The organism is Kitasatospora sp. NBC_00039 (genome assembly GCF_045160625.1).
Taxonomy (GTDB): domain Bacteria; phylum Actinomycetota; class Actinomycetes; order Streptomycetales; family Streptomycetaceae; genus Kitasatospora.
The window spans coordinates 1-112,624 of the sequence record NZ_CP108290.1 but is presented as its reverse complement, the minus strand read 5'-3'; the positions used below and the strand labels follow the sequence as shown (position 1 = coordinate 112,624).

100 protein-coding genes and 3 pseudogenes are annotated in these 112,624 nt (G+C 74.3%); 51 read left to right on the top strand and 52 right to left on the bottom strand.

Going from position 1 to position 112,624, the window contains the following annotated elements; translation table 11 throughout:
* Positions 1 to 102 precede the first annotated feature (102 nt).
* Both OG286_RS36745 and OG286_RS36740 read right to left on the bottom strand, forming a co-directional pair.
* Positions 103 to 1,197 (bottom strand): substrate-binding domain-containing protein, encoded by a 1,095-nt coding sequence (locus OG286_RS36745; protein ID WP_331741215.1) that lies wholly within the window; start codon positions 1,195 to 1,197, stop codon positions 103 to 105.
* 372 nt (positions 1,198 to 1,569) lie between these two features.
* Complete coding sequence (locus OG286_RS36740; RefSeq protein ID WP_331741213.1) at positions 1,570 to 2,640, bottom strand: AraC family transcriptional regulator; 1,071 nt, start codon at positions 2,638 to 2,640, stop codon at positions 1,570 to 1,572.
* A gap of 147 nt (positions 2,641 to 2,787) precedes the next feature.
* Here OG286_RS36740 and OG286_RS36735 point away from each other — a divergent pair, with 147 nt between their 5' ends.
* Positions 2,788 to 3,663 carry an MBL fold metallo-hydrolase gene (locus tag OG286_RS36735; protein WP_331741211.1) on the top strand — a complete coding sequence of 292 codons (876 nt, stop codon included), beginning with the start codon at positions 2,788 to 2,790 and terminating at the stop codon, positions 3,661 to 3,663.
* Between the two features lie 79 nt (positions 3,664 to 3,742).
* On the opposite strand, the gene OG286_RS36730 is transcribed toward OG286_RS36735, so the two are convergent.
* Positions 3,743 to 4,525, bottom strand: a complete 783-nt coding sequence (locus OG286_RS36730) for an NAD(P)-dependent oxidoreductase (RefSeq protein WP_331741208.1) — start codon at positions 4,523 to 4,525, stop codon at positions 3,743 to 3,745.
* 71 nt (positions 4,526 to 4,596) lie between these two features.
* On the opposite strand from OG286_RS36730, the gene OG286_RS36725 reads away from it, so the two are divergent.
* Positions 4,597 to 5,556: a LysR substrate-binding domain-containing protein gene (locus tag OG286_RS36725; protein WP_331741206.1), complete on the top strand. Its 960-nt coding sequence runs from the start codon at positions 4,597 to 4,599 to the stop codon at positions 5,554 to 5,556.
* Positions 5,557 to 5,610: 54 nt separating this feature from the next.
* Here OG286_RS36725 and OG286_RS36720 read toward each other — a convergent pair whose 3' ends face one another.
* From OG286_RS36720 to OG286_RS36705, 4 genes are all read right to left on the bottom strand, one after another.
* A complete protein-coding gene (locus tag OG286_RS36720; protein WP_331741204.1) occupies positions 5,611 to 5,964 on the bottom strand; it encodes a hypothetical protein in 354 nt (117 codons plus the stop codon).
* Between the two features lie 92 nt (positions 5,965 to 6,056).
* Positions 6,057 to 8,426, bottom strand: coding sequence for a SpoIIE family protein phosphatase (locus OG286_RS36715; protein ID WP_331741202.1), 2,370 nt, complete (start codon positions 8,424 to 8,426; stop codon positions 6,057 to 6,059).
* Positions 8,423 to 12,283 carry a HAMP domain-containing protein gene (locus OG286_RS36710; protein WP_405366100.1) on the bottom strand — a complete coding sequence of 1,287 codons (3,861 nt, stop codon included), beginning with the start codon at positions 12,281 to 12,283 and terminating at the stop codon, positions 8,423 to 8,425. The genes OG286_RS36715 and OG286_RS36710 overlap by 4 nt, the downstream gene beginning before the upstream one ends.
* A 155-nt stretch (positions 12,284 to 12,438) precedes the next feature.
* Entirely contained in the window at positions 12,439 to 12,807 is a 369-nt protein-coding gene (locus OG286_RS36705) for an STAS domain-containing protein (protein WP_331741198.1), read from the bottom strand.
* 245 nt (positions 12,808 to 13,052) lie between these two features.
* Between OG286_RS36705 and OG286_RS36700 the strand changes: the two genes are divergently transcribed.
* The gene (locus OG286_RS36700; RefSeq protein ID WP_331741197.1) at positions 13,053 to 13,376 is read left to right on the top strand and encodes a plasmid stabilization protein; all 324 of its coding nucleotides are present in this window, start codon (positions 13,053 to 13,055) and stop codon (positions 13,374 to 13,376) included.
* Between the two features lie 447 nt (positions 13,377 to 13,823).
* A complete protein-coding gene (locus tag OG286_RS36695; RefSeq protein ID WP_331741195.1) occupies positions 13,824 to 14,369 on the top strand; it encodes a DUF6328 family protein in 546 nt (181 codons plus the stop codon).
* Positions 14,370 to 14,382: 13 nt separating this feature from the next.
* On the opposite strand, the gene OG286_RS36690 is transcribed toward OG286_RS36695, so the two are convergent.
* Positions 14,383 to 14,778: a hypothetical protein gene (locus OG286_RS36690; protein WP_396323983.1), complete on the bottom strand. Its 396-nt coding sequence runs from the start codon at positions 14,776 to 14,778 to the stop codon at positions 14,383 to 14,385.
* A 374-nt stretch (positions 14,779 to 15,152) separates the two neighbouring features.
* On the opposite strand from OG286_RS36690, the gene OG286_RS36685 reads away from it, so the two are divergent.
* A complete protein-coding gene (locus OG286_RS36685; protein WP_331741192.1) occupies positions 15,153 to 16,808 on the top strand; it encodes a ubiquinol-cytochrome c reductase cytochrome b subunit in 1,656 nt (551 codons plus the stop codon).
* A 103-nt stretch (positions 16,809 to 16,911) separates the two neighbouring features.
* On the opposite strand, the gene OG286_RS36680 is transcribed toward OG286_RS36685, so the two are convergent.
* Entirely contained in the window at positions 16,912 to 17,382 is a 471-nt protein-coding gene (locus tag OG286_RS36680; RefSeq protein WP_331741191.1) for a hypothetical protein, read from the bottom strand.
* A gap of 423 nt (positions 17,383 to 17,805) precedes the next feature.
* On the opposite strand from OG286_RS36680, the gene OG286_RS36675 reads away from it, so the two are divergent.
* The 4 genes and pseudogenes from OG286_RS36675 to OG286_RS36660 all read left to right on the top strand — a co-directional run bounded on the left by OG286_RS36675 (position 17,806) and on the right by OG286_RS36660 (position 20,337).
* The gene (locus tag OG286_RS36675; RefSeq protein WP_331741189.1) at positions 17,806 to 18,225 is read left to right on the top strand and encodes a hypothetical protein; all 420 of its coding nucleotides are present in this window, start codon (positions 17,806 to 17,808) and stop codon (positions 18,223 to 18,225) included.
* On the top strand, positions 18,222 to 19,310 hold the full coding sequence (locus OG286_RS36670; protein WP_331741188.1) for a polyprenyl synthetase family protein: 1,089 nt from the start codon (positions 18,222 to 18,224) through the stop codon (positions 19,308 to 19,310). The genes OG286_RS36675 and OG286_RS36670 overlap by 4 nt, the downstream gene beginning before the upstream one ends.
* A gap of 184 nt (positions 19,311 to 19,494) precedes the next feature.
* Positions 19,495 to 19,814: pseudogene (locus tag OG286_RS36665) on the top strand (asparagine synthase-related protein); the annotation flags it as partial.
* Positions 19,815 to 20,004: 190 nt separating this feature from the next.
* Positions 20,005 to 20,337, top strand: coding sequence for a hypothetical protein (locus OG286_RS36660; protein ID WP_331741182.1), 333 nt, complete (start codon positions 20,005 to 20,007; stop codon positions 20,335 to 20,337).
* A 2-nt stretch (positions 20,338 to 20,339) separates the two neighbouring features.
* Here OG286_RS36660 and OG286_RS36655 read toward each other — a convergent pair whose 3' ends face one another.
* Positions 20,340 to 20,978 (bottom strand): PQQ-binding-like beta-propeller repeat protein, encoded by a 639-nt coding sequence (locus OG286_RS36655; RefSeq protein ID WP_331741180.1) that lies wholly within the window; start codon positions 20,976 to 20,978, stop codon positions 20,340 to 20,342.
* A 123-nt stretch (positions 20,979 to 21,101) separates the two neighbouring features.
* Between OG286_RS36655 and OG286_RS36650 the strand changes: the two genes are divergently transcribed.
* A complete protein-coding gene (locus OG286_RS36650; RefSeq protein ID WP_331741179.1) occupies positions 21,102 to 21,758 on the top strand; it encodes an NAD(P)-binding domain-containing protein in 657 nt (218 codons plus the stop codon).
* Between the two features lie 121 nt (positions 21,759 to 21,879).
* Here the strand turns inward: OG286_RS36650 and OG286_RS36645 are convergent, their stop codons facing one another.
* On the bottom strand, positions 21,880 to 22,278 hold the full coding sequence (locus OG286_RS36645) for a hypothetical protein (RefSeq protein ID WP_331741177.1): 399 nt from the start codon (positions 22,276 to 22,278) through the stop codon (positions 21,880 to 21,882).
* Between the two features lie 178 nt (positions 22,279 to 22,456).
* On the opposite strand from OG286_RS36645, the gene OG286_RS36640 reads away from it, so the two are divergent.
* Entirely contained in the window at positions 22,457 to 22,894 is a 438-nt protein-coding gene (locus tag OG286_RS36640) for a YchJ family metal-binding protein (protein WP_331742603.1), read from the top strand.
* A 101-nt stretch (positions 22,895 to 22,995) separates the two neighbouring features.
* On the opposite strand, the gene OG286_RS36635 is transcribed toward OG286_RS36640, so the two are convergent.
* On the bottom strand, positions 22,996 to 24,075 hold the full coding sequence (locus OG286_RS36635) for a polysaccharide deacetylase family protein (RefSeq protein ID WP_331741175.1): 1,080 nt from the start codon (positions 24,073 to 24,075) through the stop codon (positions 22,996 to 22,998).
* Between the two features lie 56 nt (positions 24,076 to 24,131).
* Positions 24,132 to 24,647, bottom strand: coding sequence for a hypothetical protein (locus OG286_RS36630; protein ID WP_405366099.1), 516 nt, complete (start codon positions 24,645 to 24,647; stop codon positions 24,132 to 24,134).
* 83 nt (positions 24,648 to 24,730) lie between these two features.
* Between OG286_RS36630 and OG286_RS36625 the strand changes: the two genes are divergently transcribed.
* Positions 24,731 to 25,279 carry a GNAT family N-acetyltransferase gene (locus tag OG286_RS36625; protein WP_331741171.1) on the top strand — a complete coding sequence of 183 codons (549 nt, stop codon included), beginning with the start codon at positions 24,731 to 24,733 and terminating at the stop codon, positions 25,277 to 25,279.
* A 12-nt stretch (positions 25,280 to 25,291) separates the two neighbouring features.
* Here OG286_RS36625 and OG286_RS36620 read toward each other — a convergent pair whose 3' ends face one another.
* The gene (locus OG286_RS36620) at positions 25,292 to 26,221 is read right to left on the bottom strand and encodes a carbohydrate kinase (RefSeq protein ID WP_331741170.1); all 930 of its coding nucleotides are present in this window, start codon (positions 26,219 to 26,221) and stop codon (positions 25,292 to 25,294) included.
* Positions 26,222 to 26,628: 407 nt separating this feature from the next.
* On the opposite strand from OG286_RS36620, the gene OG286_RS36615 reads away from it, so the two are divergent.
* The 3 genes from OG286_RS36615 (at position 26,629) to OG286_RS36605 (ending at position 28,849) form a co-directional block, all read left to right on the top strand.
* On the top strand, positions 26,629 to 26,916 hold the full coding sequence (locus tag OG286_RS36615; RefSeq protein WP_331741168.1) for a hypothetical protein: 288 nt from the start codon (positions 26,629 to 26,631) through the stop codon (positions 26,914 to 26,916).
* Positions 26,917 to 27,426: 510 nt separating this feature from the next.
* Entirely contained in the window at positions 27,427 to 27,948 is a 522-nt protein-coding gene (locus tag OG286_RS36610; RefSeq protein WP_331741167.1) for a SigE family RNA polymerase sigma factor, read from the top strand.
* The gene (locus OG286_RS36605) at positions 27,935 to 28,849 is read left to right on the top strand and encodes a hypothetical protein (protein WP_331741165.1); all 915 of its coding nucleotides are present in this window, start codon (positions 27,935 to 27,937) and stop codon (positions 28,847 to 28,849) included. Before OG286_RS36610 ends, OG286_RS36605 begins: the two co-directional genes overlap by 14 nt.
* Positions 28,850 to 29,032: 183 nt before the next feature.
* Here the strand turns inward: OG286_RS36605 and OG286_RS36600 are convergent, their stop codons facing one another.
* From OG286_RS36600 to OG286_RS36585, 4 genes are read right to left on the bottom strand one after another with little or no spacing between them, the layout of a single operon-like run.
* Entirely contained in the window at positions 29,033 to 33,046 is a 4,014-nt protein-coding gene (locus OG286_RS36600) for a TIR-like protein FxsC (RefSeq protein ID WP_331741164.1), read from the bottom strand.
* Positions 33,043 to 34,116: a MoxR family ATPase gene (locus tag OG286_RS36595; RefSeq protein WP_331741162.1), complete on the bottom strand. Its 1,074-nt coding sequence runs from the start codon at positions 34,114 to 34,116 to the stop codon at positions 33,043 to 33,045. The genes OG286_RS36600 and OG286_RS36595 overlap by 4 nt, the downstream gene beginning before the upstream one ends.
* A 41-nt stretch (positions 34,117 to 34,157) precedes the next feature.
* The gene (locus tag OG286_RS36590) at positions 34,158 to 36,239 is read right to left on the bottom strand and encodes a hypothetical protein (protein ID WP_331741161.1); all 2,082 of its coding nucleotides are present in this window, start codon (positions 36,237 to 36,239) and stop codon (positions 34,158 to 34,160) included.
* Positions 36,236 to 37,534 carry a hypothetical protein gene (locus OG286_RS36585; RefSeq protein WP_331741160.1) on the bottom strand — a complete coding sequence of 433 codons (1,299 nt, stop codon included), beginning with the start codon at positions 37,532 to 37,534 and terminating at the stop codon, positions 36,236 to 36,238. The genes OG286_RS36590 and OG286_RS36585 overlap by 4 nt, the downstream gene beginning before the upstream one ends.
* Before the next feature lie 290 nt (positions 37,535 to 37,824).
* Here OG286_RS36585 and OG286_RS36580 point away from each other — a divergent pair, with 290 nt between their 5' ends.
* Entirely contained in the window at positions 37,825 to 38,250 is a 426-nt protein-coding gene (locus OG286_RS36580; RefSeq protein WP_331741159.1) for a hypothetical protein, read from the top strand.
* Between the two features lie 50 nt (positions 38,251 to 38,300).
* Here OG286_RS36580 and OG286_RS36575 read toward each other — a convergent pair whose 3' ends face one another.
* Positions 38,301 to 39,401: a chemotaxis protein gene (locus tag OG286_RS36575; RefSeq protein ID WP_331741158.1), complete on the bottom strand. Its 1,101-nt coding sequence runs from the start codon at positions 39,399 to 39,401 to the stop codon at positions 38,301 to 38,303.
* Between the two features lie 176 nt (positions 39,402 to 39,577).
* Between OG286_RS36575 and OG286_RS36570 the strand changes: the two genes are divergently transcribed.
* Positions 39,578 to 39,829 (top strand): hypothetical protein, encoded by a 252-nt coding sequence (locus OG286_RS36570; RefSeq protein WP_331741155.1) that lies wholly within the window; start codon positions 39,578 to 39,580, stop codon positions 39,827 to 39,829.
* Positions 39,830 to 39,916: 87 nt separating this feature from the next.
* Here OG286_RS36570 and OG286_RS36565 read toward each other — a convergent pair whose 3' ends face one another.
* From OG286_RS36565 to OG286_RS36555, 3 genes are all read right to left on the bottom strand, one after another.
* The gene (locus OG286_RS36565; protein ID WP_331741154.1) at positions 39,917 to 41,560 is read right to left on the bottom strand and encodes a sigma-70 family RNA polymerase sigma factor; all 1,644 of its coding nucleotides are present in this window, start codon (positions 41,558 to 41,560) and stop codon (positions 39,917 to 39,919) included.
* A gap of 204 nt (positions 41,561 to 41,764) precedes the next feature.
* A complete protein-coding gene (locus tag OG286_RS36560) occupies positions 41,765 to 42,739 on the bottom strand; it encodes a CAP domain-containing protein (protein WP_331741153.1) in 975 nt (324 codons plus the stop codon).
* Positions 42,740 to 42,934: 195 nt separating this feature from the next.
* Entirely contained in the window at positions 42,935 to 43,468 is a 534-nt protein-coding gene (locus tag OG286_RS36555) for a GNAT family N-acetyltransferase (protein ID WP_331741152.1), read from the bottom strand.
* A gap of 329 nt (positions 43,469 to 43,797) precedes the next feature.
* Between OG286_RS36555 and OG286_RS36550 the strand changes: the two genes are divergently transcribed.
* From OG286_RS36550 to OG286_RS36530, 5 genes are all read left to right on the top strand, one after another.
* Entirely contained in the window at positions 43,798 to 45,339 is a 1,542-nt protein-coding gene (locus OG286_RS36550) for an ATP-dependent DNA ligase (RefSeq protein WP_331741150.1), read from the top strand.
* A gap of 209 nt (positions 45,340 to 45,548) precedes the next feature.
* Positions 45,549 to 45,758: a ferredoxin gene (locus tag OG286_RS36545; RefSeq protein WP_331741149.1), complete on the top strand. Its 210-nt coding sequence runs from the start codon at positions 45,549 to 45,551 to the stop codon at positions 45,756 to 45,758.
* A 125-nt stretch (positions 45,759 to 45,883) separates the two neighbouring features.
* Positions 45,884 to 47,095 carry a cytochrome P450 gene (locus OG286_RS36540; protein ID WP_331742601.1) on the top strand — a complete coding sequence of 404 codons (1,212 nt, stop codon included), beginning with the start codon at positions 45,884 to 45,886 and terminating at the stop codon, positions 47,093 to 47,095.
* 317 nt (positions 47,096 to 47,412) lie between these two features.
* Complete coding sequence (locus OG286_RS36535; protein WP_331741147.1) at positions 47,413 to 47,574, top strand: hypothetical protein; 162 nt, start codon at positions 47,413 to 47,415, stop codon at positions 47,572 to 47,574.
* Positions 47,575 to 47,755: 181 nt separating this feature from the next.
* Positions 47,756 to 48,040: a hypothetical protein gene (locus OG286_RS36530; protein ID WP_331742599.1), complete on the top strand. Its 285-nt coding sequence runs from the start codon at positions 47,756 to 47,758 to the stop codon at positions 48,038 to 48,040.
* Between the two features lie 157 nt (positions 48,041 to 48,197).
* On the opposite strand, the gene OG286_RS36525 is transcribed toward OG286_RS36530, so the two are convergent.
* From OG286_RS36525 to OG286_RS36510, 4 genes are all read right to left on the bottom strand, one after another.
* Positions 48,198 to 49,109 (bottom strand): hypothetical protein, encoded by a 912-nt coding sequence (locus OG286_RS36525; RefSeq protein WP_331741146.1) that lies wholly within the window; start codon positions 49,107 to 49,109, stop codon positions 48,198 to 48,200.
* 36 nt (positions 49,110 to 49,145) lie between these two features.
* Positions 49,146 to 49,430 (bottom strand): DUF427 domain-containing protein, encoded by a 285-nt coding sequence (locus tag OG286_RS36520; protein ID WP_331741145.1) that lies wholly within the window; start codon positions 49,428 to 49,430, stop codon positions 49,146 to 49,148.
* Positions 49,431 to 49,609: 179 nt separating this feature from the next.
* Positions 49,610 to 49,846, bottom strand: coding sequence for a DUF6296 family protein (locus tag OG286_RS36515; protein WP_331741144.1), 237 nt, complete (start codon positions 49,844 to 49,846; stop codon positions 49,610 to 49,612).
* Between the two features lie 68 nt (positions 49,847 to 49,914).
* The gene (locus tag OG286_RS36510) at positions 49,915 to 50,151 is read right to left on the bottom strand and encodes a DUF2277 domain-containing protein (protein WP_331741143.1); all 237 of its coding nucleotides are present in this window, start codon (positions 50,149 to 50,151) and stop codon (positions 49,915 to 49,917) included.
* 247 nt (positions 50,152 to 50,398) lie between these two features.
* On the opposite strand from OG286_RS36510, the gene OG286_RS36505 reads away from it, so the two are divergent.
* Positions 50,399 to 51,673, top strand: a complete 1,275-nt coding sequence (locus tag OG286_RS36505; RefSeq protein ID WP_331741142.1) for an MFS transporter — start codon at positions 50,399 to 50,401, stop codon at positions 51,671 to 51,673.
* 97 nt (positions 51,674 to 51,770) lie between these two features.
* Here the strand turns inward: OG286_RS36505 and OG286_RS36500 are convergent, their stop codons facing one another.
* The 3 genes from OG286_RS36500 to OG286_RS36490 all read right to left on the bottom strand — a co-directional run bounded on the left by OG286_RS36500 (position 51,771) and on the right by OG286_RS36490 (position 54,671).
* Positions 51,771 to 52,313 (bottom strand): gamma carbonic anhydrase family protein, encoded by a 543-nt coding sequence (locus tag OG286_RS36500; RefSeq protein WP_331741141.1) that lies wholly within the window; start codon positions 52,311 to 52,313, stop codon positions 51,771 to 51,773.
* Positions 52,314 to 52,405: 92 nt separating this feature from the next.
* A complete protein-coding gene (locus OG286_RS36495) occupies positions 52,406 to 53,746 on the bottom strand; it encodes a serine hydrolase domain-containing protein (RefSeq protein ID WP_396323998.1) in 1,341 nt (446 codons plus the stop codon).
* A gap of 358 nt (positions 53,747 to 54,104) precedes the next feature.
* Positions 54,105 to 54,671, bottom strand: coding sequence for a DJ-1/PfpI family protein (locus tag OG286_RS36490; RefSeq protein ID WP_331741138.1), 567 nt, complete (start codon positions 54,669 to 54,671; stop codon positions 54,105 to 54,107).
* Positions 54,672 to 54,933: 262 nt separating this feature from the next.
* On the opposite strand from OG286_RS36490, the gene OG286_RS36485 reads away from it, so the two are divergent.
* A complete protein-coding gene (locus tag OG286_RS36485; RefSeq protein WP_331741137.1) occupies positions 54,934 to 55,479 on the top strand; it encodes an alpha/beta hydrolase in 546 nt (181 codons plus the stop codon).
* Here the strand turns inward: OG286_RS36485 and OG286_RS36480 are convergent.
* Positions 55,389 to 56,162 carry a hypothetical protein gene (locus OG286_RS36480; protein ID WP_396323999.1) on the bottom strand — a complete coding sequence of 258 codons (774 nt, stop codon included), beginning with the start codon at positions 56,160 to 56,162 and terminating at the stop codon, positions 55,389 to 55,391. The two genes, OG286_RS36485 and OG286_RS36480, sit on opposite strands and share 91 nt — an antisense overlap.
* Between OG286_RS36480 and OG286_RS36475 the strand changes: the two genes are divergently transcribed.
* Positions 56,161 to 57,444: a glycerophosphodiester phosphodiesterase gene (locus tag OG286_RS36475; RefSeq protein ID WP_331741134.1), complete on the top strand. Its 1,284-nt coding sequence runs from the start codon at positions 56,161 to 56,163 to the stop codon at positions 57,442 to 57,444. The genes OG286_RS36480 and OG286_RS36475 overlap by 2 nt on opposite strands.
* A 77-nt stretch (positions 57,445 to 57,521) precedes the next feature.
* On the opposite strand, the gene OG286_RS36470 is transcribed toward OG286_RS36475, so the two are convergent.
* Complete coding sequence (locus OG286_RS36470) at positions 57,522 to 59,834, bottom strand: transglycosylase domain-containing protein (RefSeq protein WP_331741132.1); 2,313 nt, start codon at positions 59,832 to 59,834, stop codon at positions 57,522 to 57,524.
* A gap of 185 nt (positions 59,835 to 60,019) precedes the next feature.
* A complete protein-coding gene (locus OG286_RS36465; protein ID WP_331741130.1) occupies positions 60,020 to 61,099 on the bottom strand; it encodes a hypothetical protein in 1,080 nt (359 codons plus the stop codon).
* A gap of 118 nt (positions 61,100 to 61,217) precedes the next feature.
* On the opposite strand from OG286_RS36465, the gene OG286_RS36460 reads away from it, so the two are divergent.
* The 3 genes from OG286_RS36460 (at position 61,218) to OG286_RS36450 (ending at position 63,984) form a co-directional block, all read left to right on the top strand.
* Positions 61,218 to 62,258, top strand: a complete 1,041-nt coding sequence (locus tag OG286_RS36460) for an SPFH domain-containing protein (protein ID WP_331741129.1) — start codon at positions 61,218 to 61,220, stop codon at positions 62,256 to 62,258.
* A complete protein-coding gene (locus tag OG286_RS36455; RefSeq protein WP_331741128.1) occupies positions 62,255 to 63,154 on the top strand; it encodes a hypothetical protein in 900 nt (299 codons plus the stop codon). The genes OG286_RS36460 and OG286_RS36455 overlap by 4 nt, the downstream gene beginning before the upstream one ends.
* Before the next feature lie 182 nt (positions 63,155 to 63,336).
* Positions 63,337 to 63,984, top strand: coding sequence for an HAD family acid phosphatase (locus OG286_RS36450; RefSeq protein ID WP_331742597.1), 648 nt, complete (start codon positions 63,337 to 63,339; stop codon positions 63,982 to 63,984).
* A 64-nt stretch (positions 63,985 to 64,048) separates the two neighbouring features.
* Here OG286_RS36450 and OG286_RS36445 read toward each other — a convergent pair whose 3' ends face one another.
* The 3 genes from OG286_RS36445 to map all read right to left on the bottom strand — a co-directional run bounded on the left by OG286_RS36445 (position 64,049) and on the right by map (position 66,965).
* Entirely contained in the window at positions 64,049 to 65,395 is a 1,347-nt protein-coding gene (locus tag OG286_RS36445; RefSeq protein ID WP_331741126.1) for a DUF2254 domain-containing protein, read from the bottom strand.
* 279 nt (positions 65,396 to 65,674) lie between these two features.
* Positions 65,675 to 66,100, bottom strand: coding sequence for a thioesterase family protein (locus tag OG286_RS36440; RefSeq protein WP_331741124.1), 426 nt, complete (start codon positions 66,098 to 66,100; stop codon positions 65,675 to 65,677).
* Between the two features lie 97 nt (positions 66,101 to 66,197).
* Entirely contained in the window at positions 66,198 to 66,965 is a 768-nt protein-coding gene (gene map / locus OG286_RS36435) for a type I methionyl aminopeptidase (RefSeq protein WP_331742596.1), read from the bottom strand.
* An 80-nt stretch (positions 66,966 to 67,045) separates the two neighbouring features.
* Between map and OG286_RS36430 the strand changes: the two genes are divergently transcribed.
* Positions 67,046 to 67,315, top strand: coding sequence for a helix-turn-helix transcriptional regulator (locus OG286_RS36430; RefSeq protein WP_331741122.1), 270 nt, complete (start codon positions 67,046 to 67,048; stop codon positions 67,313 to 67,315).
* A 103-nt stretch (positions 67,316 to 67,418) separates the two neighbouring features.
* On the opposite strand, the gene sigJ is transcribed toward OG286_RS36430, so the two are convergent.
* The gene (gene sigJ / locus OG286_RS36425) at positions 67,419 to 68,363 is read right to left on the bottom strand and encodes an RNA polymerase sigma factor SigJ (protein ID WP_331741121.1); all 945 of its coding nucleotides are present in this window, start codon (positions 68,361 to 68,363) and stop codon (positions 67,419 to 67,421) included.
* 171 nt (positions 68,364 to 68,534) lie between these two features.
* Here sigJ and OG286_RS36420 point away from each other — a divergent pair, with 171 nt between their 5' ends.
* Complete coding sequence (locus tag OG286_RS36420) at positions 68,535 to 68,939, top strand: hypothetical protein (protein WP_331741119.1); 405 nt, start codon at positions 68,535 to 68,537, stop codon at positions 68,937 to 68,939.
* 204 nt (positions 68,940 to 69,143) lie between these two features.
* Here OG286_RS36420 and OG286_RS36415 read toward each other — a convergent pair whose 3' ends face one another.
* On the bottom strand, positions 69,144 to 69,908 hold the full coding sequence (locus tag OG286_RS36415; RefSeq protein WP_331741117.1) for a maleylpyruvate isomerase family mycothiol-dependent enzyme: 765 nt from the start codon (positions 69,906 to 69,908) through the stop codon (positions 69,144 to 69,146).
* 64 nt (positions 69,909 to 69,972) lie between these two features.
* Between OG286_RS36415 and OG286_RS36410 the strand changes: the two genes are divergently transcribed.
* Positions 69,973 to 70,959: a MerR family transcriptional regulator gene (locus OG286_RS36410; protein WP_396324000.1), complete on the top strand. Its 987-nt coding sequence runs from the start codon at positions 69,973 to 69,975 to the stop codon at positions 70,957 to 70,959.
* A gap of 87 nt (positions 70,960 to 71,046) precedes the next feature.
* Here OG286_RS36410 and OG286_RS36405 read toward each other — a convergent pair whose 3' ends face one another.
* A complete protein-coding gene (locus tag OG286_RS36405) occupies positions 71,047 to 71,637 on the bottom strand; it encodes a TetR family transcriptional regulator (RefSeq protein WP_331741115.1) in 591 nt (196 codons plus the stop codon).
* A 167-nt stretch (positions 71,638 to 71,804) separates the two neighbouring features.
* Here OG286_RS36405 and OG286_RS36400 point away from each other — a divergent pair, with 167 nt between their 5' ends.
* Positions 71,805 to 72,272, top strand: coding sequence for a DoxX family protein (locus tag OG286_RS36400; RefSeq protein ID WP_331741114.1), 468 nt, complete (start codon positions 71,805 to 71,807; stop codon positions 72,270 to 72,272).
* 59 nt (positions 72,273 to 72,331) lie between these two features.
* On the opposite strand, the gene OG286_RS36395 is transcribed toward OG286_RS36400, so the two are convergent.
* Both OG286_RS36395 and OG286_RS36390 read right to left on the bottom strand, forming a co-directional pair.
* Positions 72,332 to 72,625 carry an MTH1187 family thiamine-binding protein gene (locus tag OG286_RS36395; protein ID WP_331741113.1) on the bottom strand — a complete coding sequence of 98 codons (294 nt, stop codon included), beginning with the start codon at positions 72,623 to 72,625 and terminating at the stop codon, positions 72,332 to 72,334.
* 99 nt (positions 72,626 to 72,724) lie between these two features.
* The gene (locus OG286_RS36390) at positions 72,725 to 74,257 is read right to left on the bottom strand and encodes a SulP family inorganic anion transporter (protein ID WP_331742594.1); all 1,533 of its coding nucleotides are present in this window, start codon (positions 74,255 to 74,257) and stop codon (positions 72,725 to 72,727) included.
* A gap of 944 nt (positions 74,258 to 75,201) precedes the next feature.
* On the opposite strand from OG286_RS36390, the gene gcl reads away from it, so the two are divergent.
* The 3 genes from gcl to OG286_RS36375 all read left to right on the top strand — a co-directional run bounded on the left by gcl (position 75,202) and on the right by OG286_RS36375 (position 78,237).
* Positions 75,202 to 76,980 (top strand): glyoxylate carboligase, encoded by a 1,779-nt coding sequence (gene gcl, locus OG286_RS36385; RefSeq protein ID WP_331742591.1) that lies wholly within the window; start codon positions 75,202 to 75,204, stop codon positions 76,978 to 76,980.
* Between the two features lie 180 nt (positions 76,981 to 77,160).
* On the top strand, positions 77,161 to 77,664 hold the full coding sequence (locus tag OG286_RS36380) for a pyridoxamine 5'-phosphate oxidase family protein (RefSeq protein ID WP_331741112.1): 504 nt from the start codon (positions 77,161 to 77,163) through the stop codon (positions 77,662 to 77,664).
* 84 nt (positions 77,665 to 77,748) lie between these two features.
* Positions 77,749 to 78,237 (top strand): glutathione peroxidase, encoded by a 489-nt coding sequence (locus OG286_RS36375; protein ID WP_331741111.1) that lies wholly within the window; start codon positions 77,749 to 77,751, stop codon positions 78,235 to 78,237.
* Positions 78,238 to 78,652: 415 nt separating this feature from the next.
* Here OG286_RS36375 and OG286_RS36370 read toward each other — a convergent pair whose 3' ends face one another.
* Entirely contained in the window at positions 78,653 to 78,928 is a 276-nt protein-coding gene (locus OG286_RS36370; protein WP_331741110.1) for a hypothetical protein, read from the bottom strand.
* Positions 78,929 to 79,259: 331 nt separating this feature from the next.
* On the opposite strand from OG286_RS36370, the gene OG286_RS36365 reads away from it, so the two are divergent.
* Both OG286_RS36365 and OG286_RS36360 read left to right on the top strand, forming a co-directional pair.
* A complete protein-coding gene (locus OG286_RS36365) occupies positions 79,260 to 79,652 on the top strand; it encodes an NUDIX hydrolase (RefSeq protein ID WP_331742588.1) in 393 nt (130 codons plus the stop codon).
* 428 nt (positions 79,653 to 80,080) lie between these two features.
* The gene (locus OG286_RS36360) at positions 80,081 to 81,925 is read left to right on the top strand and encodes a serine/threonine-protein kinase (protein ID WP_331741108.1); all 1,845 of its coding nucleotides are present in this window, start codon (positions 80,081 to 80,083) and stop codon (positions 81,923 to 81,925) included.
* Positions 81,926 to 82,063: 138 nt separating this feature from the next.
* Here OG286_RS36360 and OG286_RS36355 read toward each other — a convergent pair.
* A pseudogene (locus OG286_RS36355) lies at positions 82,064 to 82,186 on the bottom strand (site-specific integrase); the annotation flags it as partial.
* Between the two features lie 171 nt (positions 82,187 to 82,357).
* On the opposite strand from OG286_RS36355, the gene OG286_RS36350 reads away from it, so the two are divergent.
* Both OG286_RS36350 and OG286_RS36345 read left to right on the top strand, forming a co-directional pair.
* Entirely contained in the window at positions 82,358 to 83,563 is a 1,206-nt protein-coding gene (locus OG286_RS36350) for a hypothetical protein (RefSeq protein ID WP_331741107.1), read from the top strand.
* Positions 83,564 to 83,891: 328 nt separating this feature from the next.
* Positions 83,892 to 86,357, top strand: a complete 2,466-nt coding sequence (locus OG286_RS36345; protein ID WP_331741105.1) for a helicase C-terminal domain-containing protein — start codon at positions 83,892 to 83,894, stop codon at positions 86,355 to 86,357.
* A 152-nt stretch (positions 86,358 to 86,509) separates the two neighbouring features.
* Here the strand turns inward: OG286_RS36345 and OG286_RS36340 are convergent, their stop codons facing one another.
* Positions 86,510 to 87,007 (bottom strand): SRPBCC family protein, encoded by a 498-nt coding sequence (locus OG286_RS36340; protein ID WP_331741103.1) that lies wholly within the window; start codon positions 87,005 to 87,007, stop codon positions 86,510 to 86,512.
* A 146-nt stretch (positions 87,008 to 87,153) separates the two neighbouring features.
* Here OG286_RS36340 and OG286_RS36335 point away from each other — a divergent pair, with 146 nt between their 5' ends.
* Positions 87,154 to 87,855, top strand: coding sequence for a TetR/AcrR family transcriptional regulator (locus OG286_RS36335; RefSeq protein WP_331741102.1), 702 nt, complete (start codon positions 87,154 to 87,156; stop codon positions 87,853 to 87,855).
* 171 nt (positions 87,856 to 88,026) lie between these two features.
* Here the strand turns inward: OG286_RS36335 and OG286_RS36330 are convergent, their stop codons facing one another.
* The 3 genes from OG286_RS36330 to OG286_RS36320 all read right to left on the bottom strand — a co-directional run bounded on the left by OG286_RS36330 (position 88,027) and on the right by OG286_RS36320 (position 92,326).
* Entirely contained in the window at positions 88,027 to 89,073 is a 1,047-nt protein-coding gene (locus tag OG286_RS36330) for a hypothetical protein (RefSeq protein ID WP_331741100.1), read from the bottom strand.
* Positions 89,074 to 89,135: 62 nt separating this feature from the next.
* Positions 89,136 to 91,037 carry a serine/threonine-protein kinase gene (locus OG286_RS36325; protein ID WP_331741098.1) on the bottom strand — a complete coding sequence of 634 codons (1,902 nt, stop codon included), beginning with the start codon at positions 91,035 to 91,037 and terminating at the stop codon, positions 89,136 to 89,138.
* Positions 91,038 to 91,399: 362 nt separating this feature from the next.
* Positions 91,400 to 92,326 carry a LysR substrate-binding domain-containing protein gene (locus OG286_RS36320; protein ID WP_331741097.1) on the bottom strand — a complete coding sequence of 309 codons (927 nt, stop codon included), beginning with the start codon at positions 92,324 to 92,326 and terminating at the stop codon, positions 91,400 to 91,402.
* An 83-nt stretch (positions 92,327 to 92,409) separates the two neighbouring features.
* On the opposite strand from OG286_RS36320, the gene OG286_RS36315 reads away from it, so the two are divergent.
* The 4 genes from OG286_RS36315 (at position 92,410) to OG286_RS36300 (ending at position 96,456) form a co-directional block, all read left to right on the top strand.
* Positions 92,410 to 93,114: a succinate dehydrogenase cytochrome b subunit gene (locus OG286_RS36315; RefSeq protein ID WP_331741096.1), complete on the top strand. Its 705-nt coding sequence runs from the start codon at positions 92,410 to 92,412 to the stop codon at positions 93,112 to 93,114.
* A complete protein-coding gene (locus OG286_RS36310; protein ID WP_331741094.1) occupies positions 93,111 to 95,066 on the top strand; it encodes a fumarate reductase/succinate dehydrogenase flavoprotein subunit in 1,956 nt (651 codons plus the stop codon). Before OG286_RS36315 ends, OG286_RS36310 begins: the two co-directional genes overlap by 4 nt.
* Positions 95,063 to 95,800, top strand: a complete 738-nt coding sequence (locus tag OG286_RS36305) for a succinate dehydrogenase/fumarate reductase iron-sulfur subunit (RefSeq protein ID WP_331741093.1) — start codon at positions 95,063 to 95,065, stop codon at positions 95,798 to 95,800. The genes OG286_RS36310 and OG286_RS36305 overlap by 4 nt, the downstream gene beginning before the upstream one ends.
* 356 nt (positions 95,801 to 96,156) lie before the next feature.
* Positions 96,157 to 96,456: a hypothetical protein gene (locus OG286_RS36300; protein WP_331741091.1), complete on the top strand. Its 300-nt coding sequence runs from the start codon at positions 96,157 to 96,159 to the stop codon at positions 96,454 to 96,456.
* Positions 96,457 to 96,481: 25 nt separating this feature from the next.
* Here the strand turns inward: OG286_RS36300 and OG286_RS36295 are convergent, their stop codons facing one another.
* Entirely contained in the window at positions 96,482 to 97,408 is a 927-nt protein-coding gene (locus OG286_RS36295) for a DUF2797 domain-containing protein (protein WP_331741089.1), read from the bottom strand.
* A 208-nt stretch (positions 97,409 to 97,616) separates the two neighbouring features.
* On the bottom strand, positions 97,617 to 100,124 hold the full coding sequence (locus OG286_RS36290; RefSeq protein ID WP_405358716.1) for a penicillin acylase family protein: 2,508 nt from the start codon (positions 100,122 to 100,124) through the stop codon (positions 97,617 to 97,619).
* A gap of 180 nt (positions 100,125 to 100,304) precedes the next feature.
* Between OG286_RS36290 and OG286_RS36285 the strand changes: the two genes are divergently transcribed.
* The 6 genes from OG286_RS36285 (at position 100,305) to OG286_RS36260 (ending at position 108,543) form a co-directional block, all read left to right on the top strand.
* Positions 100,305 to 100,592 carry a hypothetical protein gene (locus OG286_RS36285; protein ID WP_331741087.1) on the top strand — a complete coding sequence of 96 codons (288 nt, stop codon included), beginning with the start codon at positions 100,305 to 100,307 and terminating at the stop codon, positions 100,590 to 100,592.
* A 117-nt stretch (positions 100,593 to 100,709) separates the two neighbouring features.
* Positions 100,710 to 101,462 carry a maleylpyruvate isomerase N-terminal domain-containing protein gene (locus OG286_RS36280; protein ID WP_331741085.1) on the top strand — a complete coding sequence of 251 codons (753 nt, stop codon included), beginning with the start codon at positions 100,710 to 100,712 and terminating at the stop codon, positions 101,460 to 101,462.
* 94 nt (positions 101,463 to 101,556) lie between these two features.
* Positions 101,557 to 102,576 (top strand): NAD(P)-dependent alcohol dehydrogenase, encoded by a 1,020-nt coding sequence (locus tag OG286_RS36275; RefSeq protein ID WP_331741083.1) that lies wholly within the window; start codon positions 101,557 to 101,559, stop codon positions 102,574 to 102,576.
* 207 nt (positions 102,577 to 102,783) lie between these two features.
* Positions 102,784 to 104,961, top strand: coding sequence for a restriction endonuclease (locus OG286_RS36270; RefSeq protein ID WP_331741082.1), 2,178 nt, complete (start codon positions 102,784 to 102,786; stop codon positions 104,959 to 104,961).
* Between the two features lie 202 nt (positions 104,962 to 105,163).
* Entirely contained in the window at positions 105,164 to 105,934 is a 771-nt protein-coding gene (locus OG286_RS36265; RefSeq protein ID WP_331741080.1) for an ABC transporter ATP-binding protein, read from the top strand.
* A gap of 47 nt (positions 105,935 to 105,981) precedes the next feature.
* On the top strand, positions 105,982 to 108,543 hold the full coding sequence (locus OG286_RS36260; RefSeq protein ID WP_331741078.1) for an ABC transporter permease: 2,562 nt from the start codon (positions 105,982 to 105,984) through the stop codon (positions 108,541 to 108,543).
* Positions 108,544 to 108,633: 90 nt separating this feature from the next.
* On the opposite strand, the gene OG286_RS36255 is transcribed toward OG286_RS36260, so the two are convergent.
* Positions 108,634 to 109,281: an HNH endonuclease family protein gene (locus OG286_RS36255; protein WP_331741076.1), complete on the bottom strand. Its 648-nt coding sequence runs from the start codon at positions 109,279 to 109,281 to the stop codon at positions 108,634 to 108,636.
* A 218-nt stretch (positions 109,282 to 109,499) separates the two neighbouring features.
* Here OG286_RS36255 and OG286_RS36250 point away from each other — a divergent pair, with 218 nt between their 5' ends.
* Positions 109,500 to 109,781: a hypothetical protein gene (locus tag OG286_RS36250; protein WP_331741074.1), complete on the top strand. Its 282-nt coding sequence runs from the start codon at positions 109,500 to 109,502 to the stop codon at positions 109,779 to 109,781.
* Positions 109,782 to 109,868: 87 nt separating this feature from the next.
* Here OG286_RS36250 and efeU read toward each other — a convergent pair whose 3' ends face one another.
* The 3 genes and pseudogenes from efeU to OG286_RS36235 all read right to left on the bottom strand — a co-directional run.
* Complete coding sequence (gene efeU, locus OG286_RS36245) at positions 109,869 to 110,720, bottom strand: iron uptake transporter permease EfeU (RefSeq protein WP_331741072.1); 852 nt, start codon at positions 110,718 to 110,720, stop codon at positions 109,869 to 109,871.
* Between the two features lie 33 nt (positions 110,721 to 110,753).
* Positions 110,754 to 112,127, bottom strand: coding sequence for an iron uptake transporter deferrochelatase/peroxidase subunit (gene efeB, locus OG286_RS36240; RefSeq protein WP_331741070.1), 1,374 nt, complete (start codon positions 112,125 to 112,127; stop codon positions 110,754 to 110,756).
* A 124-nt stretch (positions 112,128 to 112,251) separates the two neighbouring features.
* Positions 112,252 to 112,596 (bottom strand): annotated as a pseudogene (locus OG286_RS36235) (imelysin family protein); the annotation flags it as partial.
* Positions 112,597 to 112,624 lie beyond the last annotated feature (28 nt).

Genomic DNA, 112,624 nt, shown 5'->3' with positions numbered 1-112,624 from the left:
GCGGGGTAGTGCGTGGGGTGGGGTGGGGTTGGCGCAGGGCGGCGGGCCGGCGCTCCCCGGATTGGACGGGGAGCGCCGTGGCCACTGCTCCTGGCGGGCGCGTTACTTGATGCCGGCGGCGGTGCAGGCGGCGGCGAAGTCGGCGGTGCAGATGTCCGCGGCCTTGTAGAGGCCGTCGGCGATGACGGTGTCGTTGATGTTCGCCTTGGTGACGACCTTGGGCTCCAGCAGCTTGGCCGGGATGGCCTTGTCGGTGTCGCTGTCCACGCTCACGGAGGCGACGGACCTGACGTCCTTGCCCTGCAGCAGGTTGACGGCGAGTTCGGCGGCGCTGTCGGCGAGCGGCTTGTACGCCTTGTAGATGGTGTACGCCTGGTCGCCCGCGACGATCCGCTGGACGGCGTCGAGGCCGGCGTCCTGGCCGCCGACCGGCACGCTGATACCGGCGGACTTCAGCTGGGTCACGATGGCGCCCGCCATGCCGTCGTTGGCGGAGTAGACGGCCTGGAACCCGTCCTTGCCGAACTGGGTGATGGCGGCGCCGATCTTCTGGCCGGCCACGGTGGGCTTCCACTCACCGGACTGCTCGTAGACGACCTTCTTGACCTTGCCGTCGAGGGTCTTGTGCGCACCCTCCTTGAACTTGGCGGCGTTCGGGTCGGCCTCGTCACCGTTGATCATGACGATGTTGGAGTCGGCGGCCTTCGCGCCGAGCGCGTCCAGCAGGGCCTGGCCCTGGAGCTCGCCGACCTTCTCGTTGTCGAACGAGACGTAGGCCGAGACCGGGCCGGTGGCCAGGCGGTCGTAGGCGACGACCTTGACGCCCTTGTCGGCGGCCTCCTTCACCCAGGACTGGGTGGACTTGGCGTCGAAGGCGTCCAGGATGATCACCTTCACGCCCTGGGTGATCAGGGTGTCGAACTGCTGCTTCTGCTTGGCGGCGCTGCCCTCGGCGTTGCTGTACTGCACCTTGCAGTCCGGGCAGAGGGACTTGACCTTGGCCTCGATGAACGGCCGGTCGAAGGACTCGTAGCGCGTGGAGGAGGCGTTCTCCGGGAGCAGCAGGCCGACGGACTTGGTGTCACCGGAGCTCGCGGTGTCCTTCTTGTCGCCGCCGGCCTTGCCGCAGGCTGCCATGGACAGGGCCATCGAGACCGCAGCGGTGCCGATGACGAGGCGGCGCGTCATTGCGTTCATGTGGGGGGTGCCTCCCTGACGGTGCCGCAACGCTGCGGCGGGGTGGGAGGAGTAAATCCGCCGCCGCGGCATGACGTCAATAAGTAAATCCAACACCGGACCAGTCGAGGGCTTTTCGTTATCTTCATGAACACCTATCCGCGATTGAAACTTGGAGGAACCTCCGAGTACCAATCTGACAGGGCATGACAGAACGGACGAATCGGCACTCCTGACCGCTGTGACCTGGTACGGACCTGAGGGAGTCGGAGTAGGACCAGAGCATCACGACTCCTTCGCGCGCTCTCCACATTCTCTTGACAAGGACAGGGCAAGTCAGGTCTTGCGTTCAAGAGTTTGAGCGGAGAGCGCGAAACAACCGCCCCACCCGCCTCAGTCGGCACCGGATTCACCCGCGACGCGGGCGCGGTAGCGGCCCGGCGTGGTGCCGAAGAGGCGGCTGAACGCGTGCGAAAGGGCGTACGGCGTGCTGTAGCCGACCCGGCGGGCGATCGCGTCCAGCGGATCGTCGGTCTGACGGAGCAGGGTGGCGGCGCGGGTCATCCGCCACCAGGCGAGGTATGCCATCGGCGGCCGGCCGACCAGGGCGGTGAAGCGCCGGGTGAGCGTGGCACGGGAGACGCCTGCCTCGGCGGCGAGGTCGTCGGTGCTCCAGGCCCGGGCCGGGTCCTCGTGCACGGCCCGCAGCGCGGCGGCCACCACCGGGTCGCCGAGCGCCGCCGGCCAGCGCCCGCCGGACGTGGGACCTCCGGACGTGGGACCTCCGGACGTGGGACCTCCGGACGTGAGACCGCCGGACGTGAGACCGCCGGACGTGGGATCGGCCGCCTCGGGCGGCGATGCCGACCGGTCGGCCCCGGACTCCTTCGTCAGCCAGGCCCGCACCATGTACACCAGCAACAGGTCGATCAGGCTGGGCACGGCCAGCGCCGAGCCGGCCCGGTCGGCGACCAGCTCGCCGCCCAGCAGGTCCACGGCAGCCCGCAGCTGGGGGTGGCTGCCGACCCGGTTCGGCAGGTGGACGACGTCCGGCAGCTCCTGCATCAGCGGGTGCGTGCGGCTGTGGTCCAGCCGGTACTTGCCGCAGAGCAACTCGGCGACGGGCCCCGCCTGTTCGGGGGCACCGGCGGGCGGGGTCGGGACCGGGCGGCCGGGACCGAGCAGCCGGTCGACGGAGACCGCCCGCGCGGCCTCCGCCGGCTCCAACGGCGCGCTCGCGATCACGTGGCCCGTCCCGTGCGGCAGCAGCACCGCGTCCCCCGAGCCGAGGCTCACCGGCGCGCCACCGTCCGGCAGCAGCCAGCAGCCGCCCTCCAGCACCACATGGAAACCGGCCCCGTCGTAGCCGGGGATCCGCGCGCACCACCGGCCCCCCACCCGCAGCCGGTTGGACGACGGCTGTCCGATCCGCACGGCGGCAATCGCGTCACTGACCACATCCATGGGCCCATGCTAGTCGTACAGCGCATGGTTGAGCCGCTCCCGTATCCGGATGAGCTGTTCACGCATTGAGCAGCTCACGCGCTGCTCCATAGGCTCTGGTCAGCGGAGGCGAGAGTGCCGCCGCAGGACCTCGCGGGGAGAGACACCATGGAGCGGATCGTGCTCGGCGACGCCGAGATCATCAGGGTGGTCGAGTGGCAGGGGCCGTTCGTACCGGCCCCTGCCCTCGTGCCCGGGGTGGCGGCCGCCACCTGGAAGGAGAACGAGCACTGGCTGGCACCCGACCACTGGGAGCCGTCCACCGACAGCTACGTCGGAACACTGCAGACCTGGGTCATCCGCCACGGGGGCCGGACCGTGCTGGTGGACACGGGCGTCGGCAACGGACGCGAGCGCCCGAACTCGCCGCAGTTCCACCACCGGCAGGGTGACTTCCCCGGCCGGCTCGCGGCGGCGGGCGTACGACCGGAGGAGGTCGACGTGGTGGTCAACACCCACCTGCACGCCGACCACGTCGGCTGGAACACCGTCGACCAGGGCGGTACGTGGGTGCCCACCTTCCCCAACGCCGTCTACCTCATGCCGGCCGCCGACCACGCCGGCCTCGCCGCCGCCACCGATCCGCAGGACGACCGGTACCAGATGTTCGCCGACAGCATCCTGCCGGTCCAGCAGGCCGGGCAGGCGGTGCGCTGGGAGGGCACCCACCGGATCGACGACGCACTCACCCTGGAGGCCGCGCCCGGCCACACCCCCGGCTCCTCGGTGCTCCGGCTCGCTTCGCGCGGCGAACGGGCCGTGTTCGTGGGTGACTTGCTGCACAGCCCGGTACAGCTCCTGCACCCCTCCTGCAACAGCTGCTTCTGCGAGGACCCGGCCAAGGCCGCGGCAAGCCGGCTGCGCGTCCTCGAACGGGCGGCGGACAAGCGCGAGTTGGTCATCCCGGCGCACTTCGGTGGCACGGGAGCCGCCGAAGTGCGGCGCGACGGTTCGGGGTTCACCGTCTCCCGCTGGGCGGCCTGAGGCGGAGCCCGCCCGGCCCGGACCCCCGTGCCGGGCCGGGCCGGGAAGCGGCCCCGCATGGGGGCCTGACCGCCCCCGGTCAGCGCCGGATCGCGTCGACCACCCGGGAGAGGTCCTGCTCGGCGACGTCCGGGTGGGCGAGCAGGACGTCCCGGACGGCGGTGAGGACGGGGCCGCCGCCGGCCAGGGCGAGGTCCTTGGCCGCCAGCCGGACCGGGAAGTCGGAGTCCTCGCTGCGGGCGCGCGCCACCGCGCCGGCCAGCGGCCCCCGGGAGAGCGCGCCGAGGGCGAGCTCCTCCGGCAGGCCCAGCGAGTCGGCCAGCGCGAGCGCCTCGCCGACCACCGCGACCGCCCCGACCATCGCACCGATCACGACGAGCTTGAGGGCGGCACCCGCACCGGGGCCGCCGCAGCGCACCACGGTGCCGAGGACGTCGAGCACCGGCTGCGCGCGGTCGAGGTCCTCGGTCCGGCCGCCCGCCAGCACGGTCAGGCTGCCGGCGGCGGCCGGGCCGACGCTGCCCAGCACCGGCGCGTCCACCAGGGCCACCCCGTCGGACAGTCGGCCGCGAAGAGCAGCCGTGGCGTCCGGACCGATGGACGACATGTCGATCCAGAGCGTGCCGGGTGCCAGCTCCGCCGCGAACTGTCCGGCCACCGACTCGACCGCCGCCGGGTCGGCCAGCATGGTGATGACGACGCCGGCGCCGGCGACGGCCTCGGTGGGCGTCGCCGCCGCGTCGAGCCCCTCGGTCTTGGCGGGGCTGCGGTTCCACACCGTCAACGGGTGTCCGGCGGAGGCGAGTCGACGGGCCATCGGCAGGCCCATCCGGCCGAGTCCGAGAAATGCGATCTTTTCCATGGCCTCCACGCTAGGGAGGGCAAAGACAGGCGACAAGCGAATGTCTCGCATGGTAGCCATGCGGAATGGACATGTCCTGGCTCGAAGTCTTCCGCACCGCCGCCCGCCTGGGCTCGTTCACCGCCGCCGGTGAGCGACTCGGGTTCACCCAGTCGGCGATATCCCGTCAGATCTCGACCCTGGAGGCGGAGTTCGGTGTCGTCCTGTTCGACCGGCTGGCGCGCGGAGTCCGGCTCACCGAGCACGGACGCACGCTGCTGCCGCACGCGGAGGCGCTGCTCGACCGCCTCGACGGCACCCGGCGCGAGCTGGCCGCCCTGACCGGGCTCAACCTCGGCCGGCTGCGGGTAGGCGCCTTCGACAGTGCCAACGCCGCCCTGGTGCCGGGCGCCCTGGCAGCCTTCCGGGCCGCCCACCCCCAGGTCTCGGTCTCGCTCACCGAGGGGCTCTCGGCCGCCCTGCTCGACCGGCTGCGGGAGGGCGACACCGACCTCGCGGTGGTCGTCGGCCCTCCCGACCAGCCCTACGACGCTGAGGCGTTCGACCTCCGGCCGCTGGTCGAGGACGTGGTCCTGGTGGCGCTCCCCCGCGACCACCCGCTGGCCGGCCGAAGCCGCCTGCGGCTGGCCGAACTCGCCGAGGAGAACTGGATCGCCGGCAGCCGCGACGTCGAGTCCACCCTGCTCGCCGCCGGACTGCGCAGCGGGTTCCGGCCCCGCATCGAGTACGTGGTGGCGGGCTGGACCGCCAAGTTGGGCTTGGTCGCCGCCGGGCTGGGGCCCACCCTCATCCCGTCGCTGGCCGCGCGCGCCGCACGACCCGACGTCGCCCTGGCCGCCCTGCACCCCGAGGACACCCCCGTCCGCCTGGTGCAGACGGCCACCCGCCGCGGCCAGTCCCTGCCACCGGCCATCACCGCTTTCCTCGACATCCTCCGGGCGGCAGCAGGAGCACCGGGAGCACCCGGATCGGCACAAGCACCGGGAGCGGCAGAACCAGCGGGAGCAGCCGGAGCACCGGCCCTGCCGTGACGCCGGGCCCGCGGCCGCGCCCGCGGCCAGGCCTGCCGGGGCAGGCGACAGGCGCTACGCCCGCCCGACCCGCACCCCGCCGAGCAGGCCCCAGGCGTCCACCCGGACGGTCGGGCCGCCGGGCTCGGTCGGCCCGTCGTCGCTCACCCCGCCGAGGCGCAGGCCGCCCACCACCACGCGCACGTTCGGCCGGACGGTGAGGCGCACCCCGCCTATCAGGCTCAGCTTGGTGATCCGCAGCTCGGCGCCGTCCGGGAGGTCCACGTCGGTCAGGTCGACGTCCGCGCCGCCGATCAGCGAGGCCGTCACCGTCCGCTCGTGGATGGTCTTCCCGGCCAGCCGGTGACCGCCGATGATGCTCACGTGGAGGTCGGTCCGGTCGGTGTCCTGCTCGATGCTCTTCGTCATGCCCCTACGGTAGGGCTCCCGCCTCGCCGCCCGGCAGTGTGTCAGTGCCTGCCTTTCCCGTGACAGTTGTCACCCCCCGGGCCCCGGCGATGTCACTCGGCCCGGACGGCGATCAGGCAGGTGTCGTCCTCGGTGTCGGCCGGGCTGAGCTCCAACAACCGGTCGAGGTACTGCTCCAGGTCGTCGCCGGGGGCGCCGGCCGCGCGGATCAGCTCGTCCACCGAGTCCTCGACCGGCCGGTCGCGCCGCTCCACCAGCCCGTCGGTGTAGAGCAGCAGGACGTCGCCGGGGTCCAGCCGCCCGGTTCGCTCCTCGTACTCCGTCCCTTCCAGCGCCCCGAGCAGCACGCCGTGCGGCAGTGGCAGCACCTCCGCTCCGGCCCTGCCGAGCCGGATCGGCGGCAGGTGGCCCGCCCTGGCCCAGCGCAGCGCGCCGGTGACCGGGTCGAAGAGCACGCAGACGGCGGTGGCGGTGACCTCGCCGGGTTCGCGCAGGGCGACGGTGTTGGCCCAGCCGAGCAGCCGGCCGGGGCCGGCGCCGGTGACGGCGAGGCCACGCAGTGCGTGCCGGAGCGCGACCATGCCGGTGGCCGCCCCGACGCCGTGGCCGGCCACGTCGCCGACGGCGAGCAGCACCTTCCGGTCGGGCAGCAGCAGGACGTCGTACCAGTCACCCCCGACCCGGTCGTGCTGGGCCGCCGGACGGTAGCGGACGGCGGCGTGCAGCCCGGTGGTGCCGAGCGGCGGCGGCTCGGGCGGCAGGATCGCCTGCTGGAGCCGGAGGGCGAGCCGCTCGCGCTCGGCGGCCTCCTGTTCGGTGTCGGCGAGCCGCTCCCGGGTGGCACCGAGCGCGACCTCGGTCCAGTGCTGGGAGGAGACGTCGTGGTACGCGCCGCGGACCGCGGTCAGCCGGCCCGCGTCGTCGACGACGGGCTCGGCGATGATCCGGGTGTAGCGCTGGGAGCCGTCGGGCCGGACCAGCCGGAAGACCGCGAAGGAGGAGCGGTGGCGCCGCTGGACGGTGTCCAGCAGGCGGCGGACGGCGGGCTCGTCGTCCGGGTGGGCGTGGTCGGCGAGGCGGGCCAGCGGGACGGGCGGGGCCTCGGGCGGCAGCCCGTAGAGTTCGGCGAGGCCGTCGTTCCAGAGGATCCGGCCGGTCGCCGTGGATTCCTCGAACCCGCAGACCCGGGCGAGCCGTTGGGCCTGGCGCAGCAGCCCGGCCTGCTCGCCCTCGCCGTCCCGTTCGGTGGTGAGCTGCCAGCTGACCAGCAGCCGTCCGTCCAGCGGGGCGACGGAGAGCCGGACGGTGGCGGGCAGCGGGGCGTCGCCGCGGCGGAAGACCAGGTGCAGGCGCTCGCCGGGCCGGGGCTCGCCGGTGGTGTGGGCGTCGGCGAGCAGGTCGTAGAGGCCGGCGGCGCAGGCGTCCGGGTAGGTCTCCAGCAGCGACGCGCCCTCCAGGGCGGCCCGGGGGCGGTCGAGCGGGTCGCGGAACCGCGCGTTGGTCCGGGCGATCCGGAAGTCGGCCAACCGGCCGTCGCGGAGCAGCGGTTCCAGCAGCAACGCGGGGGTGAGCAGGCCGTCGAGCAGCGCACCGGCCGGGTCGGGTGCCGGCGGGCCCGGCGGGTCGGGCGGGTCGCTGGTGTCGAGCAGGGTGGCGCAGAGGTCGGCGAGGGCGTACAGCTGGCGGCGGAGGCTCTGGGTGAGGGCTGGGGCGGGCCCCGGCCAGAGCAGTTCGAGCGCGCCGCGGCGCCGGCCGGCGTCGACCAGTGGAAGGACGGCGCGGTCGGCCGTGGGCCCGCCGACCGAGACGGCGGAGCGGCGCCGACCGGTGGGCCAGAGCTCGCGCCCGGTGTGCACGACGTACTGGGCGGGGGTGTCGACGCCTGGCGGGACGCGGCTCCAGGGCTGCGCCTCGGCGGTGGTCAGGCCCGCGTGGCCGGCCAGCGCGAGTGCTCCGCCGGGCAGACGCTGCCAGAGCACGACGGCGCGGGCGCCGAGTGGTCCGGCGCTCTGGTCGAGTACGGCCTCGGCCGCCCGTTGCAGGTCGGGGACGGCGGCCAGGGCCGGGGCGGCGAGGAGGGGGCCGGGCCCGGCTGGTCCGCCGGACCCGCCGGGCGGTTCGCCGGGCTCGGGCGGCTTCACGGCCTCGGGCGACGTCACGGCCTCGGGCGACGTCTGGGGCGCGGACAGCCGCACGGCCTCGGGCGCTCCCGCGAGGTCGGCGGCGAGCACGGCGACGGGCTGCCCGGCCTCACGGGCCAGCCGGGCGAGGCGGGCAGCGGCCTCGGCGGGCGTGCACCGCAGCCGTTCGGCGAGGATCCCGGTGGCGACGTCCACCGCGGCCCGGTCCCGTTCCCCGGCCCGCAGCCGGTCGGCGTCCTGCCGGAGCCGGCGGACGGTGTCGGCGAGCTCCTGCGCGACGGCCCCGGCACCACCCTGCCCGGCACCGTGCCCGGCTGTCATGACACGTCCAGCCAGTGCCGCATCCGGTCGAGCAGGCGCTCGGTGTCGACGGGCTTGGTGATGTGGTCGTCGGCGCCGGCGTCCAGGCTCTTGGCCCGGTCCCCGGGCATCGCCTTGGCGGTGACGGCGATCACCGGGATCCGGGCGAGCCGCCGGTCGGCCCGGATCGCGCCGATCGCGGCGTAGCCGTCGAGCCCGGGCATCATCACGTCCATCAGGACCACGTCGGTCTCGGGGTGGGCGCGGAGTTGGTCGAGCCCGGCCCGGCCGTCGGCCGCGTACAGGACGGTCACGCCGCGCTGTTCCAGGGCGGCGGTGAGCGCGAACACGTTGCGCACGTCGTCGTCCACGATCAGGGCGGTACGCCCGGCGAGCGGCTCGTCGGCGGCCCGCGCGCGGTCCGGCGGGGCGGTGGGGCGCCCGCCCAGGCAGCCGATGATCCGTTCGCGCAGCTCGTCCAGGCCGGTGACGGACTCGATCCCGCCCGGGCCCGGCCCGCCCGGCCCGTCGCCCCGGTAGCCGAGGACGGGCGCCGCGCCGACCCGCTCGCCCAGCGCGGTCGCGGCCGCCCGGAGGAAGTCCGCGGGCAGCGCCAGGTCGAGGACGGTGCAGCGGTACGGGCCCTGGTCGAGCGCGGCCCGCAGCCCGTCCTGGTCGCCGGCGGTGCGGACCAGGGCCGGGGGCGTCCGGTCGCCGAGCGCGGCCGCCGCGTTCCCGGCGAGCAGGGTCAGCAGTCCGGGCGGACCTGCCTCGACCACCAGCACGCTCGGCTCGGCCGGGGCCATGGGCGGGGCAGCTGCGGTGTCCCGCTCCTGCTCCCGGGTGCCGAGCGGCAGGTAGAGGGTGAAGCAGCTGCCCGCGCCGGGGCTGGACTTGACGGTGATGGTGCCGCCGAGCAGCCGGGCCAGCTCGCGACTGATCGACAACCCGAGGCCGGTGCCGCCGTAGCGGCGGCTGGTCGTGCCGTCGGCCTGCTGGAAGGCGCCGAAGACGGTGTCCAGGTGGGCGGGGTCGATGCCGATGCCGGTGTCCTCCACCCGGAACGCCACCGCCGCGCCGGCCCGGCCGAGTTCGTCCGGGAGGCCGGCGCCGGAGACGCGCTCGATCCTCAGCTCGACCCGCCCGGTGTCGGTGAACTTGAGCGCGTTGGACAGCAGGTTGCGCAGCACCTGGCGCAACCTGGCCTGGTCGGTGACCAGTTCGGCGGGCACGGCCGGGTCGACGGTGACGCCGAAGGACAGCTCCTTCTGGTCGGCCAGCGGCTTGAACGCGGACTCGACGTACTCCAACAGCTCGCGCACGGCGAAGGGTTCGGGGCTGAGCTCCACCTTCCCGGCCTCGACCTTGGAAAGGTCGAGGATGTCGTTGATGAGCTGGAGCAGGTCGGAGCCGGCCGAGTGGATGACGCCAGCGTACTCGACCTGCTTGGGCGTCAGGTTGCCGGCCGGGTTCTGGGCGAGCAACTGGGCGAGGATCAGCAGGCTGTTGAGCGGGGTGCGCAGCTCGTGGCTCATGTTGGCCAGGAACTCGGACTTGTACATCGAGGCGAGGCTGAGCTCCCGGGCCCGCTCCTCCAGCTCCTGCCGGGCCTGCTCGATCTCCAGGTTCTTGGCCTCGATGTCGCGGTTGCGCTCGGCCAACAGGGCCGCCTTCTCCTCCAGTTCGGCGTTGGAGCGCCGCAGCTCCTGCTGGCCATCCTGCAACTCCTCGGACCGGGCCTGGAGTTCGGCGGTGAGCCGCTGGGACTCGCCGAGCAGTTCGTCGGTGCGCGCGTTGGCCAGCAGGGTGCCGATGTTGACGCCGCAGGACTCGGCGAACTGCTCCAGGAAGTCGCGGTGGACCTGGCTGAAGGGGTGGACGGAGGCGAACTCCAGCACGCCGATCAGCCACTCCTCCAGGGCGATCGGCAGGATCACCAGCGCGCGGGCGTCCGCCCGTCCGGCTCCGGAGGCGAGGGTGGCGTAGCCGGGCGGCAGGTCGTCGACGGCGACGGTGCGGCGGCTGCGGGCGGCCTGGCCGACCAGGGACTCGCCGAGCCGCAGCCGTTGCGGCCCCTCGCCGAGCGCACGGCCGTAGCAGCTGATCAGGGCGAGCTCGGTGCCGGAGGGGGTCTCCTCGGCGAGGTAGAACGCGCCGAACTGGGCGCCGACCAGCGGCGTCAGCTCGTCGGTGATCATTTCGGCGACGGCCCGGATCTCCCGCCGGGCCTGGACCGCGCCGGAGAACCGGGCGAGGTTGGTCTTGAGCCAGTCCTGTTCCTGGTTGGCGCGGGTGGTCTCGCGCAGCGACCCGACCATCGCGTTGATGTTGTCCTTGAGGTCGGCGACCTCGCCGGAGGCGTCGACGGTGATCGACCGGGTGAGGTCCCCGGCGGCGACGGCGCTGGTCACCTCGGCGATCGCGCGGACCTGCCGGGTGAGGTTGCCGGCCAGGCCGTTGACGTTCTCGGTGAGCCGCTTCCAGGTGCCGGAGACGCCCTCGACCTCGGCCTGGCCGCCCAGCCGGCCCTCGCTGCCGACCTCCCGGGCGACCCGGGTCACCTCGGCGGCGAACGAGGAGAGCTGGTCGACCATGGTGTTGATGGTGGTCTTCAGCTCCAGGATCTCGCCGCGGGCGTCCACGTCGATCTTGAGCGTGAGGTCGCCCTGGGCGACGGCGGTGGTGACCTGGGCGATGTTGCGGACCTGGTTGGTGAGGTTGTTCGCCATCGAGTTGACGTTCTCGGTGAGGTCCTTCCACGTCCCGGCGACGTTCGGGACGAGCGCCTGGCCGCCGAGGATGCCCTCGGTGCCGACCTCGCGGGCGACGCGGGTCACCTCGTCGGCGAACGCGGACAGGGTGTCCACCATGGTGTTGATCGCGTCGGCGAGCGCGGCCACCTCGCCCTCGGCCTCGACGGTGATCCGGCGCGAGAGGTCTCCGCGGGCGACCGCCGTCGCCACCTCGGACATCGAGCGGACCTGTCCGGTGAGGTTGGAGGCCATCACGTTGACGTTGTCGGTGAGGTCCTTCCAGGTGCCCGAGACGCCCCGGACGGTGGCCTGCCCGCCGAGGTTGCCGGCCGTGCCGACCTCCCGGGCCACCCGGGTGACCTCGTCCGCGAAGGCGGAGAGCTGGTCGACCATCGTGTTGATGGTCTCCTTGAGCTCCAGGATCTCGCCGCGCGCGTCCACCCGGATCTTCTGGGTGAGGTCGCCGCCGGCGACCGCGGTGGCGACCTGGGCGATCGCCCGGACCTGGCTGGTGAGGTTGCCGGCCATGAAGTTCACCGAGTCGGTGAGGTCCCGCCAGGTGCCGGCCACCCCGGGCACCTGCGCCTGCCCGCCGAGCCGCCCGTCGGTGCCCACCTCCCGGGCCACCCGGGTCACCTCGTCCGCGAAGGCGGAGAGCTGGTCGACCATGGTGTTGACGGTGTTCTTGAGCTCCAGGATCTCGCCGCGCGCGTCCACCTCGATCTTCTGGGTGAGGTCGCCGCGGGCCACCGCCGTGGTGACCTGGGCGATGTTCCGCACCTGCCAGGTCAGGTTGCCCGCCATCGCGTTGACGGAGTCGGTGAGGTCCTGCCACGTGCCGAAGACGCCGGGCACCTGTGCCTGCCCGCCGAGCCGCCCGTCGGCGCCCACCTCACGAGCGACCCTGGTCACCTCGGAGGTCACCCGGGAGAGTTGCTCGGCCATGCCGTTGAAGACGGTGGCGATCTCACCCAGCAAGCCGGGCTGGTCGGCGGCGAGCCGGGTGCCGAAGTCTCCGTCGCGCACCGCCGTCAGGCCGTCCAGCAGTCGGCGCAGGCCTGGCTCGGCCAGCTCCGCGGGCGGGCCTGCGGGCGTGGCCGACGAATCCACCGGGAGGTCGTCCACTGGTCCCAGCCTCCGGATCGGGCGGGGCGCACGACGGGGCGCTCCGTCCGGGCTGCCCCGAGCTGTGGGGGCGGCGGCGCCGCCCCGTTCCACTCTGCCACCGGAGCGACGGCGGCGACACGTGGACCTCGGCCCGCACACCCCGGCCCGATCCGCTACGGCGGTGCCTCGCCCCGGATCCGGAAGGCATCCGTGGCGCCGGTGAGTTCGAGCATCCGCAGCACCAGCGGCCGGGGGCGGGCCAGTTCGATCCGGCCGCCGTCGCCCTCGGCGCGGGCCCGGGCGCGCAGCATCACGTTCAGGCCGGTCGAGTCGCAGAACTCCAGGCCCCCGCAGTCGATCACGACGACGGTGCCGGGGCTCTCAAGCGCGCGGTCCAGGGCGGCGCGCACCGGCTCGGCGGTGTCGAGGTCGAGTTCACCGCGGAGGATGAGCACCGTTCCCTCGGCCCACGGGCGCGCCTCGACGGTCAGCCCGCCCGGGTCGGCCGCCGGGTCGGCGTTCTTCGGCGTGCGACGCTTCATGGGCTCGGCTCCTCCCGCCCGCGTCTGCCGGGTCCTTCCACGATAGGCCTGTTCCGCCTGGTCCGGGGCGGCCTGCGGGACCGGGCCCGTTCCGCATCCGCCGGGGGCGGCCGGGTCCCTCCCGCCATGGTTCGGTGCCCCCCTCCCGGGTAGACGCGGCGCAGGAACAGGGGACCCGACCGGCCGTACCGGCGGAGAGCCCGGCCGGAGAGCCCGATGGCCCGGGCACCGAGGAGGAGAGCGCCATGCCCCGAGGATCGAGCCCCAAGCGGGAGCGACAGTACGAGCACATCAAGGAGAGCGCGCTCGACCGCGGCGAGAGCAGGGAGCGGGCCGAGGAGATCGCCGCCCGGACGGTGAACAAGGAAAGGGCCCGCCACGGCGAGTCCAGGACGGCGAGCCGCTCCTCCACCCACGACATCTCCTCCGGCCGGCGGGGCGGTCTGCGCTCGCACCAGGGCGCCCAGGGCCCCACCTACGACCAGCTGTACAACGAGGCCAAGCAGCGCAACATCAAGGGGCGTTCGAAGATGAACAAGCGGGAGCTGGAGCACGCGCTCGCACGCTAGCGCCGAGCACGCGCCCGGACGCCGGGCGGAGCAGGCGCCCGGACGCCGAGCGACGCACGGCGCAGCCCGCCCTGCGGAAGGAGGCGGTCGCGATGACCGTACCGACACCCCCTGACCCGGACACCGATCCGTTCCCCCACCCCTACCCCGGCCCGCCCAAGCCCGGCCGGGAGCCCGATCCGGCACCCCCGCCGGTCCCTCCCTTCCCGGACCCGCTGCCGGGTCCGGACCCGGCGCCGCGTCCGGAGCCCCCGCCCGACGCCGCCGTCCGGCGCTTCCCCTCGCCGCCCGGCAGCGTGCCCCGCGCCCGGGCCGGCCGGTCGACCACGCGCAGCCCGTGACCGCCCGGGCGGCCCGGGAGCGTGTCCTCCCCCGCCGGGCGGCAGAACCGGCCCGCGCGGCCGAACCGGCGCGGCCGGGCCGACAGGGGCGCGGGAGGCGAATGCCGTGACGACCCCGGAGACCGGCGGCCCGGCCGCCTCACCCGACCCTCCCCGGACGGGCCGGCACGAGTCACCGGAGGAGCGGGCCGACCGCCGCTGGGGCGAGATGCTCCAGGAGGTGCGAGTCGCACAGACCGGCTCGCAGATCCTCTTCGGCTTCCTGCTGAGCGTGGTCTTCATGCCCCGCTTCGCCCAACTGGGCGACTTCGACCGCGGGCTCTACGTGCTGACGGTGGTCATGGGCGCCCTGGCCACCGGTGCGCTGACCGCCCCCGTCTCGTACCACCGGCTGCTGGCCGGCCGCCGCCTCAAACCACAGCTGGTGGACGGCGCGGCGCGTCTCGTCGGGGTCGGGCTGATGCTGCTGGCCCTCACCGTAAGCTCGGCTCTGCTGCTCCTGCTGCGGGTCGCCACCGGTTCGGCGACGACGGCCGCGGGGATCACCGCGGGCGTCATGCTCTGGTTCGCCGCCTGCTGGCTGGTCCTGCCCGTCCAGGCACTGCGCCGCCATCACGGGCACGGGCCCGACCGGGGTCAGGACCGGCCCTGAGCCCGGCGCGCCGTCAACCCCACCACTGCTCGGGGACGGCGTCCGCCTCCTCCGGCGGGCCGGCCGCCGGCGAGGCCGGTTCGGGGCCGGCCGTGACCAGCAGGCCGTCACTCCCGGCCGCGGCCACCCGGTAGCCGGATTCGCGCAGCACCACGGCGACGGCCCCGCTGACCGCCGCCCGGATGCCCTCGGCGGGCGGCGGCCCCGCCGCACCCTCGTGCCCGCCTGCCACGCCTGCCACGCCGGCCTGACCGGTCGGCTCCGCCCGCTCCGGGGCGGGGGTCCAGCCCACCACCACGCCCTGCGGCCGGTGGCCGATCCGCAGGCCCGACGGGCCCGGCCCGGTGTCGAACCCGGCGCGGGCCAGGGTCGCGGTCACGTCCTCGAAGAGTTCCCGGTGATCCACCATTGGCGCAGCGTAGGCCCCTGGGCGCGCCCTCCCGGCGCACGGCGCGCGCCGAAACGGTTCAGCGCCCCGTCAACAGCACCCGGGCGCACCACACCCGCTCCCACCGGCGGCCCATCACCCCGCACACCCCCCGGACGGCTCGACACGAGCGGCCGTACGGGCCGATGGACGTGCACAGGCGGCCCCCTGCCGACAGCATGACAGAGTAAGCGCTCCATCACTTTGAGCAACGTGGCCAGTGGATCGGCGGATCCGCGCGCCGGCGAACCCGGCGGCCCCGTATCGAGAGGTCCCATGATCACATCAATCCGCCGGCCGGCAGCTCCGCAGGCGGGCTCCCCGGTCGGTACGCAGCGGACGCCGGGGAGCCGGTCGTGAGCAGCCACCAGAAGTCGCGCCCGGGACCGGTCAACAGCACGCGTGCGGCGCCCGCGAACAAGGCCGAGGCCCTCGCCGACTGGACCGACGGCCGGCTCGGCATCTACGCCCTGGCCAAATCCAACATCCGCAAGATCTTCCCGGACCACTGGTCCTTCATGTTGGGCGAGATCTGCCTGTACACCTTCGTCGTCATCATCCTGACCGGTGTCTGGCTGACCCTCTTCTTCAAGCCCTCGATGGCCGAGGTGATCTACGAGGGCAGGTACATCCCGCTCAGGGGCGTCCCGATGTCCGAGGCCTACGCCTCGACCGTGGACATCAGCTTCGACCTGCGCGGCGGTCTGCTGATCCGTCAGATCCACCACTGGGCGGCGATCGTCTTCGTCGCCGCCATGCTCGTGCACATGATGCGGGTGTTCTTCACCGGGGCGTTCCGCAAGCCGCGCGAGATCAACTGGCTCTTCGGCGCGGGCCTGCTCATCCTCGGCATGTTCGACGGCTTCATGGGCTACTCACTGCCCGACGACCTGCTCTCCGGCACCGGCCTCCGGTTCATGGAGGGGGCGATCCTCGCCGTCCCGATCGTCGGCACCTACATGAGTTTCTTCCTCTTCGGCGGGCAGTTCCCCGGCACGGAGATCGTGCCGCGGCTGTTCACCGTGCACATCCTGCTGATCCCGGGGATCATGCTGGGCCTGCTGGTGGCCCACCTGATCCTGGTCTTCTACCACAAGCACACCCAGTTCGCCGGGCCCGGCCGCACCCGTGACAACGTGGTCGGCATGCCGCTGATGCCGGTCTACATGGCCAAGGCGGGCGGGTTCTTCTTCCTGGTGTTCGGGGTGATCGCCGTGATGTCGGCGATCGCCACCGTCAACCCCATCTGGGCGTACGGCCCGTACCGGCCCGACCAGGTGTCCACCGACGCCCAACCGGACTGGTACATGGGGTACTCCGAGGGCCTGATCCGCGTGATGCCGGGCTGGGAGATCAGCGTCTGGGGTGGGCACACCCTCAACATGGGCGTCTTCATCCCGCTGATGATCTTCCCGATGGTGCTGGTGGCGCTCTGGTCCTACCCGTTCCTGGAGGCCTGGATCACCGGCGACAAGCGTGAGCACCACATCGCCGACCGCCCGCGCAACGCTCCCGTCCGCACCGCCTTCGGCGCGGCCTGGATCAGCCTCTACCTGGTGCTGCTGGCCGGCGGCGGCAACGACCTGCTCGCCACCCACTTCGAACTGTCGCTCAACGCGATCACCTACGCGGTGCGGATCGGCTTCTTCGTGGCGCCGGTGGTGGTCTTCGTGATCGTCAAGCGGTGGTGCCTGGGCCTCCAGCGCCGTGACAAGGAGAAGGTGCTGCACGGCCGGGAGACCGGCGTCATCAGGCGGCTCCAGCACGGCGAGTTCATCGAGGTGCACGCGCCGCTGCCCCAGGGCTCCCTGCACACCCTCACCGACCACGACCAGCCGCGGGCGGTCGTCCTGCCGGCCGAGGTGGACGAAAACGGGGTGGCCCGGCGGGCCGGCCTGCTGGCGCGGCTGCGGGCCCAGCTCTCGCGCGGCTTCTACGGCAAGGGCGGCCAGATCCCCAAGCCCACCGCGGAGGAGCACGAGGAGATCACCAGCGGCCACGGCCACCACTGATCCACGGGCGCCGGTACGACAGGGCCCGCCACGCCGTCTCGCGTGTGGCGGGCCCTGTGCCGTCTGCGGACCGGCCCGGCCGGTGCTCCTCCCCCCTCTGCGCTCAGCCGCGCAGAGCGGCTGGGACCACCGCGCAGAGCGCGGCCGCGAACGTCACCGAGAGACAGAGGGCGGCCCAGCGGGCGCAGATCCGACGGCACTCGCCGCGATAGCGGGCCGCCAGCTGCCGGCACCGCTCCACGGCCCGGTCGACCACGTCCTCGGCATAGCGCAACCGGTCGGCCGCGTAAGCCTGTTCGAGGCTCTCCCGCTCGCCGGGCGAGAGCCAGGGGAACCGGTCGGCGAAGGCCCGCGCGTCGCGCTCGGCCGCCGACACCTCGGCCTCCCAGGCGAGATAGCCCTCCAGCCGGGCGATCTCCACCTTGGGGTCCACCCGGCCGCTCCCGGCTTCCGCCCGGCCGCCCCCGCCGGCCGGCCGTCCGTCCGCCTTGCCGCCCACCCGGGCGCTCGCCGCCCCGGCGCTCTTGCCCGGCCGAGCGCCCCGTGCTCTCGGCGGGCGCTGTCTGCCACCCATGACCGCTCCTTGTCCAGCACCCCGGGCACCGCGGCGAGCAGCACTGCGGCAGCGGCGCGCACCTGTCGAGATCGGCCGGCCCGACCCCGCACGGGGCCCGTGGCGCAACCACGCAACTACTATCAGTGACCAGCAATGGAGGGCGGGCCGACTCGCCGGGAGGGCGGCCGCCGACACGGCTCCGACCTGCGAAGACGGGGCTTCGCCCGGCATCGGCGGGGTGCACGCGCGGGTGGCTCGGCGCACTGCGCCGACAGGGAGCGCCCGCGGCGCGGCGAGCGCCCCGCCAGACCGGTGACACCCGGAAAGCCGTCGGTACGCTCCGCACACACGCCTGTACGATCGGCGATCTAGGCGGCCCTCTGCCCGGCCGCCGGCCCGGCCCGCCCTGGTCCGTCCGGGGCACGAACCAGGAGGTCTGCCATGCCCGACGCCGGTCGGTTCAGCGATGTCGGCGAGCAGGGCTCGCGGGCGGTCATGGAGGCGGCCGCGGTGCTGGAACGCGAGCTCGCCGCCGGGCTGACGGAGGCCAAGGCGGCCGGTGACCGGCTCACCGGCGAACACCGTGTCGACCCGGACGAGTTCGGCCGGCTGGTGCAGCGGGTATCGGAGAACACCCACGAGCTGATCGATGCCGTCAGCGACCGGCTGCGCGGCGACACCGCCGGCGAGGCCGCCGAGCACACCCAGCGGCTGGCCGCCAACGCGCACGACGTCCTCGACCTGCTGCTCAACCTGAGCACCCTCGCCCCGGGCTTCGCCAACCGGTCGATGCAGAACACCTTCGGCCCGCAGCAGAGCCCGGCCCAGCGCCCCGACGGGGCCGAAGGCCACCAGGGGTGACGGCCGCGGCGCCACCGCTCCCCGGCGGGGAGCAACTGGTCGAGCGGGTGCTGGCCCGGTACCGGGCGCGGACGGTGACGGCGCTGCTGCGCCACATCCCGGAGCAGAGCCCGCCGTACCTCTACGAGCTGGCCGCCGACTACCCGGCCCGGCCGTGCAAGGGGCTGCGGGCCGCGCTCTGCCTGGCCACCTGTGCCGCGTTCGGCGGCCGCCCGGAGCGCGCGCTCAACCCGGCGGTGACGGTCGAGCTCTTCCACAACGGGTTCCTGATCCACGACGACATCCAGGACGGCAGCGAGCTGCGCCGCGGCGAGCCCACGCTCTCCGCCGCCTACGGTGTCGAGGTCGCGCTGAACGTCGGCAACGCCACCAACCTGCTCGGGCTCCAGCGGTTGATGGCCAACCGGCGGGAGCTGGGCGGCGGGCTGGCCTGGCGGCTCTTCGAGGAGACCGAGCTGATGTGCCGCCAGTCGCTGGAGGGCCAGGCGCTGGAGATCGCCTGGATCCGCGACAACGCCTGCGAACTGGTGCCCGCCGACTACTACCGAATGTGCCTCAAGAAGACGTCCTGGTACACCTTCCTCTACCCCTGCCGAAGCGGCCTGCTGGTCGCCGAGGGCGCGGGCACCGACGCCAACCGGCTGGACCGGTTCGGCTGGTACCTGGGTGCCGCCTACCAGATCCAGGACGACGTGCTCAACCTGGTCGGCACGCTGGCCGACTACGGCAAGGAGATCGCCGGGGACCTCTGGGAGGGCAAGCGCACCCTGCTGCTGATCCACCTGCTGGAGCGCTGCACCCCGGCCGAACGCGCCCGCACCGAGCGCTACCTGCACGGCACCCGGGCCCAGCGCGGCCCCGGCGCGGCGGAGGACGTCCGCTGGCTGCTCGACCGGATGGCCGCGTACGACTGCGTGGAGAGCGCCCGGGAGGCCGCCGCCGGTCTGGTCGCCGCTGCTGAGCGGGAGATCGCGGAGGTACTGGCGGCCTCCGCGGCCTCCTCGGACGGTCCGTCCGAGGAGGCCGCGGAGGCCCGGGAGTTCCTGCTCGCCCTGCCCGGCTTCGTGGTGGCCCGGGGGCGCTGAGCCCCGGCCGTACCCCGGATGTTCACCCGGTGCGCTTCGGGCAAGCCCTTGGCGCGGGGGGACGACGACCGGCAGGTCGACCGGGACGGCGCTCAGTCTGTCGACGATGAGCGCGGCGGCGGGGGCCTCAGCCGAAGTCGTCGCCGTCCCAGCCGTCGTCCCCGGAGTCGCCCCAGCGGCGCCCGTCCGCTCCGTCCTCACCTTCGCCTACCTGCCCGGTGAGGAGACCCTGCTGCGCGGCGTCCACGAGGCGCTGCCCGGGCGGATCCTGCGCCTGCGGGTCGACGGCAGCGTCCACAGGAGCCGTACTGGGAGGCCGCCGAACTCCTCCCCGCCGCGGCCGACAACCTGCCGCCCGCGCAGTGCGCGCAGCAGTTGCGCCTCCTGCTGGAGCAGGCCACCGCGCGCCGGCTGCCGGCCGGCGAGTCCGTCGCGGTGCTGCTCTCCGGCGGAGTCGACAGCTCGCTCGTCATCGCGCTCGCCGCCCGGCTGCACGACCGCCCTGGCTTCGGGCCGGCCGACGGCGTGGCGTTCCCCCCGCTCCCGGCGGGCGATCCCCCTGCAGAAGCGGCGAAGGCGGCCCCGCCCGTCCACCGACGGACGGGGCCGCACCCACGCGTCTGAGTACTTCGCGCCCCCGGAACCGAGTATCCGTCCGCTGATCTCGGCGGCGTCGGGCGGCGAGGATCGGTGCATGACCGAGACCGCCTTCCGGCGCCACGAGAACTGGTGGCGCGCGCCGATGATCTCCACCCTGGTGACGGGGCTCTGCCTGCCGATCGCGCGCGGCTTGCGAGGGCTCGCGGAGATGGCCACCGACCCGTGCGACGGGCCCGGCTCCTGCCCCACCACCTACGCCCAACTGGCCTTCGCCGAGCACCTGTTGCAGGCCGTCCTGGTGCTGGTGGTGGTGCAGTGGCCGGTCGCCTACTTCGCGTCGCCCGCGCGGGTGTGGGCCGCGCTGACGCCGGGAGCGACCCTGGGGCTGGCCGTGCTCACGATGGTCGGCACCCACCCCGGGGCATGAGGTCAGGCGAACGCCGAGGGGCGGCCGAGGGCGACCGGGCGGTGGTCCTTGGTGCCGACGTAGATCCGGCCCTGGTCGGTGGCCGGCCAGCCGCTGCGCTCGGCGCCGCTCTGGGCGTCGACGGCGTGCACGTAGTAGTGCGGGTGCTTGTCGTCGGGGCCGTCGTTGACCTTGCTGGTGAGGTAGACGGTGCCGGTGGCCGGGTCGTACACCGGGGTGGAGGTGGTGCCGACGTTGGGGCCGGGGCCGGAGCAGCCGATGGCGGCGGACGGCCAGGCCGGGCCCATCTCACGGTGCCAGGTGATCTTCCCGGTGTTGGCGTTGATCCCGTAGCCGTGGTTGGTCTCGGTGGCGACGACCACGGTCGGGCCGATGACCAGCGGCTGGGCGAAGACCTGGCCGTCGAGCGGGGTGGAGAAGCGGACGCCGAAGTCGGACTTGGCGACCTCGTCGGGGCCGAGCCCGGGTTCGTTGCGGTCCCAGGCGGTCCGTTCGGTGGTGACGGAGACGGTGGTGACGTCCGCGCGGGCGGCGGCCGCGGGGCCAGCAGGGTGAGGCCTGCGAGTACTGCGGCGGCCCTGGCGGACCGTCTGTTGGTTCGGTTGTTGGCGCCCATGGTTCGGCGTCAGGCGCGGGGCCACCAGCGGAGGTGGTCCAGTCGGCGGTAGGCCGTTCGCCGCGTTCCGTCCTCCCGACGGGCAGGTTGATCTATGGTCGTCGCGGCGCGCGCCACCGGGCGGGCAACGGGAGAGGGCGGAGAAGCGGTGCGATTCGGAATCATCGGCACGGGCACGGTCGGGCAGACGCTCGCGGACAAGCTGGTGGCGCTGGGCCACGAGGTCATGCTGGGCTCGCGGACCAAGGACAACGAGAAGGCGGTCGCCTGGGCCGTGAAGGCGGGCCCGAACGGGCACCACGGCACCTTCGCCGACGCGGCCGCGTTCGGTGAGGTGGTGCTGAACGCCACCGCGGGGACGGTCTCGCTGGCGGCCCTGCGGGCGGCGGGCGCCGAGCGGCTGGCCGGGAAGGTGCTGGTCGACATCTCCAACCCGCTGGTCTTCTCCGCCGAGGGCGCAGCCACACTGGACCCGGTGAACACCGACAGTGTGGGCGAGCAGATCCAGCGGGAGTTCCCGGACGCCCGGGTGGTGAAGGCGCTGAACACGCTGTCCGCGCCGGTGATGGTCGACCCGGGCCGGGTGCCGGGCGAGCACAACCTCTTCGTGGCCGGGGACGACGCCGGTGCGAAGGCCGAAGTGGTGGCGCTGCTGGGCGAGTTCGGCTGGTCGGCCGGGTCGGTCGTGGACCTCGGCGGGATCTCGTCCGCGCGGGGCATGGAGATGCTGATGCCGTTCTGGATCCAGCTGATGCGCACCTTCGGCACGACCGACTTCAACTACTCCTTCAAGCGCGCGCAGTAACCGCCCCGACGGGAGCGTCCCCGGCCCTTCCGCTGCACGGAAGAGACGGGGACGCGGCCTACCGGGGGCACGCCCATCGGAGGCACGGCCCACCGGGGGCACAGCCTACCGGGGGCACGGCCTACCGCGGCCCGGTGCCGGCGGGCACCCGCGCGGCGGGCTCGTCCTCGACCGGTTCGGGGGCGGCACCGTCCCGGGCCTGGCGCGGGACGGCGGCGCGGCCGGTGCCACCCGGCCGGGCGGCCCGGGCGAGCGACAGCTGCCGGTCGGCCGCCGCCTGGATGGCGTCCTTGTCGCCGATCTCGGCGTCCGGCAGCGCGTCCGGCAGCAGGTCCTCGATCAGCCGCAGCGGCCGGTAGGCGAGGCCGAGCAGGCCCCAGACCGCCGGCAACGCGCCGACCAGGACGAGCAGCAGTCCGGCGCCGCGGCCCGGCCCGGTGCCGAGCACCAGGCCGACCGAGTCGGCGAGCGCGCCGCCGGGCCGCATCAGCGGTTCGAAGATTTCACGGATTGTCAGCATCCGCGACATCAAGCCGGGTTGGCGCTACCGTCTTCACAGCAAAGGAATCAGGGGCGGTCGTGCACCGACGCGCCCCGTGCGCGGCCCTGCCCGTCGACCTCCGCATTGTCCGGCGCCCGCGCCGCAGCCCGGCCCGACCCGGACCATCGCACCCCCACAAGGGGCCAGAATGGACGCCATGTCCCGACGCCGCCCCGCGCCCCGCGCCGCCGCCCCCGCAGCCCGGCTGCTGCCCTCCTCGCCCTGCCCGTGCGGCCTGCCCGCCGCCTACGGCGACTGCTGCGGACGCTACCACCGCGGCCAGGCCGCCGCGCCCACCGCCGAGGCACTGATGCGCTCGCGCTTCAGTGCCTTCGCCGCCCACGACGAGGCCTACCTGCTCCGCAGCTGGCACCCCGACACCCGGCCCGCCACGGTCGACTTCGACCCGGCGCTGCGCTGGGTCCGTCTGGAGGTGCTCTCGACCACGGACGGCGGCCCGTTCCACACCGAGGGAACGGTCGCCTTCCGCGCCCACTACACCGAGGGCCGGGAGGAGGGCGCCCTGACCGAGCACAGCCGCTTCGTCCGTCACGAGGGCGCCTGGGTCTACCTCGACGCCCTCACCGTCGACTGACGCCCTCATCGCGGGCCGACGGCCTCACCGTCGACCGACCGACCCCTCACCGACGGCCTCACCGTCGACCGACCGACCCCTCACCGACGGCCGCCCGGCCGCTACAGGTAGTCGTCCAGGCGGGCCAGGGTGAAGCCCTGCGCGGTGACCTCGTTCACGACCTTGCGGAGCAGGTCCGGCATGGTGCCCGGCCACAGGTCGGGGCCCCGGAAGTGGGTGAGGATGATGTCGCCGGGGTGGAGCCGCTGGTCGTCGTACCGGTACTCGACGTGGTCCGGGAAGGCCTCCTCGTTCCAGAGCGGCACCGCCTCGATCCCGCAGGAGGCGGCGGCCCGCAGGGTGTCGTCGTTGTACTCGCCGTACGGGGGCCGGAACAGCCGGGGGCGGGTGCCGACCTGCTCCTCCAGCTGGTCCTGCTGGCGGCAGATCTCGTCGCGCTGCGTGGCGTAGTCGAGCACCTTCAGGTTGCGGTGGTTGATGGTGTGGTTGTTGACCGCGTCACCCTGGGCGGCGAGCCGGCGGAAGTAGCCGTAGTCCGAGCGGGCCAGGTAGTCGGCGACGAAGGTGCTGAGCGGTACCCCGAGCTCGTCCGCCATCCGGGAGAAGTCCGGGTCCTTCTCGGCCCCGTCGTCGACGGTCAGGAAGACGATCTTCTCGTCGGTCGGGACCCGGTACACCACCGGGGGCAGCCCGTCCTGGAGCTTGACCCCCTGCGCGGGCTTCAGCTCCGGCTTGACCGCCGGCCGCCGGGGCGCCCGCGGCGGCAGTTGCTCCAGCCCCCACCGGTGCGCGGTCTCCAGCTGGGTGCGGACCGCCGCCTCCCGGCGGGCCACCGCCTCGCTGCTGCTCTCCTCCTCGGCACGGGCCAGCCCCGGCAGCGCCAGTGGCACGGCCGGCGGCTTGGGCACGCCACGGTCAGCCGCCGGACCGGCCTCGGCCTGCCCGCCCTGCTCCTTGGCCTGTTCCTTGTCCTGACGGGCGTCCTGCCGCCCGTCCTCCCCGGCCGGCGCGGCGCGCACGCCGGCCCCCGAGGACGGCCCGCGCTGTCCGCCCGGAGCGGCGCAGCCGGCGACCACGGCGGCCAGGCAGACCGCCGCCAGGAGACCGGCCCCGGCCCGGCGGCCGGTCCGGTGACTTTCCCTCAGGCCCCCATTAATACGATGATCGGATGGTGTGTCCATGGAGCACTGCTCCCCCGACACGCCCGCTCGCCAATCCCCCCATCACCCGCCCGGCCCTACCTCCCCAGCCGCCGGGCCCACGTCGCGAGCACCTCGAAGTCGGTCTCCACCAGCCCGCGCCCCGGATGCACCCGGTGCAGCAGCGCCGGCCCCGGGTGCTGCGCGGCCACGTACGCCCGGTCCGCCTCCCCGATGTCGTCGTCCACCCACGCGAACGGGCGGCCGGCGGCCCAGCTGACGATCGCCCAGGTCTTCGGGCTGGTGTCGTCCGGCCGCCAGACCGCCGGGCCGGGCAGCGCGACGAACGGCAGCGGGGGGAGGCCGAGCACGGGCCCGATCCAGCGGTTGGCGCAGTCCTGCCAGGTGGTCGCCCAGACCAGGTCGAACGGCAGAGCGCGCAGGCGCTCCCCGTGCGCCTCGTCCAGCCACACCTCCACCGACGCCCCGCAGGCCCACACCGGCTCGGCCCGGTGCGGGCGGTAGCCTGCCGGACGGACCTCCGGGCGCGCGTGGCACGGGTTGAGCGGGCCGTCGACATCCAGCAGGAGGACCGGGCGCGGGAGTTGGTTCACCGTCCGCACGGTACCGGGGCACCACCGGCCCGGCCTCGGAAAACGCCTCGCGGCCGAGGTGGCAGGGCGTCGATAATGCGCGCATGACGATCAGCACGCCGCGTACTTCTGACCTCTGGGCCGTCTCCCGGGCCGATGTGGGCTCCGCGGAGGCACAGGCGTTGCTGCGCGAGTACTACAGCGATGTCGCCAACCGGTACTACCGGCTTCACCTGGGGCGCGACTGCACGGACGAGGAGATCGAGTCCGGCCTGGCCGACTCGCCCAGTGACGACCTGGCCGAGCCCACCGGGCTGTTCCTGCTCGGCCGTCACGGCGGCGAGGCGCACTCCTGTGCGGGGCTGCGCATCCGCGACGCCGACACCGTCGAGCTGACCAGGGTGTTCGTCCGGCACGCCCGGCGCGGCACCGGTGGCGGCGGCCGTCTGCTGGCCGCCGTGGACGAGGCGGCCCGCTCGCTCGGTGCGGAGCGGATCGTCCTCGACACCCGACTCGACCTGGTCGAGGCCCGCGCGCTCTACGCCCGCCACGGCTACCGCGAGATACCGGCCTACAGCAGCGGCCCGTACGCCCAGGTCTGGTACGGCAAGGACATCACGGCACCGGCCACCGGGCGCGACATGGCCGAATGACCGTCGCCCGGGTCAGCTGACCCGCCCGGGGACGGGCAGGGCTGCGGAGCCGAGAGCCGCGCGCAGCTCGGCCGCGTCGGGCGGGGCAGCGCCGGGGCGTGCGACGGTCAGGGCGGCGGCGGTGACGGCCCAGGTGAGCGCCTCGGCCAGGCCGGCTCCGGTGTGGCGGGCGTGGAGGAGGGCGGCCGTGAAGGAGTCGCCGGCGCCGACGGTGTCGGCCACCCTGACCGGGAGCGCAGGTGCCTCGGCGCGCCGGCCGTCGGCGGTGAGCGCGAACGCGCCGTCGGCGCCGCGGGTGACCGCCACGGTGGCGGGGCCGAGGGCGAGCCAGTGGCGGGCGACGTCCTCAGGGGCCTGCCCGGGGTAGAGCCAGGCGAGGTCCTCGTCGCTGGCCTTGACCAGGTCGCTGAGCCCGACGCAGCGCTCGACCCGGCGGACGGCCTGCCCGTGCCCGCCCATCAGCGCGGGCCGCACGTTGGGGTCGTAGCTGACGCCTGCCCGGCCGCGCCACCGCTCGGCCAGCGCGAGAACGGCCGTGGCGCCGGGCTCGGTGACGGCGGCGATCGACCCCAGGTGCAGATGGCCCGGCTGGTGAGGGAGTCGGCGCGCGGCGCAGGCGGGCAGCGTCCAGCCGATGTCGAAGGTGTACTGCGCCCGGCCGTGCCCGTCGAGGCGGACCACGGCGGACGGCGTCCGGCCGCCCTCGGCCGGGTCGGCCAGCACGGTGACCCCGGCCGATTCCAGGTGTGCCCGGATCAGGCGGCCGTTGGGGTCGGCTCCGAGCTGGGTGAGCAAGGTGGTCGGCCGGCCGAGCCGGGCCAGCCCGTAGGCGACGTTGGCGGGGCTGCCGCCGGGGTGGACCCGGTCGGGGGCGCCCTCGGTGCGGACGATGTCGGCGACGCACTCGCCGACCACCAGGACGTGCGGGGCGGGGCTGGTCAAGGCTGCGACTCCTGCCGGTCCGGGCCACCAGCGCAGCGGCGGGCGCCGGGGTGCTTGCGGCTGACCAGCCTACGCGGTGGAGTGCTGCCGGACGCGACCCTGCCCGGGTTTCCGGGCACCGGGCAGGGCGCGGGCACGAAGGACGGCCGCCGGACCTGGCCAGGTTCTCCGACGGCCGTGGCCCCGTCCGTCAGGGGGCGGGGCACTTCGAACGCTATGACAGTCCGCGACCGCTCGGCCACCACAGTCGTCCGTCCGGGGGATGCCGCGTGTCACAACGGGCTGCCCGAACCGTCCGGCCCTTCCGCTACGATCCGTACGCGCATGATCGCAGAGCGATACCGCCCTTCCCTCCCGAGGCCCGCCGCCGGCCGTGACACGAGCCCGCGAAGGACGACACGAAAGCGGTGATCACCCTGTTCAGGCCCCGTTCCGGCCTCGCCGTCGCGGCCGCGCTCGCCGCGCTGCTCCTCGGTACCGCCGTGCCCGCCGCCACGGCGTCCGCCACGGCCGGCGCCGCCGATGCCGGAGGTGTCGGCGATCCGGTCTTCCCCTCGCTCGGCACCGCAGGCTACGACGCGCTCACCTACGACCTCGCCTTCCGCTACCGCCCGGACAGCCGGACCGTGGCCACCACCGCCGACCCGGCGGCCCGCGGTCCGACCGCCGTGCCGCACGGCTCCGGGACGCTCTGAGCACGGGTGGGCCCGCCGTGCGCACGCCGCGGTCCCCGGGCCGCGGCGGCGTCCGGGCCGTGTGAGCCCTCCGATCCGGCCGAGCGCTCCGGGCCGTGGGCTGTCGGTTGTACGCCCGGCGCGCCGGTCCGGTGCGCTCGGGCGCCCTGCCGCGCGCCCTTGGAGGGCAGGGCTCCCGGGCGCATCGTGGTGCCACGGCCCGCCCGCCGCCCGGCCGAGTTCCGGCCGGCTCGCGGGCCGTCCACCGCTCCCGGGCGCAGCCCCCGGCCCCCGGCCCGCAGCCCGCGCAGGGTCCCCGGGCAGGCCCCGGGCAGAGCACCGGCCACGTCCCGGAGAATGTCCCGAGAAAACCGCCACCACCAGGCAACCCGGGCGGGCTCCCACCGCGTTCAGCTGCCGTGAGACGAACACGGACGACACCGAGGACGCGGCCGGCACTGCCGGAACGTCCGGCGGACGCGGCAGGGACGACGGGAACACCGACGGGCACACCATGGCGGGGGCGGGACGATGAGGGAAGCGATACCGGACTTCGAGGAGTTCGTCGCCGCCCGCAGCCCGCGTCTGCTGCGCATGGCGTGGCTGCTGACCGGCGATCCGCACCTGGCGGAGGACCTCCTGCAGACGGCGCTCGCCAAGGTGTGGCCGAAGTGGGACAAGATCTCCATCGAGCGGCCGGAGGCGTACGTCCGGCGCGTGCTGGTGAACTCGCACGTCTCCTGGTGGCGCCGCCGCTGGCAGGGGGAGCTGCCGCACGGCGAGCTGCCGGAACCGCCGACGGACACCGACCCGTTCGAGGACGTGGTGGTCGGCCAGGTGGTGGCCGCCGCCGTCAGGGCGCTGCCACCGCGGCAACGGGCCGTGGTGGTCCTGCGCTACTTCGAGGACCTCAGCGTCGAGGAGACGGCCGAGGCCCTGGGCTGCACCACGGGCACGGTGAAGAGCCAGACGCACCGCGCGCTGCTGGCCCTGCGCGGCACCCTGCCCGCCCGGGAGCTGATGCTGGACGGAGGACGCCGTGACCGGGTCTGACACCGGCCGCTACGGTGACGCGTACGGCCAGGGCCACGACGAGCCCGTCGACACCGAGGTGGAGCGCGAGCTGCGCGTCCTGTTGCAGCGGGCCGCCCCGGACCTCCCGGCCCCCGACGACCGGATGGACCGGGTCCGCGAGCGCGTCGCCCGGACCCTCCGACGGCGGCGGACCGCCGCGCTGGCGGCCGGGCTGACCACCGGTCTGGTCGCCGCCGCCCTGGCCGCCGCCCCTGCCCTCGCACCCGGCCCGTCGGCCACCGTCCTGCGGCCCGCGACCACCGCGCCGCCGCTGCCGGGAGCCCCGGCGGCGCCCGCACCGACCCTCGCCACGGACGCCCCGGGCCCGGTAGCCGGTGCCGTGCCGACTTCCGTGCCCGGAGCCGCGACGAGCGAGTCCCCGGCCCCTGAGGTCAGCGCCCGGCCGCTGCGGTTCCCGGATCTCGGCGGGGTGACCGTCGACCTGCCGGCCGGCTGGTCGAGCACGGCCGTCCCGGCGGCCGAACCGCGCGCCTCCACCGGGTACGTGGCGAGCGAGCCGCTGGACCCCAAACCGTCCTGCGGCCCCCAACAGAGCTCCTGCGGGCCGGTCGGCCGACTGGCCGGCGGCGGTGCGCTCGTCACGATCACCCTGGTCGGCGACCAGGACATGGCCGAGAAGCTCGCCGGTGGCCGCGCGGTGGTCGAGACCGACGTCGACAAGTCATGCGGCCTGCGCGGTGGAACGCGTCAAGTGGTGGGCCACCGGATCGTCGACGTTGCGAACGCGGCGGCCGTGGTCGAGCTCACCGCCTGTCTCAACCGCCCGTCCGGGCAGACCGTGCAGCAGGTGCAGCACATCCTCGACTCGGTCCGCACCACCGGCGACGCCCCGACCGCCCCCGGCAGCACCCGCGGCTGACCGCCGCATCCCCCGCACCTCCCGAAGGCGGCTGCGCCGTGCCCGTACCCGGTCCTGCCCGCGCCGCCGCCTCCCCGCCGGGCCGGGCTGCTCGTGGCCGGGGGCGCACCACCGCGCCGGCCCGGCCGCCCGGGCCCGTGGCCCCGCGGTCACGGGCCCCACCGGACGACCGGGCCGTCGCGGTCACACATCGGCGATCCGCGGGTGCCCCTCCCCGGCCCCGTCCGGGTGGCCCCACCGGCCCTCCCTGAAGGCGCGCTCCGCCCTCGCCACCACCCTCGGCAGGGCTTCCTCGAACTCGTCCAAGCCGCCGATGGCCTGCTGCCCGCTGTGGGTCTGCCCGGCCCGCAGGGCCTCCCCGGCCGACAGCGCACGGCGACTGAGCGCAGCCGGCCCGGAGGCGTCGGCGGCCGCCCCGGGACCGTCCGCGCTCCACGGCTCGAGCACGCCCATCCAGCCCGTGTTCCGTGCGCTGACGCGCCGCAGCAGCGAGAACCGGCGGGTGTCCCGCAGCGCCCACCGGTCCAGCAGCAGGACCGTCGGGCCGGCGGGCGCCCCGTCCTCCAGGAGCCGCTCCGCCTCCGGCTCGAAGTCCTGGACCGAGGGGCTGAACCCCCACTGCCGGGCCAGGCCCTCCGTGTGCTCGGCGAGCGAGCGCGCCAACACACCCCGGTAGGGGTTCCAGTCGGTACGCCGGGGCCCGTAGGCCTCGGTTCGCCGCCCGGGCGGCACTTCGTCCCGCCGGTAGGCGAGCACCAGGATCCGCAGCTCCCGCGGCGGCGTCGCGTCCTCGAACGCGCTGGGCAGCGTGGCGAGGTCGAGCACGCGGCCGACCGGGATCACCGTCTCCTCCGCCACCTTGACGATCCGCCGGGCCAACCGGTGCACCGCCAGGTCGTAGGCGGACCGGAAGGAACCGATCGTCATCAGGGCGTACATGCCCTCGGCCGCGTAGTCCGGGCCGAAACCGCTCTGGTTGACCTGGAGTCGAGCCGCGGTCTCGGGCAGCCGGTGGCGCGTCGGCGGAGTCCACTGGACCGGGACGATGCCGCTGCTGCGCTCCGAGTCGGCGCTCACCGGGAACACCTGCCGCCGGGTGAAGGCGTGCCACTCCCGGCCGCACGGCACGCTGGCGAAGTACCGGGGCGAGTACAGCGGGACGAACACCCGGCAGGTCGCCAGTGCCTGGGCCCGCCGTTCGGACGCTCCCCGGCTGCGCCCGTCGTCCATCATCCCGACCGGCACTCCGTCGGGCACGTTGGTGAGCTGCAGGATCGCGTCGCTGAGGTCCTCGCAGAGTCTGCGCACCCAGAAGCCCGGGTCCATCCGGCCCTCGGTGGGCGGTGCGTGGGCATGGCTGAGGTAGAAGTACGGCCGGACCACGTCCTCCTCGTCCTCGCCCCCCACGGCCGGCAACCGCGGCAGCCGGCGGGTGAGGTAGGCGTCCGCCGCCGCCTCGATCGCCTCGGCGCGGTCGTCCGCGCCGAGGCCCCGGGCCCCCTGGGCGAGGCGGAGAAGGTCCCCGCGGTCCGCGTGTTCGAGCAGGGCCTGCCACAGCGTCTCCGGCGGGATCAGCCCGGGTGGCCGGCGCCTGTGCTGCCAGCCCTCCACGAGCGGATGCATGGTGTACGAGAAGCCGTCGGCGGCAGCGCCGGAGGCCGTGCGACGGTCGGCGCGGAACAGCCCGACGCGGCCGGCCTCCTGCGAGGTCGCGTAGGCCATCGCGGCCCCGAACCAGTCCTCCGGCCCGTTGTTCCGCCCGTACGCGCTCAGGTAGCCGGGCGCCGCCGCCTCCAGCAGCCGGTCGGGCAGCGCGCGCCGGTGCCCCAGCCGGAGGGTGTCCAATGCCGCGTCCAGGACGGCGCGCACCATGACGGGCGCCTGTTCGAAGCCGGCCCGGAGCCCGGGTGCCGCCGCGACCACCTGGACGACCCGGCGATCCCGGGCCACCTGGACCGCCTCGGCGAGCCGGGGGTCGAGCCGGGCGGCGGCGTCGGCCTCCTCACGGGAGAACTCCTCGGGCACGTGGACCCGGGCCCGGTCCAGGAGGCGCTGCAGGAGACTGCCGGCGAACCTCGCCCGCGGGCTGTCGTCCGGGTCCTTCATCCGGAGCGTGCCGAGCACCAGGACGGGGCCGCGGGAGCGGTCGGCGAGCAGCTCCGCCAGCTGGTCGGCCGGCCCGCCGCCGGCCCGCGGGGCGGCGAGCACCTCCATCGCCTCGTCGAGCCAGACGACCGTGTCGGGTCCGATCCCGTCCAGCCCGGCAGCGCCCGCCCCCGGGGGCTCGGGCTCGGGCCGCCAGAGCCGCCACCCGGCAGGCAGGCGGCGCAGCGCCTCGAAGCACGCCCTCGTCTTCCCGGTGGCCCGGGCGCCGGTGACCAGCACGGCCGTGCTCCCGCCCGCCAGGCCACCCCGCACCAGCTCCGCCACGGCGGTGTCCAGTTCGCGCCGGACGTAGGGCACCAGCGTCGGCAGGCCGGGCTCGTCCGGCGGGTGGTCCGCGGGCTTGACGCCGAGCAGTTCGGGCCGCTCCAGGGCCTCGGCGACCGACAGAGCCACCCCAGGTGACTCCCGGCCGGCGGCACCCCCCGCCGACTCGGCGAACGGCAGCGCTCCCGGTGCGACCGCGCGGGCCCGCGTTCCGTCCGCGACGTGGCCGGCCAGGAAGTCGGCGGCGGCGGTGCGGCGCGACCGGAGGTAGGCGGCGACCTGGTGGCGGACGGTCCGGCGGATCTCGGCGACGTCCTCGCGGCGCTGGGCACCGAGCAGGGCGTCACGGACACCGGGCAGGAAGTCGAACTCGACGCCGTCGGGGTCGGTGCCGGGCGGTGGGGCCTCCCAGGGGGCGAGCAGGCCGCCGAGCAGGACCTCGGCGAGGTGGCCGTGGTCGGCGTGCGGGAGCATCGCCCGGCGGACGAGCGTCATCACCGGGAGGACCAGCGGCACGGCGGACAGGTGGCCGGCCAGCTCCTGCGCCAGTGGAGAGGCAGTCTCGCGGAACTGCTTCAGCGCCAGTTCGGCGGTGGCCGGCGGTGAGGCGGGAGCGGCGGCCGGCGGTGCGGCGGGATCGACGGCGGGGACCGGTCCGGCCCCGCCGGCGAGCAGGCAGCTGAGCCGGCCGCGCCGGCCACCGCCGGACACCAGGGCGGCGAGCGCGGCCAGCGACGGCGGGCTCGGGTCCACCACCGGCACCGGCATCGGCCGGACCCCCGTGCCGGCCCCGTCGCCCGGCGCGGCCCGCAGCCTCCGGTGGGAGCGCCCGCGCGGGCGGGTGGCGGCGGCCTCCCAGCCTGCGTTGGGGGCTGCCGGGCCGGTGGCGCGCAGCCAGAGCGGGGTGGGGCGGACGGCGCCGCGGGACCAGAGGCGTTCGGGCAGGACGTTGAGCACTGCGACGGACCCGTGCCGGCCCCACCCGCGCAGCACCACGTCCAGGGCGGGCCCGCCCCAGCCGGCGCCGACGGTGTCGGTGACCACCAGGACCAGGCGGCGGCCGGACGGGTCGGCGATCTCCTGCGGCCGGCGCGGCGCCCCGCCGGGGCGGGCGGCGAGGCCGGGCAGTCCCCCGGCCTCGGTGCCGCTGAGGTACCAGGTGCGGACGTCACGGAAGACGCCGGTCTGGGCGATCACCCGGCGCAGCTCGGCGACCAGGTCGTGCCAGAGGGTCATCGAGCGGTGGGTGTCGATGACGAGGGCGAGGTCGAGCCAGCGGCCGGGGGTGGGGCGCAGGACGGGCACCAGCAGGCGCTGGTCGACGCCGGCGCTGACGGTGGCCTCCTCGTCGAGTTCGGTCTCACCACGGCTGTGGGCGAGGGTGCGGCGGCCGAGCGGGCGCAGGGCGCGCATGACGGCGAGCGGGTCGGCGAGAGCGGCGGCGCGGGCGACGCGGACGAGGTCGCCGCGGGCGGCGCCGGGGCCCGGCTCCGTGCCGCCGGGGGCGGCCAGGTCGGCGGTGGCGTAGTGCTGTTCGAGCGGCCCGCCGATGCGGCCGGGGGCGGGTTCCGGGCCGTCGGCGGTGCCGGGTCCCGGGGGCGGGTCCGCGGCCGGGTCGGCCGGGCCGACGGGACGCTGCGGCCGGTCGAGGGCGGCGCCGCCGAGGCAGCCGGCCAGCCAGAGGACGTCGGCCAGCTCCTCCGCGCCCAGGCCGGCGGCCGAGGCGGCGTCGGCGTCGGCGAGCGCGCGCAGCAGCCGGTCCGTCACGGCGAGGCCGGACCGGTGAGCTTCTGCAGGACGGTCTGCAGGAACACGTCGCGCTCGGTGTCGTCCGACCAGGCGCCGCTGAGCCGGAGTTGGACGGCGTTGAGGAGCTGGTCGGTGGCGAGGTCGCCCTCGGCCCGCCGCTCGTCGAAGGCGCGGATCAGGCCCTGGACGAGGTCACGGCGCCGGTCGTCGAGGTCCGTGGGGAGGTGGAGCCGCTGTCTGATGATCTGTTCGAGCCGGGCCGGGCCGGGTGGCTGGACGTGCAGGCGGATGCAGCGGCGGAGGAAGGGCGGCGGGAAGTCGCGCTCGTTGTTGCTGGTGAGGACGACGATCGGGAAGGCGCGGCACTGGACGCGGCCGTGGTCGACGGCGACGGTGGTGTCGGCGGGGCGCAGGCCCTCCGCGGCGTCCGGGGTGTCGTCGGTGCCGATCCGTACGCGTGGTTCGCGGCCGGCGATCCGGGCGAGTTCGGGGATCTCGAAGCCGCCGTCCTCGAAGACGGTGAGCAGGTCTCCGGGAAGGTCGATGTCGCTCTTGTCGATCTCGTCCACCAGCAGGACGCGCGGGCGCTCCTGCGGGAGCAGCGCGGTGCCGAGCGGGCCGAGCCGCAGGTAGGGGGCTATCGAGCGGTCGGGGGCCGGCTGAGCCGGTGAGCCGCCGTGCAGCTGCTGGAGGTTGGCGTCGTGCAGTCGGCTGATCGCGTCGTAGCGGTAGAGGCCGTCGCGCAGGGTGCTGCGGCTGGTGATCGGCCAGTGCAGGACCGGGCCGAGGCCGAGGTCGGTGGCGATGCTGTAGGCGAGGGTGGACTTGCCGACGCCGGGTTTGCCGGTGACGAGCAGCGGGCGGCTCAGGTAGAGGGCGGTGTTGACGGCGTCGGTCTCGGCCTCGTCGGCGACGTAGCCGGTGCCTCGCCGGGCGGTGCGGTCCCAGGCATGCCCGGAGGGGCCGGGCGGCCGGTACTGCGGGTCCGGCGTGCCGTCGAAGTCGCGCCAGGGCGGCTGCTTGCCTGCCAGCCGGGCGAGGCGGGCGTCCGGGGTGCCCTCGCCCTGGTAGATCCACCAGTCCTTCATGTGCTGCTTCCTTCCCTTCCAGGCCGGAGGGCGATCCCCCGTCAGGACAGCGATGTGGTCCGGGGCCGGTGCTCGGGGTCGTCCCAGAGCAGTCCCAGGCGTGCGCCCGCCGGGCAGTCGGCGCACCCGCCCGGGGCCGATACGACCCGTAACTTCCTTACTGCGTCGGGCAGTCGGTCGAGGTCGAGGGCTGGGGCGAGGCCGGTGGCGGAGGCGTCGGCCGCGTCCGCGGCGCGGACCTCGGCGTCGGCGTCGGCGTCGGCCGCGTCAGTCCCGCCGGTCACGGAGGCGAGGAGGGCGGCGAGGGTCTCGGGCCCGGTGCAGCAGGCCGCCTCCGCGCCGGTCCGCCGCCAGACGGCGATCGGCAGGCCCGCGTCCAGGACCAGTTCCAGCCGGTCGGCCAGCGGTGCGCCGTGCCGGTCGAGGAGGGCGCAGACCGGGTGGCCCTCGGCGCCGAGCCGGTCGGCGAGGCCGGGGCCGGGCGGGGTGCGCCCGGTGAGCGCGTGGACGGCGTCGGGGTGGCGGCCGCCGTGTTCGCGGTACCAGGCCCACTTGCGCCGCCAGCGGTGGCCGGACTGGTGGGTGCGCTCCTCCGGGCAGCGGACCAACACCTCGTAGGAGGTGCCGAGTTCGGCGGTGCGGCGGCCGCGGGTGGGCAGCGGCCAGCGTTCGAACTCCTCGTCCAGCAGCGGTTCGGGGACGTGGAACTCGATCCGCCGCAGCTCGGGGCCGGCCGCGCCGAACACCTGCCGGACCAGCTCCTCCCGGACGGCGGCCAGGGCGATCGGGCGGGCGGACTCCCAGAGGGCTTCGAAGCCCTGCCGGTGGAGCCACATCCGGACCAGGTAGGCGTCCTCGTCGGCGGACTCGGTGAGCTGGACGTGCAGTTCGGCGCGGCCGTCGCGCTCCCGCGCCGGCGGTGCGGGGACGGCGTCGGCGCCGAGCCGCAGGCCGGTGCGCCGGACCCAGTCGGCCAGCCGCTCGGCGCGGGCCCGGTCCTCCTCGCGGGCGGCGAGGTAGCGGACGAAGGCGAGCGGGAGCGGGAGGCGGCGGGAGCCGGACCCGAGCCGGCGGTCGAGGTCGCGCACCACGGCCATCGGTTCGGCGGCCGGCAGCGCCGGTCCGGGCGGGGCGCAGCCGGCCGCCTCGAAGGCCCAGCGGTAGGCGCGGTAGGCGTCCGGTGGCAGGCCGGGCCCGGGGAGGAGCCCGTGCAGCTCGGCCCAGGCCTGGTCGTCGAGCCGGGGCGCGCCGGGCGGCTCCTGCGGCCAGCCGTCGTCGGTGACCGGGTTGCCGTCCCAGTCGCTGATGCGCCACTGGATCTGCTGCCAGGCCTGGCCCCGGCGGGCTAGCGCGGCGAGGTCGGCGTGCACCTCGCGGGCGATGTCGGGCAGGTGGCGCAGGCTCTCGTCGAGGCTGCGGCCGGCCAGCCGGGCCAGCAGGGTGTCGGTGAGCCGGCCGGCGCCGCCGATGTTCTGGGCGGGCAGGCCGGGCCGGGCGGCGTAGAGGACGAAGGTGCTGCGACTGCGCACCGGGCGGCCGTTGCCGTAGTCGACCCGGCCGAAGGTGGGGCCTGCTCCGGTGCGGACGTCGAGGCGGCAGGCATCGCCGATCGAGACCACCCGGCGGAACCGCTGGTTGACCTTGCTGGATCGCCAGAAGCGCAGGGCGGAGTCGAGGTCGAGGTGACGGATCGGCGGGGCGGAGGCGTCGGCGAACGGCAGCAGCAGTTGGTCGTCGTCGCCCGCGTAGCCGTGACCGGCCCAGTAGATGAGGAGCAGGTCGCCGTCGCACTTGGGCAGTTCGCGCAGCAGCGCGTCCTCGATCTCGTTGCCGGTGGCGGGGCGGTGGGCGGGCAGCCGTGCTGCGCCGGCGGTGGCGGCGGCGGCGGGCGCGGGTGAGCTTCCCGGGCCGGCGGAGGCGGGCAGCGGGGAGAGGAAGAGCCGGACGTTGGCGGCGGGAACGCCGGCCGGGCCGGTGAGCCACTCGGCGAAGCGGACGGCGTCCCGGGCGGGGCCGCGGAGGTCCCAGTCGGCGCCCACCCCGTACGACTCGATGCCGACGACGAGGGCGAAGACCCGTTCGGGCGCGAGGTACTCGGCGTCGTCGCCCGCGAGCTGCCTCACCCGGCGGCTCCGGCGGCCGGCCGCGCGGGCGCGCTCCCGGCCAGCGCGGCGGCGATCCGGTCGTAGAGGGCGGGGAGCTTGAAGTAGGCGCTGTGGCAGTACGGGAACGGCTGACGGCTGCTCACCTCGTGGTCGGTGACCCGCCGGTCGCCGGGGAAGACCGGCCCGGCCCGGTAGCCGAGGACGTCCCCCGGGTCGTAGACGTTCAGCCAGTCCGGGAACCCGGCCGGCAGGGCCTCGCCCGGCTCCAGACCGTTGAGCGCGCCGAGTTCGTGCAGGAACGGCGCCTGGGAGCCGACGGTGACCAGCAGCCGCAGCCCGGCCGGGGCCTCCCGGCGGGCCGCGGCGAGGGCGAGGCAGTCGACCAGGGCGATGCCGCCGAGGCTGTGGCCGATCACCACGGTCGGGCCGGGGGCGGCGGCGATCCGCTCGGCCAGGAAGGCCCGGAGCGGGCCGCCGCGCGCCTGGTAGCGGAGGATGTCGCCGAGCGCGGGGGTGGCACCGACGGTCAGGGCACCGCGGTGGCGGTCGAGCAGTCGCTGGCCGCCGAGCCGCATGCCGAGCCGGCCGAGCACTCCGGCCGCCCGGCCGAGCGGTCCGCGGGCGGCCCCGCCGAGGCGGTCGGCGAGGAGTTCGACCAGCCGGTCGCGCTCGTCGGCGGTGCAGAGTGCCCCGGGGCCGGCCGCGGTGAGGAGTTCGGCGGTGAGCGCGCGGGCGGTGACGGCGATCAGTTCGGCGCCGGCGACCGGGTCGACGGCCCGCTCGCAGGCCTCGGCGAACTCCTCGACGGCGGCCACCCGGCGGAGGGCCTCCGACAGGTGCGGGCCGAGCGCGGTGGCGGCCAACAGGGCGTTCAGTTCGGCGAGTTCTTCGGTGACACCGTCGAGCACGTCATGGTCCGCCCCGGGGTGCGCGAACGCAGCCAGCCGGTCCGCGACGGCCTCGCCCGGGGTCCGCGCCCCGGGGGCGCCGAACCCGTCGTCCTCGGCCGGGAGCCGGGCCAGCACCCGCAGCTCGCAGAGCGGGTCGACCAGTAGCAGCGTCCAGCCGCCGTCCACCCGGTCGACCAGTGCCTCCGGCTGTGCCGGGGCCGCTGCGGCGGGCACCGGGAGGCCGGCGAAGCCCGGGATCGAGGCGCCGCCCGCGGCCAGCGTCGCGCCGTGGTCGTCGCCCCAGTAGCAGGGCTCGACGACGGCTTCCGGGAACCGGGCCGTCAACTCGCGGGCGACCAGCTCGAACAGCGGGTCGTACCCCTCACGCCGCACCCCGGTGCCGTGTACGAACAGGAATCGCATGCCGCCCCCACGCTCCGCGCCGGCTCCCCCGGGCCCGGCGGGTCCGATGGTCCGATGGTCCGCTCAGCACCCTAGCGCCGCCCTCCGGCACGCGGCAGCCGGTCCGCCGCACATCCACGCGGCGGCGGGCCCGCCGGCCGAGGCCCGGGGCGACCGCCGCGGCTGCGGACCGGCCGGCGGCCGGACCTTCGGGCCCCTTCGGACCCTGGATTGTCAGTCCCCCTTGCTACGGTCGCGAGCGACGGAACAGGTACGAACAGTACGAACACGTGCGGACAAGGGGGACGTTCATGGGTGAGGAACTGCGGCGGTTCGGCGTCGGCGCGTACGAGCGCTGGACGGCGATGTGGAACGGCGAAACGGACCTGGCGGCGGAGATCATGGCCCCGGAGTTCACCCTGCGCTACGCCCAGGCGGGCACCGAGGCCTTCGACGACGCGCACACGCCCGGACAACTCGCCGCGCTCATCGCCGACTGGCACGGCCGGCGCCCCGGGCTGCGCTTCGTATCCGAAGGAGTGGCGGTGGTCGACCTCGCGATGGTCGACGGCCGGCCGACCGGACTCGTCGCCCGCCCCTACCTCGCCACGTTCACGGACGAACAGGGCGCGGAGGTGGCCCGGAGCGGAACGGACACCCTGCGGATCACCGGCGGCCTGATCAGCGAGGTCTGGTCGGTCTCCTCGGGCGCCGCCGGGCGCACGTTCTACCGCTGACCCGCCGGGGGCCCGGCCGGTTGCGGCCGGGCCCCCGGGACAGGCGGTGGTCAGTACCGCAGCACGGCGGCGATCCGGCCGCGGTCGGCCAGCTCGCCGGCGGGGACGAACTGCACCGTGGCGCCGGTGTCCAGCGCCCGTTCGACGATCTCGTCCACCATGTCCTCGCGGACGTCCGGCTCACCGGCGGCGGCGGGCACGAGGTGGTTGTCCGTCACCCGGACGGGCTCCCAGTAGTCCTCCTCCACCGTCAGCAGGCCGACCCTGCCCTCGGAGACGTTCTGCCAGACCTCGTCGATACCGCTCGCCAGCGCCTTGACGCCGATGGCCTGGTCGAGGCGCTCGTGCAGCTCGGCGACGGCCCGCCGCGCCTGCTGCTCGGCGGTGGGCCGGGCGGCCTCGGCGACGGCGGCGGCCGAGGCGTGGCCCAGGCCTCCGCGCGGCACCTGGGCCGCGGCGCGCTTGACCGCGGTGCCGACCTCGTCCAGCAGGGCGAGCGCGGCGGCCTCACCGAGCACATAGAGCGGACGCGGGTCGGACTCCAGCAGGGCGCCGAGCGCGGTGTCCGCCTCGCGCAGGAACCGGCGGGTCTCCTCGTCCCGGAAGGTGCTCGGAACGTCGCCGATCCGCTCCTGGCGCTCGACGTCCCAGTTCGGGCGGACCTGGTCCAGCGGGAAGCGGCCCCCGGTGTGTTCGGCCAGCCGCGGCCCGGTGCCGCCGAACAGGGCGACCCGGTCGGCGGCGACCGTCAGCACCCAGTACGGCGCGCCGGCGGTGTAGGCGGAGACGAGGTTGCGGGTCAGGAAGGTCTCCGAGACCACCACCCGGGCCGGCACCGTGCGCGGCAGCGACCAGACCTGGTGCTCACCGGGCGCCGCGAAGATCGCCAGACCGTCCTCGGCGTGCACCAGGTCGACCTCCCGCAGGGCCCGGTCCAGCTGCTCGACCACGTCCAGCCGGTCGGCCCGGGAGACCGCCTCGTCGGCGTGCAGCCGGTTCTTGGCCTCCGCGATCAGGTTGCGCAGGCGCACCGGGTCCTGGGTGTTGTCGGGCTCGCTGCGGTGGGTCGGCAGCAGGACGGAGACGGCCGGGTAGCGCCGGGGGCGGCGCAGCTCGGCGAGGACGGCTGGCGTGAGCTCGGCTGCGTGCATCGGATGCCCTTCTTGTCGCGGTTGGCTGGGCGTAGTCGGAAAATTCGGCTTTCGCCGGATTTGCTCCCCGACCCCTCCCCATCCCACCGCCCTCCTATGCCGCCCGCCACCGGAAACCCGTCGGTCGTCCCGGAGCCGGGCCGTAACCCGGGTGGCCGAGCGTCGTTGGACGGGGCATGAAGAAGCGCAGCATGCTCGCCGTCGCCTCGCTCGCCGTGGGCGTCGTGGCCTCCCTGACCGCTCCCAGTGCGCACGCGAGTGCGGTCGGCGGGCAGGGCGACCTGACCGGGCCGCTCCAGCCGGGCGGTGCCATCACCACGGCCCCTGGCGCCGTCCAGGGGCAGGTCGGTGACGCCGGCGGCGTGGTCGCCGACAAGACGGGCTATGTGACGGGTCAGGCGGACGGCCTGGTCGGACTGCCCGCCTGACCACATGTGACCGGCCGCGCGGGTGAGCAGCCGCACGGGTGAGCAACCGCGGTGCCCGGCCGGACTCAGCGGCCGGGCGTGTGCCCGTCAGCCGAGCGGGGCGCCGAGGTCCTGGGTCCAGTAGAGACCCGCGGGCCCGGTCGCGACGCCGACGCCGACGTCCTTGAAGGCGCAGTCCAGCATGTTGGACTGGTGGATCCCGCCGTCCATCCAGCGGGAGAACACGGTGGCGGGGGCGCTGGTCCCCCGGTCGAGGTTCTCGCCCCACCGCGACCAGTGGTACCCGGCCGCGTTCAGGCGGGCGTCGGCGCGGGCGCCGTCCGGGTTGACGTGGTCGAAGAAGTTGCGGGCCACCATGTCGTCCGCGTGCTTCTGGGCCGCCGTGTGCAGCTTCGGGTCGATCCGCAGCGGGCCGCAACCGGCCTTGGCTCGTTCGGCGTTGACCAGGTCCACCAGCTGGCGTTCCGGGCTGGGCGGGGTCGCCGTCGGGCGGGCCGCGGTCGGTGACGGCGCGGGGGCGGCGGTGGCCGGCGGCTCGGTGGGCACCGGCGCTGCCGTCACCGGGGGCGTCGGCGGCACGGACGGCTCCGGGGCGGGCGGCATGGGCATCGCGGCCGCCGGGATGAGGTCGGGAGCGGCGGCCGTCGCGGTCGGTTCGGGCGCGGCCGGTTCGGGTTGCGAGTGCTGCGGCCAGACCAGGGCGAGGGTCGCGACGGCGAGGACCGTGGCCGCGCCGCCCGCGACGGCCGCCTTCCCGCGGGTGAGGGCGCTCCACGGCCCGCTCCCGCCGCCGGTGGGGTCGGCCGGCGCGCCGGCCGCGCCGTTGGCGGCACCCGCGTTCGCGGCACCGCCGTTCCCTGCGCCGGTGTGGGCCGCTCCGCCGTTCGCCGCTCCGCCGCCGGCCGCACTGCCCGGCGTCACTGTGGCGGCCGTGGCCTGGAACGACAACGCGACCGGCGAGTCCAGCGGGACGGGCACCAGCGCCAGGCCGGCCAGCAGCCCCTCGGCGGGGAAGAGGTCGCGGCCGAGCCGGTCGCAGGCGGCGCAGCTGCGGATGTGCCGCGCTATGCGCTTGCGCCACACCGAGTTCGGGGTGCCGTCCCAGCCCTCCGTCAGCTCCTCCAGCTCCGGGCAGCGCGGGTAGGCGGTGAGTGCCCGGACCACGACCCGGCCGGCTTCCAGCTGCTTCTTCATCCGCTGGACGCGGACCGCCGTGTGCTGCGGCGTCAGGTCGAGCGCCTCGGCCAGTTCGGCCCGGGTGAGGTCGCCGCAGGCCTCCAGCCACCAGAGGGCGAGCAGCTCGCGGTCGTCCGGGTCCAGCCACCGGGTGGCCTCGGCGACCTCGCGCCGCTGTCCGGAGAGGCCGAGGCGCAGGATGGTGAGGTCGGTGAAGTCGGCCCGGGGGTCGGCGAGCTCCCAGGCCTCGTCGAGACCGCCGACCGTGCTCTGCTGCTGGCCGGTGCAGCGGCGGCGGACCTGGTTCATGGTGATCGCGACCAGCCAGGAGCGGAACGACTCCGGGTCGCGCAGCCCGTCGAGGCCGTCCAGCGCCCGGATCATGGTCTCCTGCGCGACGTCGTCCACGTCGGCATGGCCGTTCAGCGCGCGCCCGGCGACGTTGTAGACCAGCGGCAGCCAGGTGGCGACCAGCGCCTCCTGAGCCTGCCGGTCGCCCGCCTGGGCCGCCAGCACCAGGGTCGTCCCGGTGCGGTTCTGCACGTCAACGTTCATGGGTCCGCACTCCGTCTTGCCGTCATCCGTCCGCCGCTGCCTCCTCGGAGACCTTCGGGGAATGCTCAGATAACAACAATTTGCGCGGATTCGGAAAACGGGGTCGGGGACAGGGGCCGGGGACGGCCTCCCGACGGGGCTCCGACCGGCCCACCCCGCGTGGCCGGCGGTGGGACCGCCGGGGCCAGGGACGGCACTCCGCGGTCAGGACGGCGAGGCGAACACCTGCGTCCACCAGGGGCCGCCGGATCCGGTCTTCACGCCGACGCCGATCTCCTTGAACGAGCAGTTGAGGATGTTGGCGCGGTGGCCGGGGCTGTTCATCCAGGCGTCCATCACGGCGGCCGGGTCCTTCTGGCCGCGGGCGATGTTCTCGCCCCAGCTGCTCCAGCGGTAGCCGGTGGCCTCGATCCGGTGGTCGGCATGGTAGCCCTCGGGGCTGGCGTGGTCGAAGTAGTTGCGGGCCGCCATGTCCTCGCTGTGGCCCTGGGCGGCGGTGGCCAGCCGCGTTTCGGCGGTCAGCGGGCCGCAGCCGTGCTCGGCGCGCTGCGCGTTCACCAGGTCCACGACCTGCTGGGCGTACTGGGCCGCGGTGCCGCTCGCCGGGGTGGCCGGGGCCGGGGCGCCGGTCCGGCCGGAGGTCGCGGTGGTGCTCGCGGCCGCCTTGGCGGCGCTGCTCGTCGAGGCGACGGGGCTCTTGGCGGACGCGGCCGGGCTCGATGCGGTCGCGGTGGGCTTCGCGGACCCCGTGGCCGAGGGAGTCGGAGCGCCCGTCGTCCCACCGGTGGCCGACGGGGTGGCCGGGGCACCGGAGGCGGCGTGGGCCGCGTCGGTGGCTGCCGGGCTGCCGCCGGCTGCGGCGACGGCCGGGTCGAAGCCGCCGGCGCCGGGGATCTGTATGCCCTCGTGATCGCCGGCCTCCGCCGCGATCTGCGGCTCGAACGCCACCGCGTCCCGGTCGCTCCCGGCCCCGCCGTAGACGGCGTACCCGGCGCCGGCGAGCGCCGCGAGGACCCCGGTACCCGCCACCGCGGCGACCACGGCCACCACCGGGCCGACGCCCCGGCCGCGGCGGCCCCGCCCGCGCCGCCGGTCGGCGGCGCGGCGCGCAGCACGGCCGCCGGCCGCGGCGTGGTGGCCGGACGCGGGAAGGATGGTCGTCCTGTCTTCGCTGTTCACCTGGGCACGCTTCCTGTGTCGGGTCGGCCGGTACGAGTGCCGACACCTGGGAGACCCCGTGGCGGCGGGTCGATAACAGAAAAGCGAACGAATTTCCGACTGCCGGTCGGCTCCGGGGTCGCCGGCCCGCTCCGGGCCCCCTCCGGCTCCCATGGGCGGCCCCCGTGGAGCGGGCGCTCCGGGCGGGCCGTTCGGTCAGGCCTCGTCCGGCGCCATGTCGTAGGTGCCGAACATGGTCCGGGTGGCGACCTGGTCGTACTTGCTTCGTGCCCGGTGGTTGTTGTCGGAGGTGCTCCACCGCACGACGTTCCAGCCGCGCTCGGCGGCGATCTCCCGCAGCCGGGCGAGCAGCGCGTCCACCGCGCCACCGCCGCGCGCGTCCGGGCTGACGAACAGGTCGTCCAGGAAGCCGCCGACGGCACCGTGCAGCGGCCGGGAGAACGGGCGGTAGTGGGCCAGCCCGACCGGCGTGCCGTCGGTGTCGCGGACCAGCAGGCCGTCCAACTCGTGCGCCGGATCAGCCAGCCAGGACCAGACCGGCTCCGCCTTCTCCTCCGGCATCGGAACGCGGTAGAACGTGCAGTAGCCCCGGAACAGCTCGCGCCAGGCGGCGAAGTCACCGTTCTCGGGCGTGCCGACACTCCAGCGGGCGGCGGAGGCGGTCGCGGCGGGGGTCGCGGCAGCAGTCGCAGTGACGGTCGCGGCGGCGGTGGCGGTCTGGGGAGTCATCTCGGCCCCCAGGTATCGGGTGGACCACGGTCGGCACGCGGCGGTGCACCGCGCGCGGTATCGCGCCGGCATGACGGTCCGTCGGGCCGCCGAAGATGGACGTCGCGGACAAGAGCACGGCGGGCTTCGCTCCACAGCGGTGCAGCCCGACTGCCGCCCGCGAAGGCGTGTCCTGTGGTCCGCGACGGGCCCGTCGCCGATGCTGGAGCCCGAGCACGCCCTTGCACCGACGCCCCGCACCGACGCCCCGCACCGACGATCTGCACCAACGCCCTGGCACGCCCTCCCCGGCGCATCCGACCTGCACCACCACCCCCGAGGAGCCCCGTATGCTGCTCCGTCACCTGGCCCAGACCTCCCGCGCCGTGGCGGGCGAGCCCGGCCGCCGGGCCAAGATCACGCTGCTGGCCGACTGCCTGCGCGAGCTCGGCCCGGCCGAGGCCCCGGCGGCGGTGGCGCTGGTCTCCGGCGAGTCGCACCGGCTGCGCACCGGCATCGGCCCGGCCTCCCTGCGCGACCTGCCGGTGCCCGCCGCTGAGCCCTCGCTGGGCGTCCGGGAGGCCGAGCGGACGCTGGAGGCGATCGCCGGGGTGCACGGCGCCGGCGCGCAGGCCGAGCGCCGCCGGCTGCTGGCCGGACTGTTCGAGCGGGCCACCGACGTCGAGCAGGCGTTCCTGCGGGCGGTGCTGGTCGGCGAGCTGCGACAGGGCGCACTCGACGCGGTGGTGGCGGACGCCGTGGCCCAGGCCGCCGGGGTGCCGGCGGCGGCGGTGCGACGGGCGCTGATGTTCCGCGGTTCGGCCCGCGCGGTCGCCGAGGCGGCGCTGACCGGCGGGGCGCCGGCGCTGGACGTCTTCCGGCTGGAAGTGGGCCGCCCGGTCCGGCCGATGCTGGCCGCCTCCGCGCCGGACGTCGCGGCCGCCCTCGACCGGATCGGCCCGGCCGCGCTGGAGTGGAAGCTCGACGGCATCCGGGTCCAGGTGCACCGGGACGGCCGGGACGTCGCGGTGTTCACCCGGAGCCTGGACGACATCACCGCCCGGGTGCCCGAGGTGGCCGAGGCGGCACTCGCCCTGCCGGTCCGCTCGGCGGTGCTGGACGGCGAGGCGATCGCGCTCGGCCCGGACGGACGCCCGCGCCCGTTCCAGGAGACCGCCGCGCGGACCGCCTCCCGGCAGGACCCCGAGCGACTGCGGGCCGAAGTGCCGCTCAGCGCCTACTTCTTCGACCTGCTGCACCGCGACGGCGAGGACCTGGTGGACCGGCCGGGCCGGGAGCGCTGGTCCGCCCTGGCCGAGGCGGTGCCGGCCGGGCTGCGGGTGTCGCGCACCGAGACCGGTGACCAGGAGCAGGCGCTGGCCTTCTTCCGGGAGACCCTGGCGCTGGGGCACGAGGGCGTGCTGGCCAAGGATCCGGCGGCGGGCTACGCGGCCGGCCGGCGCGGCGCCGGATGGGTCAAGGTCAAGCCCCGGCACACGCTGGACCTGGTGGTGCTGGCCGCCGAGTGGGGCAGCGGCCGGCGCCGTGGCCGGCTCAGCAACCTCCATCTCGGCGCCCGGGCCGCCGGGGAGCCCGGGCTCGGTCCCTGGGTGATGCTCGGCAAGACCTTCAAGGGCCTGACCGACGAGACGCTCGCCTGGCAGACCACGGAACTCCTCGCCCGCGAGGTCGAACGCGACTCGTACACCGTGCGGGTACGGCCGGAACTGGTCGTGGAGATCGCGTTCGACGGCGTCCAGCGCAGCCCCCGTTACCCCGCCGGGCTGGCCCTCCGGTTCGCCCGGGTGCTCCGCTACCGGCCGGACAAGAGCGCGGCCGAGGCGGACACCGTGGCCACCGTCCGGGAGATCGCCGCGACGGAGGGGCTCTGAGGGGCAGGCCGCCGTCCGCACACCTGTACTGACGAGCTATCAAACATCCTCCGGGACAAGGGCATTCTCCATCGGAGCAAATCGGCCATTCTGCGCGAGAGCGGCGACGCACCCTTCGTGTGCGACAGAGCGGCGGTTAGGTTGACAACGACTGCGGGGGGCGGCCGGCCCGGGCGATCCGGTGCCACACCACTGAGAGGTGTCCGTACATGCAGGTGAGCGTCGACCCGGACCGCTGCTGCAGCTCCGGCCAGTGCGTCCTGACCGTGCCGCAGGTCTTCGAACAGGACGACCAGGACGGCCTGGTGAGACTGCGCCTGACCGTCCTGCCACCGGCGCTCCACGCCGACGTGCGACTCGCCTCCGAGCTCTGCCCGGGTGGCGCGATCACCGTCACCGAGGACGACCGGGGCGCGTAGCAGCCGCACCCGCCCGCCGGCCCCGCCCCGCCGACCTCCGGACACCGGGCCCGGTTGCCCATCGACACCGGCGTCCCAGTCACCGCCTGCCACCTGCCACGCAAGGAGATCCCACCTTGACGAGCATGCCCACCGCCCCTGCCTCCACCCCGCTGCTGCCCGCCCCCCACGACAGCCGTTGTCCGTTCAGCCCGCCGCCCGTCTACACCGAGGCCGCCCGCGCGGGCTCCGTCACCCGCGCCGAGCTGCTGGACGGCTCCTCCTGCTGGCTGGTGACCGGCTACCGCGAGGTGCGCACGGTGCTCTCCGACCACCGGTTCAGCGCGGACGTCCGCCGGCCGGAGTTCCCGAGCCTCGTCCCGGGCCGGCGCGAGCTCGCCGCCGCCAACCCCAGTTTCCTCCGCCTCGACGACCCCGAGCACGCCCGGCTGCGTCGCATGGTCACCGGGGACTTCCTGGTCAAGCGGGTGGAGGCGATGCGGCCCGGCATCCAGCAGATCGTCGACGAGGCCCTGGACCGGATGACCGAGCACGCCGGCCCCGCGGACCTGGTCACCCGCTTCGCCCTACCGGTGCCCTCGCTGGTGATCTGCCTGCTGCTCGGCGTCCCCTACGAGGACCGGCAGATGTTCCAGGAGCTCAGCCGGGTGCTGATCAGCACCACGACCGGCCAGGACGAGGTCGCCCTGGCCCAGGGCGAGATGCTGGACTACCTCGGCGGCCTTGCCGCGCAGAAGCGGCACCGGCCCGGCGACGACATCCTCAGCAGGCTGGGCGCCCGCGACGACCTCTCGCTCCGGGAGATCGCCTCGACCGGTCTGCTGCTGCTGTTCGCCGGGCACGAGACCACCGCCAACATGATCGCGCTCTCCACCCTCCTGCTGCTCCGCGACCCCGGGCAGGCGGCCCGGCTGGCCGACCCGGCGGCCGTCCCCGGGGCGGTGGAGGAGCTGCTGCGCCACCTCACCATCGTCCACACCGGCTTGCCGAGGCTCGCCGTGGAGGACGTCGAGCTGGGCGGCACCCTGATCCGGGCCGGTGAGGGGGTGATCGCGATGCTCTCCACCGCCAACCAGGACGAGGAGCTGTTCGGCACCCCGGGGACCCGGCCCGTGGACGAACTGGACGTGGACCGGGACGCGCGGCGCCATCTCGCCTTCGGCTTCGGCGTGCACCAGTGCCTGGGCCAGCCGCTGGCCCGGGCCGAGCTGCAGATCGCACTCCCCACCCTGTTCCGCCGGCTGCCCGGTCTGCGGCTCGCGGCGCCGGACGACGAACCGGCCTTCCGCTCGGACTCGCTCATCCACGGTCTGCGGGAGCTGCCGGTCACCTGGTGAGCCGCGGTGCGGGGCCGACGGCGGGGGCGACGGCGCGCGGGACGACGCCGCGCGGGACGACGCCGCGCGGGACGACGGCGGGGCCGCACCGCGGGACGACGCCGCGCGGGCCCGGCAGCGTGGGACGGCGACGCCTGCGACCGGCAGCATGCGGCCCGCGTGGGCCTGGCCGAATGTCCAGGCCCGGTTGGCCGTGGGGCGGGCGCGGGGGCAGGCTGGAAGGGCGAGACAGAGACCCGGTCCGGCGCCCGCCCGGCGCCACCCGCACCACGGCGCACCCGGACGTGCCCGGTCCGGCCGAGGAGACGGAGCCCGCGATGACCGACATGAGCGCACGGTCCGAGGTGAGCGTCGACCGCGAGGAGGATGTCCGCGCCGCCGACCCGGAGGAGGGCATCACCTCGATGCAGAACCAGCACGCGCAGGACACCTCGCAGGCGGAGGGCGAGCCTCTGGACGAACCCGAGGCACGCAGCTGACCGTCCGCGACGAACGAGTTTCCACGAGGCCGCCCGGTGCACGGGCGGCCTCCGCGACCGCGGGTGTCGCTGCCGCATCGGCGGCGGACCGGCGGGGGAGGATGGGCGCATGAGCGAGCAGCAGCAGGGCGCAGCAGCGGCGCAGGGCGGCGGGCCGGCCGAGCCGCCCGGGGATCCGCGGATGTCTTGGGCCACCTGGACCACCCAGTCGATCATCAGCGGGCCCGGCGGGGTCACCACCGCGGAGGTCGGCCCGATCTCCGGCGACCTCACCGTGCACACCACCTGGGTGGACGGCGAGGCCCGCCTGACCGTGCAGTACACCGGTGCACTGGACTGGTACACCGTGTCCGGCAGCCCCGTCCCGGCGGCGGACGAGATCACCGCCAGGGCGATCCACCAGGCCATGGTGAACGCCGTCAAGGCCGGTCGCGGGGCGGCCGCCCCGCAGGCGCCCGGTATCTGACGCGGGCCGCGTTTTCCGGGCCCCGTCCCCGGCTGGGCAAGCCCCCGGCCGGGGCGGGGCCCGGCCTCGTCCCCGGCTCACGGCAGCCCGGGCGCCGGGGTCGGCTGCCCGAAGCCGCCGCCTGTGGGGCCGCCGCCGGGTGTCCCTCAGGGAGCCCTCAGGGAGCCGTCTCGCCCGGCAGGGCCGGGGCGGCGGCGGACCAGTAGGCGGCGGCGGCCGGGCGGCGGGAGCGCAGGTCATCGCGGACCTGGCGGCCCACCTTGCGGGTGTCGCGCCGGTTGACGGTGGCGCCGATGCCCGCGCCGACCATCAGCGGGATGAGTGAGGGCAGGCGGCGCAGCGTACTGCGGGTGAGCCGTTTGCGGACCTGCTGGCGGACCTCCGCGCCGAGCGCCATCGCGGCCAGCCCGGCCGGCTTCACCAGCAGCGTCGGATCGATGCCCCGGCGGTTGGCCCAGGCGGCGACGTAGGCGGACGCCCGCTGGGTGACGTTGCCCTGGGCGCGGACGCCGTAGACCTCGTGCAGCTCGGCGATCAGCTTGATCTCGACGGCCGCCACGGCGAGCGTCTCGGCGGCGATCTCCACCGCCATCGCCGGCGGCACGGGCAGCATCGCCGCCGCCCCGACGCCGGCGCCGAGCGCGGCGGACGCACGGGAGGCGCCGGTGATCAGCAGCGCGGCCAGCCGGTCGGCGTCGGCGGCCGTCGGGTGCTGGGCCCGGAGGGTGGCGAGGTTGCGGACCGGGATGCGCGGCGCCGCCTGCATCAGCTGGTCGGCCATGGCCCGGCCGCCGTACGCGGCACCCTTGGCGGCGGACCGGCTGCCGGCGCCGATCAGCTTGGCGATCGAGGCGACCAGCGTCGCGCCCCGCCGCCGGCCGCGCTCGGCCCGGTACTCGGCCTCGTACTCGACGACCTGCCGGGAGGGACCGCCGTCCGCCGGGCCGCCGGCGGTGGGCTCCTCCAGCTCCTCGACCAGTTCGGCCAGCTCTTCGGCGACTTGCCCCGGGGTGGGCTCCGGGGTGGGCTTCGGCTGCCCGGAGCGTCCCGGCTTCCTGAAGATTGCCATGCTGTGCGGGTACCCGGTGGCGCGCGGCGGTACGCCTTATTCGGTGATCTCCACCCCGCGCCAGAAGGCGATCCGGCCGCGGACGTGCGCCGCCTCCGCCTTCGGATCGGCGTAGTACCAGGCGGCGTCGGGGTTGACCTCCCCGTCGACGTGGAGGGTGTAGTACTCGGCGATGCCCTTCCAGCCACAGACGGTGGTGGTGTCGGACGGCCGCAGATACTCGGTGCGGACCGATTCGGCCGGGAAGTAGTGGTTGCCCTCGACGACGGTGGTGTCATCGCTCTCGGCGATGACCGTGCCCTGCCAGCGCGCTGTGGTCATGCGGCGATTCTGCCGGACGGCCGCGCGCCGTGGGAGGGGCCCCGGGCCCGGTGGGGCGGGTTCGCCGGCGCGGCCCGGTGGGCGGGTGCGCTGCCGCGGCCCGGTGGGGCGGGTTCGCCGGCGCGGCCCGGTCTGCGGGCGCGCCGGCGAGGGCGTGAGGCGGGTGGCCGACGGGGGCGTTACGGGAGCGGCTGTGCGTGGACCGGGAAGTGCGGGGACTGGTGGCCGCCGCTGGCGAGCATCCGGACCTCGCCCGAGTCGCTGATCTCGGCCCGGACGATGCCGCTGGCGTCCTCGTAGACAGGGTGCCCGCCGGGGCCGGTCGCGCTGGTCCGGATGACCACGACGACGTCCTGCGGGGCCTGGGTGCCGGGCGTGCCCGGGAAGGTGAGCGCGTAACGGTCCGCGGGGCTCATCGCCGACCTCCTGTTCATGCTGGTGGGGGCGGCCTCGGTCCGGCCCGCCGCTTGCTGTCACCGCCCGGTCAGGCGGAGGCCTGAACGGTCCGGGTGGGCGCGCCGCGCACCTCCAGCTCCGCCAGCAGCCTGGCGGTCGCCTCGGTGACGGCGTCCACGGCGCGGTCGAAGGCCTCCCGGTTGTGCGCCGCCGGGGCCCGGAACCCGGACACCTTCCGCACGTACTGGAGCGCGGCCGCCCGGTAGTCCTCCTCGGAGGGGTCGGGCGTCACGGGTGGTCTCAGGGTCTTGATACTGCGGCACATGCCCCCAGTTTCGCGCGCGGGGGCCCGGCTGGCGACCCCCGTCCTTAACCGTTCCGACGCGGAGACCACTCGGGGTCGTCACCCGCTCGGATTAGGATTTCGGACGAACTAATCTCTTTCGCCCTTACCCTCCCTCTCCTCTTCCCCGCTCTTCCCCCTCCCCTCCTCCCTTCTCCCGCCGGCCCGACGACCGTGCCGACGACCGCTCCGCCCTGCCCTCGTGCGGGCGTCACCCCGGAGTCCCGCCTTGCCACTCGCGCTGGTCGCCCTGGCCGTCACCGCGTTCGCCATCGGCACCACCGAATTCGCCGCCATGGGGCTGCTCCCCCAGGTGGCCGACAACCTCCACGTCTCCATACCGCAGGCGGGATGGCTGATCTCCGCCTACGCCATCGGCGTGGTGATCGGCGCCCCGCTGCTCACCGCACTCGCCGCCGGACGGTCTCGCAAGGCGGTGCTGGTCACCCTGGCCGGCCTGTTCGCGACCGGCAACCTGCTCTGCGCGGTCGCACCCGACTTCTGGTCGCTGGCCGCGGCCCGGCTGATCACCGGCCTGCCGCACGGCGCGTTCTTCGGCGCCGGGGCGGTCGCGGCCGCCGAGCTGGTCGCACCGCACCGGCGGGCCCGGGCCGTCGCCGTGATGTTCTCCGGCCTGACCGTCGCCAACATCGTCGGGGTGCCGGCCGCCACCCTGCTCGGCCAGCACCTCGGCTGGCGGGCGACCATGCTGGTGGTGGTCGCGATCGCTGCGGCCGGCACGGTCGCCATCGCCCGGCTGGTGCCGGAGCTGCCCTCCCCCGAGCAGTCAGGGCTCCGGCACGAGCTCGGCGCGTTCCGCAGCGGCCAGCTCTGGCTGGCGCTGGCCACGGTGGTGTTCGGCTGTGGCGGGTTCTTCGCCTGCTACAGCTACATCGCCCCGCTGCTCACCGAGGTCTCCGGGTACGCGACCGGCTCGGTGACGTTGGCGCTGGCCCTGTTCGGCGTGGGGATGACGATCGGCAACGTCCTGGGCGGGTTCGCGGCCGACCGTGCGCTGCGGCCGACCGTCTGCGCCGCCTTCCTCCTCTCCGCCGCCACCCTGGCGCTCTTCGCGGTGACCGCCCACGCGGCGTGGTCGGCCGCCGTCACGGTGGTGCTGATCGGGCTGTTCGGCTTCGCGATCGTCCCGGCCGTGCAGACCCTGGTGCTGCAGAAGGCGCGCAGCGCGCCGACGCTGGCCTCGGCGACCGTGCAGGGCGCGTTCAACCTGGCCAACGCCCAGGGCGCCTACTTCGGTGGCCTCGCCCTGGACGCCGGGCTCGGCTGGACCTCGCCGACGCTGGTCGGCTCGGGGCTGGCCGCCTCGGGGGCAGCCATCGCCGTCGTCGCCTGGGCCGCCGACCGCCGGCGCCCTGGGACTGCCGGGCCCGAGCCCGACGGGGTGGGTGTGCCGACCGGGGCGGACGGCCCGGCCGGGGTGGACGCCGCCGCGCCGGCCCCGGCCGGGCGGACGGAGCGCACCGGGGCGAGCACGCCCGCCTGAGACCCCGGCGGTACGCCGTCCCGCCTCGTCTCCAGTTCCCCCCAAAGGCCTGGACGACGACCGGGACGGCGCGCCGGCTCTCCACGGCTCCCCCGCCCTACCCGGCCCGGCGCTCGACCGGCTCGATCTCCCGGTGCCCGTCGGCCAGCAGGCGGTAGCCCTCGCCGTTGAACTTGATCCCGGCCCGCTCCTCCTCCGTCAGCTCACGCCGGACCTTGGCCGGGACGCCGGCCACCAGCGAGCCCGGCGGCACCTCCATGCCCTGCGGCACCACCGCGCCCGCCGCGACCAGCGACCCGGAGCCGATCCGGGCGCCGTTCAGCACCGTGGAGTTCATCCCCACCAGGACGTCGTCCTCGATCGTGCAGCCGTGCAGGACGGCGTTGTGCCCGACCGAGATCCGCTCGCCGATGACCAGGGGGAAGCCCTGGTCCGCGTGGAGGGTGCAGTTGTCCTGGATGTTGCTCCCCTCCCCGATCCTGATCGACTCGGCGTCGCCGCGGATCACCGCGCCGTACCAGACGCTCGCCCCGGCGGCGACCGTCACGTCGCCCACCACCACCGCGTTCGGCGCGACGAACGCCGACGGGTCGACGGCGGGCACCCGGCCCCCGACTGCGGCAATCAGCGGCTCTGCCATGTCTCGTCCTCCTGTTGACGTGCGGCCATCATGTTCCGGGCATGATCGCACCAGGGCGGCCCCACCCCGACCGCCGTCCCCCTCGTTCGAGCTCAGTCGAGGAGGAGGACGGCCGGGCCGGCGGCCGCCGGTATGCCGGCTGTGGCGGGCGGGGCGAGCGGCCGGGCGGTGGCCGGCGGGCGGCCGGCGCAGGTGCCGGTGCCGGTGGCGACGAGGGTCTCGAAGGCGGCGTTGGTGGCGGGCAGGTCGGACATGTCGTAGGGGTTGACCGAGGCGGCGAACTGCCGCCGCCCGTCGGCCGCGCCGTACATCAGGGTGTTGTAGCCCGGGATGCCGCCGCCGTGGCCCCAGAACTCGCCGCACGCCGTCGCCGTCCGCTGGAGCGCCAGGCCGTACTCGGCGGGCCCGCTCAAAGGTGTGGTCCGCTTCATCTCGGCCAGCTCGGCCGGGCCGAGCAGCCGCCCGCCGAGCAGGGCGGAGATGAACCTGGTGAGGTCGGCGGTGGTCGAGATCCCGGCGCCCGCCGAGCCGGCCATGCTCGGGTTCAGCAGGGTGATGTCCGCCGGGCCGGCGGCGAGCTTGTAGTAGGCGTGGGCGTGCGGGCCGGGGACGAAGGGTGAGTCGACCGGCATCGAGGTGCCGCTCAGCCCGAGCGGCCGGATGATCCGCCGCTCCACCTCGTCGCCCCAGCTGCGGCCGGTGAGCCGCTCGATGAGCAGCCCCGCGACGATGTAGTTGGTGTTGGAGTAGTGCCACCCCCGCCCTGGGGCGAAGTAGGGCGGGTACTTGGCGGCGATGCCGATCAACTCCTGCGGCGTGTAGGAGCGCCAGCGGCCGGTGCTGAGCCACTGCTGCAGGGCGGCTGGGTCCCCCTCGAAGGAGAAGCTCGGGTCGTCGGTGTAGTTGGCGAGGCCGCTGGTGTGGTTGAGCAGCTGGCGGACGGTGATCTGCCCGCCGCCCGGCACCAGGCCGGGCAGGTGGCGCTCGACCGCGTCGTCCAGGCCGAGCCGGTACTCGGCGACGAGTTGGAGGACCACCGTCGCGACGAAGGTCTTGGTCACGCTGCCGATCCGGAACCGGCCCTCGGCCGTGGCCGGGGCTCCGGTGGCGAGGTCGGCGGTGCCGGCCGCGCCCTTCCAGACGGTGCGGCCGCGCTCGTCGACCCGCCCGAGCGTGGCGGAGGCTCCGCCCGGGCTCACCAGGCCGCGCACGGCGGCGTCGAGGGCCGCCCGGTCGACCCCGCGGGCGGCATCGGCCGCGGGATCGGCAACACCGAGCGCCGCGCCCGGACCGCCGGTGACATCGCCGCCCGAGCCCGTTTCGTCCGTCACCGTCAACCGGTAGGGCACCGGTTGTGTGGCCTGGGCGGCGGTCATGGGGGCGAGTGCGCCCACCAGGCCCGCGCCCGCGAGCACGACGGAGGCCGCACGCACGGCCGGCCCGCGCCGTCGCCTTGCCCGCACGTTCCGATGTTCGCTCCCCCGTGCCGTGCGCCCCGCCTGCTCGTACGCTGCTTCCGCCATGCCGCTGCCCTCCCGCGGATCGAACGGACGGCCTCCCCCAACAGCCGTCCGGGTTCTGACAGCTGACACTCTGACAGTCGGATACGAAGCAGTCGTCAGCCCCAGGGCCGGAACCTCTCCGCCCCAGGTCTCATCCGCCTCCGGCGTGTCGCTCCATCTCAGGTCGAAGGCGACCCCCGAGAGCACCCAGGGGTGCGCCTGCGCCGGAAAGGCCCTGCGGCCCCGGGCGTCCCGGGCGGGCGCAGCCGCACCCGGGACGCCCGCCGGGTCAGGAGAGCGGGGCCTTCACCCGCAGCACCTCGACGAACGCCCGGATCCACGCCGGGTGGTCGGGCCAGGCACGGGCCGAGACGACCACGCCGTCGACGACCGCCTCGCCGTCCACGTACTCCGCGCCGGCGGCGGCGACGTCCGGCTCCAGTGCCGGGTAGGCGGCGCTGCGGCGGCCGGACAGCACCCCGGCGGCGGCACTGACCAGCGGGCCGTGGCAGATCTGCGCGACCGGCTTGTCGGTCTCGAAGAAGTGCCGGACGATCCGCTGCACGTCCGGGTTGTTCCGCAGGTACTCGGGGGCGCGGCCGCCCGGGATCACCAACGCGACGTAGTCGGCCGGGTCGACGTCCGCGACGGCGAGGTCGGCGGGCCACGTGTAGCCGGGCTTCTCGGTGTAGGTGTCGAAGCCGTCCACGAAGTCGTGGACCACGAACTGGAGCCGCTTCTTGGCCGGCGCCGCGATGTCGACCTGGTAGCCCTCCTCGCGCAGCCGCTGGTAGGGGTAGAACACCTCCAGCGACTCGGCGGCGTCACCGGTGACGAGCAGGATCTTCGATGTCATCGCCGACATCCCTCCACATGATCGACCGTCAGACATGGTGCGGGCCCGTCCCGGTGGCGACCGGCGCGGGCCGGGAACAACCTCCCGCACCGGGCACCCCCGCCGCAACAGGGCGCACCGGAGGCGCAGCAGCGCGTGAGCGCCCGCGCGCGCCCGTCCCCGGCCGTGTGCGCGGACGGTCCTCCACCTGCGCCCCCTCGCCACCAGGACCGTAAACTCCACGGTGCCCACGCCACCGTCCTCCCGGAGGGAGTCCGCACCGATGTCGGACCGCGTCACCTACCTCGTCCTGCCCGGCTACGAGAGCTCGGGGCCCGAGCACTGGCAGACCCACTGGGAGGCGGCCGACCCGGCGTTCCGGCGCGTCGAGCAGGAGGACTGGGACCACCCGGAGCCGGACGCCTGGGTCGCCACCGTGGACGCCGCGGTCGCGGCGGCGGCGGCCGACGGCCCGGTGGTCCTGGTCGCCCACAGCCTCGGCTGCGCCGCGGTGGCCCGCTGGGTGGCCACGGCGCCGGCCGAGCGGACGGGTGTCGTGCGGGGTGCGCTGCTGGTCGCGCCGGCCGACATCGACAACGCCGACGTGCCCGCGCTGTTCGGCTTCCGCCCGGTGGCGCGGGAGCCGTTCCCGTTCCCGGCCCTGGTGGTCAACAGCACCGACGACCCGTGGGTCACCCCGGAGCGCGGCCGCGGCTTCGCCGAGGCGTGGGGCGCGCGTTACGTCGAGGTCGGTGCGCACGGGCACCTCAACTCCGCGTCCGCCCTCGGCGACTGGCCGGAGGGCCGGAAGCTGCTGGCCGAGCTCTGACGGCCGGAGGTACGGCGGGGCCGGCCCGCGGCGCTCAGCCCAGGCCGGCCGCGTGCGCGGTGAGGGTGAGCAGCGCCGCGTTGCCCGCCGCGCCGGCCCGCGGCGGCGGCGAGGAAACGGGCGGGCGTGCCGTCCCGGAACGGGTTGAGGGCCAGGGCGAGGAAGAAGCCCGGCATCGTCCAGAGCGCCACCGTCCACTGCCTGTACGCGTGGGCGGGGCTGGTCCCGGCCCACAGCTCGCGGGCGGCGGCGACGGCGAACGCCAGGGAGAACGCGAGGTACCCGGCGGCCTGCCAGAGCACGGCGGGAACGCCGGGGACGACGGTGTGCGGCATGGGCCCGTCCTGCGCCGGGCGCCGGGCGGCCGCATGAGTGCCCGTACTCAGACGGGCGATCGGTGCGCACCCGTGCGACCCCGGCAACACACGGACGAGCGGCGGAACTTCTCCCGCAGTTCGCCCGTAGGCCACCCGGCCGCGGGCCGCTGCTCCTAGTCTGCGGGCGACGAACGCCACCTCGACGAGCACCACCTCGGCGAACGCCCTCTCGACGAGCACCACCTCGACGAGCTGGACCACGACGAGCACGATCTCGAAGAGCACCCCACCGCGACCGGCACCACCGCGGCCACCACCGTCCCCGCCACCACCGCCGCGCCACCAGCGCGGGCAAGGAGCATCCATGACGTACCGTCCGCTCGACGGCAGCACCCCGGCAGAGCCCGTGCAGGGCGCCGACTCCTCGCGCCGCCTGTTCCTGCGCGCGACCGGCGTCGCCGGCCTGGGCGCGGCCGCGCTGGCCGCCGGCGCCGGGGACGCGTTCGCGGCACCCGGCGCCGACCAGCCCGACCCCGGGCAGCCCGACTCCTCCGACGAGCGCGCGGCCGCCGCCCGCCCGGCCGGGACCCGCCCGCCGGTGCGCACCGGCACCGGCCTGGACCGCCTCCCGCACCCGCTGGTCATCGGCCACCGCGGCGCCCCCGGCTACCGTCCGGAGGAGACCCTGGGCTCCTACGAGCTGGCACTGGAGCTGGGCGCGGACGTCATCGAGCCGGACCTGGTGCCCACCAAGGACGGCCATCTGGTGATCCGGCACGAGAACAACATCGCCGAGACCACCGATGTCGCCGACCACCCCGAGTTCGCGGGCCGGCAGACCACCAAGACCATCGACGGCACCCCGCTCACCGGCTGGTTCACCGAGGACTTCACGCTGGCCGAGCTGAAGACGCTGCGTGCCAAGGAGCGCCTGCCGCAGCAGCGCCAGCGCAACACCCTGTACGACGGCCGCTGGCAGATCCTCACCTTCCGCGAGCTGGCAGACTTCGCGCGCAAGCGCGGGCGCGAGCTGGGCCGCGAGGTCTGGCTCTACCCCGAGACCAAGCACCCGAGTTACTTCCGTTCGATAGGCCTGCCCCTGGAGGAGCGGCTCGCGGACGAGCTGCGCCGCACCGGCCTGGCGGGCAAGCGCGGGCGGGCGATCCTGCAGTCCTTCGAGCCGAGCAGCCTGCAGCGGCTGGCGAACCTGGTCGACAACCCGCGGATCCAGTTGCTCGGCGCCGCGACCACCCAGCCGTACGACTTCGTGCTCGCCGGCGACAAGCGGACGGTGGCCGACCTGGTGACGCCGGAGGGGCTGCGCTGGATCGCCTCCTTCGCGCACGGCATCGGCCCGACCACGCAGCTGATCGCGCCGGTGGACGCGAGCGGCAAGCTCCAGCCGCCGACCACCCTGGTGCGCGACGCGCACGCGGCCAACCTGCTGCTGCACCCGTACACGGTGCGCAACGAGAACGGCTTCCTGCCGCTCGACTACCGCCGGGGCACCGACCCGAACGCGTACGGCGACGCGATCGGCTGGGCCAAGTACCTCTACGAGCTGGGCGTGGACGGCTTCTTCACCGACCAGACCGACACCTCGATCCTGGCCCGGCAGGACTTCTGGGCCGCCAAGGGCGTCAGCTGAGCAACCACTGAGGCCCCGTACGTGACGGTGCCCCGGACCGTGGGCCGGTCCGGGGCACCGTCATCGTCGTGCAGGGGTCAGTGGTCGTCGCCCTGGTCGGTCGGCGGGGCGCTGCGGGGCCGGCCGGGCGGGGGCGTCCGGCCGCCGGGCCGTCCCGGCGCGGTCTCGGGCCGGCTGTTGCCCGGGTCGGCGGTGCCGCTCGGGCCGCTGCTGCCCGTACCGGAGCCGCTCGGGCTCGCACTCGGGTCCTTCTTCGGCGGAGGGTCCGGGATGTAGACGGTCTGGAAGTCCTCCTCCGGCATGCCCTTGACCGCCTGGCTCATCGCCATCTCCCAGATCGGGCCGGGGCCGGTGGCACCGAAGATCTCCTCGTAGTACTTGCCGCCGATCCGGATGTTCTTCATCGGCACGCCCTTGGCCGGGCCGCCGAGCCAGACCGAGGCGGCGAGCTGCGGGGTGTAGCCGCTGAACCAGGCCGCCTTCTTCTCGTCGGCGGTGCCGGTCTTGCCGGCGATCTGCCGGCCGTCGTCCAGTCCCAGGTCACGGGCGGTGCCCTTCTCGGTCACCCCGAGCAGCACGGTGTTGATGACGTCGGCGGTGGACTCGGAGACCGCCTGGCCGCACTTGACCGGGGTGACGGGCACGTCCCGGCCGTCCACGGTGGTGATCTTGTTGATCGCGACCGGCGTGCAGTAGGTGCCCCGGGCGGCGAAGGTGGCGTAGACGTTCGCCATGACCAGCGGGCTGACCTCCTGGGTGCCGAGGCCCAGCGCGGGCAGCTCCTGGAGGGGGTCGCCGCTGGCCTTGCCCGCGACGCCCAGCTTGTTGGCCATCTGCTTGACCGAGCAGAGGCCGATCTCCTGCTCCATCTGGACGAAGTAGGTGTTGACCGAGAGGGCCATCGCCTGCTTCAGCTGGTACGGGCCGACCTCACTGGCCGACTCGTTGGGGACGGAGCCCTCCTTCTTGCCCTTCTGCAGGTTCTTCCAGTTACCCGAGCAGGTGGACATCGTCGGCCAGTCCATCCGGTTCGGCGACGGGTACTGCTGGGTGGGCGACAGCCCGGCCTCCAGTGCGGCGGCGGCCACGATCGGCTTGAAGTTGGAGCCGGGCTGGAAGCCGTTGCCGCCGCCCATCGCCGCGTCGACGTTGTAGTTGACGACGGTCTGGTTCTTGTTCGGGTCCAGGCCGTACGGGCGGGTCTGGGCCATCGCCAGGATCTTGCCGCTGCCCGGCTCGACCATGGTCATCGCCGCGGAGACCGGGTCGGAGACGAACACCTTCTTGGTCACCGCGTTCTGCGCGGCGGCCTGCTTCTGCGGGTCCAGGGTGGTGTAGATGTTGAGACCGCCCTGGTCCCAGAGCTTCTTCCGGTCGGCGGCGGTCTTGCCGAACACCGGGTCCTGCTTGACCACGTGGCGCACGTAGTCGCAGAAGAAGCCCATCCCGGCGTTGGCGGTGATGCAGCCGTTCTGCGGCTCCTTGTAGCGCAGGCCGAGCGGGGCGGCCTTGGCCTCCCTGGCCTGGTCCGCGGTGATGTGCTTGTTCTCCACCATCTTGTCGATGACGGTGTCGCGGCGCTTCTGGGCGGCGACCGGGTGCGTCTTGGGGTCGTACTGCGACGGGTTCTGCACCAGCCCGGCGAGCGTGGCCGCCTCGGGGAGGGTCAGGTCCTTGGCGTCCTTGCTGAAGTAGCGCTGGGAGGCGGCCTGGATGCCGTACGCCTGGTGGCCGTAGAAGGTGATGTTCAGGTAGTTGGAGAGGATCTGGTCCTTCGTCAGTTCCTCCTCGAGCTTGATGGCGTACTTGAGTTCCTGGATCTTGCGGCCCAGGGTCTTGCGCTGGGCCTCCAGGACGGCGGCCTGGTCGTCGCCGGCCTTCTCGACGTTGACGTTCTTCACGTACTGCTGGGTCAGCGTGGAGGCGCCCTGGACGGCGGTGCCGCTCTCGGCGTTCTTGGTGGCGGCCCGGAGCACGCCCTTCAGGTCGACCGCGCCGTGCTCGTAGAAGCGGGCGTCCTCGATGTCCACCTGCGCCTGGCGTATCAGCGGTGACATCTGGTCGGCGGGTATGACCGTGCGGTCACGCTCGTAGACCTTGGCTATCAGCACGCCCGTGGCGTCGTAGATCTGCGAAGCCTGGCTCAGCGGCGGGGTCTTGAAGTCGTCCGGGATGCTGTCGAAGCTGTCCGCCGTGCTCTTGGCGGACAGCCCGAGCGCACCCGCCGCCGGCAGGGCCACCCCTGCCAGCAGGACGCCGGCCAGCGTGCTGTAGCCGAGGAACTTCACCGCGTGGCCCACCAGGCCGAGCGGCGTCTCGCGGCGCGGGGGACGCGGGATCCAGGTGTCACCCTGTTCCGGGGAGACGGTGCGGCGGCTCTTCCGTGACATAGCCGGAACACTACGTCCACGAAAACCGCCTGTGGGGCGGGTGTTGGCCAAGGGATGTCACAAATCTGCGACAGATTCGCCGCATCCGGGCCTGTCGGACACACGTCCGCCCCAACTCGGCGCAGCGGCGCGGGTCGTTCGCCTACACCCGTTCGACGGCTCCGGGCGGGCGCGGTGAACGTCCGTCAGTCCGACCGGCGCTTCTTCCGCAGCCCGAGCACCGCGCCCACCACGGCGAGCAGGAACACCACGCCCAGGGCGCGGTCCGACGGGCCCGCGGAGGAGTCGGACGAGGAAGAAGCGGCCGAGGAGGCCCCCGAGGGCGAGGAGCCGGCGGCCTGGCCGGGGGCCGCCGCGGCGCCGCCCGACGGCGAGGGGGACGCCAACGGCTTGACGGTGTCCGGGAGCAGGTCGTCGTCCAGCGGCTCCCGCCAGACCGGGCTGTCCTTGCCCTCGGTGCCGTAGAGCACCGCCCGACCGTCCGCCGTGAACGTGACCGACTCGCCCTGGCGCTGCAACGGCGGGGAGAGCGCGCCGAGTTCGGCGGGCGCGCCGTCCTTCCAGCGGTACATCTCGGCGGCGAGGTAACCGCGCAGCACGAGCCGGGTGCCGTCGGGCGAGAAGGCGCCGTCGGTGACCCATGGGACGTCGCCGATCCGGCGGAAGGTGTTGATGCCGGCGGTGGAGAGCTTCTCCGGCCCCTGGTAGAGGCCGCCCCCGCTCTCCTTCTTGCTGGCGATGTACGCGCGGCCGGTGACCGGGTGGACCATCAGCGCCTCGGCGTCGCGCGGCCCGTCCTCGTAGCGGACCCGGTAGCGGACGACGTCCACCGACTGGTCGCGCAGTTCGGCGGGCTCGGCGAAGGAGTAGATCCAGACCTCGGACCACTTGCCGCCGAGGTTGTCGCCGATGTCGCCGACGTAGACCCGCCCGTCGGGGCCGAGCGAGATCGCCTCGACGTCGCGCGGCTCGATGCCGCGCAGGGTGACGGTGGCTACGGTGCGGCCCTGCGAGTCGACGGCGTAGACGTACGGGCCGTCGTCGCTGTCGTTGTGCGTCCAGTAGACGCCGGGGTGGGCGAGGCTGGCGGCCAGGCCGCTGGACTCGGTGATGCGCGGGTCGCCGATGGTGAACGCCTGCCCGGCGCCACCGGCCGCGCGGGCGGGCGGGGCCGCGGTGAGGGCGGCCACCGCGAGGGCCGCCGCGAGAGCGGCCGAGGCGCGCGCCGCCCCCCGATGCCGCTGCCGCCGTGTCTTCGTTCGCATCCTCAGCACCCGCCGATCCTCCCACGACGCGGGAGGATCGACCGGGACCCCTTTTCGTCATCTTGACGAGATTGCCGCGCGCCCAATATCGTCGCAGTGACGAAAAGGGGTCCCGCTCATGGCCGACATCACCAAGCGTTTCGGACTGCGCCACCTGCGCGCCGTGCCCACCGCCCACATCCGCCACCTCGACCAGGGCAAGGTCGCCCACGACGGCGCCGGCCTCGCCTTCTGGTTCCGCCCGCTCACCGCCGCCCTCTCCGAAGTGCCGGTGGACGACCGCGAGCTGGCGATGCTCTTCCACGCCCGCACCTCGGACTTCCAGGACGTCACCGTGCAGGCCACGCTGACCTACCGGATCACCGAACCCGCCACCGCGGCCGCCCGCGTCGACTTCGGCATCGACCCCGACACCGGCGCCTGGCGCGCCGCCCCGCTCGACCAGATCGCCACCCTGCTCACCGAGACCGCCCAGCAGCACGCGCTCGGCCTTCTCGCCCGCACCCCGCTCGCCGCCGCGCTGGTCGACGGCGTCAGCACCGTCCGCGACCGGATGGCCGCCGGGCTCGGCGCCGAACCGCGGATCACCGAGACCGGGCTCGCCGTGATCGCCGTCCGTGTCGTCGCGCTGCGCCCCGAACCGGAGGTGGAGCGCGCCCTGCGCACCCCCGCCCGCGAGCTGGTCCAGCAGGAGGCCGACCGGGCCACCTTCGAGCGGCGCGCCGTCGCCGTCGAGCACGAGCGCGGCATCGCCGAGAACGAGCTCGCCAACCGGATCGAACTGGCCCGGCGGGAGAAGCAGCTGATCACCCAGCGGGGCGCCAACGCGCGGCTCCAGGCCGAGGACGAGGCGGTCGCCGACCGGGTCCGCGCCGAAGCCGAGGCCGAACGCCGCACCCGGCTCGCCACCGCCGAGGCCGAAGCCGCCCGCGCCCTCTCCGGCGCGGAGGCCGACGCCACCCGCGCGCTCGGCGCCGCGAAGGCCGCTGCCGAGGCCGCCTGGCTCACCGCCCACCAGCAGGCCGACCCGGCTGTGCTGCGGGCGCTCGCCCTGATGCGGCTGGCCGAGCACCTGCCGCAGATCGACAGCGTCACCGTCACCCCGGACCTGCTCACCGGGCTGCTCGCCAAGCTCGCCGGCCCGGCGGGTGAGCGGTGACGCTCGCCCCCCGGGCGGTCCTGGTGCACCGCCGCACGGAGTACGAGGAGCTGCTCGCCCACCACGGCACGCCCGGGCAGGCCGCGTTCTTCCTCTCCTCGCGCGGCCGGTCCGTCGCGGAGGTCGGGCAACGTCACCACCGGCAGGCCGAGGCGCTCGCCCGGGCCGCGGCCGCCGTCCCCCTGGACTGGCGGCGCACCCGGGTCGAACGGGCCGACCTGCCGCGCTTCCTGTTCGAGCCGGAGGACGTGGTGGTCGTGGTCGGCCAGGACGGGCTGGTCGCCAACGTCGCCAAGTACCTCGACGGCCAGCCGGTCATCGGCGTCGACGCGGACCCGGCCCGCAACCCCGGCGTCCTGGTCCGCCACCGCGCCGACGCCCTGCCCGCCCTCCTCCCGGCCGCCGTCGCCCGCAGCGGCGCGCGGCACCTGGAGGAGCGCACCATGGTCGAGGCGGTCGCCGACGACACCCAGCGACTGCTGGCGCTCAACGAGGTGTACGTCGGACAGCCCGGGCACCAGACGGCGCGGTACCGGCTGGCCACGGACGAGGAGTCACCGGAGCCCCAGGCCTCCTCCGGGGTGCTGGTCGGCACCGGGACGGGCGCCACCGGCTGGTGCCGGTCGGCCTGGCTGGAGCGCGGCGGACCGCTCGCCCTTCCCGAGGCGGCCGCTCCCGCGCTCGCCTGGTTCGTCCGCGAGGCCTGGCCCTCCCCCGCGACCGGCACCAGCCGGGTGCACGGGGTGCTGGACGCCGGCCGGCGGCTGGTGCTGACGGTCGAGTCGGACCGCCTGGTCGCCTTCGGCGACGGCATCGAGACGGACGCGCTGGAACTCACCTGGGGGCAGAGCATCCGGCTGGGGGTCGCGGGGACCCGGCTGCGGCTGCTCGGGTGACCGGCCCGCTCTGCGCGGCACCCGAAGCGTTCACACGCGGGATGCACAGAAGATTGTTACCTGCCGGTAAGCGCGAGTCCTGTTGCGGGACCTGATGGTGTGCGAGATTTGCCATGACCGCGTCGCGTTCGTCGCGCCGCGGGCTCCCGAGACCATGACAGAAAGGCTCCCCGGTGGCAGGTATGAGACTGGTCGGCAAAGCAGCCGCCCCCGTCGTTCTGGCCGGCATAGTCCTCGCGGGCCTCGCCGGCCCGGCGGCGGCCGCCCCCGTACACCCGGCACCCGCCGTCGCGCAGACCGCGCCCCAGGCCGCGGCGCCGGCCGCGCTCTCCGCGGCGGGGGTGACCGAGAGCCAGTGGCTGGCCGACGTCCGCACGGCCCTCGCCCCGGCCCGCGGCTACATCGAGCAGCGCACCTCCGGCGCCGACGCGGCCGTCCGGCCCGCGATCGTGTTCGACATCGACAACACGACGCTCCAGTCGCACTTCCACCCGTTCAGCCAGCCCGCGGTCGGCCCCTCGCTGGACCTTGCGGCCTACGCGCACTCCCGCGGCGTCGCGGTGATCTTCATCACCGCACGCCCGGACTTCATCGACTCGCTGACCCGCTGCGCCCTCCAGCGCGCCGGCTACCCGGTGGACGGCCTGTACGGTCGCGACCTCGACGACCTCTTCCAGCCGGTCCAGGACTTCAAGACCGGCCAGCGCACCGCGGTCGAGCAGCAGGGCTACACGATCATCGCCAACGTCGGCAACAACACCACCGACCTGGTGGGCGGCCACGCCGATCGGACCTTCAAGCTCCCCGACTACGACGGCCTGCTCTCCTAGCGCGGCCGCGTCACCGGCGCCCCGGTGCCCGGTACCGCCCGACGGCGGTGCCGGGCGACGGGCGTCAGGGCTGCCCGGTACGGCTCGCGTACACGGCGAGGACGGCCAGGTAGCGGCGGCGCACGTCCTCGCGGTCGGCCGGCTCGGTCACCGACTCCGCGCTCAACCGGTCGATCATCGCGGCCTGGCGGAGCAGCACCTGGCGCTGCGCCTCGGTCGTGGTCTCCACCATGATCTCCGCCAGCGCGTCGAGCTGGCGGATCAGTACCGCCGGCATCCCGTGGGCGGTCTGACGGATCTTCTCGAACGCGCGCTCGACCAGCCGCTCGTAGCTCACCGGCGCGGAGATCACCCGGATGTACCCGGCCGCGTCGCGGTGGACCGGGTCCGGGTGCCAGCGGGCCGCGATCCGGCACAGCCCCTCGCCGAGCCAGTCGATGCAGGTCAGGGTGGTGAAGGTGTCGTTCACCGCGGTGGACAGCGCCCGGATGGCGATCTCCACCAGCTGGTCCACCGCGAAGGCGATGTCCTGGGCGAGCGTCCTGGTCGGGCCGGTGATGTGGGCGCGGGCGAAGCTCCGCGTCACCTCGGCCGCCGCCTCAGCGGGCCAGACCGTCGCGAGCTGGTGCCCCTGCACCAGGAAGTGCCCGGGCCGGTGGTCCAGCCGGATGACGGCGTCGAGCTCGGTCGCCATCCGGACCAACGTGCGGTGCCGGACGAACTGCAGGTAGCCGCTGGCCGGCGCCGGCACGGCCGCCCCCGCCGCGTTCAGCCGGGCGTGCAGTTCGGCCGGCGGCGGCCCACGCTCGACGTCGCCGCCCGGTGCGGGCTCACCCGCCCCCGCCTCGATCGCCGCCGACAGCTCGGCCGCGATGTTGGCGATGACCCGGGGCAGCTGGATCGACGTGGCGATGTGGTGGATGAAGTAGATCAGCACCCCGAGGTCGGCCAGTACCAGGGCCATGCACACCGTGATGGACAGGTGCGGGACGAACTCACCGCGCGAGGACGGTCCGATCACCACCAGCGCCAGCACCGCGAAGACGAACGTCCCGACGAAGGTGCCCAGGGTCAGCTGGGTGGTGCGGTCCCGGATGAAGGTCCGCAGCATCCGCGGCCCGAACTGGGTGGAGGCCAGCGTCAGGGTCACGATCATGATCGAGAACACCACGCCGACGACGGTGATCAGCGCCGCCGCGATGGCGGCGAGGATCTGCCGGGCCGCGTCGGCGGTGCCGCTGATGACCCAGGTCGGCAGGGTCAGCCCACCCCGGTAGGCCGCCCGGTCCAGGGACCACGTGAGCAGGAAGAGCAGGCCGGCGAGCAGCACCTCCAGCATCGGCACCACCCACAGGTTGGTCCGCAGCGCCTCCCGGCGCCACTGCGCCTCCAGGTGGACCCCACCGATCACCTCGCCCGCCTCCAGTCCCCGCGCACCGGCCCGCCGAACGCCTGCTCACGTCAAGCGTTGGCCGACCGGGCGCCGACCGCCCGCCGGGCCGCCCGCCCGGGGGCCGGTCGGGTGGTGCCGCGCCCGGCGGCGGCAGCACCGCGGCGACGCGGCCGGGCGGGCGGGACGACGAGGGGCGGGCGGAGTCGGCGGGCGGGGAGCACCCAGGGTGGCGGGGAGCACCCAGGGTGGCGAGGACCGCGAAGGGCGGGCGGCGAAGCCCCCCGGCCGTGCGGAGGCTCAGAGCCCGAGCAGCCCCGGGTCCGACGCCAGGGCGAGCATCGGCTCGCGCGGGTCCGAGAGCAGCCGCCGCTCCGCCAGGTCGAGGAAGCCGCCCACACAGGTCACCCCGGCGGCGAGGACGCCGTCGGCCCGGGTGATGGCCTGCACCAGTTCGAAGGTCTTCCCGGCGCCCCAGACGAAGCGGCAGCTCACGTCCACCTCGTCACCCGCGCGCAGCTCCCGCCGGTACTTGACGGTGGTCTCCAGCACCACCGGGCCGATCCCCTTGGCCAGGAGCTCGGCCTGCCGCACGCCCGCCGCCTGGAGGTACTCCCACCGGGCGTGCTCGGCGTACTGGAGGTACACCGCCTGGTTGAGGTGGCCCTGTGCGTCGGTCTCGTAGCCACGGACGGTGACCCGCACCGTGAAGTCCTGATCCGTCATGGCCCGCACGCTACTCCGGACGCCGGGCCGGCAAAGCGTGGCGTCCGTCACGGACTGCCAGGCGAGCACCGGGGCCGGCAGCGGGCCGCCGAAAGGGCTACCGCAGGGTCAGGATGCGAGGGCCGTCCTCGGTGATCGCCACCGTGTGCTCGATGTGGGCGGCACGGCTGGCGTCGGTGGTGCGCAGCGTCCAGCCGTCCGGGTCGGTCGCGTAGTCGTCCCGGCCGCCGGCGGTGAGCATCGGCTCGATGGCCAGCACCAGCCCCGGCCGCAGCGGGTATCCGCGCCCCGGGCGGCCCTCGTTGGGCACGTGCGGCTCCTCGTGCATCCGCCGGCCGATGCCGTGCCCGCCGAACCCCTCCGGCAGCCCGTAGCCGGCCCCGCGCGCCACGCCGGCGATCGCGTGTGCGATGTCGCCGGTCCGGTTTCCGACCACCGCCGCGGCGATACCCGCCTCCAGCGCGCGGCGGGTGGTGTCGATCAGCTGCTCGTCCTCCGGCCGCGGCATCCCTACCGTGAAGCTGACGGCGGCGTCGCCCGCCCAGCCGTCCAGCACGGCCCCGCAGTCGATGCTCACCAGGTCGCCGTCCCGCAGCCGGTAGCCGTCCGGGATGCCGTGCACCACGGCGTCGTTGACGGAGGCGCAGATCACCGCCGGGAACGGCACCGGTGCGAACGACGGCCGGTAGCCGAGGAACGGTGACGTCGCCCCGGCGGCGCGGAGCACCTCGCGGGCCACCTCGTCCAGCTCCAGCAGGCTCACCCCGACGCCCGCCGACTTCTCGACCGCCGCCAGTGCGTCCGCGACCACTCGCCCGGTCTCCCGCATCCCCGCGAGTGCCGCCTCCGACTTGAGCTCGACCATGCCGCTGATCCCCTCGATCCGTACAGCCAATTCTTATACCGGTATATCTATCACGGTTACGGCGGTATTAGTATCGGCACATGGTGAGGACCCCGCTGACCCCCTGGGAGCGCGAACGCGGCGAGCGCTTCGGCGCCCTGCTGCGCGAGGCGCGTGGCACACGGAGCATGGTCGAGGTGGCGGCCGCGGCCGGCATCTCCTCCGAGACCCTCCGCAAGATCGAGACCGGCCGCGCCCCCACTCCGGCCTTCTTCACCGTCGCCGCCCTCGCCCACGCGCTCGGTCTCTCCCTCGACGACCTCGCCGAGGCCAGCGCCCTCGCGGAGGACGGCGAGGCGCTCACCGCGTAGGCGACGGCCCCCGGAGATCCGCCCCGGACGTCCCCCTGCCGGGGTGCGGCTCTGCCCGGGACGCCGAGGTGCCGGCGTGCCTCGCCGGGTTCCCGGTGCCGGGTCAGCCCCGTCCGTGCTCGGTCCAGGAGCGGAGCTTCTCCGGGTTGCGGACCGCCCAGATGCTCGACATGCGGCCGCCGGTGAGGCTGAACGCCGCCACGGTCACGGTGACACCGGCGACCTGGGCGACCAGGCCGGGCCGGCCGTTGACCGTCCGCTCCAGGAGCGTCAGCCCCGGGGCCTTCCCGGCGATGTGGATCAGGTACTGGGCGATGCGCTCGCTGCCCTCGACCGGGCGCAGGACGGCGCCGACCAGACCGCCGCCGTCGGCGACCATCGTGGCTTCGGGGTCGAGCAGGCCCACGAGGGCCTCGATGTCCCTGGCCTCCCACGCCTCCTTGAAGTGCCGCACCAGACCGGCCTGCCCGGCCGCCGGCCCCGGCGGAGCCTGCGCGGCGCGAACACGCCGACGGGCCGAGGAGGCCAGCTGCCGGCAGGCCGCGGGCGTCCGGCCGACGATCTCGGCGACCTCGGCGAAGGGGTACCGGAAGACGTCGTGCAGGATGAACGCCACGCGTTCGGCCGGAGTCATCGACTCCAGCACGACCAGGAAGGCCATGGTCACCGACTCGTCCAGGGTGATCCGGTCGGCGGGGTCGGCCGGCTCGGCCCTACCGCCTCCCGCCTGCCCGCTGGACCATTCCGTGCGGTCGGGCAGCGGCTCCGGTATCCAAGCGCCGACGTAGCGCTCGCGGCGGGCGCGCGCCGAGCCGAGCATGTCCAGGCAGATGCGGCCGGCCACCGTCGTCAGCCAGGCGCCGGGCGACTCGACGGCCTCCTGCCGCTGCCGCGACATCGCGTACCAGCGGGCGTAGGTCTCCTGCACGGCGTCCTCGGCCTCGGCCAGCGAACCGAGCAGCCGGTAGGCGAGATTGATCAGGTGGCGCCGCTCGTCGACGATCACGCTCTGGCCCGGCTCGGAGCGGGCCTCGGACGGGGTGTTCATGGCTGTGCCCGCTCCCTGGTTCTTCTCGTCCGCGTCCGCTCTCGCCACTTCGACGGATCACCGCACCGGACTGTCCGGCCGGCGCTTCACCTCACATTTCGCGGGCCTGCGTCGTCGGACTGGCGAGACAGTACCGATCCACCGCCGCGAGGCAGAAGAGGGGACCGCATCATGGCCACACAGACGACGGCCGCACCGAACAGGGTGACGTTCCTGCAGGCGGCGATCGCCCTGCAGACCCTGGCCATCTTCTTCCAGGCGGCCACCGCCGGAATGCTGCTGACCTCGCCTCAGGGCGAGACACTGCACAGCGCCGGAGCGCGCGTGATGTACGGCGCCTCGATGGTGTACGCGCTCGCCGCGATCCTGGCGTGGCGGCCCGGCGGCGGGCCGGGCCGCCCCATCCTGTACGCGTCCGGCTTCCTCGTACTCGCCTCGGTACAGGTGGTGCTGGGCATCGCGCACAAGCCCTCGCTCCATGTGCCCCTGGGCGTCCTGATGTTCGGCCTGAGCGTGCTGGCGCTGGGCCAGGTGCTGTTCACCCGCCCGACAGAGCACGCCGGCGCCCGGTCGTAGTCGCGCCCTGCACCGGACCGCGGTCACGGCCTGACGCGGTCACGCTCTGACGCGGTCACGGCCTGACGCGTGCCCGCCGGCAACGGCGCTGCCGGGCACGCGTTCCACCGCTGTCACGGCGACGGCGCGGACACGCGCCGTGGGGTGGTTCATGACCGGTCGTCACGTCTCGCTCCCGACCGCCGGGCCTTCCCGCCGCGCCTGCTAGAGCGCCGTGCGGGCCAGCCAGTGGTCCAGCAGCGCGCGGTCTCCCGCCACCGTGACGCGGTCGTCCTCCGGCGGCACGCGGCGCGAGAACAGCAGCATGAGGTCCGCCACGGCCCCCGACACCAGCACGTCGGCCTCGTCGGCCGGCCCGCGCTCCCACCGCGGTCCGGCGGGCGTCCTGGTGATCACCCAACCTTCCGTGGACGCCGGCCGGAACCCGATCCGCTCGCCCCGGCCGCGCAGCTCGGCGACGGCCGGCCTGGCCGTCGCAAGGGCCGGCGTCGAGAGCAGGTCCAGGTTCTCGCTGATCACGTCGGCCGCGAGGTCGTCGGCGATCCCGAACGCGGTGTCCGTCGCAGACGCCGCGTCGTAGTGGTGGACGCAGGTGTCACTCATCATCCTGCGCAGGCAGAAGACCGCCGGCCGCGGGCCGACGAACGTGTGCGTCCCGGCGTCCGCGCCGCTCTCCCGGATGGCGCGGACCAGTTCCTCCGCGCCTTCGCGCAGCCACCGGGCCCACCCGTCCGGGGCTCCGGGATCGGCCTGCCGCGGGTCGGGGGCGGGCAGCCGCTCCCCCGTGCGCACGAGTGCGGCCGCCCAGCGGTGCTCCTGGCCCACGTGCCCGACGAGGGTCCGCAGCGGCCAGTGCGGACAGGTGGGCACCGCGCCGTCCGGGTCCCGCCCGGCGACCGCGCGGGCGAGCCCTCCGGTCTGCTCCCGCAGGCCCTCCACGAGCCGTGCGGTGTCCAGGGTCGACGTCATCACGAAAGCTCCTCTCACGGGGTGACACCGGTACGGTAGAACCTCCAGTCCGGTGGAGGTTCAAGTGCCTTTTCTCGATGAGACGCTCGGAATCGGCGACCTGGCCCGGCTGACCGGTGTGCCGGTGCGGACCGTCCGCTTCTACTGCGACGAGGGCATCGTCGACTCGGTGCGCAGCACGGGCGGGCACCGCAGGTTCGACCGGGCGGCCGTGGAGCGGCTCGTCCTGGTCCGGCGGTTGCGCGGGCTGGGGCTCGGGCTGCCCGCCGTCCGGCACGTGCTCGCCGGCGACCGCTCCGTGGCGGAGGTCGTCGCGGCCGAGCGGGCCGCGCTCGACGTGCGGCTCGCGGGTCTGGCCTGGCGGCGGGCCTCGCTGCGCGCGGTCGAGGAGGCCGGACCGGCCGACCGCGCGGTGCGGCTGGAGCTGCTGGCCGCCGTGCAGGACGGGGTTGCCGCCCGCGACGCACTGGTCGATTTCTGGCGGCGCGCGATGGTCTCCCCGGTCTCCGATGCGATGCTCGCCGCGTTCGTGACCATGGCCGTGCCCGAGCCGCCCGCCGACCCGACCCCGCCGCAGGTGGTGGCATTCGCCGAGCTGTTCGTCATGGCCGGCGACCGGCAGCTGAGCGGCGGCCTGCTGGCCATGGCCCGGGCCAACGCCGAACTGGTCGCCGACGAGGCCGAGTTGTTGCGCGGGATCGGCGAGGCGTGCGCGCTGGCCCGGCCCGTGGTGCGGGCGGGCGAGCCGCCCCGCGCGGGCCCCGAACTCGACCGGTTCGTCGCGGCGCACGCCTCGGTGCGCGGCGGCAGCGACACCCCGCGGTTCAGGGGCCTGCTGCTGGCCCACGTGGCCGCCGACCGCGTCCCCGGGATGCGCCGCTACTGGCGGCTCGTGGCCGAGGCCGGCGGCGACCGGGCCACCCTCGGCGAGGTCCATCTGTGGCTGACCGACTCGCTCGAACGCTCCGTACGGGCCGACGCTACCGCCGGGGCGGGGCGCGCGGCGCCGACGGCGGCTCCGGCGGCCCCGGACGAGGCGCGAGGCGACTGACTCATTGAAACCCCCCTCACTATATTTACCGTTCGATCCAGAATCTGGACCGGCGAAAACGGCGGCCACAGGGCCACCCGCAACGAATCAGTCCAGCAGCTCGAGCGCCTGCTCCGCCGCGTCGTCCAGGCGGGCCGCACCGTCTCCGGCCTTGCCGATCACGCGCATGCCCTGCAGCAGCACCAGCAGCATCCGCGCCAGCGCCCGCGGGTCGCGCCCCGCGGGCAGCTCCCCCTGCGCCTCGGCGCGGACCAGGGCAGCCGTCAGCGCCGTCTCCAGGTGGCCGAGGCTCGCCGCCACCCGGCGGGCCGCGCCCGGGTCGTGCGGGGCGAGTTCGACCGCCGTGTTGGTGACGAAGCAGCCGCGCCGGAGCCCGCCGTCACCGTCCTCGGCGGCCTCCCGCGCATAGCGGCGCACCAGCCCGCGGACGGCCGGCAGCACCGGGCCGGGCTGCGACAGCTCGGCCAGCAGAGCCGGATCGCACTGCTCGCCGTAGCGCTCCAGCGCACGCAGGTACAGCTCGCGCTTGCTGCCGAAGGTGGCGTAGATGCCGGCACGGGCGATCCCCAGCCCGTCGACCAGGTCGGCCATCGAGGTGGCCTCGTAACCGCGCCGCCAGAACAGCTCGAGAGCCGACTGGAGGGCGGCGTCGGGATCAAATGCCTTGGTCCGCGCCATGACTGAACCCTAGTCATATCGAGACCGCTCGGCCAAGAAAGACCGGAGCCCCCGGAATTCGCTTCGAATACAGCCTATTTGACGGAGTATTGTCAAATAGGCTCGGTGAGGTTACCCTTACCGCCGTTTCTTGCTTCCCGTCCCCTCCCCACTGGAGACCCGCCCCCATGCCGACATCCCTGCAACAGGCGCTCGACTCCGCCCGGCCAATCGTTCTGACGGCCTTTCGGGCCGTCGTCGGACTGCTCTTCGCCTGCCACGGCGCCGCCTCGCTCTTCGGCGTGTTCGGCGGCGCCAAGGGCGGCGGCACCATCCCGGCCGGCCAGTGGCCCGGCTGGTGGGCCGCGCTGATCCAGCTCGTCGGCGGCGTGCTGGTGCTGGCCGGCCTCGGCACCCGGATCGCGGCGCTGCTCTGCTCCGGTTCGATGGCTTACGCGTACTTCACCGTCCACCAGGAGCACGCGCTGCTGCCGCTGCAGAACGGCGGCGAGCCCTCGGTGATGTTCTGCTGGGCGTTCCTGGCGATCGCGGCGCTCGGCTCCGGGCCGTTCGCACTGGACCGGCTCTTCACCGGGCGGGCTTCCGCCAAGGACGCCCACACCGGGCAGAGCTCGCAGCCGACCCCGGCGGCCTGACCGGCGAGCGAGGTGGGATGCCCGGCCCGGCGCCGGCCGTCCCACCTCGCTCCCGTACGTCACCCGGCCAGGTACCGCTCCACCGCGGCCACCTTGGAGGTGAGCCCGTCGGTGACCCCGGCCCGGTCGTCGATCTTGATGACGGTGCTCACCCTGCCGCTGTACGCCTTCACCGCCTCGATCGCCTCACGGATCACCGGCATCACCTCGTCCCACTCCCCCTCGACGCTGGTGAACATCGCGTCGGTGCTGTTCGGCAGCCCGCTCGCGCGGACCACCCGGACGGCGGCGGCCACCGCCTCCCCCACCTCCTCGCCGACCCCCAGCGGGGTGACCGAGAATGCTGCGATCACGGCTCTGCTCTCCTCTCCCGGACGACTGGTCACGGCACCCCGGCCCGACGGGCCGCCGGGCGCCGCGATCAGGCTAGGCCCTGCACCATCGACACTCCGTCAGACCACCGTCGGCAACGGCGGATCGACCGCCAGCGGGGCGGAGCTGCGGGCGCGGTGCTGAGCGGCCCAGGTGGTGAGGGCCACCGTGCAGGCGTGGTCCAGATGGCGCAGCCCGGACCAGTCCAGCTCGACCGGGCGGTCGGCGGGCAGCCGCTCCAGCGCATCCAGCAGCCGGGGGAGCCGCAGGAAGGTCGCGTTTCCGCTCAGCCGGACCCGCATCAGCGGCCCCTCACCGGTCACCGCGCCCGCGGCGCCGTCCCGGGCCGGCAGCTCCTCGACGCCGATCTGCAGGTGCGAGGTCTGCCAGGCCGACTTGACCACCGCCAGGCCGATCCCGATCAGCACCCCCTCGAACAGGTCGGTGCCGATGACCGCGACCGCCGTCACCGCCAGCACCACCGCCTCGCCCCGGTGGTCCCGGCAGAGCCCGATGATCCGCCGGACCGGGACGAGCTTGGCGCCCGCGTGCACCAGGACGGCGGCCAGCGCGGCCAGCGGCACCAGGCCGAGCGCGCCGGGCAGCAGCGCGGTGAACAGCAGCAGCCAGAACCCGTGCAGCACGCGCGAGGCCTTCGTCCGGGCGCCGGCCTGGACGTTGGCCGCGCTGCGGACGATCACCGCCGTCATCGGGAGGGCGCCGAGCAACCCGCAGAGCGTGTTGCCGACGCCCTGGGCGGTCAGCTCGCGGTCGTAGTCGGTGCGCGGGCCGTGGTGCATCCGGTCCACGGCGGCGGCGCTGAAGAGCGTCTCGGCGGAGGCGATCAGGGTGAAGGCGAGGATGGTGCCGAGGCCGGCCGTGCTCGCCAGGGCGCCGAGCGCGCCGCGGTCCGGCAGCTGCACCACGTCCAGCAGGCCGGAGACCCGGACCCGGGCCACCGGGAGGCCGGCGGCGGCGGTGACGGCCGCGGCGAGGCCGACGGCGGCCAGCGGTGCGGGGACGGCCCGAGCCACCCGGGCCGGCAGGTACGTCCAGAGGACGAGCACCAGCAGGGTGCCGGTGCCGAGCGCCACCGCGCTCGGGGTGGCCGCGCCGGTGACGGCGTCACGCAGCAGCACGGGCAGGCCGGCGATCTTCTCCGGGCCGGTGGCGGGCGCCCTGCGGTCGGCGAGCGCGTACAGCTGACCGAAGAGCAGGGTCAGGCCGATGCCCGCCAGCATGCCGTGCACCACGGACGCGGACATCGCCCGGAACCAACGACCGAGACGTAGCGCCCCCATGGCCAGCTGGAGCAGGCCGGTGGCGAGCACCAGGACGCCGAGCGCGCCGGCGCCGTACTCCTGGACGGCCTCATAGACCAGGACGGTCAGGCCGGCCGCCGGTCCGCTGACCTGGAGGCTGCTGCCGGGCAGCGCGCCGACGACCAGGCCGCCGACGATCCCGGTGACCAGCCCGAGCTCGGCGGGGACGCCCGAGGCGACGGCCACGCCCACGCAGAGCGGCAGGGCGACGAGGAAGACCACCAGCGAGGCCGGCAGGTCGAAGCGCCAGGGCACGGCGCGCAGCGCGGCGGCCGGGGCGTGGTGGCGCAGCGAGCGCCGCGCGGGGGCGCGGCCGGGCGGGGCGTTACGGCGCGGGCCGCCCGGCGGGCTCTTGCGGCGGCGGGGCGGGCGGCTCACCGGACCGTCGCCGCGGTGCGAAGGGGGCGAAGGGCGCGAAGGGGACGGACGGGGGGACGGGGACGGCAGGTGGGTCGGTGCATGGGTGCGTTCCTTCCGCGCACCCGCCGGAGGGGCGGGCGCGCCGCTGGGAGGGAGACGTCCGGACCCGTCGGAGCGGCGGCCCGGGCGGTCGGCGGGAGGCACGGGAGGTTCGGCGGGAGAACCGGGCAGGTCGGCAGGAGGCACGGGACGTTCGACGGGGACCACGGCGCCTCGGCGGGGCAGTCCGCGGGACCAGACGGCCGGAGCTCCCCCGCTCCCCGATCGATCCCAAACCCCCCTGCAGCAGCCCGAGTTGAACATGGAAACCATGACGGGCCCGGCGTGCCACCGACGGTACCCAGGGGTCCGGGTCGGGCCAACCTCACACACCAGGCCTTCACCCCGGCGGCACACCGGGGCCGCTTTTCGGCCCGGATCGGGGCTTCCGGAGGGTACGCACGTTCGCATGTCGCGCAGGTGCACGAACGAGAGCACTCCCGCAAGCCCGGCACTTTGCAGGAAGGGACTACGGGCACCCCCGGCCCGGCGCCACGGACTGGAGGAACGGGCGATGGATCGACCACCCCCACCGTGACAGCCTGGCCGAACGGCCGGAACCCCGGCGCACCCCCGCTCGGGCCGCCCGCCACCCGCTACCTGCGACTTCCACCGAGCGGCCGCTTACACATTCTGTTGAAAGTCCCCTTGACGCCCCGACAGGCGCCGCCTTACTTTGTTTCCGCATACAGAAACCGTTCTTCCGTATGGTGGAATTCTGGAGATGAGCCCTCCGACCCACTGCGGGCCGACGCAGGAGAAACCCGATGCCTCGTATGACAGCCGCCCGCGCGGCAGTGGAGATCCTCAAGCTCGAAGGCGTTGAGGTCGCGTTCGGCGTGCCGGGCGCAGCGATCAACCCGTTCTACAAGGCCCTCAAGGAGGGCGGCGGCATCCGGCACACGCTGGCCCGGCACGTCGAGGGCGCCTCCCACATGGCGGAGGGCTACACCCGCGCCAAGGCCGGCAACATCGGTGTCTGCATCGGCACCTCCGGCCCGGCCGGCACCGACATGATCACCGGCCTCTACTCGGCGATCGCCGACTCGATCCCGATCCTGTGCATCACCGGCCAGGCCCCGGTCTCCAAGCTGCACAAGGAGGACTTCCAGGCCGTCGACATCGCCTCGATCGCCAAGCCGGTCACCAAGAAGGCCACCACCGTGCTGGAGGCCGCGCAGGTCCCGGGCGTCTTCCAGGAGGCCTTCCACCTGATGCGCTCGGGCCGTCCGGGCCCGGTCCTCATCGACCTGCCGATCGACGTCCAGCTGACCGAGATCGAGTTCGACCCGGAGACCTACCAGCCGCTGCCGGTCTACAAGCCGCAGGCCACGCGGGCGCAGGCCACGAAGGCGCTCCAGTTCCTGCTGGAGTCCGAGCGCCCGCTGATCGTCGCCGGCGGCGGCATCATCAACGCCGACGCCTCCGACCTGCTGGTCGAGTTCGCCGAGCTGACCGGCGTGCCGGTCATCTCCACCCTGATGGGCTGGGGCACCATCCCCGACGACCACGAGCTCAGCGCCGGCATGGTCGGCGTCCAGACCTCGCACCGCTACGGGAACGCGACCTTCCTGGAGTCGGACTTCGTCCTCGGCATCGGCAACCGCTGGGCCAACCGCCACACCGGTTACAACCTTGAGGCGTACACCAAGGGCCGCACGTTCGTCCACGTCGACATCGAGCCCACCCAGATCGGCAAGATCTTCCCCCCGGACTACGGCATCGCCTCCGACGCCAAGGCCGCGCTTGAGCTCTTCATCGAGATCGCCAAGGAGCTCAAGGCCGAGGGCACGCTGCCGGACTTCAGCGCCTGGGCCGGGTCCGCCCAGGCGCGCAAGGCCACCCTGCAGCGCCGCACGCACTTCGACGACATCCCGATGAAGCCGCAGCGCGTCTACGAGGAGATGAACAGGGCGTTCGGCCCGGAGACCCGCTACGTCACCACCATCGGCCTCTCCCAGATCGCCGGCGCGCAGATGCTGCACGTCTACAAGCCGCGCAACTGGATCAACTGCGGCCAGGCCGGCCCGCTCGGCTGGACCATCCCGGCCGCGATCGGTGCCGCCGTCGCCGACCCCGAGACCCCGATCGTCGCGCTCTCGGGCGACTACGACTTCCAGTTCATGATCGAGGAGCTGGCGGTCGCCGCCCAGCACAAGGTCCCCTACGTCCACGTCCTCGTGAACAACGCGTACCTGGGCCTGATCCGCCAGGCGCAGATCGGCCTGGACATCAACTTCCAGGTCAACCTCGAGTTCGAGAACATCAACACCCCGGAGCTCGGCGTCTACGGCGTCGACCACGTCAAGGTCGCCGAGGGCCTGGGCGTCAAGGCCATCCGCGTCACCGACCCGAACGAGCTGGGCGCCGCCTTCGAGGAGGCCAAGAAGCTCGCCGCCGAGCACAGCGTCCCGGTCGTGGTCGAGGCCATCCTGGAGCGCATCACCAACATCTCGATGAGCAAGACCGTCGACATGAGCAACGTGACCGAGTTCGAGGAGCTCGCCACCCTGCCGGAGCACGCTCCGACGGCGATCAAGCAGCTGGCGCTGTAGCCCGCGCAGTGATCCGGGACGAGGCCGGCCGGGGCCGAGGGGACCCCGGCCGGCCCGGCGCCAACGCGCCCGCCCCGGTGCGGGGCAGGCGCGTTCGGCCCACCGACCGTACGGGTACGTACCGAGGGCCGCCCGCGCACGACCGCCGCGCGCGGGCCATGTCCCCGGGAGGCCCACGCCGTGTCCTTCACCATGAGCATCCCCGAGCGCGAGAGCTTCCTCGTCGCCGCCCACGTCGGCGTCCTCGCCGGCGTCCTCGCCGTCGGCGGTGACGGCGCCGGCCCGGGCAATGGCCTGCTGGCCGTCCCGATCTGGTACTCCTACCGGCCCGGCGGCGTGCTCACCGTCCTCACCGGCCGCGACTCCGCCAAGGCTCGCCGGATCCGGTCCGCCGGCCGGTTCGCGCTCTGCGCCCAGCAGGAGGAACCGCCCTGCCGGTACGTGAGCGTCGAGGGCCCGGTGATCGCGATCGAGGACGCGGTCGACCCCGCCGAGCGGGCCGCGATGGCCCACCGCGACATGCCGCCCGCCACCGCCCGCGCCTACCTCGCCGCCACCACCGGCCAGCTGACCGCCGACATCGCCATCCGGATGCGGCCCGCACGCTGGCAGAGCGCCGACTTCGCCGCCGTCGCCGCCCGCTTCCGCGCGCAGATCCCCCCGGTCCGCGCGGAACACCCGTAGCCCGGTCGTGGTTGGGGGGAGGCGGGGCGGTTACCGTTCCGTGACGAGTCCTGTCCCGACACCGACCATCCGAAGGGGACTTCCGTGAGCCTGTACGACATCCCGCTGCGCACCCTGTCCGGCGAGGCCGCCTCGCTGGGCGACTACAAGGGCAAGGCGCTGCTGATCGTCAACGTCGCCTCCAAGTGCGGCCTGACGCCCCAGTACGCCGGTCTGGAGCGGCTCCAGGAACGGTACGCCGCGCGCGGCTTCACCGTGCTGGGCTTCCCGTCCAACCAGTTCGCCGGGCAGGAGCCGGGCAGCGCCGAGGAGATCCAGACCTTCTGCTCCACCACCTACGGCGTCTCCTTCCCGCTGTTCGACAAGACGGACGTCAACGGCGACGACCGCCACCCGCTGTACGCGGTGCTGACGCAGACCGCCGACGCCGAGGGCAAGGCCGGGGACGTCGCCTGGAACTTCGAGAAGTTCCTCGTCTCCCCCGACGGCACGGTGGCGGCCCGTATCCGCCCGCGCACCGAGCCGGAGTCGGACGAGGTCATCGCCGCGATCGAGGCCGTCCTGCCGGCCTGACCCACACGCCGCACGAAGGGCCCGGGGCACCTGCCCCGGGCCCTTCGGCGTCCACGCTCAACCCTGGCAGGCGAGCGACCCACCTTCACATCCTGATCACCCGCTACGGCGGCACCACCATCGAGCCCGCCGCCCCGACGCCGGTGTCCGCAACTCCCGCCGGGGCTCAGGACGGTACGCAACCGGTGCCCGCCCAGGCGGCCGAGGTTCCGTACGCCGCCACCGCAGCCCTGCCCTCGGCGACTCCACTCCAGCAGCAAGCCCCCGAACCGGCCGCCCCTCTCGCGCCCGAGACCACCGCCGCGCCCTCGGCCGACGGAACCGGGCCCGAAGCCGGGCACGGCAGCGATGGGGATCTGGGCGACGCCGACGACGAGCCCGATCCCGCAGGCCAGGACCCGCAAGGGGGTTCGGGTCAGCTGGCCGACGTCATCAGCGCCGCCCACCCGTCCCACGACGCAGGGGTGCACGACTCCCGGTAGGAGGCGAAGAAGCCGTCGGTGGGCAGGGTGTTCCAGTCGCGGATCTCGCCGTCCTCCGGCGGGTGGAGGCCGCCGAGTCGGCGGACCAGCGCGGAGGGGCGGCCCTGGATCAGCAGCTTGTCGCCGTCCTCCTCATCGCGCACCACGCGGAGGCGGTTCTCTCGGAAGGCCGGGTCGAGGTAGGGCTCCCAGCTCCACAAGGGTTCCATGATGTGGCCGTCGGCGTCGACGACCTTGTGTCCGTGTCACATGGCGGACCAGTCCTTTGCTCTCGGCGAGTGGGATCAGGCGGGCAGGGCGAGGGCCTTGATGTCTACATGGGTACGCAACCAGCGCGGCCGCCCCTCAACTCATCTCGCCGGACTCGCGCAGCGCCTCCATGTCGTGCGGTAGTCGAGCCAGGACAGCTAGAGTCGGCGGGTGAGCGACTCCTCAACCCCAGAGCCGGTGGCACAGCCGCGGGTGGCGGCCGGCGTGCTGTTCTTCGACGAGGCCGGACGCGTTCTCCTGGTCAAGCCGACCTAGAAGGATGGCTGGGAAATTCCCGGCGGCTACCTCCACCCTGGCGAGACTCCCAGTGAGTGCGCGGCCCGCGAGGTCGAAGAGGAACTCGCGATCAAGCCCGGCGTCGGCCCCCTGATCGTCGCGGACTGGGCCCCAAACCCGGGCGAGGGGGACAAGCTTCTGTTCGTTTTCGACGGTGGCCAGCTGACTCAGGCTGATGAGGACGCCGTCACACCGGACGGCGTCGAGATCGGCACGTGGGCTTACCACGATCGGAGCCAGCTGGAGAACCTCCTCATCCCGCGCCTGGCCCGCCGAGTTCTCGCCGCACTCGATCATCGGGGCCAGGGCGGAGCCCAGTACCTGGAGCACGGCACAGCGTGGAACGGCGGAGCGCGGGGCGCTGAGAGCGCCGCCACGGTGAGCTAGGCAGAGGTGCTCATCTGGCCGGGCGCCTTTGGCCGGCGGGGGCGGTGTCCCGAGGAGCCCCTGCCGGGACATCCGCGCAGCAACTACTGGGGTGCCACAGCGTGGCTGGGGTGGGCCGTCGAGCGTCGCGGCTGAACGCCTCCCGCTTTTGACAGCGTGGCGGCGGTGTGCCGGGCGTCGTGCAGCCGGCCGGCCGGGACGATGCGGAAGTCGAGCCGAGGAAGCTGAGGGGAAGCCGCGGGAACGCCACGAGGAGGCTGTGGGGGAAGTGGGCTGATACGGGGTCGACGGAGCCTAGATGTGCTGTGATTATCTGATGATGATTCTGTGACCGCGATCCCGTCCCACGGGTGGTCCCGGGCCGATAGCGTCTGCTCCGGATGCGTGAGGCGGGGACGGCCGCGCCGGGCGTCGAGGGGAGCGTGGGCATGCAGTCGCTGGCAGCGGACGATCCGCGACAGGTGGGCGAGTACCGGTTGCTGCGGCAGCTCGGAGCGGGCGGGATGGGCCGGGTCTACCTCGGCCGGACCACGGGCGGGCGGACCGTCGCCGTCAAGGTGGTCCGTCGCGACCTGACCAGGGACTCCGAGTTCCGGGCACGGTTCCGTCAGGAGGTGGCGGCTGCCCGGCGGGTCGGCGGATCCTGGACGGCGCCCGTGCTGGACGCCGACACCGAGGGCGAACACCCCTGGGTGGCCACCGGCTACGTCGCCGGCCCCGCGCTCGGCACCGCCGTACGGGACTTCGGGCCGCTGCCCGAGCAGGCAGTGCGGACCATGGGCGTCGGCCTGGCAGAGGCGCTCACCCATGTGCACGGGCTCGGCCTGGTCCACCGGGACGTCAAGCCGTCCAATGTGCTGCTGACGCTGGACGGGCCGCGGCTGATCGACTTCGGCATCGCCCGCGCGCTGGACGCGACCAGCGGCTTCACCCAGTCCGGCCATGTGGTCGGCTCGCCCGGTTTCATGTCCCCGGAGCAGGCCAACGGGCAGCCCGCCGGGCCGGCCAGCGACGTCTTCTCGCTCGGCGCGGTGCTCGCGTACGCGGCGACGGGGACGATGCCGTTCGGCTCCGGGCTGAGCGCGCCCGTCCTGCTCTACCGGGTGCTGCACGAGGAGCCCGACCTCTCCGGGCTGGCCGGCCCGCTGCACTCCATCGTCCGTGACTGCCTGGCGAAGGACCCGTCCGTCCGCCCGACGCCTGAACGGCTACGGGAACGGCTGGACGGCGACGGCGCGGCCGCCGCCCGGCTGGGGCACGGGCACTGGCTGCCGCCCGCACTGGCGGCGGCGGTCGGGCGCAGTGCCGTACGACTGCTGGACCTGGAGGGGGAGCGGGAGGCCGGCGAGGGGACTGCCGCGAGGGACGGGGCTGCTGCGCCGGCTCCGGAGACGGCGGCTGGAACCCGGGCTCCCACCGGGGGCCGGACGGTTGTCGAGGCGGCGAGGGCGGCGCGAGTGGCCGAGGCGGCGAAGGCCGTACCGGGCGGCGGTGCGCCCGGGGTTCCCGGTGTGCCCGGGTTCGGGCCGCCGGCCCCGCCGACCGTAGGACCTGCCGGGCCGGTCGGACCGTACACGCCGCCCCCGGTGCCCACCCCGGTGCCGACGCCGTCGGCGCCGGCCACGGTGCCGGGCTACGGGCCGTACCCACAGCAGCCACGCGGCCGGCGCGGTTACGGCGTGCTGGCGGCCGCGCTGGTCGTCGTACTGCTGCTGGGCGGCGGATACCTGCTGATCGAGCGGCTATGGAAGAACGACGGGCAGGCCGCCGCGTCGAACCCCGGGCAGGCCGCCGCGTCCGGGGGCAGGACGTCGGCCGCCGCCCCGGCTTCGAAGAGCCCCGAGTCGACCGGCGACGGTTCCGATCCGGCCGGCGACGGGCCCACGCCCGGCGCGGCCCCCACGGACCCGGGGCCGGGCATCGTTCCCGCGAGGTTCCTCGGGACGTGGGTCGGCGAACGCATGGCTGCCAACGGGGACGTCACCACCGTCACCCTCACCATCGTCCAGTCGGCGCAGAGTGAGGAGAAGAGCAGGATCCACGCCGAGACGCCGAAGACCGGTACCTGGTGCGACGGCGCGTGGACTCTCACCGACGCCGACGAGAGCCGGGTCTCCTACGCGTCCCGGATGACCGGCTCCTCGGCCGGCGAGAAGTGCATCGCCGACAGGTCGATCTACCGACTGGTCACGATGCAGTCGGACGGCACACTCCACTACAGCATGGACCTGCTCAAGCCGGACCAGTACATGGTGCTGCGGAAGAAGGGCTGAGGCGCGCGCGGGCGTCCTCTACCCCTCCGGACAGCCGGACGAACATTTGGAACGTACGTCGGGAGCACTCCCTCATGCGTTCGAATCTCGTCTCCTCTGCACCCGCCCGCCCGGGCAAACGAAGGCGCCCCGACCCGGCAGCACCGTCCCGGCGGTGTGGCGCGCGTCATGCAGCCGAACGTCCCTGACTCCTGCGGCCTGAAGCATGTCCTTCCACTCGTGGTAGTCGGTGTTCGGGTTGAGCGGCTCCCCCGCTGGCGACGCCAGCCTGCGTCACCCACCGCTGCGAGGTCTACCAGGGAGCGAGCCAGTGCTACACACAGTCCGACAGCTCCGAGACCCGCTCCGGCTCTCCTCGGGGAGTTGCGCACCGCCCGACGCGCCCTTAGCGTGTGCGACCGTTGGTCCACTCCGCGGAGGAGGCTCGCCTCGATGAACCGTCAAGTGAGAACCGCAGCACGAGCGGTACTCGCGGCCGCCCTGCTCGTCGCCGGTGCGCTCGTCGGCGCATCGCCGGCGGCGGCCGCTGCGGCGCCGACGGCGCTGCCCGCGTCCGAATACACCCTCACCGCGGACTACCACCGGTTCGACACCCTCAACTCGGCCCTCGTCACGGCGCTGGGGACGTCTGCCGTGCACACGGTGATGGAGCATGCGAACCACGACCGGCAGGCACTCCCCGCGTCCTTCTCCGTCGGCGGCCTGTCCACCGGCTTCCGGTTCGACGACGGCGACAACTCCGACTGCCAGAGCTTCCCGCAGGGCATCACGACGAGCCGGGACGCCGTGGGGACCGCGGACAGCGGCAACTACGACGGCCATCAGCTCGTGCTGGTGAGCTGGTACACCAAGGACGGATGCGGCGGCGCCCAGCAGCGCAGTCGGATCACCCTGGTCGACTGGGACGCCACCTATCCCAACACCTACCGCAAGATCCTCCTGGTGGAGCCGACCGGCACCGCGGCGGCGCCGGACTTCAAGGACATCCCGATCCACGCCGGCGGCGTCTCGTGGTACGGCAACTACCTCTACGTCGCCGACACCGGGCACGGCATGCGCGTCTTCGACATGCGCAAGATCCTCAATACCGACCCCGGCGGCACCGCCGACCAGATCGGCCGCCAGTCCGAGACCGTCTACTACGCCCACAACTACGCCTACGTGCTGCCCCAAATCGGCACGGTCACGTCGCAGACGACCTCCGACGACAACCTGGTGTGGTCGTCGATCTCCCTCGACCGGGTCAGCAAGTCGATCGTGATGACGGAGTACACCTGCCAGTCGGGCTGCACCGACTACCCCAACCGCCCGCCGAGGGCCGTCCGCTTCCCGTTCGCATCCGGGGCGACGACGTTCGCCGCGACGACGACCGCCGGTCAGGCCCTCCGACTGCCCTGGTACAACCTCAACGGCGTGGCCTCCCACAATGGCCGGTGGTGGTTCAACTCCTCGGGGCAGAAGAAGCTCTACTACTGGACACCCACCGCAGGCCCCTCCACCTTCGCCTGGGTGGGCGGCGGCGAGAGCCTCTCCTACTGGGAGGACACCACCAACCCCGACCTGATGTGGTCGCTGCAGGAGACCACGGGCGGACGCAACGTCTTCGCCGTCACCCAGGCCACCTACGGCGGCGGCTGAGCGCGCGCAAGCGTGTCCTGAATCCGGGAAGACGGGGTTCGGCCCGACCGACTGCCCGGGGAGCCGGAGATCTCGCGTCCCCCTGGCAAGCACACCTGACTGGCGTTACGTTCTTACGCGTTCGGCACACTGGAGCGGTCCGGCCTTCGTCGTGCCCGGTACGTTCCCAGCGCTGCGCTCCGGGCGGGCAGGCGGTCGGCTTCGTTCTCACCACACGCAACATCGTTCAGAAGTCGTCCACGGACCGACCTCGACCGCTTCCCTCGGTCGTGTGACGCGCGCGAGCCGCCGGATACGCCATGCTTGAGCTCCCGGAGGACTCCGGCACATGACGATGTTTCTGCTACACGGCGAGGTGTTCCCCATCGGCACGGCGAGCGAATCGACCCTGGCTGCCTGGCTGCACGGTGTCGGCGGACCGCGGTTGGAGCGGGTCCTGGCGGTGCGCCCGGACGCCGCGGCGGCTCCCGAGCCGCGGTCGGTCGGCGAGCTGGCGGACCGGCTTCAGCGCCCGGCGTCGGTGACCCTGGCACTGCCCGGGCTCACGCTGCCGGACCTGCAAGTGGCGGAGGCCGTAGCCGCGCTGACGCCCACGCCCCTGGCGGTCCTGGCGGGCATCCTCGACGCGACGGACGGGGAACGCGCGCGCAGCCTGGCCGCGGTGCTGGAGGCGCTGGCCGATCGCGCGCTGGTGTGGCCGGGCGGCGATGGCCTGCTGCACATGGCGGGACCGCTGCGGCGCGCCTGGGACTCGCCCCTGGAGTTGGACGCGCCGCTGGAACGGCTGCTCGTGGACGCCGGCTCCGACGAACTGGGCCGCATGGTGGCGACGCTGGGCCTCAAGCCGGCCGGTGGCCGCAAACAGCAGCGGCTGGCCGCGCTGGTCGGCCATCACAGCGATCCCGCCCAGGTCGCCTCGCTGGTGGCCAAGGCCCCCGCGGCCACCCGGAAACTCCTTGAGCAACGGGCGGTTCAGGCTCCCGGGCGTCCGGACTTCACCTTGTTCGGGAGTGCTCGGGGCGACGGCGAGCCGGGCGAACGATGGGCGCTGGAGCGGGGGCTGCTGGTCCGGGACCGTCGCTGGTACGGGCCGGCCCGGATGCCCGCGGAGGTGGCGCTGGCGCTGCGCGGCTTCGGCTGGCGCGCGCCGTTCACAGCCGTCCCACCCGTCCTGCGGTCGGCACCCGTCACGGCCTCCGAGATCGACCGGGAGGCCTCGGCCGCCGCGATGGCCTTCGCCGTCCACGCCGCAGCCGTCCTGGCGGCGTGCGCCGCGTCTCCGCCGGCCCGGCTCAAGGCCGGCGGGATCGGCGCACGTGAGCTGTCCCGGATCGGCAGGGCGGCGAAGTGCGAGGAGATCGTCGTACGCCTCGCGCTGGAGACGGCGAACGCGGCCGGGCTGCTGGCCCGCGACGGCGACCGGGTCGCGGCGACGGAGGCCTACGACACCTGGGCCGCGGAAGAACCGGCCGACCGGCTCGCCGTGCTTCTCCGGGCGTGGTGGACACTGCCGCTGACCCCCGGCGGGAGCCGCGACGAGGACGGGAAGACGCTGCCGGCCCTCGCCGGAACACCGCCGTGCGCCGGCTGTGTACAGGCCCGGCACGGGCTGCTCGCGGCCCCGACGCAGCTTCCGGTGGGCGAGGGCGCGACGGATCCGGCGGAGCTGGGGGCGCTGATCGCGTGGCACCGTCCGCTCGCCGACGAACTCCCCCAGGACGTCACACCGTTCGCCACCCTGATCCGCGAATCGGAACTGCTCGGCGTACTCGCTCTCGGGGCCCTGTCCCCGATCGGGGACGCCCTGCTCGCCGAGGACGCCGAAGCTGTGGCGTCCGTCTGCCGGCAGCTGCTGCCCGCCGCCACCGGGACCGCCCGCTTCGGCAGCGACCTCACGGCCGTCGTCGCCGGCACGCCGTCGGCGTCTCTCTGCACGCTGCTGGACTCCGTCGCCGAGCGGGAGAGCGCCGGTTCGGCGTCCGTGTGGCGGTTCAGCCCGGGAAGCGTCCGCCGCGCCCTCGACGCGGGCCACACCCCCGACGCCATGGCGGCCGACCTCGCGGCCGTCGCCGTCGAGCCGCTTCCCCAACCGCTCTCGTACCTGCTGCACGACACCGCGCGCAGCCACGGCCGTGTGCGCATCGTCTCCGCAGCCTGCGTGATCCACGGCGAGGAGCCCGGCCTGCTGGCCGAACTGGCCGCCCACCGCCGGCTCGCCCCGCTCGGCCTGCGACAACTGGCACCGACCGTGCTGGTCAGCCGGACTCCACCGGACGAGACACTCGCGGCGCTGCGGTCCGCGGGCTACGCCCCGGTCGCCGAGCAGCCCGACGGGTCCGTGCGCATCGAGCGGGCCCCGCGTCATCGCGTGGCAGGCCCGGTCCCGCCCCCGCGCCTTCCCCGCGGCAAGTCCCGCCCGCCGCAGACGGACCCCCGGACGAGGCGCACCCTGACGGCCGCCGGCCGGAGCGCCCTTGCCGCCCGACTGCGCGCCGCCCCGCAGGACATCCCGGAACCGGACCCGTACGACGAGCGCCCCTACGACAGCGACACCGAGGAGATCATCGCCGGATACGCGCGCAACCTGTCGTTCACCGACGTCCGCCAGCTCGCCCATGCCGTCAACGAGGGCCAGCCGGTCACGATCGAGTACGTCGCCACCTCGGGCAGTGAGACCGTCCGCACCCTCAGCCGGCTCGATCTCGATGCGCCCTACCTCAACGCCTGGTGTCACCTGCGGGATGACGAACGGATGTTCACCCTCTCCCGCATCCACGGGGTGACGCCCGCGTAGCCCGGAGCGCGAACGAGCTCACCGCGCGGATTCGGCGGTGCTCGGCGGCGCTCGGGAGTGCCGAGCCAAGCCGTCGGACCGGTGCCGTGGGAGGCGACGCGCCGCCAGCCTGATCACCTTCGAGAGCGCAGGGCCGAGGCCGCCGGCGGCGGTCATCGGGACCGCTCGGCCTCGGCCTTCACCGCGTTCAGGAACTGCCGGTGCTGGGCGCGCAGGCGGCCCTCGCCGAAGAACAGCGGGACGAGCGGGGCGGCCATCGACTCCTCCATCCGGAAGAGGGTCGCACCGTCCCCGGTGGCGGTCAGAACGAGGCGGTCGATCGCCTTGACGCCCATCGCCACACCCGTGAACGTCAGTTCCCGGCCGGGATCGACGACGGCGAAGCGCCCGGTGATCCGGGTCCGCCCGATCGCCCAGGTGAACCGGGCGTCGACGGCCACCCCTTCGTCCAGGCTCAGCAGCCGGTAGCCCGGGCGCACCCGGCCCCACCCCGGGAGGTCGACCAGCACCTCCCACACCCGGTCCGCCGACGCCTCGATCCGGATCTCCGAGGCAGAGGTGACCGGTGCGGCCTCGTCGATCCGGCGCTCCTTGGCGTACTCCCGGTGCAGCGTCTCGAGCGACGGGCCGGTGTAGAGCAGCTTGGTCATGACGGATCCCTCTCGATTTGAGAGCGGCGCTCTCTTCTGAGAGCAATGCTCTCCCGTCGGCCGGGGCGAGTCAAGAGCACCGCTCTCGCTCCAGTGCGCAGCTCTCGTTCCAGTGCGCCGCTCTCCTCCTCTGCTAGCGTGCCTCCATGACAGCCAGCCGCAGCGCCCGCGCAGACGTCCGAGCCGAGCTGACCCGGCAGATCACCGACATCGCCCGGCAGCAACTCGCCACCTCGGGAGCGAGCGGTCTCTCGCTGCGGGCGGTGGCCCGGGAGATGGGCATGGTCTCGTCCGCGATCTACCGCTACTTCGCCTCCCGCGACGAACTGCTCACCGCGCTGATCATCGACGCGTACAACGCGCTCGGCGACGCCCTGGAGCTCGCGGTCATCACCCGGCCCGCCGGGGACCCCACCGGCCGCTGGCTGGCGCTCTGCCGCGCCCTGCGGGCCTGGGCGCTCGCCCACCCGCACGAGTACGCCCTGCTGTACGGCTCCCCCGTCCCCGGCTACCGGGCTCCGGAGGACACCGTCGCGCCCGCGATGCGCGGCACGCTGGCCTTCGGCCGGATCGTCGCCGACGCCCACCGTGCGGCGGCCCTCGCCACCCCCGAACACCTCCCCGTTCCCCCGCCGGCCCTCGGCCCGGACGCCGAGCGGGTCCGCGCGGTGATGCCGGAGGTGCCGGACGACGTGGTCTACCGCGCCCTCACCGCCTGGACCGGGCTGTTCGGCTGGCTCGGCTTCGAGCTCTCCGGCCAGTTCGCCGGCACGATCCTCGACCCGGAGGCCGCGTTCGAGCACACCGCCCGCACCCTGGCCGCCCTGATCGGCCTCGCCCCCGCCTGACCGACCGACGGCGACGGCCGGTGGGCCCGGACCCACCGCTCGACGACGGCCCGGGCGATGATCCGCGGCGCCCTCGCCCCGGCACCGTCAAGAGCCGCCTGGCGACCGTTCAGAACAGGCCCGGTGTCCGCGATCACGTCGAGGCCGCCGCCCGGGCACGGGAGAGCCCTCTCACGGACAGCGGTAGGCGAACGAGGCGGCCGCGGTCCGGGTGTCCGGCGAGAGGATCTCCAGTGTCGCAGTGGCCTGGAGCGAGCCCTGGCCCTCGAAGCTCCAGCGCAGCACCAGGTCGGTGCGGTGCGCACCGACGCGGACGTCCTGGGAGAGCTCGCCCGAGGTGGTGCCGTCACTGCGCAGCCAGCGGTACCGGAGGGTGCCGGCCCCGCCGTTGGTCTCCACCCCGGCCGTGATCACCGCCGTACCGCCGCAGCCGGGGCCCGCGGAGTCGGTGGTCACGCCGACACCGGTGACCGCCAGGGCGGGCATGGTGAGGCGCCAGAAGAGGAAGGCCAGGACGGCCAGCAGCACCGCCGCCGGCACCAGCCACCGCCACACCCGACGCGGGCGGCGCGGCTTCTGCGGCTCCGGCCCGGCGGCGCCGTGCCAGACCGCGGCGGCCTGCGGCGGGACGCCGGGGCCGAACCGCCGCAACTCGCCCGGGGCGAGCGGCCGTTCGTCCGGCGAGCCGTCAGCGGGCGTCGGCCTGGGTGACGACGTGGTACCGGACCCCGCCGGGCCGGTTGCCTCCGTGGTCCGGGTCAGGGGCGGGACGGGCACCGTACTGCCGTAGGCCGGGGTCTGTACGCGCGTGGTGGTCTCCCCGGCTTCCGGGGCATCGCCCCAGACCCGGGGGTCGAGGAAGGTCGCGCTCGCGGCGTCGTCGCCGTCGAGCCGGGCGGTGGCCTCGGAGTCGGGCCCGCCACCGGCCGGCACGCCGGCGCCCCCGTCCAGCTTGACGGTCCGCTCGTCCGCCGCCGGCGCGGACCCGAGCCGGACCGTCTGCGCGGCGTCCTCGGGCCCCTCGGGTGCCGAGGCGAGCAGCACGGTCTCCTCGGCGCCCTTCGGCGCGGACCCGAGCCGCACGGTCTCCTCGGCACCCCCGGGCGCCGAGGTGAGCCGCACAGTCCCATCGGCGTCCTCCGGGCCCGCGCCGAGCCGTACGGTCTGGTCGTCGGCCGCGCCCGTGACCGGGGCGGAGTCGGGGCGGGGCGTGGGCATGGCTTTCTCCAACGAGCGGGGCGGGGCGGGTGGTTCGGGGACCGGCGGTGACGGCGCCGGGCTCAGCGCGGCGGGTCGCAGAGGTAGGCGGCCATCGTGGCCGACGTCTTGCCCGGCTTGGCCGCCGCCGGCGTGGTGCCGACGCTCACGCCCCAGGTCGGGAAGGTGTCGGCCGAGCCGAAGTCGTGCGGGCGGGTGACGGTGGCACGGCCGTCGCGGACCACCACCGTGTCCGTCCCGACGGTGACCGGCCGTCCGCCCGAGGTGTGGTACCAGTTCAGCGTCAGCGTGCCGGTGCCCGTGCCCTGGGCGACCACCGTCACCGTCGAGGTCAGGCTCCACCGACCGCTGCAGGTCAGCGAGTCCAGGTTCACCGAGCTGACCGTGAGGGTCGCCGGGGCGATGGTCAGGGTCGGCGTGACCGGGGCGATGGTCAGGGTCGGCACCGCGGTGGTGGCGGTGGGACCGGCGGGCGGGGCCGAGGGCGCCACCGTCGCGGGGCCGCCGCCGGGCGGGGCCGGCGGCAGGCCGGTGGTGGGGCCGCCACCGGCGGGCGGCTTGCCGGGGGCCGTGGGCGTCCTGCCGGTCGGCGCGGCCGTGGCCGAGCTGCTCGCCGTCGGAGAACCGCTCGGGCTGCCGGAGGGCGTCGACGGCGGGGCCGTCGGGGTGGACGGCTCGGCGTTCGGGGTGTCCGCGGCACCGCCCGGCGCGGGCGACGCGCCACCGGTCGGGTCGGGCGCGCCGAGCGTGGTGGTGGCCTCCGGGACGGCGCCGCCGACGACCGTACGGGCACCGCCGTCGGCGGCGCCCGCCATCGCCATGCCGGCCAGCGTGGCCAGGGTCAGGGTGCCGGCGACGACGCCGACGAGCGCCTTGCCCCGGCTGCCCGGGCGAGCGCCGCGACGGACGAGCGTCTCCCGGACGGCGGCGGCCGGCGCGGTGTCGGCACCGGCGGCGGCCTGCGGCCCGGTCGACGCGTCGGCGCCGCCCAGCGCGGTGTGGGCCAGCGAGGTGCCGCCCGCCGCCCCGCCGGAACCGGGCAGCAGCAGGGCGAGCAGGGCGACCAGTGCCGTCAGGTCGAGGCGGCCCTTCTCCTCCCACTCCCGGCCGTACCCGGCCGCCGCGACGGCCTCCAGCTCCTCGACCAGGGCGGCCGCGCTCCCGGGCCGGGCCTGCGGGTCCTTGGCGAGGCCTGCCAGGATCAGCGGCCGGACGGGGTCGGGCGCCAGCTCGGCCGGGATCGGCGCCTCGGTGTGCTGGACGGCGAGCTCGGCGATCGTGGTGCCCCCGTACGGGCGGGCGCCGGTGAGGCACTCGAAGAACGTGACGGTGGCGGCGTAGACGTCGCCGGCCGGCGAGGCGGGCCGCCCCGCCCACTGCTCGGGCGGCATGTAGGCGGGGGTGCCGGAGACGTCGCGGTCGTCGCCGGACGGTACCGCGATGCCGAAGTCGACCAGCTTGGAGATGCCGAGGGTGTCCACCAGCACGTTGGCGGGCTTGTAGTCGCGGTGGACCACCCCGGCGTCGTGGGCGGCGGCCAGGCCCAGCAAGGAGCCCTTCAGCACCACCAGGGCGGCCTCCGGGGTGGTGGCGCCCTCCGCGCGGAGCAGGTCGCGCAGCGCGATGCCGTCCACCAGCTCCATCACGATGGCCGAGCCCCGCTCGCCCTCCACGTACTCGTAGAGCCGGGTGACGTGCGGGGAGTCGATGGTCGCCAGGACCTGCGCCTCCGCGCGGAGGGCGGGCGTGCCCACGGAGCCGTGCAGGTACTTGATCGCGACGGGGGTGCCGGTCTCCCGGTGGCGGGCGAGCACGACCCGGCCGCTCGCACCGGCGCCGAGCTCCCGGTCGTGGAGGTAGTCGGGGAGCTCCCAGGGGCGCTCGTCCTCGATCACCGGTTCGCCGCCCGCGGGGGCGGTGCCGCCCCCGGCCGGTCTGCCGTCCTGCTGCTTCCCGCCGTCCATCGCCGTACTCTCCCCGTGCCCGACTGCCTGCCTGCTCCGCTCTGCGGCGACGCACCCTACGGCACCGCAACCACTGCCTGGGACGCGGCCCGTGAACAGCGGGTTCCGGGGCGCCGGCTCCGTGAGGTCACGATTCGGGTGATTCGCACACCGTGCCAACCATTCACCCGCGCGGCCCGGTCCGGCGACCCTGCCGATGCCTCGGCCGGCGGGGCACGGGGCACCGCGGGCACGGCTCACAGGACCGCGAACGGGCTCACCACAGCGGACAGGCTCGCCAGGGGCACTCGCCACAGGGCCCGACTCACGAGAGCAGCGGCGGGCTCAGCACCGCGGCGCGCTCAGCACAGCGAGCGGCGCGCTCACGAGAGCAGCAGCCGGGTGCCCGGCGGCAGCTCGCCCGCCCGGGCCGCGTCGCGCAGGTGGGCGAGCAGGCTCTCGCGCAGCGCCGACGCCGCCCGGGTCAGCGGCACCTCGTGCCCGTGCGCCACCGCGATGGTCCGCCCGAGCCCGGGCCCGGCGAACGGGGTGACGGCCAGCCCCGAACGGGCGGCCACCATGCCCGGCAGCACGGCCGGCCCGAGCCCGGCCCGGACGAAGCCGAGCACCGCGTCCATCTCGCCGCCCTCCACCGCGAACTCCGGCTCGAACCCGGCCGCCCGGCAGGCCGCCAGGGTGGCCTCGCGCAGGTCGTAGCCCTCGCGGAACATCACCAGCGGCCGCCCGCGCAGCTCCGTCACCCGGACGGTGCGCCGCCGGCCCTGCGCGGACCGGGCGACCAGCACCAGCTCCTCGTGCAGCAGCTCGGTGACGTCCAGCGCCGGGGCCGCCTCGCCGCTCGCCGGGGTGATGATCAGCGCGAGGTCCAGCTCCCCCTCCGCCAGCGTCCGGACCAGGTCGCGCGAGCCTCCCTCCCGGACCACCAGCGCCACCCCCGGGTAGCGGTCCCGGAAGACCCGCAGCACGTCCGGCACCAGGCTGGTGCAGAGGCTCGGCGGCGCCCCGAGCCGCACCCGGCCGCGGCGCAGCTGCACCGTCTCCTGGACGGCCAGCCGGGCGCTCTCGGTGTCGGCCAGGATGCGCCGGGCCAGCGGCAGCAGTGCCTCACCGGCATCGGTGAGGGCGATGTTGCCACGGGTGCGGTGGAACAGTTCCGCGCCCAACTCCCGCTCCAGCGCACGGATCTGCTGGGAGAGCGAAGGCTGGGCGACGTGCGCCGCGTCGGCCGCCCGGGTGAAGTGGCGGGTCTCGGCGACGGCGAGGAAGTAGCGGAGCTGCTGAAGCTGCACAGCTCTCAGAATAGGTCAAGCCTATCGTCACAAGCCGCATCATGTCTTGGACGGACCATCCCCCGCTCCCTACCGTTGCAGCCATGACAACCGCGACTCGGACGGCCCGGCATCCGTCCACCCTGGTGACCCTGTGGCGGTCGACCGTCGGCAAGAAGGCGGTCATGGCCGTCAGCGGACTGGTCATGCTGCTGTACCTGGTCGCGCACATGCTGGGCAACCTCAAGATCTTCTTCGGCCCGGACGAGCTCAACGGCTACGCGCACTGGCTGCGCACCCTCGGGGAGCCGTTCCTGCGCTACGAGTGGTTCCTCTGGATCGCCCGGGCGGGCCTGCTCGCCGCCGTCCTGCTGCACGGCGTGGCCGCGTACCAGCTCAGCCGCCGCGACCTCGCCGCCCGGCCCAGCAAGTACGTTCACCAGCGGAGGCGGGCCTCCTACGCCACCCGGACGATGCGCTGGGGCGGGGTGATCCTGGCGCTCTTCATCGTCTGGCACATCCTCGACCTGACCACGCTCACCGTGAACCCGGCCGCGGAGCACGGCCACCCGTACCAGAACATCGTGGCCTCCTTCTCCCACTGGTACAGCGGCGTGATCTACATCGTCGCGATGCTCGCCGTCGGCCTGCACATCCGGCACGGGTTCTGGAGCGCCGCGCAGACCCTCGGCGCCAACAACGCCCGCCGGGACAAGGCGTTGAAGCTGACCGCCAACGGCCTGGCGCTGGTGCTGACCGTGGGCTTCCTGTCCGTCCCCGTGGCCGTGATGACCGGAGTGGTGAGTTGAGCACGCAGGCGTCGTACAGCGACTACCGGGTCGGCGAGCCCGTCGCCGACACCAAGGCCCCCGCCGGGCCGATCGAACAGCGGTGGGACCAGCGGCGGTTCGACGCCAAGCTGGTCAACCCGGCCAACCGGCGCAAGCACACCGTCATCGTGGTCGGCACCGGCCTGGCCGGGGGCGCCGCCGGTGCGACGCTCGCCGAACAGGGCTACCACGTCGTGCAGTTCTGCTTCCAGGACTCCCCCCGGCGGGCCCACTCGATCGCCGCACAGGGCGGCATCAACGCGGCCAAGAACTACCGCAACGACGGCGACTCGATCCGCCGGCTCTTCTACGACACCGTCAAGGGCGGCGACTTCCGCGCCCGCGAGTCCAACGTCCACCGCCTGGCCCAGGTCTCGGTGGAGATCATCGACCAGTGCGTGGCCCAGGGCGTCCCCTTCGCCCGCGAGTACGGCGGCCTGCTCGACACCCGCTCCTTCGGCGGCGTCCAGGTCTCCCGCACCTTCTACGCCCGCGGCCAGACCGGCCAGCAGCTGCTGCTCGGCGCCTACCAGGCTCTGGAGCGCCAGATCGCCGCCGGGAACGTGGAGATGCACCCGCGCACCGAGATGCTCGACCTGCTGGTGGTCGACGGCCGGGCCCGCGGCATCGTCGCCCGTGACCTGGTGACCGGCGAGATCTCCACCTACACCGCCGACGCGGTGGTGCTCGCCAGCGGCGGGTACGGCAACGTCTTCTACCTCTCCACCAACGCCAAGAACTCCAACGCCACCGCCATCTGGCGGGCCCACCGGCGCGGCGCCCACTTCGCCAACCCGTGCTTCACCCAGATCCACCCGACCTGCATCCCGCGCTCCGGGGACCACCAGTCCAAGCTCACCCTGATGAGCGAGTCGCTGCGCAACGACGGCCGGATCTGGGTGCCGAAGGCCAAGGGCGACACCCGGCCGCCGGGCGAGATCCCCGAGGCCGAGCGGGACTACTACCTGGAACGGATCTACCCCTCCTTCGGCAATCTGGTGCCGCGCGACATCGCCTCCCGGGCCGCCAAGAACGTCTGCGACGAGGGCCGTGGCGTCGGCCCCGGCGGCCAGGGCGTCTACCTGGACTTCGCCGACGCCATCCGCCGGCTCGGCCGGGACGCCGTCGAGGCCAAGTACGGCAACCTGTTCGAGATGTACGAGCGGATCACCGCCGAGGACCCGTACCGGGTGCCGATGCGCATCTACCCGGCGATCCACTACACGATGGGCGGGCTCTGGGTCGACTACGACCTGCAGACCTCCGTGCCGGGCCTGTTCGCGATCGGCGAGGCCAACTTCTCCGACCACGGCGCCAACCGGCTCGGCGCCAGCGCCCTCATGCAGGGTCTCGCGGACGGCTACTTCGTCCTCCCGCCGACCCTCAACGACTACCTGGCCCGCCACCCGCTGCCCGCCGTCCCGGCCGACCACCACGCCGTCACCGAGGTGGAGGCCGAGGTGACGGACCGGCTGAACCTGATCCTCGCCGTCGACGGCGACCGGACTCCCGACTCCTTCCACCGCGAGCTGGGCGAACTCCTGTGGGACAAGTGCGGGATGGCCCGTGACGCGGCCGGCCTGCGGCAGGCCCTGGAGCGGATCCCGCAGCTGCGCGAGGAGTTCTGGCGCCGGATCAAGGTGCCGGGCACGGGCACCGAGCTCAACCAGTCGCTGGAGAAGGCCAACCGGCTGGTCGACTACTTCGAGCTGGCCGAGCTGATGTGCCTGGACGCCCTGCACCGCGCCGAGTCCTGCGGCGGCCACTTCCGCACCGAGAGCCAGACCGAGGACGGCGAGGCCGCCCGGCGCGACGAGGAGTTCGGCTACGCCGCCGCCTGGGAGTTCACCGGCACCGGCACCGCCCCCGTGCTGCACCGCGAACACCTCGACTTCGAACACGTCCACCCCACCCAGCGGAGCTACGCATGAACCTCACCCTGCGCATCTGGCGCCAGGCGGGCCCGGACGCGGCCGGCTCGATGACCACGTACCAGGTCAGCGGGATCAGCCCGGACATGTCCTTCCTGGAGATGCTGGACACCCTCAACGAGGAGCTGATCACCCGCGGCGACACGCCGGTGGCCTTCGACCACGACTGCCGGGAGGGCATCTGCGGCGCCTGCGGCATGGTCATCAACGGCCAGGCGCACGGCCCGGAGCGGACCACCACCTGCCAGCTGCACATGCGGCATTTCAAGGACGGCGACACCATCGACATCGAGCCGTGGCGGGCCTCGGCCTTCCCGGTGGTCAAGGACCTGGTGGTGGACCGCTCCGCGTTCGACCGGATCATCGGCTCCGGCGGCTACATCACCGCCCCCACCGGCAGCGCCCCCGACGCGCACGCCACCCCGGTGCCCAAGGAGGCCGCCGACACGGCCTTCGAGCACGCCGAGTGCATCGGCTGCGGCGCCTGTGTGGCGGCCTGCCCGAACGGGTCGGCGATGCTCTTCACCTCCGCCAAGGTGGTCCACCTCAACGTGCTCCCGCAGGGCGCGCCGGAGCGCAAGTCCCGGGTGCGGAACATGGTCACCGCGATGGACGCCGAGGGCTTCGGCGGCTGCACCAACACCGGTGAGTGCGCCACCGCCTGCCCCAAGGGCATCCCGCTGCCCAGCATCGCCGCGATGAACCTCGAGTTCCTCCGCAGCGCGGCGGGCTGACCGCGTGACCGTAGGGCCCCTCCCGCCCGGAGGGGCCCTACGCATGTGCCGGATCCGGCCCTCCTGCCGGGGCACATGGGGCGGGCGGGGCGTGCGGTCGGACTGCGCGCTCCCCGGAGGAGTGGTGGTTCGCCGGGAGCGGTGCTCCGCCCACGGATTTCGCGCTACGGTGGTCCCCGCGCCGAGGAGGGTCATATGCCCGAGGTTCAGGCCTGTACCGGCTGTGGCGGGTCCGGGGGGACCCAGAAGACCGAGGCCACGGTCGAACTGGACGAGGAAGGGAGCATGGTGCCGAAGCTCAACACCTTCTGGTCGCCATGCGGTCGGTGCCACGGATCCGGGACGGTGATCGTCGGATGAGGATGCTCTTCGAGTGCGTCGAGTGCGGCAGCCACTACCTGCCGCCCGAGGAGATGGCGTACCCGGACGGGCCCGCCTCCCCCCTCTGGTGCACGCCCTGCCAGGCGGAGAAGCGGGCGGCGGGCGTCCACGAGGACCCGCTGCTCGCACGGGTGGCTCTGGCCGCCGCCCGGGCGGCGCTCGCCGGGCGGGCGGCCGCCGAGGCGCCCCCCGCGCGCGACGTCCGGCCGTCGCGGCCGCCGTTCTCGCGCCGGGCCCGGTCCGGTCCGGGCGGGGTGCGCAGCAGGCTGGTGTGAGCCCGCGGGCAGGAGGGCGGCGTGCTCAGAACAGCGCCTCCTGGGTGTCCGCCTCCTGCGGGCGGACCCGGGGCCGTACGGTCAGGCCCGATGCCGGGCGGCCGGGTGCCGGGGTGAGTGTCCAGCCCGTGAGCAGGCGGGTGTCGAGCAGCAGCGGTTCGGCGTCGCCAGGCTGGTCGAGCAGCAGGTAGCGGCCGATCGGCGACCGCAGCGTCCCGGCGACGACCGCGCCGGGGGCCAGGGAGTCGATCTGCCCGTATGCGGCGGGGGCGCCGTCGGCCAGGCCGTAGAGGTCGACGTGGTCGGTGACGGGGTGGTCGGCCAGCAGCTCCACCGCGTGCCCGTCGAGCAGGTGGTGGGCCCGGGTGCGAGCGTCGGCGAGGATCTCCCGCCGCTGCGCGGTGTCGCCGTGCCGCCACCAGTGCTCCGCCTTCGCCTTGCCGGTGAACCGCTCGCGGGCCAGGCCGGAGGCGGCAACGGTGAGTTCGGCCCGGCGGACGGCGGGCAGCGGCCCCCGGGCGGCGAACGTCCAGGCGAGGGCGCCCTGTTCGAGCAGCCGGTTGGTGCCGCGCTGCTCGGCGGTCAGGCCCACCTTGAGCAGGCCCTCGCCGAACCAGGCGAGGTAGAGCCGGTAGGTGCGGCCGTCGTCGAGGATCTGGTCGCGGGCGAGGGCCAGCCCGCGGTCCACGCTCTGGCAGGCGGGGCACTGGACGGCGCCGCCGTCCGGTTCGATGACGGCGTGGTGCGGGCAGGGCGTCCGCTCGGTGGCCCCGGCAAGCCAGGCGCCGGTGCACCGGCGCGGCCCGGCCAGCAGCCAGCCGACCGACGTGCCCGGGACGACGGCGCGCTCGTGCACCCGACGGCCGTTGACCGCGCTCAGCACCGGCCGCCCGTCCTGCCAGTGCAGGCCGGTGGAGATCCACCCGCCGCCCGTCTGCCGCGGTGCGTTCACGCCCGCCCCTCCCTCGTGCCCGCCGTTCCCGTCGTGCGCGCCCTGCCGTCCCACGCAGCCTCCGGCCGGCCGCGGTTCCCGTCCGGTGCACCGTGCGCCCGGACCAGCGAGGTTACCGGCCGCCTCGGACAGACGGGCCGGGTGGAGGTGGTGAAGGCGTGCGGGCGGGGTGCCGGGCGCGGGCCCGGCACCCCGCCGCGGGAGGTGGTCAGCGGAACAGGGTCGTCACCCGCAGCTGCGGCGACGCCTTGATCTCGGCCTCGGTGAACCGCTCCGTCACCCACTGCTTGCGGGAGAAGAGACGCGTCTGGTCGGTGTAGTGCGGCGATGCCGGGTCGACGGACTCTCCGTAGCTGAGCAGCGTGCGGGTGCGTGGGCCCTGCGGCGTCAGCTCGGTGGCCATGATGAAGCTGGAGCCGTGCGGGATGCTCGCCAGGTCGGCCGGCCGGGTGCCGCCGCCGTTGCCCGAGTCCGGGCCGGCGGTGAGGACGTTGAAGCATCCGAGCCCGCCGGGGCAGCCCGGCAGCGGGATGCCCGCCCAGCGCTGGACCAGCCCGATCGGCGCGTCCAGCGGGGTGCCCCGGGAGGCCAGGTGCTGCACCGCGTCGGCCAGCGCACGCCGGGCGGCCGCGTTCTCGCCGTCGATCCCGCGCGGGGTGGTGAGCGGCTGCGCCGGGTCGTACGGCACGCGTTCCCAGGTGTGCGGGCCGCTGCGGGCCAGCTCCAGCCAGAACGCCTGCCAGAGCACGGTGCCCCTGCTGTCGGCGTCGGCCCGGGTGTTCCAGGCGGCGAGCACCTCGCAGGCCGCGCGGACGTCCACCGGGGCGCCGTCGGTCGCGGTCGGCGTGGGGTGGGCGCGGCACATCGCGACCGCGTCGTCCCGGTTCAGCTCGGCGGTCCGGACACGGTCGCCGAACATCGTCGCCTGGAGCGAGGACAGGGTGAAGCCCGCGGTGCCGAGGCCGTCGCGGCCGGACCGGCGGTCGGCGATCATCTGCAGGCCCAGCTGCGCGCGCGGGCCGATCGCGGTGCCGTTGTTGTAGATCTCGGGTAGTCCGACGAGCGGGGCGTCCGCGTTGGTCAGGTACGGGCCGTTGTTGGAGTTGGCGACGTAGTCGGTGCGGGTGAGGGTCGGGTGGTTGGCGGGCCCGTAGACGCCGGGCACCAGTGCGTCCGGGTCGCTGCCCCAGTCGCAGGCGGTGGTCGAGCCGTCCAGGACGCTGCCGAACTCCTCGGCTTCCCGGGCGCACTGCGCGTTCTGCGCGTCGGTGACGTGCGGGACGGCGGAGCTGTCGGTGAAGTACGCGGTGCCGCCGGCGTCGGTGGCGATGGTGTACGTCCAGGGCACGCCCTGGTAGGTGCGCTGGGCCTGCTTCAGCTGGTCGAGGTTGCGGGCCTTGCCGATCGCCAGCCACTCGTTCATCGAGCGCAGGTTGCCGGCGTTGGCGTCGCGGACGGCGAAGGCGTGCTCGGTGGTCCACCCGTCGGCCAGCACCGGCCCGTAGCGGGAGTCGTAGAGCGTGCGGGTGACGGTGGACACGGTGCCGTCGGCCGCCCGGACGGCGACCGGGACGCTCCGGCTGGTCATCTGCTCGGCCCGGCCGTCGACCAGGTAGCGGGTCGGGTCGCCCGGGACGAGCGCGAGCCGGTAGACCGAGGCATGGTCGGCGTAGCTGGTGGTGTGCGTCCAGGCCAGGCCGCGGGTGTGGCCGATCTCGACCAGCGGGGTGCCGTAGATGCCCGCCCCCGCGACGTCCATGACGCCGGGGATGGTGAGCTGGACCTGGTAGAAGCGGTCGCTGCCGGCCCACTTGAGGTGCGGGTTGGCCAGCAGCATGGCGGTGCCGTCGCGGGTCGCGTCGCGGCCGAGGGCCCAGCCGTTGCTGCCGAGGTCGGCGGCCTCGCCGCCGCTCGCGGGTGCGGCGGGGGCGTTCTTCGCGGGGTTCGTGGCGCCGGTCGTGGCGCCGGTCGTGGCGGCGGTCGTGGCGGCGGTCGTGGCGGCGTCCTTCGCGGCGGGAGTAGCGGCGGGGGCCGTCCCGGCGGCGCCCGGCGGCGTCGCGGTGCCGATGGCGCCCTTGTAGGCGACCTCGCCGCCGGCCGTGTTGACGTCCAGGATCAGCGACCAGAGGTCCAGGGCGCTGATCGGGCCGACCCAGTCCTTGCCCCGGCAGGTGGCGTCCGGCAGCTTCGCCACGCCGGTGTCGCTCAGGTAGCGGTTGTACCCGGCCGCATAGCCCTCGACCATCCGGCGCAGCTCGTCCGTCGGGCCGAGCGGGGCCGGCCGGTCCAGCAGCGTCTGCACGGTGCCGGCCTCGCGCAGGCCCCGCTGATAGGTGTCGCTCGCCAGGTTGGGGACGGTCCGGTCGTCGGCGGTGGTCTCGTCAGGGCCGAAGTAGCGGGACCGCTCGCCGCGCAACGTCACCACATGGTCGGCCAGTTGGCAGAGGTTGTCCTGCGCGAAGGCGTACCCGTAGCCGTAGCCGAGGCCGCCGAAGTCGCGGGCCTGGATGTGCGGCACCCCGTACTCGGTCCGCCGGATCTTGGCGGTGTAGCCGCCTCCGCGCTCCTCGGCCTGGTCGCCCCCGGCCGCGTGGGCGGGCAGCGGCGCCAGCGCCACCGCCGAGACCGACGCGAGGCAGAACGCCACCGCACCGGACCTCAATCTCCCCAGGAGTGCGCCGAACTGACGTTCGGTCACGTGCGTGTTCGCTGTCATGGTGATCAGGCTGCCGGTCGCCGCCGCCGGGGCACATCGCCCCTTCGGACGACTCCCCCGTGGGCCGGTCGGCCTACAGGCGTACATCGCCGGTAGGGGGCGGCGCCGTGGAACCCCGAGGTGTGATCGATCACCCGGATGACCGCCAACCGGCCGCGGCCCGTCCTCGTTGCTCCGGGCATGAGCCATACGAACCAGCCCCGAGTCCTGCACGTCGTCGCCGGTCGGACCGAACGGAGGCCGCCGGCCGCGGAGTTGACCCAGCCGTGGAGCAGCAGCGTCGCCGAGCAGGCTGCGGACGCCCTCGACGCGCTGCGGACCGTCGAGGTTCCGGTGGGCGCTCTGCGGGCCGCGCTGCTGATCCTCGCCGGCCTCGTCGTCCGGCCCGGGGAGAGTGAGGAGATGCGCGCGGCGGCGGGCGAGGTGTGCGGTCTCCTCGCCGGCCTGACCGACGCCCTGTCGGCGTAGGAGCCGCGGAGGGAGCGTCCGTCGGCCGCCCCCGCCGGGCCGGACCGCCTGGCGGGGCGGCCGGGAGGCCGGGACAGGACAGGCCGGGCCCGGCGGCCGCGCTGGTACGGTCGCGCCATGATCGACGAAGCTCCCGAGCCGCACACCGGCCCTGTGCCCGATGCCACCGCCGACCCGGTCTCCCCCGGCCTGGTCTCCTCCGGTCCGCTCACGCCCGACCCGCTCGCGCCCGGTCCGGTGACCGCCGACGACCTCGCGCTCGTCCTGAATCTCGCCGCCGCCACCCTGCGCGGCGCGCCCGCGGACGCCGACTGGTCCCGGCCGGCCGGGGCCGTCGACTGGGACTGCTGGGCCACCGTCGAGCACCTGGCGGACGACCTGATCGCCTACGCGGCCCAGCTCGGCCCGCAGACCCCGCCGCTCGACCGCTACGTCCCGTTCCTGTCCGTCCGTCACTTCCCGGGCGGGCCCAACAGCTTCGTCTTCGCGCAGCGCGAGGCCGGCCCGGCGGGCCTCGTCCAGGTGCTGGAGGCGAGCGGCGCCCTGATGGTCGCGATGGCCCGCACCGCCGCGCCAGAGGCCCGCGCGTACCACCCGTGGGGCATCGCCGACCCGGCCGGGTTCACCGCGATGAGCCTGGTGGAGGCACTGGTCCACCTGCACGACGTGGCCGAGGGGCTCGGCCTGCCGTGGCAGCCCCCGGCCGACGTCTGCCACCGCACGCTCGCCCGGCTCTTCCCCGACGTCCCGCTCGATGCGGCCGCCGGCCCCTGGCCGACCCTGCTCTGGGCCACCGGCCGCGCCGAGCTCCCCGGCCGCCCGCGCCGGACCGACTGGCGCTGGTACGCGGAGGTCCGGGACGACACGTAGTCCATTCCCTCATTCCCCGACGGGAATTGTCGCGACGCCGGGCTCCGGCGAGGATCGGCCCGTAGCCATGAACCGCCACCGGGAAGGACTCCCCATGCGCTCCTACCGTCTCGACAAGCCCGGCCAGACCGACGGCCCCTCCCTCCACCACGGCGAGCCGCCCGCCCCCGGGCCCACCGAGGTGCTGGTGAGGGTGCGCGCCGCCTCGCTCAACCGCCGGGACGCACTGATCCTCTCCGGCCGCTACCCGCTGCCCGCGCGGCCCGGGGTGGTGGCGCTCAGCGACGGTGCGGGCGAGGTGGTCGCCGCCGGGGCCGCGGTCACCAGGCTCCGGGTGGGCGACCACGTCACCGGCAGCTACTTCCCCCGGTGGACCGACGGCCGGCTGCGCCCCGAGCTCGCCGACCAGCTCGGCTGCACCGTCGACGGCCTGCTCACCGAGTACGCCGTCCTGGACGAGCAGGCGCTGGCGGTGCTGCCGGCGGAGCTGGGCTGGGCCGAGGGCGCCTCCCTGACCTGCGCCGGGGTGGCTGCCTGGCGCGCGCTGACCGGCGGCGGCCCGCTCCTCGCCGGCCAGACCGTACTCACCCTGGGCAGCGGGGACGTCTCGCTGTTCGCCGTCCGGTTCGCCAGGATGCACGGCTGCCGGGTGATCGCCGTCAGCGGCAGCGAGGCCGGGGCCGAGCGGCTCGCCGAGCTCGGTGCGGACCACGTGATCGACCGCCGGCGGACGCCCGAGTGGGCCGGCGAGGTGCGCCGGCTGACCGGTGGCGCGGGCGCCGACGTCGTGGTCGAGACCCACGGGCCGGCCACCATCGAACAGTCCGTCCGCGCCGCCGCGCTGTACGGGCAGATCGTGCTGCTCTGGGTGGTCGGCAACCAGCCGGCCGCACTGCGGATCAGCGACGAGGCGTACGCGGGCTCGCTGGCGACGATCCGGCCCGAGTTCGTCGGCAGCCGAGCCGACCTCGAGGCGGTGATCCGGGCGGTCGGGACGCACGGGCTGGGGCCGGTGGTCGGGCGGGAATTCGGCTTCGACGAGGTGCCGCAGGCGTACCGCCACTTCCTGGAGCGCGGCACGGTCGGCAAGACGGTGATCCGGGTGGCCGGCTGACGAAGGGCCCGCCCGGACGGCCGTCACCCCGGGCCCCCGGAGCCTCCGCCCGGCCGGCCCGCCGCCGGCGCGGCCCTCCCCACAGCCCCGCAGGTCGTGGGCGCTTGGCCGGTTCGCCCGTCCACGTTCTATTGTGGCGGGCGCGGCGGCGGCGCGGCCGGGAGGCGGCGCGCGGAGCCGCCCGGGTGTGGAGCAAAGGGGTGGACGGTGGCGGGGCGGCGGAACGACGGGGTGCTGGCGGTCTGGGCGGAGGCGCAGCGGCAGCAGCAGCGCCGGGAGGAGGCCCAGTGGCGCGCCCAGGCGGCCGAGCAGCGCCGCAGCGAGCGCGAGGCTCGCGAGGCGCAGCGGGCGGCGGCCCGGGGTGAGCGCGAGGCGCTGCGGGCGTACCAGCAGTCACGGGAGGCGGAGGCGGCCCGGCGGACGGCCGAACTGGACGCCCGGGTCGACGAGTTGAAGGGCCTGCTGGCGGCCGGTCTGGGCCGGCCGGCGTTCAGCCCGCAGGCGTTGCTGGCGCCGCGGACGCTGCCGGCCTTCGAGCCGGGCCGGCTCGGGGAGCCGGTGCCGATGCCGGACCAGGCGCGCTACCAGGTGCCGCCGCCGGATCCGGTGCAGGCACGCAATCCGGCGGTCTGGCGGCAGTACGAGCAGTACGTGGCGCAGGCGCGGGCCCGGTTCGAGCAGGACTGGTACGCGGCGCAGGCCGACGAGGCGGAGCGGCAGCGCCGGCTGGCCGAGTACCACGGGCAGTATCTGGAGTGGGTGGCCCAGCACCGCCGCCAGGACGAGGAACGGGCCGCCCGTACGCAGGAGTTGCTGGAGCGGCTGCGCTCGGGGCAGCCGGAGGCGGTGCAGGAGTACTTCACCGCCGTGCTGTACGCCTCGGCGGGCTGGCCGGAGGGGTTCCCGCACCGGCTGGTCGCCGCCTGGGAGGGGTCGAGCCGTCAGCTGGTGGTGAACTGGGAGCTTCCGGGCGCCGACATCGTGCCGGCGAGCGGCCGGGTGCGGTACGTGAAGACCGACGACCGGGAGGCCGAGGTGGCCCGGCCGGCCACCGAGCGCAAGGCGCTGTACCGCGAGGTGCTGGCGCAGAGCGCGCTGCGGGTGGTGGCCGAGCTGTTCCGGGCGGACGCCGACGGGCTGCTGGCGTCGGTGGTGCTGAACGGCTTCGTCCGCGGCATCGACCCGGCGACCGGCCGGGAGGCGGAGCGGTTCCTGTCCACGGTGACGGTCGACCGGCCCGAGTTCGCCGGGCTGGCGCTGGACCGGGTGGCGGCCGTGGAGTGCTTCCAGGGGCTCGGCGGCAAGCTGTCGGCGCGGCCGGAGCGGCTGGACGAGGTGCGGCCGGACCGGCTGCCGGAGACGGTCGGCGGCAGTGTGGCCGGGCAGGGCGGCGAGGAGGAGCCGGACCTCTTCGAGATGGACCCGATCGAGTTCGAGGAGCTGATCGCCGAGCTGTTCCGGCTGCGCGGGTTCCGGGTGATGACGACGGCCCGCAGCGGGGACGCCGGGGTGGACGTGGTCGCGGAGGACCTCGACCCGGTGACCGGCGGACGGATCGTCATCCAGGCCAAGCGCTACCGCTCGACGGTCTCCCCCACGGCCGTCCGCGACCTCGACTCCACGGTGCGCCACCACGGCGCGATCAAGGGGATCCTGGTGACCACGGCCGGGTTCGGACCGGGCTCGTACGACTACATCCGCAACAAGCCGCTGACGCTGGTGAGCGGCCCGGAGCTGGTCGAGCTGCTGGCCGAGCAGGGCCTGCGCGGCCGCCTCGGCGGCGGCAACGGCGGCCGGCCCGCCCGGACGGACGGCACGGCCCCCGGCAGCGACAGCTCCGGCAGCGACACCTCCAAGCCTGCCGGCGACTCCGCGAGCAGCGTTCACCTGTCCTGGCGGAGCCGGACGGCCGGCGGGGACGCGGTGGAGCTGGACGTCTCCGCCTTCCTCTGCGCCGGCGGGAAGGTGCTGAGCGACGAGCACTTCGTCTTCTTCAACAACCCGCAGGACCCGGACGGCGCCGTCCGCCTGCACCCGACCCGCTCCGTCCCCGGCGAGCCGGTCCGCGCGGCCGAACTGACGCTGGATCCGGGCCGGCTGCCGGCGGCGGCGGACGCGGTGGTGATCGCGGTCTCCACCGAGGAGGAGGAGCCGCCCGCCCTGCCGCTCGGCTACGTCCACGGGCTGGCCCTCACGGCGGTGTACGGCCCGGGCGCGGCCGGCCCGGAGCGCTGGACGGCCGCCACCGGCGGGGTGCCGGACACCGCCCTGCTGGTGGGCGCCTTCCAACGCAACGGCGGCAGCTGGCAGTTCGCGCCGGACGGAACGACGGTGGCGGGCGGGCTGGCCGGACTCGCGGTGCGCTGGGGCGTCGCGGTCGAGTAGCCGCCCCACCACCCGGCGGACGCGTCTCAGGGGCGGACGTCATACCTGGGGAGGAGAGGACTCCCCGTCGTCCCGCCGGGACGGCGGGGGGCCGCCGTCCCGGGGGCCGACACTTCCGACCTGCGTGGATTGGGAGGATTGAACGGAACACGATCATCCGTGCCCGTTCATGCCCATTCCCCGTCCCCGCAGGAGTTTCCCCGTGACGATGTCCGCAACCGCCGTCCGTACCGGCCGGGCGGCCGCCCGCGCCACCGGCCTGAACAAGGTCTACGGGGAGGGGGAGACCCGCGTCGTCGCCCTCGACAACGTCAGCGTCACGTTCCCCCAGGGCGAGTTCACCGCCATCATGGGCCCCTCCGGCTCCGGCAAGTCCACCCTCATGCACTGCATGGCCGGCCTGGACACCGTCTCCTCCGGCTCCTCCACCATCGGCGACACCGAACTCGTCGGCCTCAAGGACAAGCAGCTCACCCAGCTGCGCCGCGACCACATCGGCTTCATCTTCCAGGCCTTCAACCTGCTCCCCACCCTCACCGCCCTGGAGAACATCACCCTCCCGATGGACATCGCCGGCCGCAAGGCCGACAAGGCCTGGCTGGACCGCGTCGTCGAGACCGTCGGCCTCTCCGGCCGCCTCACCCACCGCCCCAGCCAGCTCTCCGGCGGCCAGCAGCAACGCGTCGCCTGCGCCCGCGCCCTCGCCGGAAAGCCCGACATCATCTTCGCCGACGAACCGACCGGAAACCTCGACTCCCGGTCCGGCGCCGAAATCCTCACCTTCCTGCGCAACTCCGTACGCGAACTCGGCCAGACCGTCGTCATGGTCACCCACGACCCCGTCGCCGCCGCCTACGCCGACCGCGTCGTCTTCCTCGCCGACGGCCGCATCGTCGACGAACTCGCCGGCCCCACCGCCGACACCGTCCTGGACCGCATGCGCCGCTTCGACGCCAAGGGCCGCACCAGCTGACGCCCCACCGCCAGCACCCCGCCCCTCCGCAGACCCCAGGACACCCCATGTACCGCACCGCACTGCGCAACGTGCTGGCCCACAAGGGCCGACTGCTGATGACGGCACTGGCCGTCATGCTGGGCACCGCCTTCGTCGCCGGCACCCTCGTCTTCACGGACAGCCTCGGCAACGCGCTCCGCTCCCAGAGCGCCAGGAGCTACACCGACATCGCCGTGACGGTCAGCGACCGCGGCGCCGTCAGCAACGGCTACGACCGCGGCAGCAAGGGCTCCACCGGCCCCACTCTCACCGAGGACACCCGCAAGGCGGTGGCCGCCCTGCCGGGGGCCGCCGAGGCGCGCGGCGTGGTCAGCGGCTTCGCCGGCATCGCCGACAAGAAGGGCGCGCTGATCGGCAACGGCTTCTCCACCACCGGCACCAACTACGTGCCCGGCGCCGACGGCACCGACCCGCGCTACCCGCTGGTCGAGGGCCGGGGGCCGAAGGACGCCCGGGAGATCGCCCTCGACCGGAAGACCGCCGACAAGGGCGGCTACAAGGTCGGCGACACCGTCCGGGTGGCCGTCAACGGCCCGGTCATGGAGCTGAAGCTCACCGGCACCCTGCAGACCAACGACCCGCGCGTCGTCTCCGGCGGCTCGCTCGCCGCCTTCGACACCGCGACCGCCCAGCAGCTCTACCTGACCCCGGGCCGGTTCGCCGAGATCGACGTCAAGGGCAAGCCCGGCGCCGACGACGCCGCGCTGCTCGCCGCCGTCAGGCAGGCCGTCCCGCAGGACGACGCGATCGAGGCCCGGACCGGCCGCGAACTCGCCGCCGAGCAGGACCGGATGATCGAGCTCGGCACCAAGGGCATGAGCAGCGCACTGCTGGTCTTCGCCGCCATCGCGCTCTTCGTCGGCGTCTTCATCATCGCCAACACCTTCACCATGCTGGTCGCCCAGCGCACCAAGGAGCTCGCCCTGCTGCGCGCCGTCGGCGCCAGCCGCAAGCAGATCACCCGGTCCGTGCTGATCGAGGCGCTGGCCGTCGGCCTGACCGCCTCGGTGGCCGGCCTGCTCGCCGGCATCGGGATCGCGGCCGGTCTGCGCGCGCTGCTCAACGGCCCGCTGGAGGCCAACCTGCCGGACGGCCCGCTGGTGATCGGCCCGTCCACGGTGCTCGCCTCGGTCGGCGTGGGCGTCGCGGTGACCGTGCTCGCCGCCTGGCTGCCCGCCCGCCGGGCCTCCCGGATCGCCCCGGTCGCGGCGATGAGCTCGGCGGAGCAGCCGGCCACCCAGAAGAGCCTGCTGGTGCGCAACACGATCGGCCTGCTGTTCGCCGCGGCCGGCGTCGGTGCCCTGGTGGCCGGCTCGGCCGCCAAGGAGGTCAAGCTGGTCGGCCTCGGCGCCGGTGCGCTGATGATCGGCGTCTTCGTGCTGACGCCGCTGCTCTCCCGGCCGCTGATCGCGCTGTTCGCCCCGCTGCTGCGCAAGCTGTACGGGACGCCGGGCAAGCTGGCCCGGGAGAACGCCGTCCGCAACCCGCGGCGCACCGCCGCCACCGCCTCGGCGCTCACCATCGGCGTCACCCTGATCACCGCGCTGACCGTGGTCGGCGCCTCGGTGAACAAGGCCGTGGACGAGGCCACCGCGAGCGACATGAAGGCCGACTACACGGTCGCCATGCAGAACTTCTCGACGCTCTCCCCCGAGGTCGCCACCCAGGTCGCCCGGACGCCCGGCGTCGCCGCGATGAGCGTGATGCGCACCGTCCCGGTCGGGACCGGCGCCGACGGCGACACCCAGTGGCTGACCGGCGTGGACGCCACCACCATCGACCAGCTGGCCACCGTCAAGGTCAAGGAGGGCTCGGCCGACGCGCTCCGGCAGGGCATGCTCCTCGTCAGCTCCGGCTACGCCGAGCACCACGACCTCAAGGTCGGCTCCACCCTGGCCGTCACCTACCCGGACGGCGCCCGGGGCTCGCTGGCGGTCGGCGGCGTCCTGGAGGCCAACACCGCGCTGGGCGGCCTGATCGCCCCCGACGCCGTCGTCGGCCCGCATGCCTCGGCCGGCTCGGGCCTGGAGAAGGTCCTGGTCAGGGGGGCCAACGGCGCGGACGCCAAGCTGAAGCAGGCGCTGCGCGACGCCACCGGCGGCAACCCGCTGATCGCCGTCAAGGGCGAGAAGGACATCAGGGCGGAGAACCGCCAGATGGTCACCGCCGTGCTCAACATCATGTACGGGCTGCTCGGCATGTCCGTGGTGATCGCGGTGCTCGGCGTCGTCAACACCATGGCCATGTCGGTGTTCGAGCGCCGCCGGGAGATCGGCATGCTGCGGGCGATAGGCCTGGACCGGCGCGGCATCGGCCGGATGGTCCGGCTGGAGTCGCTGGTGATCGCGCTGTTCGGCGGCGTGGTCGGCGTGCTGCTCGGCGTCGTCACCGCCTGGGCCGGCAACCGCACGCTGGCGGACAGCTTCAAGAACATGACCACCGTCGTCCCGCCCCTCCAGATCCTGGGATTCCTGGCCGGAGCCGCCCTGATCGGCCTGCTGGCCGCCCTCTGGCCGGCCCGCCGGGCCTCCCGGATGGACATCCTGGGCGCGATCAAGAGCGAGTAGCGGCCACGCGTGGACGTGGTGGAGCCCCGGCCGGATCGGGTACCGGCCGGGGCTCCGACATGGGGAGAAACGTTTCGGTGGAACGTTTCGTCAGCAGCCGTTGAGGATCGAGGTCAGCGCGCTCTTCTCGGCGCTGTCGATGGTCAGGCCGTAGTAGTACTTCACCTGCACCCAGGCGCGGGCGTAGGTGCAGCGGTAGGAGGTCTGCGGCAGCCAGTTCGCCGGGTCCTGGTCGCCCTTGGTGCGGTTGGAGCTGGCGGAGACCGCGAGCAGCTGCGGGCGGGTCAGGTCGTTGGCGAAGGCCTTGCGCTGGCCGGTGGTCCAGGCCCAGGCGCCGGAGCGCCAGGCCTCGGCGAGCGGCACCAGGTGGTCGATGTCGAAGCTGGAGGCGCTGGTGGTGGTGACGTTGTCGTACACCGACGTCCAGTTGCCGCTGACGGAGGCGCAGCTGGAGTCGGTCGTCACGCCGCTGCCGTCGCGCTTGAGGACCGTCTCGCGGGTGTTGCAGGTGCCGGAGATGGTGATCCAGTGCGGGAACAGCGCCCGGTCGTAGGTGTCGGCGTGGGACTCCGCGGTCGCCGCGATCGAGGCCAGGTACGAACGGGCGGTGGCGGCCGAGACCGGGGTGGGCAGCGCGGCCTGGGCGCTGCCGGCGCCGGCCAGCAGGGTGGTGAGGGCGAGCAGCAGGGCGCCGAAGGCGGCGGCCAGGACACGGTGGGGCGTGCGTATCGCGGACATGCAGGGACTCCTGGGTCGGTGTGAGGGCAGGCCGAAGCCCCCGGGCTGAGCGGCCCGGGCCGCCAACCAGCATGGCGTGCGCGGGGTTTACGCGGGTAGACCCTGGAGGTTAACTTTTGAGCCCCAGTCAGGTCCCGGCTGTGGGAGGGGTTCCGGCCGGCTTGGCCGTCGGTGCCGCGTGGGACGATGTCCCGCTCGGGGACAACGGGGAGGGCTGCATGGAGACGAGCAGGATCACGGGCGACGGCCCGGATGGTCACGAGCACACGGTGCGGATCGTCGCCCGGGGCCCGGACAACACGCGGTACGTGGTCTGCGAGGGCTGCGGCTATCGCAAGCGGGCCGGCATGTTCGCGCGGGCCAAGGCCGAACAGCACCTGTCCGAGTCGCACGACGCGAGCGGCTTCCGACAGCAGATGAGCCCCTGGCCGATCGTCCTCGGGGTGATCGGGGTCGTCATCCTGCTGGTGTTCGCGGCGGGGGTGCGCGGCGGCCACTGACACCCCCGGCCGACGCGCCCCCAACGCGGACCGCCCCGCCCGGCGGGTGCCGGGCGGGGCGGTCAGGTGGTGCGGGGCCGGACGCGGTCAGGCGGCCGACTTGGCGGAGCCCTGCTTCGGGGCGACCGGCTTGGCCGGCCTGCCGCCGAAGACACCGAAGAAGAAGGCCAGCGTCGGGATCAGGTAGGCCGCCCAGACGGCCAGCTGGAGGACGGTCGGGTCCGGCTGGAAGTTGAAGACGCCCTTGAGCAGGGTGCCGTACCAGCTGTCCTTCGGGATGGTGCTGCTGATGTCGAAGGCCAGGTCGTGCAGGCCGCCGAGCCAGCCGGCCTCCTGCAGGTCGTGCACGCCGTAGGCGAGCACGCCGGCGGCGACGACGACCAGCATGGCGCCGGTCCAGGTGAAGAACTTGGCCAGGTTGATCTTCAGCGCGCCACGGTAGAAGAGCCAGCCGAGCACCACCGAGGTGGCCAGGCCCAGCGCCGCGCCGATGATCGGGTTGTAGCCGTCGTTGGTGGCCTGCACCGCCGACCAGATGAACAGCGCCGTCTCCAGGCCCTCGCGGCCGACGGCCAGGAAGGAGGTGACCACCAGCGCGACCGTACCCATGGCGAGCGCCGCGTCCAGCTTGCCGTGCAGCTCGCTCTTCAGGTGCCGGGCGGTGCGGCGCATCCAGAACACCATCCAGGTGACCAGGCCGACGGCGATGATCGACAGCGTGCCGCCGAGCGCCTCCTGGGCCTCGAAGGTCAGCTGGGAGGAGCCGAACTGGAGGACGGCACCGAAGGCCATGCTCAGCACGACGGCCGCCGCGATGCCGCCCCAGACCGGCGGCAGCTTGTCCTTGCGGCCGGTCTTGACCAGATAGGCGATCAGGATGCAGACGACCAGGCTGGCTTCGAGGCCCTCGCGAAGGCCGATCAGGTAGTTGCCGAACACGGCACTCTCCTCGGGGTTGAACGGGGCAGGGGATCAGCCGAAGAGGGCCTGGCCCCACCACTCGCCGGGCTTGCGGACGCCCGCCGGGCAGGCGAAGTGGGCGGAGCCGACGTGCTGGATGTACTCGTTGAGCTTGTCGCTGCCCGCCAGACGCTGCTGCAGCGGCACGAACGCCTTGCGGCTGTCCCGCTGGTAGGCGAGGAAGAACAGGCCCGCGTCCAGGCGGCCGAGACCATCGGTGCCGTCGGTGAAGGAGAAACCGCGGCGCAGGATCATCAGCCCGTTGTTGCTGTCCGGGTGGGCCAGGCGCACGTGCGAGTCGTCGGGCATCGCCTTGAGGTCCGGCGCGTCGTGCTCCTTGGCCTTGCCGTACGGGGCACCCTCGCCCTTGGTCCGGCCGAAGACGTCCTCCTGCTCCTTGAGCGAGGTGCGGTCCCAGGTCTCGATGTGCATCCGGATCCGCCGGGCGACCAGGTACGAGCCGCCGGTCATCCAGTCCGCGCCCTCGCCGGGGGCGACCCAGACGTGCTCGGCGAGCTTCGCCGTGTCGGTACCGGCGATGTTGTGGGTGCCGTCCTTGAACCCCATCATGTTGCGCGGCGTCTGCGCGTCCGGGGTGGTGGAGGAGGTCTTGCCGAAGCCGAGCTGCGACCAGCGGATGTTGACCGTGCCCATGCCGATCCGGGCCAGGTTGCGGATCGCGTGCACGGCGACCTGCGGATCGTCGGCGCAGGCCTGGATGCACAGGTCGCCACCGCTGCGGGCCGGGTCGAGGTTGTCGCCCTTGAACTTCGGCAGGTCGATCAGGGCCTCGGGGCGCCTGGCCTTGAGGCCGAAGCGGTCCACGCCGTCCTTCTCGAACAGGGTCGGGCCGAAGCCGATGGTGAGGGTGAGCCGGCAGGCCGGCAGGCCCAGGGCCTCGCCGGTGTCGTCCGGCGGCGCCTCCGGCAGCCCGCTCGCGGCGCCGCTGCCGACCTCACGCCCGCCGGTCATCGCCGCGGCCGCCTTCGTCCACTCCTTCAGCATCTTCACCAGCGACTCGCGGGTGGCCGTGGCCGACACGTCGAACGAGGCGAAGTGCAACCGGTCCTGGACCGGGGTGGAGATGCCCGACTGGTGGTCACCGTAGAAGGGGATGTCCCCGCCCACGGCGGCGGGCGCCGGTGCCGGGTCGTCCTGCCGGGTGGCGGCGGCGACCGAGCCGACGCCGGCGGCACCGAGGGCGACGCCGGCGCCGGCCCAGCCGATCACGGCTCGCCGGCTGACCGGGCCGCGGGCGGCGATGTCCTGCGCGGCGACGGTGGCAGTGGCGCCGGCGGTGGCAGCTGCGGTCTCGGAGGCAGCGGGGGTGGTGGCGGCGTCGGTGCCGGCCGGAGTCCCGGTCTGCTGCTCGTTCTCGGCGTCCATCTGCGGGCGGGCCCTTCTCTGTACTGAACTCACGGATGCCGCGGCGGCCGCTCGGGCCGCTACGGCGGTGTGGTGGAGGTGGTGCTCTGCCTGGCCGCCCCGGGCGGGAACGGCCGGGCGGGTACTACTTGACGACGACCGCGGCGCCCAGCTTCGACAGCGGCTCGCCCAGCGAGTTCACCGCGTCGGAGAAGGTCTTGCGCTCGACCTCGGTCACCTTGTCGTACGAGGTGTAGGTGCCGTCGGCCTGCTTGTACTTGGCCAGCAGCGCCTGGATCGCGGCGAACTCCGAGTCCAGGGTCTTGGCCAGCTCGGCGTCCTTCTCCGAGGCGACCGGCTTCAGCAGCTCGTAGGCCTTCTGCGCGCCCTCGACGTTGGCGGCGAAGTCGGCGAGGTCGGTGTGGCTGTAGCGCTCCTCCTCACCGGTGATCTTGCCGGTGGCGACCTCGTCCAGCAGCTCCTTGGCTCCATATTATAGTTGGTCGCGGTGATCTCCG

Coding starts and splice junctions, on each gene's coding strand:
- OG286_RS36535 (WP_331741147.1), top strand. CDS start 47,413: ATGACCGACATGAGCGCACGGTCCGAGGTGAGCGTCGACCGCGAGGAG.
- OG286_RS36740 (WP_331741213.1), bottom strand. CDS start 2,640: ATGGATGTGGTCAGTGACGCGATTGCCGCCGTGCGGATCGGACAGCCG.
- OG286_RS36635 (WP_331741175.1), bottom strand. CDS start 24,075: ATGGACACACCATCCGATCATCGTATTAATGGGGGCCTGAGGGAAAGT.
- OG286_RS36440 (WP_331741124.1), bottom strand. CDS start 66,100: ATGACGGATCAGGACTTCACGGTGCGGGTCACCGTCCGTGGCTACGAG.
- OG286_RS36575 (WP_331741158.1), bottom strand. CDS start 39,401: ATGCACGCAGCCGAGCTCACGCCAGCCGTCCTCGCCGAGCTGCGCCGC.
- OG286_RS36315 (WP_331741096.1), top strand. CDS start 92,410: ATGACAACCGCGACTCGGACGGCCCGGCATCCGTCCACCCTGGTGACC.
- OG286_RS36275 (WP_331741083.1), top strand. CDS start 101,557: ATGCGCTCCTACCGTCTCGACAAGCCCGGCCAGACCGACGGCCCCTCC.
- OG286_RS36690 (WP_396323983.1), bottom strand. CDS start 14,778: ATGGTGGATCACCGGGAACTCTTCGAGGACGTGACCGCGACCCTGGCC.
- OG286_RS36305 (WP_331741093.1), top strand. CDS start 95,063: ATGAACCTCACCCTGCGCATCTGGCGCCAGGCGGGCCCGGACGCGGCC.
- OG286_RS36610 (WP_331741167.1), top strand. CDS start 27,427: ATGAGGGAAGCGATACCGGACTTCGAGGAGTTCGTCGCCGCCCGCAGC.
- OG286_RS36335 (WP_331741102.1), top strand. CDS start 87,154: ATGACAGCCAGCCGCAGCGCCCGCGCAGACGTCCGAGCCGAGCTGACC.
- OG286_RS36705 (WP_331741198.1), bottom strand. CDS start 12,807: ATGAAGCGTCGCACGCCGAAGAACGCCGACCCGGCGGCCGACCCGGGC.
- OG286_RS36420 (WP_331741119.1), top strand. CDS start 68,535: ATGGCCACACAGACGACGGCCGCACCGAACAGGGTGACGTTCCTGCAG.
- OG286_RS36510 (WP_331741143.1), bottom strand. CDS start 50,151: ATGTGCCGCAGTATCAAGACCCTGAGACCACCCGTGACGCCCGACCCC.
- gcl (WP_331742591.1), top strand. CDS start 75,202: ATGACAGCCGCCCGCGCGGCAGTGGAGATCCTCAAGCTCGAAGGCGTT.
- OG286_RS36415 (WP_331741117.1), bottom strand. CDS start 69,908: ATGACGTCGACCCTGGACACCGCACGGCTCGTGGAGGGCCTGCGGGAG.
- OG286_RS36545 (WP_331741149.1), top strand. CDS start 45,549: ATGCAGGTGAGCGTCGACCCGGACCGCTGCTGCAGCTCCGGCCAGTGC.
- OG286_RS36480 (WP_396323999.1), bottom strand. CDS start 56,162: ATGGATGCTCCTTGCCCGCGCTGGTGGCGCGGCGGTGGTGGCGGGGAC.
- OG286_RS36255 (WP_331741076.1), bottom strand. CDS start 109,281: ATGTCCGCGATACGCACGCCCCACCGTGTCCTGGCCGCCGCCTTCGGC.
- OG286_RS36525 (WP_331741146.1), bottom strand. CDS start 49,109: ATGGCAATCTTCAGGAAGCCGGGACGCTCCGGGCAGCCGAAGCCCACC.
- OG286_RS36550 (WP_331741150.1), top strand. CDS start 43,798: ATGCTGCTCCGTCACCTGGCCCAGACCTCCCGCGCCGTGGCGGGCGAG.
- OG286_RS36585 (WP_331741160.1), bottom strand. CDS start 37,534: ATGCGATTCCTGTTCGTACACGGCACCGGGGTGCGGCGTGAGGGGTAC.
- OG286_RS36260 (WP_331741078.1), top strand. CDS start 105,982: ATGTACCGCACCGCACTGCGCAACGTGCTGGCCCACAAGGGCCGACTG.
- sigJ (WP_331741121.1), bottom strand. CDS start 68,363: ATGAACACCCCGTCCGAGGCCCGCTCCGAGCCGGGCCAGAGCGTGATC.
- OG286_RS36250 (WP_331741074.1), top strand. CDS start 109,500: ATGGAGACGAGCAGGATCACGGGCGACGGCCCGGATGGTCACGAGCAC.
- OG286_RS36490 (WP_331741138.1), bottom strand. CDS start 54,671: ATGACATCGAAGATCCTGCTCGTCACCGGTGACGCCGCCGAGTCGCTG.
- OG286_RS36470 (WP_331741132.1), bottom strand. CDS start 59,834: ATGTCACGGAAGAGCCGCCGCACCGTCTCCCCGGAACAGGGTGACACC.
- OG286_RS36640 (WP_331742603.1), top strand. CDS start 22,457: ATGTCCCGACGCCGCCCCGCGCCCCGCGCCGCCGCCCCCGCAGCCCGG.
- OG286_RS36515 (WP_331741144.1), bottom strand. CDS start 49,846: ATGAGCCCCGCGGACCGTTACGCGCTCACCTTCCCGGGCACGCCCGGC.
- OG286_RS36280 (WP_331741085.1), top strand. CDS start 100,710: ATGATCGACGAAGCTCCCGAGCCGCACACCGGCCCTGTGCCCGATGCC.
- OG286_RS36595 (WP_331741162.1), bottom strand. CDS start 34,116: ATGAAGGACTGGTGGATCTACCAGGGCGAGGGCACCCCGGACGCCCGC.
- OG286_RS36300 (WP_331741091.1), top strand. CDS start 96,157: ATGAGGATGCTCTTCGAGTGCGTCGAGTGCGGCAGCCACTACCTGCCG.
- OG286_RS36325 (WP_331741098.1), bottom strand. CDS start 91,037: ATGGACGGCGGGAAGCAGCAGGACGGCAGACCGGCCGGGGGCGGCACC.
- map (WP_331742596.1), bottom strand. CDS start 66,965: ATGGTCGAGCTCAAGTCGGAGGCGGCACTCGCGGGGATGCGGGAGACC.
- OG286_RS36520 (WP_331741145.1), bottom strand. CDS start 49,430: ATGACCACAGCGCGCTGGCAGGGCACGGTCATCGCCGAGAGCGATGAC.
- OG286_RS36465 (WP_331741130.1), bottom strand. CDS start 61,099: ATGCGAACGAAGACACGGCGGCAGCGGCATCGGGGGGCGGCGCGCGCC.
- OG286_RS36570 (WP_331741155.1), top strand. CDS start 39,578: ATGAAGAAGCGCAGCATGCTCGCCGTCGCCTCGCTCGCCGTGGGCGTC.
- OG286_RS36370 (WP_331741110.1), bottom strand. CDS start 78,928: ATGGAACCCTTGTGGAGCTGGGAGCCCTACCTCGACCCGGCCTTCCGA.
- OG286_RS36475 (WP_331741134.1), top strand. CDS start 56,161: ATGACGTACCGTCCGCTCGACGGCAGCACCCCGGCAGAGCCCGTGCAG.
- OG286_RS36700 (WP_331741197.1), top strand. CDS start 13,053: ATGCCCCGAGGATCGAGCCCCAAGCGGGAGCGACAGTACGAGCACATC.
- OG286_RS36565 (WP_331741154.1), bottom strand. CDS start 41,560: ATGAACGTTGACGTGCAGAACCGCACCGGGACGACCCTGGTGCTGGCG.
- OG286_RS36485 (WP_331741137.1), top strand. CDS start 54,934: ATGTCGGACCGCGTCACCTACCTCGTCCTGCCCGGCTACGAGAGCTCG.
- OG286_RS36675 (WP_331741189.1), top strand. CDS start 17,806: ATGCCCGACGCCGGTCGGTTCAGCGATGTCGGCGAGCAGGGCTCGCGG.
- OG286_RS36345 (WP_331741105.1), top strand. CDS start 83,892: ATGACGATGTTTCTGCTACACGGCGAGGTGTTCCCCATCGGCACGGCG.
- OG286_RS36540 (WP_331742601.1), top strand. CDS start 45,884: ATGCCCACCGCCCCTGCCTCCACCCCGCTGCTGCCCGCCCCCCACGAC.
- OG286_RS36285 (WP_331741087.1), top strand. CDS start 100,305: ATGAGCCATACGAACCAGCCCCGAGTCCTGCACGTCGTCGCCGGTCGG.
- OG286_RS36430 (WP_331741122.1), top strand. CDS start 67,046: ATGGTGAGGACCCCGCTGACCCCCTGGGAGCGCGAACGCGGCGAGCGC.
- OG286_RS36680 (WP_331741191.1), bottom strand. CDS start 17,382: ATGGGTGGCAGACAGCGCCCGCCGAGAGCACGGGGCGCTCGGCCGGGC.
- OG286_RS36730 (WP_331741208.1), bottom strand. CDS start 4,525: ATGGAAAAGATCGCATTTCTCGGACTCGGCCGGATGGGCCTGCCGATG.
- OG286_RS36530 (WP_331742599.1), top strand. CDS start 47,756: ATGTCTTGGGCCACCTGGACCACCCAGTCGATCATCAGCGGGCCCGGC.
- OG286_RS36400 (WP_331741114.1), top strand. CDS start 71,805: ATGCCGACATCCCTGCAACAGGCGCTCGACTCCGCCCGGCCAATCGTT.
- OG286_RS36735 (WP_331741211.1), top strand. CDS start 2,788: ATGGAGCGGATCGTGCTCGGCGACGCCGAGATCATCAGGGTGGTCGAG.
- OG286_RS36725 (WP_331741206.1), top strand. CDS start 4,597: ATGTCCTGGCTCGAAGTCTTCCGCACCGCCGCCCGCCTGGGCTCGTTC.
- OG286_RS36460 (WP_331741129.1), top strand. CDS start 61,218: ATGGCCGACATCACCAAGCGTTTCGGACTGCGCCACCTGCGCGCCGTG.
- OG286_RS36625 (WP_331741171.1), top strand. CDS start 24,731: ATGACGATCAGCACGCCGCGTACTTCTGACCTCTGGGCCGTCTCCCGG.
- OG286_RS36555 (WP_331741152.1), bottom strand. CDS start 43,468: ATGACTCCCCAGACCGCCACCGCCGCCGCGACCGTCACTGCGACTGCT.
- OG286_RS36720 (WP_331741204.1), bottom strand. CDS start 5,964: ATGACGAAGAGCATCGAGCAGGACACCGACCGGACCGACCTCCACGTG.
- OG286_RS36330 (WP_331741100.1), bottom strand. CDS start 89,073: ATGCCCACGCCCCGCCCCGACTCCGCCCCGGTCACGGGCGCGGCCGAC.
- OG286_RS36350 (WP_331741107.1), top strand. CDS start 82,358: ATGAACCGTCAAGTGAGAACCGCAGCACGAGCGGTACTCGCGGCCGCC.
- efeB (WP_331741070.1), bottom strand. CDS start 112,127: ATGGACGCCGAGAACGAGCAGCAGACCGGGACTCCGGCCGGCACCGAC.
- OG286_RS36745 (WP_331741215.1), bottom strand. CDS start 1,197: ATGAACGCAATGACGCGCCGCCTCGTCATCGGCACCGCTGCGGTCTCG.
- OG286_RS36500 (WP_331741141.1), bottom strand. CDS start 52,313: ATGGCAGAGCCGCTGATTGCCGCAGTCGGGGGCCGGGTGCCCGCCGTC.
- OG286_RS36290 (WP_405358716.1), bottom strand. CDS start 100,124: ATGACAGCGAACACGCACGTGACCGAACGTCAGTTCGGCGCACTCCTG.
- OG286_RS36715 (WP_331741202.1), bottom strand. CDS start 8,426: ATGACAGCCGGGCACGGTGCCGGGCAGGGTGGTGCCGGGGCCGTCGCG.
- OG286_RS36580 (WP_331741159.1), top strand. CDS start 37,825: ATGGGTGAGGAACTGCGGCGGTTCGGCGTCGGCGCGTACGAGCGCTGG.
- OG286_RS36360 (WP_331741108.1), top strand. CDS start 80,081: ATGCAGTCGCTGGCAGCGGACGATCCGCGACAGGTGGGCGAGTACCGG.
- OG286_RS36450 (WP_331742597.1), top strand. CDS start 63,337: ATGAGACTGGTCGGCAAAGCAGCCGCCCCCGTCGTTCTGGCCGGCATA.
- OG286_RS36645 (WP_331741177.1), bottom strand. CDS start 22,278: ATGCTGACAATCCGTGAAATCTTCGAACCGCTGATGCGGCCCGGCGGC.
- OG286_RS36660 (WP_331741182.1), top strand. CDS start 20,005: ATGACCGAGACCGCCTTCCGGCGCCACGAGAACTGGTGGCGCGCGCCG.
- OG286_RS36405 (WP_331741115.1), bottom strand. CDS start 71,637: ATGGCGCGGACCAAGGCATTTGATCCCGACGCCGCCCTCCAGTCGGCT.
- OG286_RS36340 (WP_331741103.1), bottom strand. CDS start 87,007: ATGACCAAGCTGCTCTACACCGGCCCGTCGCTCGAGACGCTGCACCGG.